The following is a 112,843-nucleotide window of genomic DNA, read 5'->3' as shown; positions in this document are numbered from 1 at the left end:
GGTTCATGAAGTTGCTGATCCCGGCGCTGGGGCTGGCGCTCGCAGCACCCGCCGCCGCCGTCGCGCAGGACAGATATCCGTCGCGCGACATCACGCTCGTGCTGCCCTTCGGCCCCGGCGGCATCGCCGACATCACGGCCCGGCTCGTGGCGGAATCGCTCGGCAGGAAGCTCGGGCGGCAGATCGTCATCATGAACCAGCCGGGCGCGGGCGGCGCCACCGCGGCCCGGGCGGCCCTGAACGCCGAGGCCGACGGCTACACGCTGGCGCTGCTTTCCAACGGGACGGCGATCAGCGTGCCGCTCTTCAAGAACCTGCAGTTCGACCCGGTCAAGGATTTCGTGCCGGTATCGAGCCTCGCCTATTTCGATTTCGTCTTCGTCGCCAAGGGCAACGGCAAGTACAAGACGCTCAAGGACGTGCTGGATGCCGCCCGCGCCAATCCGGGCGCGCTCAATGTCGGGACGATCAACGTCGGCAGCAGCCAGAATCTTGCGGCGGAGCTGTTCAGATCGACCTCCGGGGTGGATTTCACCATCGTGCCCTACAAGGCCACCCCGGATCTCCAGGTCGCTCTCCTCGGCGGCGAGCTCGACGTGGTCATCGACAGCCAGACGGCGCTGAAGGCTGCCCTGCAGCAGAACCAGGCGATCGCCGTCGCATCGTCCGGCCCCGCGCGCTCCAGCCTGCTGCCGAACGTGCCGACGGCCCAGGAAGAGGGTGTGAAGGGTTTCGACGTCACCTCCTGGAACGCGATCTTCGCCCCGGCAGGAACGCCGCCGGAGGTCGTGAAGACGCTCAACGCCGCACTTGTGGACGTCCTGGCCGATGCGACCCTGCAGAAACGGTTCGCCGACCTCGGGGTCGAGGCCCGCTCCAGCACCCCGGAAGAGATCGGCAAGCGGCTGGCAGACGACATCGGCAAATGGTCGGCCGTGATCGAGAAGGCCGGGATTCCGAAGCAATGATCAAATGGCGGAGGGACGGCACCCGTTCCTCCGCTCCGTTTCGTCGGAGGCCGTTGCCGCCCGATGCCCCTCATACGAGCGGCCCCGTGGGAAGACGGCGAGGGCCGACCGGCGGCGGGGTCGCGTCAGTGCCGCGCGCCCTTCTCCACCCCGAGATGCTGGCCGAGGATCGTCTCATCCGCCAGCAGGTCCGTGCTCGTGCCCTGGAAAACGACTGCGCCGCGGTCGAGGATCACCGCATCGTCGGTCAGCGGCAGGATCTTGCGCGCCTTCTGCTCGATGATGATCGCGGACATGCCCTCGCCTTCGACGATCCGGCGGATCGCCGCGAGCAGTTCATCGACGATGATCGGCGCAAGCCCCTCGGTCGGTTCGTCGAGCAGGAGCAGCCTTGGATTGACCATCAGGGCGCGGCCGACAGCCAGCATCTGCTGCTCGCCACCGGAAAGCTGGTTGCCGAGGTTCCTGCGCCGTTCCTTGAGGCGCGGGAACATGCCGTAGACACGCTCGACGTCCCACACGCCCGGCCTTGCGATGGCGGTCAGGTTCTCCTCGACGGTCAGCGACTTGAAGATGTTGCGCTCCTGCGGCACCCAGCCGATACCCGCGGCGGCACGCCGGTCCGCCCTCAGCCTGGTAATGTCGCGGCCGAGCAGCCGGATCGAGCCGGAATGGTAGGTCGTGACGCCTGCGAGCGTATTCACGAAGGTCGTCTTTCCCGTGCCGTTGCGGCCGAGGAGCGCAAGCGTGCGGCCTTCCGGGATCGTCAGGCTGATGCCCGAAAGCACGCTCGCCTCGCCATAACCCGCCACCAGCTTTTCGGTCACCAGAACGGGCGTCATGCGTTTTCTCCGAGATAGACGGCCTTGACGCGCGGGTCGGCGGAGATTTCCGCGACCGTGCCTTCCGTGAACAGCGCGCCGGCAACCAGAACCGATATGCGGTTCGCAAACGAGAAGACCAGATCCATGTCGTGCTCGATCAGAAGCACGGTCACATCCGCCGGAAGGGCGGAGACGATCGACAGAACCTCGTGACGCTCGTCCTCCGGCACCCCGGCTGCCGGCTCGTCGAGCAGCAGCACCCGCGGCCTGGAGGCGAAGGCAAGCGCGATTTCGAGGAGCCGCTGCTTGCCATAGGGCAGGATCACCGTCCGCTCGCCCATGACAGAAGCAAGGCCGAAGCGGGAAAGCAGGTCCGCCGCCTCGTCGACGATCCTGCCGTAACCGGCGACGGATTTCCAGAAATTGTGGCCGACGCCCTCGCGCTCGGCAATCGCCAGCGCCACGGTTTCGAGCGGCGTGAAGTCGTTGAAAAGCTGGTTGATCTGGAAGGTGCGGGTCAGCCCGCGCTTGACCCGGCGGAAGGACGCCATCGAGGTGATGTCCTCCCCTTCCAGGAAAACCTGACCCTCCGAGGGCGGCAGGACACCGGTCAGAAGGTTGATCAGCGTCGTCTTGCCCGCGCCGTTCGGCCCGATCAGAGCATGCCGGGCCCCGCGCTCCACCTTGAGGCTCACGTCATTGGTGGCGAGGAAGGCGCCGAAGCGGCGCTTCAGGTTGCGGGTTTCGAGAACGATGTCGGTCATCGGCCGTCCTCCTTCTTCGAGAAGCGTTCGGGCAGGTATTCGATCCAGCGCGCCAGCCGGTCACGGCCGACCAGGACGAGCACGACGAGGATGAGGCCGATATAGAACATCCAGTATTGCGGCGTGACCACCGAAAGCCAGTCCTTCACCAGCGTGAAGAGCACCGCCCCGAAGATGCCGCCATAAAGATACCCCGTGCCGCCGATGGTCAGCACGAGGAGCACGTCCGCCGAGCGGTGGAAGGCGAGCACGTCCGGCGAGACGAAGCTCGTCGTCTGGGTGAGCAGCGCACCCGCCATGCCGGCGAAGACGGCCGCGATCGTATAGGCCGTGACGACGCGCTTGCGGGCGGGCACGGCGATCATGCCGGCCCGCATCGGATTGCCCTTGATCGCCTTCAGCGACATGCCGAACGGCGAAAAAGCGATGCGGCGCATGATCATCGTGCCGACGAAGAGCACGGCGACGCAGTAGAGATAACCCGTCTTGCCGAAGAGGTCGAACTCGAAAAGCCCGAGGATCGGCCCGAGCGAAAAGCCGCTCAGGCCGTCGGCCCCGCCGGTCAGCCAGGCCATCTGGTTGGCGAGTTCGGCCATCATCAGGCCGATGCCGAGCGTGGTCATCAGGCGGGTCAGGTCCGAGCCGCGCAGGACGAGGAAGCTGGTGAGCAGCCCCAGCACGCCGGTCGCGAGACCGGCCACGACGAGCCCGAGGACCGGTTCGGCGACATAATGCAGCGCCACGAGGCCCGCCACATAGGCGCCGAGGCCGAAAAAGGCGGCATGGCCGAGCGAGACGATGCCCGCGAAACCGAGCACCAGGTCGAGCGAGACCGCAAACAGCGCCAGGATGGCGATCTCGGTGAGGATCAGCATCTTGGACGGCAGCACGAAATAAGCGGCGAGCGCCGCCACCCAGACGACGATCTCGTAAAAGCGCATGCGGCTCCTGCGCTTCATCAGCTTTGCGGCGCGGCTTTCGGCCGCGGAGGTTTCCGCCGTCACGGCGGTTTCCTGCGGAAGAACGCTCATCGGCCACCTCTCGCGAACAGGCCGTTCGGTCGAACGATCAGCATGATGATCATCAGTGCATAGATGACGAAGGGACCGATGGCGGGAACATAATACTTGCCGGCGACATCGGCGATGCCGAGCAGCAGGGCGGCGAGGAACGGGCCGGAGACGGTCGAAGTACCGCCGACCGACACGACGATCAGGAAGTAGATCATGAACTTCAGCGGAAAATTCGGATCAAGCCCGAGGATTTCCGCGCCCATCGCGCCGCCGAGCCCCGCAAGGCCCGATCCGAACGCGAAGGTGAGCGCAAAGACGACGGGCACGTTGATGCCGAGACCCATGGCGACGCGCCGGTCGTCGACCGCCGCGCGCAGCCGGCTGCCGAAACGCGTCTTCGACAGGATAAGCTGCAGCACGACGGCCAGCACGGCGCAGATGACGATGGTGAACAGCCGGTAGCGGCCGATGCCGACGCCGAACACGTCCATCCGGCCGGAAAGTTCCGGCGGCAGATTGATGAGCTGCTGCTGGCCGCCCATGAAATAGTCGGTCGCGGCGATCGCCATGAAGACGATGCCGATCGAGAAGAGGACCTGGTCCAGGTGGTTGGCCTGGTAGAGCCATTGATAAAGCGTGCGCTCCAGGACGAGACCGATGAGCGCGGACACGATGAAGGCGGCCGGCAGGCACCAGTAGAAGGAGATGCCGTAGCGGTTCATCATGATGACGGTTATGTAACCGCCGGCCATGGCGAAGGCGCCATGCGCCAGGTTGATGAAGTTCATGAGGCCAAGCGTCACCGTCAGCCCGCAGGCGAGGATGAACAGCAACATGCCATAAGCTACACCGTCAAACAGAATGGTCAGCATGTGGATCTTCTCTACGCGGCCCTAGCTGAAATCGATGATGTCACCCGACGTTGTTGCCGGGAAAAACGAAAGGGCTCAAGTCCCCCGAAGCTTCCAGCGGGAAGGGCCGATGTCAAATGCACCGATGCCCCCCTCACCCGGCCGCCGCTCCGCCCGGCCACCCTTTCCCCAAGGTGGAGAGGAGGGTCGAATACGTGCGGCACGCTCTTCTTCTCCCCTCGGGAGAAGAAGAGCGGATGAGGGGGAGGCCGCGGAGCCGCCGCTCGCTTCAAGAAGCGGGCGCGCCCTCGCCGCCTCCCGAGCCACCCTTACTTGGCCTCGGCCTTTTCCGGGTCCTTCAGCGCCTCGAACGTCTTGAACTCGACGTTGTGCAACTGGCCGTTCACTTCCTTGACCTCGCGAACGTAGATGTTCTGGATGATGTCGCGGGTTTCGGGATCGATGGAAACCGGGCCGCGCGGGCTCGTCCAGGAAAGGCCCTTGACGGCAGCTATGAAGGCGGGGCCGCTTGCGTCGCCCTTCGTCTTCTCGAGCGCAGCATAGATCAGCGCCATGCCGTCGTAACCGCCGACCGACATGAAGTTCGGCCGCATGCCGTTGTTGGCCTTCTCGAAGCCTTCGACATAGGCCTTGTTTTCCGGGCTGTCATGGGCGGTTGCGTAGAAATGGCCGGTGATGGTGCCGATCGCCGGCCTGCCCATCGAGTTCAGGATATCGTCGTCGGTGACGTCGCCAGTGGCGATCAGCTTGATGCCGGCATCCGCAAGGCCGCGATCCGCGAACTGCTTCATGAACAGCGAGCCGACGCCGGACGGCAGGAAGACGAAGACCGCATCGGGCTTCGCATCGCGCACGCGCTGCAGGAAGGGCGCGAAGTCGGGGTTCTGGAGCGGAACGCGCACGGCCTCGACGATCTCGCCGCCCTTCGCCTTGAACTCCTTGGTGAACCACTTTTCGGCATCGATGCCCGGGCCGTAGTCGGAAACGAGCGTCACGACCTTCTTGATGCCGTTTTCGGCCGCCCAGGTTCCGACTGGAACGGAGTATTGCGGCAGGGTGCCGGAGGTGCGCGTGATGTATTCCGAGGCCTTGGTGATGGAAGCCGTGCCGGCCGCCATGACGATGGTCGGGATCTTCGCCTGGGTCGCGACCGGCGCGACCGACATCGCAAGCGGCGTCAGGCCGAAGCCGGCGAGAACCTTGGCGCCGTCGTTGACCACCAGTTCCTGCGCGATGCGGCGGGTCTGGTCGGCGACGCCGGCGTCGTCGCGGATGATCAGCTCGATCTTCTTGCCGGCCACCGTATCACCCTTGGCGGCGATGAAAGCCTTGGCGCCGGCGGAGACCTGGCGGCCCGTGGATGCAAACGGCCCGGTCATCGGCAGGATGAGGCCGACCTTGACGACCTCCTGGGCGGCAGCCGGAACGGCGGCGAGGCAGCCGAGCGCGATACCGGCGGCGGCCATCAGTGTTCTTCTTTTCAACATTCGTCTCCTCCTCAAGGGTGCGGAATTATGTATCCGGCCTCCTGCCGGCCGATTCTCGATCGAAGCGGCAAATCCTCACTGTCTGCCGCCTATATCGATGAATGTATACATGGCCGTCAACAGGCTATGATAGTTTGACGTCCCACTATTCTCTTTTTTTCGTCGCCTCCGTGATCGCCGCCCTCGCGAAATCGCGTCATGCCTCTCGCGACGATCTCTCTTGTCATCCTATAAACCGGAAGTGCCCCGGCCGTTTATCACTTCGTCTGCCGCGCTCATAAGTTTTGGTTATAGAAGGTGGCGGGAAACCTGTTCCGGCCGGGTCGGCAGGAGATCCAGAAACGCCTGCTGAGCAACGGTCGGCAGCCAGTCTTTCCGCAGCGTCACGCCGATCGGCCTCGATGTGTGGCTGAGATCGAAGGGAAGCGCGCGCATCAGTCCGCGGGCGATTTCCGCCTCCGCCTGAAGCCGCGAAGTGCAACCCAGGTGCTCGCTCGCATCCAGAAGCTCGCGCATCAGGATAAGCGAACCGGTTTCGACGATGCTTCTGGGCGGCCTGCTGCCGGCATCGGTGAAGATGCTGTCGAAATAGCGCCGGATGGGCGTCCCCGCCTGCCCCACCACCCAGGGATAGGCGGCCAGTTCCCCGGCGGTGATGCCCGGCCTGTCGACAAGGGGATGGCTGTTGCCCGCAACCAGAACGACGGTATCGTGGAACAGCACCGTCTGCTCCACGTCGCCGATGGGCGCAGGCACGCGCAGCGCGCCGAGCAGGAAATCGATCTCGCCACGGCGCAGCGCCCCCAGCAGGTCGGGATAGGGACCTTCCTGGATGTGCAGGGGGAGGTTGGGGCGAAACGTGCGGAAGCGGGCGATCGCCCTCGGCAGCACATAGGATTTCGCAAGCGGCGTGGCGCCGATGACGATCCGCCCGATCTCGGCCGCCGTCAGTTCGGCAAGATCGGCATCCGCCTGCTCCAGCTCCAGAAAGGCGAGTTTCGCCGCCTGCGCCAGCGCCTGCGCGGTCCGCGTGGCGACGATACCGTAGGAGGCGCGCTCGAAGAGCGGACGTGCGGCCTCCTCTTCCAGCTGGCTCACCGCCCGATAGACCGCCGGCTGGCTGAGGCCGAGGCGCCGGGCCGCGAGCGTGAAATTCTCGGTTTCCCGAACCGCGATCAAGGCCCGCAGCTGCGCGGTCGTCGCCGTCACCTTCAACCGTGGCGAGAGTTCCGACAGGGTTGGATCGAGATAACCGAAGGCGCGCCTGATCCGTCGCGCCAGGATCTCCCCGGCATTGTTGGCGAAGACCCGCTGGGGCGTGCGGGAAAAGAGCGGCAGGCTCACCGTCTTCTCTATCTTCGACAACGCCTGCGTGACGGCGGGCTGCGACACGAAGCACAGCTCCGCCGCCCTGGTGACGGAGCCGGTGTCGACGACCGCGAGAAACGCCCTCAGATGCCGCAGGCTGTGCTGCAGGATGGTGGATGCGGATGCGGGCGGCGAAGAACTCATGATCGGGTTCTTCTACAGCATCGGCCCGAAAACCGGAATCGATTTTCGGAAAGCGCGATGCATGGATTCAACAGGTTAGAGCACACGGAACAGGAGGCGCGGACGTTTGCGCCCCCGGGAGGCTTCCGGCGCCCGATATGCCGGGAACGGCCGATCCGGAATACGGCCCCGCGCCGGAGGCGGCGGAGCGGTCGCGGTCAACTGCCCGATCCACCCGCGGGCGCCAGGTCCCCGGCAAGCAGGTCGGCCAGGGACGTGGTCGGCCTGCCGAGAAGTTGCGCGAGGGTCGGGTCGACCTTGGCGAATTCGCCGTTGCGGCTGGCCCGGAACATGCCCAGGGTGATTTCCACGACTACGGCGGAAAGCCCGCGGGAAGTAAGCCTCTTCGCCATGTCCTCGTCCGATATGTATTCACGTCGCACCGGATGCCCCACGACGGTCGACGCGATCCTCGCGATGTCTTCCAGATCGAGCGCCTCACCGGCGGTGAGCGGCGGCGTCGGCCCCTCGAACCGGCCCGGCTGCATGAGGATCGCCGCCGCCGCGTCCGCAAGGTCGGCATGGGCGGTCCACGATACCTTGCCGTCTTCGGGAAACATGATCCGCCCGCCCCGGATGCCCTCACGCACCATCGCGACGATGCTGCCGGCATAAAATCCGTCGCGAAGCGCGGTCCATGCCAGCCCGCTCTCCCGCAGCATCAATTCGGTTGCGTGATGCGTGTGCATCGGCGGAAAGGCCGACGCGGCGCTGGCGGCCATGTGGCTGGTATAGACCACCCGGCCGACACCCGCCTCCTTCGCGGCGGCGATCACGTTGCGGTGCTGCACCAGCGGGTCGGCTCCATGTGCGGAAGCGTTCGACGAAACCATCAATATCTGGTCCGCCCCCTGAAATGCATGCCGCAGGCTCTCCGGGTTCTCATAGTCGGCCTGATGGACCTTCATGCCCATCGCCTCCAGCTCCCCCGCCTGCCCCGCATCACGCACGCTCACCGCAAGCGCCCCGGACAAGCCGCGCGAACGCAGGGAATTGACGATGGCCCGGCCAAGTTTTCCGTTTCCACCCGTGACGACGATCATCGAACTATCCTTTCATCCTGGGCATTATCACCGCTATCGGATTTTTGATATCAGTGATTATCATCGTTATCAAGTCTTCGCTGTCATTGGAAACAAATCCGGCCTAGGGTGGCTCCATGACCCCTGATGACACCATGACTTCCGAATCCGCGATGACGCCCGATGTCCGCGCCCGCATCCTGGCCGCGGCGTCCCGATTGATCGCGGAAGGCGGCGGCGAGGCCGCGACGACGCGCGCGGTGGCGGCCGCGGCCGGCGTGCAACCCCCGACCATCTACCGGTTTTTCGGCGACAAGCAGGGTTTGCTGGCGGCCGTCGCCGAGCACGATCTGACGACCTATGTCGCAGGGAAGGAAAAGCACGCCCCGCATCCCGACCCCGTCGAGGACCTCAGGCAGGGCTGGGACATGCATGTCGATTTCTGCCTTTCGAACCCGGGCCTGTTCGCCATCCTCACCGATTATTCGGAGACCCGCGGGACTTCCACGGCGGCGACCTGGGGCAAGCAGGTCCTGGAGCGCAGAATCCGGAGGATTGCGCGGTCCGGCCGTCTGACGACGAGCGAGGAGCAGGCATTGGCGGCGGTCGAGGCTGCCGGATCGGGTACGATCCTCGCCCTGCTCGGGCAGCCGGAAGGGCAGCGGAATACGGGGATCTCGGCCTTCATCCGCGACATGGTCATCGCCGCCATAACCAAGGCGCCCGATGGGCGGCACGACGAGGAAAGACGCCCCCAGGCCGCCGCATCGCAACTGCGCGCATCGCTCGACGACGTCACGGTCCTTACCGCCGGCGAACGCCATCTGCTCGGCGAGCTTCTGGAACGGATCGCGTCATCGGCATCCTAGGGCGATTCCAGCAAAAGCGTGCGGTGGTTCTGCGTCCGGAATCGCGCAAGAACAAAGAGAGCGAGCACCGGCATGCCCCAACGAAAATGGCGGGCCGGAGCCCGCCATCCGTATCTGCGAAGGATGACCGCCGCCTTACTTGACGTTCGGGTCCTTGATCTTCGGGAAGGTCGCGAATTCGACGTTGTAGAGTTCGCCGTTCACCTCCTTGACCTCACGCATGTAGATGTCCTGGACGATGTCGCGCGTCGCGGGATCGATGGTGATCGGTCCGCGCGGGCTCACCCAGGAGGCGCCCTTCATGGCTTCCACGAGCTTGGTGCCGTCGGTATCGCCATTGGTCTTCTTCAGCGCCGCATAGGCGAGCGTCATCGCGTCATAACCGCCGACCGACATGAAGTTCGGCCGCATGTTGTTGCTGGCCTTCCGCACCTGGGCGACGAAGGCCTTGTTTTCCGCGCTGTCGTGCAGGGCGGAATAGAAATGGCCGGTGATGACCCCCTTGGCGGCCGGGCCGATGCCGTTCAGCAGGTCGTCGTCGGTGATGTCGCCGGTGCCGATCAGCTTGATGCCCGCTTCGGCAAGGCCCCGCTCGGTGAACTGCTTCATGAACAGCGAGCCGACGCCGGAGGGGACGAAGACGAAGACCGCATCGGGCTTGGAGTCGCGCACGCGCTGCAGGAAGGGAGCGAAGTCCGGATTCTGGAGCGGAACGCGGACCGCCTCGACGATCGTGCCGCCTTCCTTCTTGAACTGGTTGGTAAAGCCCTGTTCGATATCGATGCCCGGACCGTAGTCGGACACGAGGGTGACGACGCGCTTCAGGTTGTTCTGCACCGCCCAGGTGGCGACCGGAACGGCCGACTGCGGACCTGCCATCGACGTGCGGACGAAATATTGCGATTGCGGCATGATCGCCGAGGTGGTCGCCGAGGTGATGATCGCCGGGACCTTCGCCTGGTTGAGGACCGGGGCGACCGACATCGCGAGCGGCGTCAGGCCGAAGCCCATCAGCAGCTTGGCGCCGTCGTTGACGACGAGTTCCTGGGCGATGCGGCGGGTCTGGTCGGCGACCCCGGCATCGTCGCGCAGCACGATTTCGATCTTCTTGCCGGCGACCGTATCCCCGTTCAGCGCCACATAGGCCTTGACGCCGGCCTCGACCTGCCGGCCGGTGGACGCGAACGGACCGGTCATCGGCAGGATCAGGCCGATCTTGACCGTTTCCTGCGCGGCGGCCGGCAGCGCCGTCAGTCCACCCAGGGCCATGCCGGCCGCGGCCATCAATGTTCTTCGGGTAATCATCTCTTTCCTCCTCTCAAGACGAACCGTTGCAAAACGCGCGCGGCGGGCCGCATCCTCCTTGCTGCCCGAACCGGCCACAGCCTGCGAGGCCTGTCGCAGCCAGCCGCGCCGACACGTCAACCGGGTCAGGCAGGCCCCGGGCCTGCCCTCTCCGGCCTTCCGTCGGCCCATGCCGCCTGCTCGTCGTCTTCCCGGTGATATCGAGGGGTTTCAGGCCCAATTTTCACGAAACCGTGTATACATCCCTGCTTTTCCCTCTCCATTCCCTGAAGAACCGGCTTCAAGATCGCCTGAGCGGATGGAAAGAAGGCAAGCGTGGAAAAGCATACGTGAAAAAAGGAATGGAACTCCTCACCCGGAAAAGACGGCCTGCCTGCTCCTCCTCCACGCCGTTATGTAATCCATAAATCTGTATACATAACCTGTCAATATTGGACTAATTCCAGGAATTAGACGGATCGTCCGGCCCACGTGGTCCGCATCGAAGAGGACCGGCGAGGCCGGAGCATACGCCCTTTTCGAAAGGCGGCATGCCCCGATGCGGTTGGGATCGCCGCACCGGCAGGAGCGGGCGGGCGGTCAGCCCGCGCGTTTCGTCAGGAATTCCCCATAGCGGGCGGCCAGCAGCACCGCCGCCTCGTCGATGAAAGCGGGATCGATATCCGCCGAGAACTCGATCCGCTTGACCTTTCCCTCGCGCCGCACGCGGGCGAACACCTTGCCGTCGCCGTCCGTCAGCTCCTGCGGCTTGATGGGATCGGGCTTCATGCTCGCGTCGAGCCGCGTGAACAGTATCCGGAAACGGGCGTCGCTGTCGGCCGCCCTGAAGCGCGTGCTGTAGATGACATCTGTCCCGATATACTGCTTGGCCTCCCGCGCAAGGATCTCGCCGAGCTTCATCCAGCGCTCGCGCCCCGCTTTCGGAGCCGGCCCGATCGCCCGGATGAACTGCTCGGGCACGCTTTCGACCACCTGCAGCAGGCGCGAAAGCTCGCTCTTCTGCACGGCCAGCGCATCGCCGATCACCTTGCGGTCGAAACCGTGGCTGGCGAGATTCCGCGCGAATATCCCGCGCTCGATGAAGGAAAGGTTGCGGCGTTCGGCATTCTCCTTGCCCTGCGCCAGCACCAGCGCATCGTCGGAAAGCGGCTTGACGATCGCCTTCACCTCGATGCCGAGCCGTTCCGCAGCCTTGATGCGGCGATGTCCGTAGGCGGTCTGGTAGCGGCCGTCCTTCTCCGGATGCGGGCGCACGAGAACCGGCACCTGCTGGCCGTTCTCGCGGATGCTCTCCACCAGCGCCGCGAAATCCTCGTCATCCCTGTCGTCGATCCGCAGCCGGTCCTCGATGAAGGAGGAATCGATCCTGTCCGGCTGGATGGTGACGATCCGCTCGCCATCGCTCAGCGCCTGGCGCAGCGCGCGGGCTTCCTCCGCGTCGCGCGTCATCGCGCCAAGCGAAAGCCCCATGGCCTTGACAGCGCCGGAGGCGCTGCGGGACGGCAGCCCACCTTGCCCGGCCGGCGCCGGTTCCGTCTGTGGCATGGACTTCGTCTCCGGCGCGCGGCCCGGCTCCGATGGCGTCAGCCCCCCTCCGAACAATGCCTTCAGTTCATGTCTGCGGTTTCCGGCCATTCTCAGAACCTTTCTCTGTCATTGCCCTCATCGACCCCAGGCCGCATGGATCAGCGCCTCGATTTCCCCGTTGACGGCGTTCATCGCCTCCGCGGCGCGGTCATAGGTGGAGCGGGTGAAATTCTCGCGGCCGACCTCGTAGAGCGTCTGCTTGGTCAGGCCGGCATCCGATACCGCGGTCGATTTCAGCATGGGCGCGGTCAGCACCCTCTCGCCGAAAAGCGAACGCATGAAGCCGACGATCTGCGCCTGCGGTCCGTCATTGGGCTCGTAGCGGGTGACGAGATAACGCAGGAAATCGAAATTCAGCGTGCCGCCCGCCTCGCGCACCACGGCCAGCAGGTCGGCGGCCATGAACAGGAACTGGTTCATCGACGCGACGTCAAGCATCTGCGGATGCACGGTGACGATGACCGAGGTGGAGGCGCAGAGCGCCGAAAGCGTCAGGTAGCCGAGCTGCGGCGGGCAATCGACCACAACCACGTCGTAATCGTCCTCGATGGTCTTCAGGACCGCCTGGATGCGGGCGAAGAAGAGCGGGCCGGCATCCTCGCCGTTCTGGTGGCGGGCGAGCGCCTGCGGCGTCACATGCTCGAATTCCTGCAGCTCGATATTGCCCGGAACGAGATCCACGCCGGGGAAATAGGTGCCCCTGACGATCTCCGAAAGCGGCCGTTGCTCGTGGTCGTAGCGGATGGCGCCGTAAAGCGTGTCGTTGCCGGCGAGGTCGAGTTCCGGCTGGTAGCCGAAGAGCGCCGAAAGCGAAGCCTGCGGGTCGAGATCGACGGCGAGGACCCGATGCCCGGTCAAGGCCAGATGCTGGGCGAGGTGGACGGCGGATGTCGTCTTGCCCGATCCGCCTTTGAAATTGGTGACCGAGATCACCTGCAGATGCTCCCCGCGCGCCGCGTCGCGATGCGGCAGGTAGGACCGCGCCTTGGCCATGTTGCCCTTGGCAAGCGCCTGTTCCGCGAGATAGGCGCGCAGCGCGTTGATGTCGCGGAGCGAATAGTAGCGCCGGCCGCCGGCGCCGGTCGCGGGCTGCGGCCCCTCCCCCGCAAGCGAAAGCTGGCGCAGATAGCCATCGGAAACGCCGATCAGCTTTGCCGCCTCGCCCGACGAGAAGGCGCGCAGCGATTTCATCGAAGCGGGCGGGAAAAGGCGCTCGCGCATCGCCTTGAGCTGCTCGGAAAGCAGCTGGGCATCCATGGCGATCGCCTCTTCCGCGAGCACGCGCGGCTCGACAGCCTGCTCCGCGCCGGGCGCCTGCGATTTCTCCGCCGATACGGCCATGGGTTCGTTCTCCTTCATGTCCGCCATGCCTTGCTCCCTGGGTGACCGGAGGCACGATAGACCTCCGATATGAAGCCGGCTTGACCGGGCGCCTGATCTCGTCAGTTTTTTACGCCGGGCGGCTGGACCAGCAGCAATTGCCGCCAGTTACGCTGAAACGGAATAGATTCGCTTCTTTCCGTAACCGAAGCTGAACGCCCCGTTGAGTCGCGTCAAGGTTTTTCTGGGTCGTGAACGGTTGCTGCGCACCCTGCATGTCCGCCTCCTGCGATGGATTTCCGTGCAAAGCGTGGGGCAACCGCGAGACACGGGGACAAAAAGCACCGGATTTTTTTCCAACCCGCTGACAGGAAAGCCTTTCCGGGTGCGCGCCTTCCCCGCCCGGCAAAGTTGACAGCTGTCAACCCGACTGCCGGCGGCGGATCAACGCAGCAGGGGCTTCAGTGATTTCGCCACGCTTCGCAACGCGTCCAGATAGCGGTCCGCCATTTCTTCCGCAGGCACGCTTGCCGCCGGGGCACCGATATTGAGCGCAGCGACCACCCGACCGCGGTCGTTTTCGAGCGGCACGGCGATCGAGCAGAGGCCGAGTTCGAGCTCCTGATCGATGACGGCGAAACCCTGCGCACGCACGCGGGCAAGCTCTTCCATCAATTGCGCGGGATCGGTCCGGGTGCGAGGCGTGTAGGCCTTCAGAACCGTCTGCCTGAGAAGCGCGCGCGCATCCTCCTCCGGCAAGGCTGCAAGCAGCACGCGGCCCATCGAGGCGCAATAGGCCGGCAGGCGGCTGCCCGGCACGAGGTTGATCGACATGACCCGCTTCTGCGAGGCGCGGGCGATATAAACGATCTCGGTACCGTCCAGCACGCTTGCGGAAGCGCTCTGGCACACCTCCTCCGACAGCTTGTCGAGGAACGGCTGGACGATATGCGGCAGCGGGGTGGCCGAGAGATAGGCATGGCCGAGCCGGAGTATCCTCGGCGTCAGGGCAAAGAATTTTCCATCATAGTCGGCATATCCGAGCCCGGCGAGCGTCAGCAGGCAGCGCCGCGCCGTCGCCCGGTCGAGGCCCGCCGCCCTCGCGACATCGGCGATGGCGAGTTTCGGCGTCGTTTCGCCAAAGGCCTCGATCACCTTCAGGCCTTTCGCCAACCCGCCGATGAAATCCGTTTCCCGCATACATCCCTCCGGACCGTACTTTTCCGATCGCATCATTACGCCGTTTATGTGCGGTATACGAACAAATGTCAAATATCGCACAAATGGCTTGCCGGTGAAGGACCGTCGTTTTATCTCTTCGTCCCGGGGCATGGCGGACGAGGACAAGGGCCGCGCGCAGCCCAGGAGGCATCGTGCATGGACAAGACAATCGGAAGCCTGGCCGAAGCGGTCTCGGAAATCGGCGACGGCGCTACCGTCATGATCGGCGGCTTCGGCGGCTCCGGCGCGCCGATCGAGCTCATTCACGCCCTGATCGACAAGGGACCGAAGAACCTCACCGTCATCAACAACAACGCGGGTAACGGCCGCATCGGCATCGCGGCGATGATCGACGCGGGCATGGTCGGGAAGATGATCTGCTCGTTTCCCAAATCGTCCGATCCGCGCGCGTTCACGGAAAAGTACCTTGCGGGCGAGATCGAGCTGGAGCTGGTGCCGCAAGGTACGCTCGCCGAACGCATCCGCGCCGGCGGCGCCGGCATCCCTGCCTTCTACACGCCGACCGCCTACGGCACCGAGCTTGCGGAAGGCAAGCCGATCGCCGAATTCGATGGCCGCCATTACGTCCAGGAGCGGTGGCTGAAGGCGGATTTCGCCATCGTCAAGGCGCATACCGGCGATACCTACGGCAACCTGACCTACAACAAGGCTGCCCGCAACTTCAATCCGCTGATGTGCATGGCGGCCGCCAGGACGATCGCGCAGGTCTCGAAGATCGTGCCGGCCGGCGGCATCGATCCCGAACATGTCGTGACGCCGGGCATTTTCGTCGACCGTGTCGTCGAAGTGGCGAATCCGAGCCAGGAAGAAGAACTCATTCGAGCCGGAGTGGTCTACGCCCCAGGAGCCCAAGCATGACCGTCAACACCCGCGAAGACATCAAGCTTTCCAATGCCCAGATCGCCTGGCGCGCGGCGCAGGACATCGCCGACGGCGCCTATGTGAACCTCGGCATCGGTTTTCCGGAAATGGTCGCCCGTTACCAGCCGCCCGGCCGGCAGGCGATCTTCCATACGGAAAACGGCATCCTGAATTTCGGCGAGGCGCCGCCCGCCGGAGAGGAGGACTGGGATCTCATCAACGCCGGCAAGAAGGCGGTGACGCTGAAGCCGGGTGCCGCCTTCTTCCACCATGCCGACAGTTTCGCCATGGTGCGCGGCGGCCATCTCGACGTCGCGATCCTCGGCGCGCTTCAGGTCGCGCAGAACGGCGACCTCGCCAACTGGCGGGTAGGCTCGAAGGGCGTGCCGGCGGTCGGCGGCGCCATGGACCTCGTGCACGGCGCAAAGCAGGTTTCCGTCATCACCGAACACGTCACCAAGAACGGCGAGCCGAAATTAGTTGAAGCTTGTACCTTTCCGCTGACGGGCGTTGCGTGTATCACCCGTGTCTACACCAGTCATGCGGTGGTCGACATCCGCGACCGGCATTTCGTGCTGCGCGAGAAACTGGCCGGCATGACCGTGGAGGAACTGCAGGCCATGACAGGCGCAAAGCTTCATATAGAGAGGCCGGTCGCCGACCTCGTCGTGCCGGCGCTTTGAGGAGAGACCGATGACCGAAGCCTTTATCTGCGACTATATCCGTACCCCGATCGGCCGTTTCGGCGGTTCCCTCTCCTCCGTCCGGGCCGACGACCTCGCCACCGTTCCGCTCAGGAGCCTGATGGAACGCAACGTCTCGGTCGACTGGGAAGCCGTCAACGACGTGATCTACGGCTGCGCCAACCAGGCCGGCGAGGACAACCGCAACGTCGCCCGCATGGCCGTGCTGCTTGCCGGGCTGCCGGTCTCGATCACCGGCACGACCATGAACCGGCTCTGCGGTTCCGGCATGGATGCGGTCATCACCGCCGCCAGGGCCATCAAGGCGGGCGAGGCGGAACTGATGATCGCCGGCGGCGTCGAGAGCATGAGCCGCGCGCCGTTCGTCATGCCGAAGGCCGAGACCGCCTTCTCGCGCAATGCCGAAATCTACGACACGACGATCGGCTGGCGCTTCGTCAACCCGCTGATGAAGAAGCAGTACGGCGTCGATTCCATGCCGGAGACCGGCGACAACGTCGCGATCGACTACAAGGTCTCGCGGGAAGACCAGGACGCCTTCGCCGTCCGCTCGCAGGCGAAGGCCGCCGCCGCGCAGGAGAACGGACGCCTTGCGAAGGAGATCACCCCGGTCAGCGTGCCGCAGCGCAAGGGCGACCCGGTCACAATTTCCAGGGACGAGCATCCGCGCGCGACCTCGACGGAAGCGCTCGCCAAGCTGAGGCCGGTCAACAAGATCGAAGGCGGCACGGTGACGGCCGGCAATGCCTCGGGCGTCAACGACGGGGCGGCGGCCCTCATCATCGCCTCGGAAGCGGCGGCGAGGAAATACGGCCTCACCCCGATCGCCCGCGTCATGGGCGGCGCGACCGCGGGGGTTCCGCCGCGCATCATGGGCATCGGCCCGGCGCCCGCGACGCAGAAGCTTTGTGCCCGTCTCGGCCTCTCGCCGATGGATTTCGACGTGGTCGAACTCAACGAGGCCTTCGCCTCCCAGGGCATCGCCGTCCTGCGCGAGCTCGGCCTTGCCGAAGACGCCGAACACATCAACCCGAACGGCGGCGCGATCGCGCTCGGCCACCCGCTCGGCATGTCGGGCGCCCGCATCTCCGGCACGGCCGCACTGGAACTGTCGCTGCGCAAGGGCAGATACGCGCTCGCCACCATGTGCATCGGCGTCGGCCAGGGGATTTCGGTGGCGCTGGAACGGGTGTGAGCTGAAACCGCAAGGTTCGAAATCGAAGAGACCCGGCATCATTGCCGGGTCTTTTGTGTCCGGCAACGCCCGCCTCCGAGCGGTGCACAGCCGGAAACAATTTCGGGGATCTTTGAAATCCAAACGGTTTCCGACATTCATCCTTTCAAGACGGTGACACCGGCGGCGATGATGCTCACCGCTTGCGTTAGTACCAAAAAATGGTACTATTACCTGCATGAAAAAACGGCATCGCGCCACGCTGGAGCTGATCTATACCCGTCCGGTCAGCGGCTCGGTCCGCTGGACGGACATCGAAGCGCTTTTCGTCGCTCTCGGAGCGGAAATCAGCGGGCGTGAGGGCTCCCGTATTGGCGTGGTGCTGTTCGGCGAAGTCAGAGTGTTCCATCGGCCGCATCCCTCGCCGGATACGGACAAAGGCGCGGTTGCGAGCATTCGAAAATGGCTCGAAAGCCATGGAGTGAAGCCATGAAGAACGTCATTGAAATCGACGGCCATAAGGCGGTTATCTCGCTCGATCCCGATATCGGCATGTTTCGTGGTGAATTCCTCGGGCTGAATGGCGGCGCCGACTTCTATTCCAACAATCTCGACGGCCTCATGACGGAGGGCCGGAAGTCGCTGGAAACCTTTCTCGAAATCTGCCGCGAAAAGGGTATGGAACCGTTTCACTCTTTTTCCGGACGGTTCAATATCCGGCTCGATCCCAAGACACATGAGGCCGCCGTGATCGCCGCCGCCGCCAACGACCAGAGCCTCAACGAATGGCTGGCCGAGACGATAGCCACCGCAGCCCGATCGTGAGCCCCTGATCGTGGAAATAGCGATGCTGGCCGGCTGGAGCCTTCTTTTGGCGCGTCCCGCCCGCCGCCTGACAGATCGTCGCAACCCGGCGGTTCGGTCTTTGGCGTGGCATCCGGGTTGCCTATATAAGACCGACTGCCCATGCGGCGGAGCCGGAGATCGGACATGAACAACGAGTTGCAGGGCCGCGCTGCGCATGCCGCGGCGATCCGCGAGCGGGCGGAAGCCGACATGAAGGCGATCGGTATCGATGAGGCCTTCATTGGCAATCTGGTCGACACGTTCTACGGCCGCGTGCTGGCGCATCCGGAACTCGGGCCCGTGTTCGACGCGCGGCTTTCGGGCCGATGGCCCGAACACATGGAGAAGATGAAGAGCTTCTGGTCGTCGGTTGCCTTCCGCAGCGGCGCCTATGGCGGGAAACCGGTCCAGGCGCATCTCGGCGTCGCCAACATGACGCCGGAGCTTTTCCCGAAATGGCTGGAGCTCTTTGCCGCGACGCTTGACGACATCGCCCCGAACAAGGAGGCGAAGGCCTGGTTCATGGCGACGGCGGAACGCATCGCCCGCAGCCTGACGCTCTCGCTCTTCTACAATCCCGCCCTTGACGACCCGGCGCTCAGGCGCGCCTGACGACTTGCCGGACCGCCGCGGACCGCCGCCGTTGCCGTCAAAGATGCCGGCCGGCTTCCAGCGCTTCCTGGGCCTCGTCCCGCGACATTCCGAAGATCTTTTTGCCGATATCGAAGCTGAAGCCCGCCCTGGCGAAGGCAGAAAGCTCCCTTGCCTTGCTTTTCTCGTCGGGTTCGCCCTTGCGAAACGGCCCGAAGGCGCGCTTGCGGGCAAGCACGAGGGCCGCGTGGAAATCGTCCGCCTCGGCGACGGCGGCTGCGACGATGTCCCGGTCGACGCCTTTCTGCGACAGTTTCTGCGCGATCGCCCGTCTGGACCTGCCGCCGCGCACGCCGGAACGGGTACTGATCTCGGCATAGGCCGCATCGTCCAGCACCTTGAGATCATAGGCGAACTTCACGGCGAATTCGGCAAGCGCCCTTGCCTGCGCCTCGCCGATGCCGTCGAACTTCTGCCGCGCCTTTCGCCATATCGCGTCGTAAAGCTGCTTTTCCGTGTGCATCCGCCGTTCGAGGCGGTAGACCGCCGAATTGCGCGCCCACGAGAACATGCTCGGCGTCGGCGTGTCGGGTTGCGGTGTCTCTTCGTCCAGATCCAGCTTGAGCCTCCAACCCCTTGCCTGCTGCGTCATGCGGTGCGGAGCCGAACCTCCCTGCACCATGCAGCCGGCGGGGCCAAAGCATCCGGCCCGTCGGATGATGCGGTGGTCATGTCACACGGCGGGAGCCGCCCTCAACGCGTCCTGATGCACGACGATGCGGGCGTGATAGGGCACGCGCGCATAGAGATCGATGACGTCCTGGTTGACCAGTCGCACGCAGCCCGACGAGGTCGCCTTGCCGATCGAATCCCATTCCGGCGAGCCATGCAGCCGGTAGAGCGTGTCCTGTCCGTTCTGGAAGATGTAGAGCGCGCGGGCGCCGAGCGGGTTCTTCACGCCCGGGTCCATGCCGCCGTTCTCGACCGAATACCTGGCGAGATGTGGCTGGCGGGCGATCATGTCGGCCGGCGGCTTCCAGCGCGGCCAGGACTGCCGCCAGTGGATGATGCCTTCGCCCTGCCAGGCAAAGCCGTCGCGGCCGATGCCGACGCCGTAGCGTATCGCCGTGCCGCCGGGCTCCACCACATAGAGGAAACGGCCGGGCGTATCGACGACGACCGTGCCCGGTGCTTCGCCGGTGGGATCGACCACCCGCTGGCGGTAATATTTCGGGTCCATCTTCTGGTATGGCACGGCCGGAATCAGGTGCCCGCTATCCTCCACAGCCGCGTAGCGCGCCTGCAGCTCCGCCTCGGAAGCCGGTATGATGGGACGGCTGACCTGCTCGGGAACGGGGACGCGCCGGGGAGAGGTGGCCGTGGTCGCGCAGCCTGCCAGCGTCGCGGTCATCGAGACCGAAGCCAGGACGAAGCTGCGCCGCGACAGGCGATGTTCGCTGTTCATTTGATCGAAGAAACTCTCTGAAAAATCAAGCTATAGAGGCTAGTAACCGGTTTCGAAGCGGGCCAGCAAGCCGGCATCGGATCACATCACTGTCATTTCGCAAAGAGCATCGCGATGGTGTCGAAGGCGCAACACGAGGCCCTCTCGCACCGAAGCATTTCCAGGGTGCCCCGCCTCTACACTACCGGCCGGCCGGCTGAAAGAGCTCGACCAGATTCCCCGACGGGTCGACCAGCAGGACCTGCGATCCTCCCGGCCCCGTCACGATGTCGTTGCGGAACTCCACCCCGTCCGCCCGCAGCCGGGCTACCTCCGCCGGCAGGTCGCCGACGATGAGATGGATGCGGTTCCAGCCGCCCGGCCGGGGAAGCTCGCCGTCGGCCATCGCCCGTCCGGCGGAACTCGACGGGCCACTCAGCAGCAGCCGGAGCGCACCGAGCCTGACATCGGCGAAGGCGGGAGCATGGTTGGAAAGCAGCGTGAAGCCCAGATGCGCGGTATACCACCGGACCGAAGCCTCCACGTCGTCGACGATGTAGCGGACATTCACCGTTGCGTCTGGCATTTCAGCCTCCCTTCGCCCGGATCAGCAGCCCGCCGGGCGCCTCATGCGGGCCGCTCCCTACGACTATACCCAAAGCGCCCGCCGGCCAAGCAAGATGAAACAGGAAGGCTCAATCCGTCGCCTTCGCGTCATAAAACACCTTCACGTCCGCCGCAAAGCTCCTGCGGGAATCCGGGCGGGTATAGAACATGTGCCCGCCGCGATAGGCCTTCAGCTCGGCGCGGCCGGCCGCAAGCCGGGGCGGCAGGTGATCGATCACATAACGGCTCGCGCCATAGGGCGTCAGCGCGTCGCTGTAGCCATGCGCGATCATCAGCCTGAAGGTGGGGATGACCGAGAGCAGGTCGCGGATATCGGTCGAGGCGCTGGCGAGCGCCCGGCTTTCGCCCCCGCGGCCGCCGTTCCATTCCCAGCGGCGGTTCACGTCCTCGTTCAACAGGCTGTAGGTCACCTCGGTCGAAAAGCCGAGCTCGTTGCGCGCGTAAGCCGCGAAGGCGGCGCCATAGGCGCGCGTATAACCTTCGAGGATCGGATCGTCGTTGCGGCTGTAGACGTCCTCGGGATAGGCATCCGGCACCGCATAGGCCGCGTCATAAGGGCTGACGACCCGGCCCGGCCCGGCCATCTCCTTGGCATAGACATCGCCGACGAAGCCGCGCACGCGGGCGACCACGCTCTTCTCGATGCCGGTGAGCTCGGAAACGCGGGCATAAAACGTGTCGGCCGCCTGCCCGGCGAGAGAAGGACCGGCGAGCGCGACGAGATAATCGCCCATGGCGAAACGCTCCGCCTCGGCAAGCCTTTCTTGCGTGAACTGGCCGCGCTGTTCCAGATCCGCCGCCGCGAGCGACGGAAACTGCAGCGCAGCGCTCAGCGGATCGTCGGAATTGGCGAGGAAACGGCCCTCGATCAGGGGCGAAAGCATGATGACGCCGGAGGTCAGGATTCCCTGCGTGTTCTTGAGCGACGTGGCGACCTTGGCGGCCCGGAAGCCGCCATAGCTTTCGCCCAGCAGATATTTCGGCGCGTCGAGCCGGCCGTTCTTCTGCACATAAAGCGCGATCGCCTTGGCGAGGCTTTCGGCGTCCTGGCGGACGCCGTAGAAGCCGCGGGCAACATCGTCGCTGGCCGCCCGGCTCCAGCCGGTGCCGACCGGATCGATCAGCACGACATCGGTGAAGGCAAGCCAGCTCTCCGGATTGTCCTTGAGTTCAGGCGCGGTGCCGTTGTCGCCGCTCTCGCCGAATTCGAGAACCCTCGGGCCGATCAAGCCGAGATGCAGATAGGCCGAGGCCGCGCCCGGCCCGCCGTTGAAGGCGAAGGTGAGCGGCCTGCCCGGCGTGCGGTTCTTCGCCACATAGGCCGTATAGAAAATCCTCGCGGAACGGTTGCCATCCTGCCCGAAGAGATCGAGCGTGCCGGCGGTCGCCGTATAGGGCAGGTCCCCGGACGGCGCCTTGAAGACATGCTCCGTCACCGAATCGGCCGGAATGAGGTTGAATATGCCGGGCGACGCGGCCTGCTCGGTCTGGCGGCCGCGGTCGCGGGGCTCGTCTCCGCCATGCCCCTGTTGCGCCAGAACCGGCGCCGACAGCGCAAGCAGCATGGCAAGGGACGCGATCGTTCGGTGAAACGGCAACTGAAATCCTCCTTGGCCGGGTGATGCCTCCGGCCGATGCTCTCCGTCGATACCTTATGTAGGGCGGCGCGCCGATCCGCAAAACTCAACTCCTATTGATCGTCGGGAGCAGGCAAGGCAGGATACCTCGTCAACCCGGCCGGAAACACCAGAAAACGGTGCACAAACCGCCGCCGGAGTGCGGATTTCCGCGTCCATGGTGGCAAAAGCGCACAGGGTGGCTAAGCTGTTTTCATGATTCCCGACGCCGCATCGTCACGCGCAACCCTTCCACCCACGGCGACACCGCGCTGGGCGGCGCCCTCGACCTTTGCCGACAGCCTGGCGGATGCCGCGTTCATGGCCGGCGGCGCGCTTTATCCGATCGACCAGATCGTCCGGGCGGAGCCGGCATGGGCCGGCGCCTGGCGGCAGCGGCTGGCGCTCAGATGCGCGACCGCCGCCGTGCGGCTTGCGGGCCGCAGGGAAGACGAGGCTGCGTTGCGCGATGCCTGGCTGCTGCGCAAGCCGGGGGACGATCCCGGCCCCTCCGGCCACATCCTTTCCGCCTGGAAACGGCTTGCCACCCGCTCGACCGCGCTCGACGCGGACGTGCTGGAGACGGTCGCCGGCCTGATGAGCATCCGCTGGGACAAAAGCCTGGCCGGCCTGGCAGCCGCATTCGACGAGCTCGATCCCGGCGGGCCTGCTCCTCCTTTCAGCGCCGCCGCGATCATCGCAAAAGCCTGCGAAATCCGCATCGATGCCGAAGCGCTCGGCTGGTGGGCCGCCGACATGCTGCTGGCGCAGAAACTGCGCTGGCGGGTGCCGGTGCCGCTGCTGATGGGCCAGCGCTTTTCGACGGTCTTTCGCGCGGAAAGCGGTCAGGGCCGCATCCGGCCGGGCGAGGCGGGGTTCGAGCGGGCGGTCTGCCTTGCGCTGGTGCATGCCGCCGCCGAGGCGTCCCGGCTGGCTGCCGATCTTGCCCGCCGTGCGGAACGGCTCGCCGCCGTCACGCCGAAACTGCGCTCCAAGGCCGCCGGCGACGTGATCGGCCTTCTGCTGTCCGAGGATGCGGTTTCCGGTTCGCTGCAGACGAAAAGCCTCTCCCGGTTCGCCTCGCGCCGGCTGTTCGAAAGGCTGCAGCAGCTCGAAGCCGTGCGGGAGCTTTCCGGCCGCACCACATTCCGCATCTACGGGCTCTGACCATGGCGAGCAGGACACGGCAAATCCCGATCGACAAGGAGCTTGCGCATCTGGCGCCGGACGAGCGGCGGCGCGAATGGACGGCGCGGGTGGAAGCGGTCATCTTCGCCTGTTCGGAACCGGTCTCCCGCAGAATGCTGGAGCGGGTCGTCGGCGGGGATTGCGATATCGACGCGATCATCGAGGACATCCGCGAGGCGCTCGCCGGCCGGCCCTACGAACTGGTCTCCGTGGCCGGCGGCTGGCAGCATCGCACACGGCCGCAATTTGCCCCCGTGATCCACGCGTCGGGAGCCGCCCCCAATCCGCCCTCCGATCTCACCCATCATCAGGCGCTGGTGCTGATGACCATCGGTTATTTCCAGCCGGTGACGCGCGCCGAACTTTCCAAGATTTTCGGCCGCGAGGTCAGCCGCGACACGATCTCGACATTGCGGCAGCTCGGCTTCGTGGCGTCCGGCCCGCGCAGCCCGCTGCCCGGCGCGCCCTATACCTACATCACCACGCCCGCCTTCCTTTCCGCCTTCGGCTTCGAGACGTTGCAGGACCTGCCGGACACGGAGATGCTGGAAGATGCCGGCCTGCTGAGCCGCGCCCTGCCGCCGGACGATTTCGTCGAGCCGGAACTGGAAGAGGATGACGATTGACTTGAAACGAGCGCATATTGCGCTCATATTAAGCACAGATCGTTCAATACAGGATCAGGATCGGTCCAATGGTTGCACATGCTTTCGAAATGGGCGCCGCATCCTTCGGCGAAGCGCAATCCTCCTTCCTCTCCGCACGGCGGGTCTCGGAACTGCTCGGCGTGACGCAGGCGGAACTGGCCAAGCTGATCGGCGTCGCCCGCAACACGCTGACCGCCAAGAGCGGCGCGCGAAAGGTCGACCTCGCACTGAGCCCGGTCGTGCGCATCCTCGCCATGGCGGGCGAGATGGCGGGCGACGAAAGGCGCGCGGCGATCTGGTTCAAGCACCAGCCGATACCGGGCTGGGCCGGCAAGACGGCCTACGACCTCGTCGGCGAGGGCAAGGCGGACAAGGTGCTCGCCTATCTGGAGGCGGTGCGCTCCGGCGTCTATGCCTGAACCCGGCAGCGGGACGCTGATCCTCTGGCGGGCCTATGTGCCGCGCTGGGCGCATGCGCCGCTTTCGGGCGACGGCGCGGCCCGCTTCGGCGGACGGTGGAATCCGGTCGGCGCCCCCACCATCTATGCCGCCCGCGAACTCTCCACCGCCTGGGCCGAATACAACCAGGGCTTCGTCCAGCATCCGGCCTTGATCGCGCAGCTCCGGCTGGATGAGGCAAGGCTCGCGGACCTGACGGAGCCAGCCACGCTTTCCCGTTTCGGCACGGACGAGGCGATCCATCGCTGCGAATGGCGGGCGGATCTCGATGCCGGACGCGAGCCGGCAACCCATGCCTTCCGCGAAAAGCTGCTGGCGCAGGGTTTCGACGGCGTCGTCTATCCTTCCTTCATGTCGCCGGGCGGCACCTGCGTGGCGCTCTGGCGCTGGAACGGCGAGGGCCAGCCGACGCTGACCGTCACCGATCCGGACGGGCGGCTGCCGAAGAGCCCCGCCTCCTGGCTATAGATGCGCGGCCCCGGCCGGCCGGCGCTCCACAGCCGGAACTATAGAAAAATCCTTCGTTCAACCTTAGCATTTGAAATTTAGTGGACTGTAATGTTTTGCAGGCATGATGCCCGCGAGAGAAAGCGGCGCAACATGCAACACAATATTCGCATCACATCCTACGTCACGCTTATGCTGACGCTGCTGACGGCGGTGGCGGCGCTTCTCATCGCCGGTTTTATGTGGCTCGCCTCCGCAAAAGTGGACGACCTTGCGCTGACGCGACAGAAAGCCTTTGTCGAACATGGCCTCGAAGAGCAGGTCAAGGCCGTGCCGCGCGAGCTGGAAAGCGTCACCAGCTGGGATGACGCGGTCCTGTTCGTGCCCAAGGGTCCTCGCCAGTGGATCGTCTACAATCTCGGCATTTGGATGCACAAATATTTCGGCCATGACCGCATCTATGTGTTCAACCCGCAGGACGGACTGGCCTATGTGGTGCGCGACGGCGAGGACATTCCGGTTCCGACCTTCCTCAACGACGAGGAGCTGGTGACCGCGCAGCGGGAAGCCGTGCGCTCGGCCCTGCGCAACCGGATGACGCAGGGGAATTCCCCCCAGCCGGAACTTTCCGAGATTTCCGCAACGCAGATCGTCAAGATCGACGAACGGCCGGCCGTCGTGAGCGCACGGCCCATCGTGCCGAGCTCGGAAAAGGTCACGCTCGAGCCGGGGCAGGAGTATATCGTCGTCGCGGTGAAGTTTCTGGATACCGGCGTGGTTGGGAAGATTGCCGATTATGCGCAGCTTGACAGGCTGCGCTATATCGCGGGGCTTCCCGGCTCCGCCGCGGCGATACCGGTCGCCACCGGCGAGGGCCAGACGATCGGCTACCTCGAATGGGAGCCGATCCGGCCGGGCCTCATGCTGATCGAACATACGGCTCCGGCGGGCCTTGCCGGCATCGCCGTCGCCATGGGCGTCGTCATCTTTCTCGGCCGCGGCCTGCGGAAGATGTCCATCGACCTCTCCGAAAGCCAGCTCGCGCTGATCCGTCACCGCGACCAGCTCGAGGAGACCGTCCGGCAGAGGACAGGCGAGATCGAACGCCAGCGGGAGGAGCTCGACCGGCTCCTGGCGCAGGAGCGGCATGTCAACGCCCTGCAGCGGCAGTTCGTCACCATGGCCTCGCATGAATTCCGCACGCCGCTCGCCATCATCGATGCCGCCGCACAACGCCTGTCGCGCACGAAGACAAGCCTCAAACCCGAATACGTGGCCGAGAAATCGGCGCAGATCCGTTCCGCCGTGGTGCGCATGGTCGACCTGATGGAGAGCATCCTCTCCGCCGGCCGGCTGGAGACGGGCAAGACGGCGCTGAAACCCGAGCGGCTTTCGCTCCGCGCGCTCATCGAAACCTGCTGCACCCGTCAGGCGGACATCCGCAAATCCCACGTCTTCCACCAGGACCTTTCAGAACTGCCGGAAACGATCCTCGCCGATCGCGCATCGATCGAACAGGTCTTCACCAACCTGCTCTCCAACGCCGTCAAATATGCGCCGCATGCGCCGGACGTCCATATCCGCGCCTGGACGCAGGACGGCATGTCCTTCGTCTCCGTGAAGGACAACGGCATCGGCATGGATGCCGAGGACCTGCCGAAGCTTTTCCAGCCCTATTACCGGGCGCGCAGTGCCAGCGGGATCGCCGGCACGGGAATCGGTCTCAACATCGTCAAGCAGATTCTCGATCTGCATGGCGGCACCATCTCGGTCGAAAGCGCGCTCGGCCGGGGAACGACATTCACGGTGACGCTCCCGAACAAGGGACCGCTCGCCAATCGCATCAAACAGGCAGCTTGAGGGAAACGCCAGGATGATCACGGTATTATGCATCGACGACGAAGCGGACATCCGCCAGTTGATCGTCGAGGAACTGGTGGAAGCCGGATTTACGGCCCTGGAGGCGTCGAACGGTCAGGAAGGGCTCGAAGCCATCCTGTCGCACTGGCCGGACATCGTCATCTGCGACATTTCCATGCCGGTCATGGACGGCCAGCAGCTTCTGGCGGAAATCCAGATGAACCATCCCGAGCTTTCCAACATTCCCTTCATCCTGCTGACGGCACTGACCGACAAGGACAACATGCTGACCGGCCTTCGGGCGGGCGCGGCGGACTATCTCACCAAACCGATCGATTTCGATCTGCTGCTGGCCAAGCTCACCGGCTGCGTCACCCGCATCGAGAATGACAGGGCGGCCGGCCGGGCGCTTTGAGCCCCTCTCCGGCCATGCCGGCCGCATGGCCGGTTTCCGCCGGAAGTCCATCGGCAATGCATCGACCGGGGATGAGCGCCGTTGCGCGCCCTTCGCCGGGACCGGAGCGGCCGCGACACCATTGTCGCCGACGTCAGGGGCCAGGCTCGCGGCCACCCTCGAGCCGCGGCGCGAGCCTCTGACCGCCATCATGGCGGCTGGCTAGGAACCGGCCGGAAGACCCGTCAAATTAACGTTTTGTAAGGTATTGCGCGCTTCCGGTTGAGGTCTCCGCAGGCTCAACCGGCGGCAATGCGCCTCATTCCGCCTTCGACGCTTCCTCGCGCTCGCGAAGGTTACGGGCGACGAGCCGGCAGAGGTCGCGCAGCTGATCGTAGTCCTCCCGCGGGAGGAAGGAGAAGACGTCGCGTTCGACGCCGTCGGCCGCGGCATCGCAGGCCTTGACCATCCGCTTGCCTTCGGACGTCAGGCTCATGCGCAGGATGCGGCGGTTGGCCGGATCTTCCTTGCGATTGATGAGATTGCGGCGCTGCAGGCCGCCGATCAGCTCGTTCATCGTCTGCGGCGTGACGAAGAAACGACGGGAAAGCTCGGCGGAAGACAGGCCGTCGCGAGCGCCGATCACGCTCAATACCGTGTACTGGATGCCGGTCATCTGCATGGGGGCAAGCGCGGCCTCGAGCCGGCTGCGCACCGCATGATTGGCCTGATTCAGGAAATAGATGGTGCGGGGATGCTGCATCACCCATTCGCTGGTGCTTGCGTCTTCGGGCTTCACGTCTTCAGCCATAACGATGCGGCGACCCTCTTAGAATAGTTGTATATAAGCGGGTAAACGAGAAAGCACGACGGCACAAGCGCATGCCACGGGAAACCCTCAACTTACTGATGCGCCAAGACGAAGCGACAGGCTTCTCGTGGCGCGGAGCGCGGTCGTGAGCGGTTCGCCGCCGGGGGCGATGTCGAAATCTCCCTGGCGGCCGAGCACGGTGACGACCGCCTTCAGATAGGCCCGATGGTCGAAGACGGGCACGGCGATCGCGGAGAAGTCCGGAACCGTGGACGGCAGCGTCGTGGCATAACCTCTTTCGCGCACCTCCGCGAGATCGGCGATGAAGCGCGCAATCGACGCTTCGCCCTCGCCGCCCTGCCGCATCGTGTCGCGAAGATGGTGCTCCCATTCGTGCCTCGGCAGGCCGGCCATGAAAACCCGGCCGGTCGCCGTCGGCCAGAGGCGGACGAGCGATCCCACCTTGATCTCGTAGACGCTGTCCGAACGGCCCTCGATCTTGTCGACCACGACCGGCGCATCGCCGTTCCACACGGCAAGCGTCACCGTCTCGCCGAGCCGGGAGGCGAGTTCGGTGATGGTCGCGCGGGCAAGGCTCAGGAAATCCGTGCGCGACAGCGAGGCGAGCCCGAGCTGCAGTGACGCATCGCCGAGGTCGTAAAGGCCGGAAAGCCGGTCCTGCGCCACGAAACCGGTGCGCACCAGGCTGACGAGATAGCCATGCGCCATGCTGGGCGTCATTCCCGCCGCCTCGGCGATGTCGTTCAACCGCATCCCATGGCCCGCATGCCGGATCGTGGTCAGCACCCTCAGCCCCTTTTCGAGCGACTGGATGCCCGCCCCCCTGATTTCCGGGCCTCCGGTGGCCGTTTCCTTTTCTGCCGACGCGTCCATGACCTCTCCGCTTGACGTACTGGGCCAGCTTTATACAATATAGCTGAATGATTTCAATAATATTGAAATCGACGCGAAGGAAGGGAGGAGAGCCTTGGCGGAATATCTGGTCTGTTCGGAGGAGGAGATCGCGGACGGCGGCCGCAAGGTCGTCGCCTGCGGCGACAAGGAAATCGGCATTTTCCGGGTGAAAGGTGCGCTGCACGCCTGGCACAACCTGTGTCCGCACCGGCAGGGGCCGATCTGTCAGGGCCGCATCTACCCGCAGGTCGTCGAGCCCGTCGACGGGAACCGCGAGGTGCGCACGCTTCGGTACAACGAAGAGAACATGCATGTCGCCTGTCCGTGGCACGGCTGGGAGTTCGACATCGAGACGGGCAGGAACGCGATAGGCCGCTATCGCCTGCACCGCGCCGACCTCTCGATCCGGGAAGGACAGGTCTATGTCGTCCTCTGACCCGAGACTGCGCAACGACCCCTGTGGCTGGATCGAGGACGCCACCGTCGAGATCGAGAAGACGGCGGCGGAACTGCTGGAAAACGGCGAGGCCGCGCGCGTCTCCGACGAGGCGGTGGCCCGGATGATGACGGCGGCGATCCGGCTCTATGTCGCGAAAAGCGATGGCGAGGAACGCACCTTCCGGCCGCTGACGGGCGAGCGGGACGAGACGGTGACTGCGACGGAGGCGCTTTCCGCCGTCTCGGAAATCCTGCGGGCGCTGCATCTCGGCCCGATGGAACTGGCGCTGTGGTATCGGCGCCGGCCGGATGAGGATTGATCCTGACTTTCAACCTGTCGCTGGAGGAGAGCGAACATGGATGTCTTGAACAAGGACCGCGCCCGCGAACTGCCGGTGCAGCAGATCGATGTCTTCACCGATACGCGCGACATCCTCGCGCATGCGGAAAAGGCCGCGAGACGGCGCGGCTTCCAGGACTGGCTGATCTGCGACGTCGATGCCCACCACACGGAGACCATCTCCTGGCATGAACTGGTAGAATATATTGAGGACCCGGTCATCCGCCACCAGGCGATGCTGTTCCACGACGAGAAGATGGGCACCGCCTCCTATGGCCTCAACGGCGACATGGGCCTGAAATACCAGGTGTCGGCGGCCGTATCCCGCATCAGGCGGGCATTCGCGAAAAAGTGGACGAGGGCGTGCACCGGGACATAACGCTCACACGCCGGGCGATGAGCGCGCTCGGCGTCGACTACATGGTGCTCTTCCCGACGCCAATGCTCACTCTCGGCCTGCATCCGCAGCCGGAGATGGAGGTCTATCTCGGCCGCGCCTATAACCGCTGGCTGATCGACAAGGTGCTGACCAGGGACGACCGCATCAAGACGCTCGCCTACCTGCCCTTCAACGTGCCGGCCGAAGCCGTCCGCACGATCGAGGAATTCGCCGACCAGCCCGGCGTCATCGGCTTCTGCGTGCCGTCGACGCGCCACAGGCCGATCCACCATAACGACTACATGCGGGTCTATTCGATGCTCGAGGAGCGCGACCTGCCGATCGCCTTCCACGCCGCCTATCACTGGCAGGACCAGTCGCTGTCGACCATCAACCGCTTTCTCGGCATGCATGCGCTGGGCTTCGTCTGGTGCAACATGGTGCATCTGACGAACTGGGTGCTGAACGGCATTCCGGAACGGTTCCCGAAGCTGAAAAGCATCTGGGTGGAAAGCGGGCTTGCCTGGGTGCCCTTCCTGATGCAGCGGCTCGACGACCAGTATCTGATGCGGCCTTCCGAGGCGCCGCAACTCAAGAAGCTGCCGAGCGAATACATGCGCGAGAACTGCTGGTACACGACCCAGCCGATGGAAACGGTGAACATGAAGGCGCTGGAACTGACGCTGGAGATGATCAATGCCGAGACGCAGCTTCTCTTCGCCTCCGACTGGCCGCATTTCGACTTCGACCTGCCGCAGGAGATCTACGACCTGCCCTTCCTTTCCGAACAGGCCAAGCGCAATATCCTCGGGCTGAACGCGGCCAGGCTGTTCAATCTCGACCCGACGCCGCGAAAGAGCCTGTGATTTGAAAATTTGCGCAAGGTAGTCCCCCCTCGCCCGGCCTCCGTTATCCTCGACCCCGGCCGGCGGCCCGAAGGGTCGGATGAGGTGGCCTTGACCAGGTCCGAAAGCCAATGACAGGGAAACATCTCACATGACCATCACCGGAGGCGACGCGATCGCCGCTTCGCTGCGCGCGCACGGCGTGGATACCGTTTTCGGCATTCCGGGAGCCCAGCTCTACGGCCTGTTCGACGCTCTTCAGCGCGACGGCATGCGGGTGATCACCACGCGCCATGAGCAGGCCTGCGCCTACATGGCCTTCGGTTACGCCCGCGCTTCCGGCAGGCCCGGCGTCTACTCCGTCGTGCCGGGGCCGGGCGTGCTGAATGCTGAATACGGGCGCTGCCCTTCTCACCGCCTGGGGCTGCAACGAGCCGGTCCTGTGCCTCACGGGCCAGGTGCCGACCGCTTTTCTCGGCAAGGGCCGCGGCCACCTGCACGAGATGCGCGACCAGCGGGCGGTGCTTGCCGGCATCGCCAAGTCGGCCGAACGCGCCGGCAAGGCTGAAGACGTCTCCGCTACGATCGCCCATGCCTTCCGCGAGATGCGTTCGCTGAAGCCGGGGCCGGCGACCGTCGAAATGCCCTGGGAACAGTTCACCGCCGAAGGCGAATTCCCGATTGCCCGGCCGCTCGAAAACCATCCGGACCCGATCGCCGACCTGGCGATCGGTGAGGCGGCAAGGGCAATAGGGAAAGCCGAACGGCCGATGATCTTCGTCGGGCCGGCCGGTTTCGAGGCCCGTGACGAGGTGCTGCGGCTGGCGGAAACGCTGCATGCGCCGGTGGTCGGCTTCCGTTCCGGACGCGGCGTCGTTTCCAACCGCCACGCGCTTGGCCTCACCATCGCCGAGGCGCGGAGGCTCTGGGATGCCGTCGATTGCGTCATCGGCATCGGCACGCGGCTCGAAGTGCCGGGCTGGCGCTGGAAACCGAGGCCCGACGTCCCGGTCGTGCGGCTGGACATCGACGCGGAGGAGCTCACCCGGACGCCGGATGCGCTCGGCGTGCTCGGCCGGGCGAAGACCTCGCTTGCGGCGCTGCTGGAAGAGATCGGCCCGCGCCGACCGTCCGCTGACTGGCGCGCCGCCATCCACGCCGCCCGCGCCGAAACGGCGGAAGCGATCAGGCAGATCAGCCCGCATCACGGCTATCTGCAGGCGATCCGCTCGGCCCTGCCGGACGACGGCATCCTCGTGGAGGAGGTCTGCCAGGCGGGTTTCGCCTCCTGGTACTGCTATCCGGTCTACGAACCGCGCACCTTCATCTCCACCGGCTTCGAAGGCACGCTCGGTTTCGGCTTCCCGACCGCGCTCGGTGTCAAGGTGGCGCGGCCGGACGTGCCGGTCGTGTCGATCGCCGGCGACGGCGGCTTCATGTTCGCCGCCCAGGAACTCGCCACAGCCGCACAATACGGCATCGGCGTCATCACCGTCGTCTTCAACAATTCCGCCTTCGGCAACGTGAAGCGCGACCAGCAACAGGGATTCGACGGCCGGCTGATCGGCTCGGAACTGAGGAACCCGGATTTCGCAAAACTGGCCGAAGCCTTCCAGGTGGACTTCGCCCGCGTGACCGCGCCGGAAGACCTCCGCCGGGCGATCAAGGCGGCGATTTCCCGCGGCGGCCCGTGGCTGATCGAAGTGCCGCTTTCGATAGAGAACGAGGTAAGCCCCTGGAAATTCATCCATGGGTGATCGGCCGCGGAGAGCATGTCGCTTTCCCGTCATTCAAGGCTGATAGGGATGGCGTGCGGCCGCCGGTGATTGGAATGGAAATCACGGACATCTCTCCGACCGGAAGCGATGCGCTTTGTCTCCGCCGGACATTCGAGATCGCGGTCTTGCCGCGCGCATGGAAACCACCCGTTCGGCGCGCTGCTGTTTGGTCCCTCCGGCGACGTGCTGCTGGAAACGGAAAACACCGTCCTGACGAGCGGCGATATCCCGGCGCATGCCGAGTGTTGCTTCTGGAAGACGAGGCCGCACAGCCCCATGTGGGCTTCTGGTAAAGCCGGGTTCCTCCCGCAATGACGAAAGAAAGCCGGCGTTTCCGCCGGCTTTCTTCTTGGGTTCCGTCCTTTGCCAAAGCTCCGGGCGTCCGTCGTCAAATCGATCGCCGGATCGATGCCTCGGGTTATGCCGCCGCGCCGGCCCCTCGCTTCGAGCTCGGAGCGTTTTGCCGGCCGAAGGCCGTCGTGTCTCACTGCTGCGGGATCTGGGCGATGCGGACGTATTCCTTCCATTCGTCGACGGTCTTGGCCATCAGGGCCTGGGCTTCGGCCGGCGTGGAGATATAGGCGTCGCCGCCCTGGTCGGCGAGGAACTTGACCGTCTCGGGCTGCTGCAGCACGGTGTTGAACCAGCCGTTGATCTTGGTGACGACATCGTCCGGCGTGCCCTTGGCAACCATGGCGCCCCACCAGCCGAGCTGGTCGATGTCATAACCCTGCTCCTTGAGGGTCGGGATTTCGGGAGCGCCCTTCATGCGTTCGGCGGCGCCGACGCCGAGCAGGCGCAGGCGGCCTTCACGCTGCTGGGCGAGCGCGAAAACCGGGTCGTAGGAACCGAAATCCATCGCGCCGCCGGTGATGTCGTTCAGCGAATCCGCGGCGGTCTTGTACTGGACCGAAACCGTATCCAGGCCGGCGACCTGCTTGTAGACCTCGGCCAGAACCTTGCCGGAGGTGGCGTTGACGGCATAGCTGCCGGCATCGCCCTTTTCCTTCATCGCGGCGGTCAGCTCCTTCACGTCCTTGTAAGGCGAGTCCTTGGCAACGGCGATCATGAAGGCCTGCTTGTTGACCGTGGCGATCGTCATGAGGTCGGTCACGACGTTGATCGGCGGCTTCTTCATGATCCACATGTTGCCGGCGATCGAATTGCCGGAATGAACGAAGATCGTGTAGCCGTCCGGCTTGGAGCGGGCCGTGTATTCTGCGGCGATATTGCTGAGGGCGCCCGGTTTGTTCTCGACGATGATCGTCGCGCCGGCGATCCTGGAAACCTTGTCCGCGAAATAGCGGACGAGAACATCCGCGCCGCTGCCGGCCGGGAAGGCGCAGACGAACGTGATCGTCTGCTCCGGATAGGCCGCCCGGGCGGGCGTGACATGAGCAACCTGCGCGACCGCCAGCATCGCCACGGCGGCGGTGGCCTGCGCAATCTTTCTAAGCCATTTCTTCATTCTTTCGTCTCCTATACAGTTAATTAAGGGTCCCTGATAAGAACCGGCCGCACTATGGCCGCGGACCCTTTCCATTCGGTTGATCGGTTTTGTGGAATCTTGGCTGGCCCGGCGCACCGTCTCCAGTCTTCCACGGTCCCCGCAAGCGGCGCCTGACCCGCCCCGGGCCTCAGTTCTGGGGAATTTTCGCAAGCGCCACGTAGCCGCGCCATTCCTCGACGGTCTTTGCCAAAAGCTCGTCCACCTCCCTCGGCGTGCCCGTGTAGACGTCTCCGCCGAACTTGTTCAGGAAGGCCTCCGTTTCGGGCCGGTCGAGCACCTGCCTGAACATCGCGTTCAGCTTCATGACGATGTCGTCCGGGGTCTGGGCCGATACGAAGACGCCCCACCAGCCGAGCTGGTCGACGTCTAGGCCATATTCCTTGAGGGCGGGCAGGTCGGGCGTGGACTTCATGCGTTGCGGCGAACCGACGGCGAGGATGCGGATGCGCCCCTCGCGCTGCTGGCTGAGGGCGAAGACCGGATCGAGCGCTGCGAAGTCGAGCTGGCCGCTGACGATGTCGTTCAGCGATTCCGGGCCGGTCTTGTAGGCGACTTCCGTCGCCTCGACGCCGGCGAGCTGCTTGTAGACCGCGACGAGAACCTTGCCGGATGTCGCCGTCGAGCCGTAAGTGGCCTCGCCGCCCTTCGCCTTCAGGTGCTGGGTAAGCTCGTTGATGTCCTTGATCGGCGAACCGTTCCCGACCACGATCATGAACGGCTGCTTGTTGATGAACTGGACACCCCGCAACACCCTGGTCACGTCGATCGGCGGTTTCTTGAAGAGCGACATGTTGGCCGCGGTCGACGTGCCGGAATGGACGTAGACCGTGTAGCCGTCCGGTCTGGCGCGGGCGGTATATTCGGCGGCGATATTGCCGTTGGCGCCCGGCTTGTTCTCGACGATCACCGTCTGCCTGGCGACGGCCGCCACCTTCTCGGAGAAAAACCGCACCAGGACGTCCGCGCCGCTGCCAGCCGGAAAGGCGCAGACGAAGGTGATCGTGTCGTTCGGATAGGTGTTCGACTGGGCGCGCGCAACGCCCGGCAGGATGGCGGCCATGGTGGCCGCCGCAACGAACTTGCGTCGTGTCGGTTTCAGAAATTCTGCAGTCATTTGGCTCCTCCTCCAAACTGTTGCGAAATTTTCACTCCTCCTGGAAAGCCTCCTCGCGGGTCTTGCGGAATTGCGGAAACACGATCAGCGCGATCATCAGCAGCGTCGCGACGAGAAGCGTCGCGGAGATCGGGCGTTCGAGGAAGATCATCGGATCGCCGCGCGAGATCACCAGCGAGCGCCTGAGGTTCTCCTCCATGAGCGGGCCCAGGATGAAGCCGAGCACCATGGGCGCCGGCTCGCAGCCGAGCTTGTGCAAGACATAGCCGAACACCGTGAAGATGATCATCAGGACCATCATGAACGGCTCGGTGCTCGTGGAATACACGCCGATCGCGCAGAAGAGCAGGATCGCCGGATAGAGCAGCCGGTACGGCACCGAGAGAAGCTTCACCCAGATGCCGATCATCGGCAGGTTGATGATGACGAGCATCAGGTTGCCGATCCACATGGAGGCGACCATGCCCCAGAAGAGATCGGGGCGGGTGGTCATGACCGCAGCGCCCGGCTGGATGCCCTGGATGATCATGGCGCCCATCATGATCGCCATGATCGGGTTGGACGGAATGCCGAGCGTGAGCAGCGGGATGAACGAGGTCTGGGCGGCGGCGTTGTTGGCCGATTCGGGCCCTGCCACGCCTTCCACGGCGCCGCCGCCGAACTTGCGCGGGGTCTTGGAGATCTTCTTTTCCAGCGTATAGCTGGCGAAGGACGCCAGGACCGCCCCGCCGCCCGGCAGGATGCCGAGGATCGAGCCGAGGCCGGTGCCGCGCAGCGCCGCCGGCACCGCCTCCCTGAATTCCTTGCGGGTCGGCCACAGATCGCGCAGCCGCGTGCTGATCGTTTCGCGCGGCGGCGGCGGGTTCTCCAGGTTGCGGATGATTTCCACGATGCCGAAGAGACCGAGGACCAGCGGCAGGAAGTCGATGCCTTCCCACAGGCCCGACAGGCCGAAGGTGTAGCGGGTGAGGCCGGTATTGGTATCCGTGCCGACGAGGCCGAGCAGCAGGCCGATCAGGACCATGGCGACGGCCTTGAGCACCGAACCGTGTGCCAGCACGATCGCCATGACGAGGCCGAGCAGCATCAGCGCGAAATAATCCGGCGAGTTGAACTGCTGGGCGAGCGCCGAAAGCGGCGGGCCGAACGCCGCGATGAAGACCGTTCCGACGCAGCCCGCGAAGAACGACCCGAGCGCCGCGATCGCCAGGGCCGCCCCGGCCCGGCCCTTGCGGGCCATCTGGTGACCCTCGATGCAGGTCACGACCGAAGAGGCCTCGCCCGGCATGTTGACGAGGATCGAGGTGGTCGAGCCACCGTATTGCGCGCCGTAATAGATGCCGGCGAGCATGATCAGCGACGAGAGCGGATCGAGGCCGAAGGTGATCGGCAGCAGGATGGCGAGCGCGGGAATCGGACCGATGCCAGGGAGGACACCGATCAGCGTGCCGAGAATAGTGCCGACCAGACAGAAAAGCAGGTTCTGGAGCGTGCCCGCCGCCAGGAAGCCGGTTGCCAAGTGTTCGAAGACTTCCATCGTTTACCTGCCCCACCATACGGGCATCGGCTGCCCGAGCGCATACACGAAGATGATGACGACGAAGGCGGCCGTGCCGACGGCGAAGACCACCGTCTCGATCAGGTTGACCTGCCGCCGCGCGTAGGCGGCGAAGACGATCAGCAGGATCGACGAGATCACCGCCCCCACCTGCGCGATCAGCAGGCCGAAGGCGGCGATCGCCAGCAGGATGAAGAGGATCGGGCGGATCTGGATGCGCTCGATGCCCGGGCCTTCGAGCGAAAGCGACTTTGCCGTGACGATGAGGCCGATCAACACGATGAGGCCGCAGATGATCACCGGGAAATAGCCCGGCCCCATGTTGCGGGCGGAGCCGAACGTGAGATCCGAACCGATATAAAGGCCGATGGCCCCGAACAGGACGAACAATATGCCCGCGCCGAAATCCTGCGGACTTTTGATTACCATGGTTTCCTCCCTGAAAACCCGACTATGTCAACCGGCCCTGCTCTCGCCTCGCCCCGGAACCTGCTTCGCGACAAGCCCAGTCCCGCACCTCAACCCGCGGGCCTGAATTCGTCAATGAGCAACCAGATTTGACTATATACAAGAGGACCCCTCTTGTCAGTCAATCGAATTCCGCTGCCTCCTGCCGGCGAGATGCTGCACCCGGACCGTGTTTTCGATCTTACGCAAAACATATCAGGAAACCAGATATCTTAAGTGTCATTTCCGGACATCCTTTCGGGTTTTTGAACCGCGAGTTGAAACTCTTCGTTGAACCCCCTCCGTCCCGCGCAGCACCTCCGGCGGACAGGTGCAAGGTATGAAATTGGTTTTTAACAAAGTCAATTATACTTTATCAAAAATGGTTGACAGGCGAACGCGGTGCGAAGAGATTGTCCGCGAGGATTCCAAGGGATGAGAAAATGAAGATTTCGGTCGTGGGAGGAGGAATAGGCGGCCTGACGGCGGCCCTTTCGCTGCTCCGGCAGGGTTTCGACGTCGACGTCTACGAGCAGGCGACGGAACTGAAGGAAGTCGGCGCGGGCATCCAGGTCAGCGCCAACGGCACACGGCTCCTGTTCGCGCTGGGGCTGGAAGCGGACGTCATGTCGGTCGCCGCCCAGGCGGACGGAAAGGAAATCCGCCTCTGGAACACCGGCCAGACGTGGAAACTGTTCGACCTCGGGCCGCTCTCCATAGAGCGCTATGGCTTTCCTTATATCACGATCCACCGCAACGACCTGCATCAGGCCCTGGCCGCGGGCGTGCGGCGCATCAAGCCGGATGCGATCAGGCTGTCGAAGAAATGCATGGGAATCTCCCAGGACGACAAGGGCGTGACGATCGCCTTCGCCGACGGCACGACGGCCCGCTCCGACATCGCGGTCGGCGCCGACGGCGTGCATTCGAAGATCCGCGAGACGCTGTTCGGCCGCGACGACCCCAAGTTCAGCGGCATCGTCGCCTGGCGCGGGGTCATCCCGGTGGAGCGCCTGCCGAAGCGTTTGCTGCGCCCGGTCGCCACCAACTGGATCGGCCCCGGCGGGCACGTCATCCAGTACCTGCTGCGCCGCGGCGAACTGATGAACTACGTCTCGGTCGTCGAGCGTTCCAACTGGCAGGTGGAATCCTGGTCGGTGGCCGGCACGGTGGAGGAATGCCTTGCCGACTACGAGGGCTGGCACGAGGACATCCACACGCTGATCCGGGCGATCGACGTTCCCTACAAATGGGCGCTGATGCTGCGCCCGCCGATGGACAAGTGGTCCCGGGGCCGCATCACGCTGCTCGGCGACGCCTGCCATCCGACGCTGCCCTTCCTGGCCCAGGGGGCGGTGATGGCAATCGAGGACGGCTTCGTCCTCGCCCGCGCGCTTGCGGAAAACGGCGGCAACCATGAGGCGGCCTTCGCGGGTTACGAAGCGGCCCGCGTCGAACGGACGGGCAAGATCGTCCGCGGCGCCGAAGGCAATCTCGGCCGTTTCCACAATCCGGCGCTGAAGGAGCCGAAGCTCGCCGAGGACTACGTCAACGCCGAATGGCAGGAAGACAAGGTCAAGCAGCGCTACGAATGGCTGTTCACCTACGACGCCACGTCGGTGCCGGTCGTGGCCGGACAGAAATCGCCCGAGGCCGTCGCCTGACCGGGCAGCGGACCGACAAGATTGCCCGTTGCCGCCTCGCAGGCGGGACGGGCGAAGCACAACGGATGCGGATTCATGAACAGCAAGGCGGAATGGCAGCGTATCCCGCTGATCGTCTCCTTTCCGGAGACGGCGAAATATACCGAGACCTATGGCTTTGCCGGCAATTCGGGCCGCGTGAACCTCGAAGGCCAGTTGCTGCGGCCGGCCGGCAGCCCGTCGAAGACCGTCTATGTCTTCATGCACCCCACCTCGACGCTGCAGCTCCTGCCGATGCCGACGGCGCTTGCCGATGCCGGCCTGCACGTTCTCTGCGCCGCGAGCCGTTATCCGAAGAACGACACGGCGCTGATCATGGAAAAGGTGGCGATCGATCTCGGCAAATGGCTCGATCACGCCCGCGGCGAACTCGGCTACGAAAAGGTCGTGCTGGTCGGCTGGTCGGGCGGCGGCTCGCTGTCGCTTTTCTACCAGGCGCAGGCGGAAACCCCGACCATCACCCACACGCCGGCCGGCGACGAGGTGAACCTCGTCGAGGCGAGCCTGAAGCCCGCCGACGGCGTCATCTTCATCGCCGCACACCTGTCGCGCGCCGAAACGCTCACCGAATGGCTCGACCCGTCGGTGCTCGACGAGCTGGACCCGGACGTCCGCGACCCGGAATTCGACATCTATTCGCCGGACTGCCCGCACCAGCCACCCTACGGCAGGGATTTCGTCGAGCGCTTCCGCGCCGCCCAGATCGCCCGCAATCGCAGGATCACCCGGTGGGCGCTCGACATGCTGGCCGAACTCAAGCGCCGCGGCGGTCCGGAGCAGGAACGCGCCTTCGTCGTCCACCGCACAATGTGCGACGTGCGCTGGTTCGACGCAACCGTCGACCCGAACGACCGGCCGGTCGGCAGGAGCTATATGGGCGACCCGCGCACCGTGAATGTCGGACCGGTGGGGCTTGCGCGCTTCACGACGTTGCGCTCCTGGCTTTCGCAGTGGAGCTACGATCTCTCGAACGCCAGGGGGCCGATGAACGCGGCGCTGATCAGACGTTCCCCCGTCCTGCAGATCGAGAACAATGCGGACGAGGCGGTTCCTGCCACCCACAATCCGGCGATCCGTGCCGCACTGGCGACGCCGGACAAGGAATACCTGACCATCCCGCACGCGACCCATTATTATCTCGGCCAGCCGGAACTCCTGAAGACCTGCATCGACCGGGTGATGGACTGGAGCAGGCGGCAGGGACTGCTGGCGTAAGAAGACCGACCGGAGCCTGCCGGGAGCGGGCGTCGCACCATCGGGAGGGTTTGACCGTGCGCTTCAGACAAAAGCACCACCGTCCAGACTGGAGCGGTGGTGCGTATGGTTCGTCTCCGATGGAGACGATTGTTTACGGGGATGCGAGACGGGCCTGCATTCTTCCCCTCTCCCCCCTGCAAGGGGAGAGACCCGCAAGCGGCATCGTCTCAGGCAGCCGCCGACTTCGCCGCGATCATCGCGGCCTTCTTCCTCACCCAGCCCGACATGCCGTCATGGGCTTCGGAGGCGGCCTTTTCGAGATAACCCGGCTCCTCGGTACGGGCCGTGATCTCCAGGCGCAGGCCGTTCGGGTCGAAGAAGTAGATCGAGTTGATGAACTCGTGGTCGATGACGTCGGTCGTCTTCACGCCGGCGTCCTGCAGCCGCGTCCTGAATTTCAGCACCTCCTCGACGCTATCGACCTCCATGGCGAAGTGCTGGACCCAATCCGGCGTATTCGGCGAGGGAAGCGGCATGATGTTCTCGCCAAGGTCGAAGAAGGCCATGTAGGAACCGTCGCCGAGCTCGAAGAAGAAGTGGGCGTAGGGTTTTTCCTCGCCGGTGGACGGCACGCGCTCGGAGGTCATGCAGTTGACCAGCGGCAGGCCGAGCAGGTCCTCGTAGAATTTGCGGGTCTCCTCGCCGTCGCGGCAGGGGTAGGAAAAGTGATAGAGCTTGCGAAGCTTCGGTGCGTCAACCATGGCCGTTCCTCCATATCCGGGCTTGTTGCATTGGCCGGAATGGTAGGCCCCCGCCACATCTCCGGTGTCCACCTTGAAAGGGGACACGCGTCATGTCGCCCCCCGAAGACGGCGGGAGGCGCCCATGCCTGACGCGAACGCCGTGGCGGCGATCGCCACCCTGGTGGGCGAGGTCGGCGAGCCGGCCTTTCCCGAGACGTTCCTGGGAACCCTGCGCACGCTCGCCGGCACCGATTTCTGTTCCGCCTTCCAGGCGGAGGAGGACGGCTCGCTCACATATCTGTTCGCCTGCGGTTACCATTCGACGATCCCCGGCTTTGCGGAACGCGCCTCGCTCGACTATGCGCACCGTTACTGGCAGCGCGACCGGGTGACGCGGCAGGTGCTGAATGGCGGTTCCGGCCATCCCAAGGTGCAGGTGGTGCGGCAGGCCTGGAACGGTATCCGCGACCCGGAATACCGCCGCGACTGCTACGAGCGCGCCCATGTGCTCGAACGCCTGACGATCTATCATGCGGACGAGCCGCGGATATTCGCAAGCCTCTACCGGACGCGCGAAAGCGGGCCTTTCCCGCTTGCCGCCGTCGAGCGGATCGAGACCATCGCGCCGCTGCTGATGGCGGTCGTCGTCAAGCATGTACGCCTGCAGGGGCGGCCGCAGACGCAGCCGCTGCATCCGCCGGTCCACGAGATCGCCGGGCGGCTCCTGCAGGCGGGTTATGCGCTGTCCGGCCGCGAGGCCGAGGTTTCCGCAGGCCTGCTGCTCGGCCGCACGCACCGGGAGATTTCCGAAAAGGTCGGGCTCGCGCTGTCGAGCATCGTGACCTATCGCCAGCGTGCCTATCGCAAGCTCGGAGTGAGCGATCGGCGGGGGCTGGAAGCGCTTTACGAGGGCATTTCACGCAACTGAACGGGTTGTTCTTCAAGGGAGGATATTCGGATGATTTCCATCAGGGACCGCATCGCCGTCATCACCGGCGCGAGCTCGGGCATCGGCTGGGGCATCGCCAGGGCGATCGCGGCGGAAGGCGCGATTGCCGTGCTCGCCGCCCGCAGCGCCGACAAGCTGGAAAAACTCGCGGCCGAGATCGAGGCGGATGGCGGCCGTGCATTCGTCGTGCCGACGGATGTCACCGACGAGGCGCAGGTCGAGGAACTCTTCGCCAGGGTGAAGGAAAGATACGGCCGGCTCGACATCCTGGTGAACAATGCCGGCATCGCCGATCACACCGCGACAGAGAAGCTCACCAATGCGCGCTGGCACGAAGTGATCGCCGCGAACCTGCATTCGGTCTTCTATTGCTCCCGCGCCGCCTTCACCGTGATGATCGGGCAAAAACGCGGCCGCATCATCAACATGGGCAGCCTCTCCTCGAAGGTGCCGCGCCCCCATACCGCCGCCTATACGGCAAGCAAGTTCGCGCTCGAAGGCCTCACCCGCTCGCTTGCCGTCGATGGCCGCGAACACGGCATTGCCGTCTCGATGGTGCATCCGGGTTCGACGGTCAGCTCGCTGGTCCCCGGCATTACCGACCAGGTCCGCCCCGCCACGATGATGCCGCTCGACGTGGCGCGGATCGTCGTGCTGATGGCGACCCTGCCGGATGACGTGAACCTTTACGAGAGCATCATCCTGCCGGTGGAAATGCCGTTCCTCGGGCGCGGTTGAGGCGCATGCCACCGGAAAACCGGAGCCGGTTTCGGGATAACGGCGCGTATGAAAAAGCATTTGTCCCGCAACCTGGCAGGGGCTTTCCTGACGCAAAGGCCGAAACAGAAAGCTGCTTGACGCATATTCGGGTCCCTGATATCTATCCGTCAACAGGGAGAAATTGCCATGGAAAATCAGACCGAATCCACCGAACCCCGGAAGTGGGGCGACTATGTCACCGTGGAATTCGACGAGGGGATCGCCTGGGTTACCCTCAACCGCCCGAAGCAGCGCAACGCGATCAACCCCGGCATCGTCTGGGAGATGAACGCGATCATGGACGCGCTGGAAGAGGACGAGCGCTGCAGGGTGATGGTGGTCACGGGGGCAGGCGAATCCTTCTCCGCCGGCATGGACCTCAAGGAATATTTCCGCGCCACCGACAAGGTGCCGCCGATCCAGCGCGAACGGCTCTTCCGGGCGAATGCCGCATGGCAGTGGCGCCGGATGATGTATTACCCCAAGCCGACCATCTCCATGGTCAACGGCTGGTGCTTCGGCGGCGCCTTCCAGTTCCTGGTCGGCTGCGACCTCGCGATTGCATCCGAAGACGCGGTCTTCGGCCTTTCGGAAATCAACTGGGGCATCATCCCGGCCGGCATCGTCACCAAGTCGGTGCTAGAAACGATGAGCTTCCGCGACGCCATGTACTACATCATGACCGGCGAGACGTTTAACGGCAAGCAGGCCGCCGAGATGAAGCTGGTCAACAAGGCGGTCGCGCCGGACGAGCTGAGGGAAGAGACCCGCAAGCTCGCCCGGACGCTGATCGGCAAGAACCCCTTCGTGCTGCGCCAGGCCAAGACCGCCTGCCGCTTCACCCGCGACATGAGCTGGGAACAGGCCGGCGAGTACCTGATGGCGAAGTCCGACCAGACGGAACTGCGCGACCCCGAGAACGGCCGGAATGTCGGCATGAGCCAGTTCCTGGACGAGAAGTCGTTCCGTCCGGGCCTCGGCGCATACCGCCGCGACTAGAAGTGACCCGTCATGGCTGACACGATGACCACCATGTCTTCCGATACCCCCAGGACGTTCGACCTCGACCGCCTGCTGCGCCCCCGATCCATCGCGATCGTGGGCGCATCGCCGGATCGTGCCTCGATCGGCGGCGGCGTGCTGGCGAACCTCGAACTCTTCCAGTATTCCGGCGACCTGCATCTCGTCAGCCGCTCGCGCGACGAGATCAATGGCCGGCCTTGCGTGAAGACGATCGGCGACCTGCCGAAGGGCGTCGACGTGGTGATCCTCATCGTGCCGCAGGCGGCAATCGGGGAATCGGTCACCGCCTGCATCGAGCGCGAAGTAGCGGGCGTTATCGTCTATTCGTCGGGTTTTGCGGAAGCCGGCGAGGAGGGCCGCCAGCAGCAGGACGAGCTTGCCGGGATCTGCCGCAACGCAGGCATCGCCATGCTCGGCCCCAACTGCATGGGCTATACGAACTATGTCGACGGCATTCCGCTCACCTTCGAGCCCGTCGATCTGCGCGGTGTCGGCGAGCGCTCGCGCGTTGCGATCGTCGCCCAGAGCGGCGCCACGGCCGCCAATATCCGCTTCGCCATGCATTCCCGAGAGATCGCGGTCTCCTATGTCATCGCCACCGGCAACGAGGCGGTACTGGCTGCGGAAGACCTGATCGCATGGCTGATCGAGGACAAGCACAACGCGGTCGTCGCCGTCTATGTGGAGCAGGTCAAGAATCCGCAGAAGTTCCTGTCCGTCGCGCGGCGCGCCCGCGAACTCGGCAAGCCGATCGTCATGCTGCATCCGGGTTCCAGCGAGCGCGGCAAAGAGGCGGCCCAGTCCCATACCGGCGCGCTTGCCGGCGACCATGCCACCATGCAGGCCGCTGTCCGCAACGAAGCGGTCGCGCTGGTCGAGACGACCGACGAGCTCTTCGACGTCGCCGCCATCCTCGCCCGTTATCCCCTGCCGCCGCGGGGCGAGGCCGGCATCGTCACCAATTCGGGTGCGATCCGCGGCCTCTGCTTCGATTTCTGCGAACGGGTCGGCCTGCCAATCGCGACGCTTTCGCCGGAAGTGCGCGAAGAGCTGACCTCGCTCGTGCCGCCCTACGTGCATGTCGACAACCCGTTCGACATCGGCACGACCGGTTTTGCCAATCCCGGTATTTTCGGCACGTCCACGGCCGCCATGCTGAAGGACCCGAATGTCGGCATCGTGTTTCTTTCGCATGCCGGCGGCTCGCCGTCGATGCAGATCAAGAAGTCGGATGCGATCATTCCCGTCGCCGCGACGGCCGAAAAACCGGTCATCCTCAACATCATCGGCGACGACTATCCGCTCGATCCGACTTTCATGAAGGCGGTGCGCGACAGCGGCATTCCGTTCTTCCGCTCGCCGGAACGCGCCATGCGCGCCATGGCCGTCGTCATGAATTATGCGGCCGCACTCGCCGCCACCCGCGACCGTGCTGCGGAAGGCGCGCGCCTGAGATATACTCCGGCCGCCGGTCTCGTACCCGAATATGAGGGCAAGCAAATCCTTGCCGATCTCGGCATCCGGATTCCCAAGGGGGCGCTTGCGAGAACCGCCGACGAAGCGGTGAAGATCGCCGCGGAAATCGGCTATCCCGTCGTCATAAAGGCGCAGGCAGCCGAGCTCGCCCACAAGAGCGATGTCGGCGGCGTCATCGTCAACCTCGCGGACGAGACGGCCGTGCGCGCCGCGCATGAAGAGATGTATGCCAATATCGCCACCCACAAGCCGGGTCTCGCGCTCGACGGCTTACTAATCGAAGGCATGGCGCGGCAGGGGCTGGAAATGGTGGTCGGCGCCAAGCGCGACCAGTGGGGTCCGACGGTTCTCGTAGGCTTGGGCGGCGTCTGGATCGAGGCGCTGGCGGACGCCCGCCTGCTGCCGGCCGATATCAGCCGCGAACGGGCAATCGAGGAAATCCGCAAGCTCAAGGCCGCCAAACTGCTCGGTCCCTTCCGCGGCCAGCCGGCCCGCGACGTGGAGGCGATCGCCGACGTGGTGGTGAAGCTCGGCGCGCTGATGCGCTCGACGCCTGAGATTGTCGAAGTCGATATCAACCCGCTGGTTGTCTATGGCGAGGGGGACGGGGTTCTGGCCCTGGACGCGTTATTCGTGGTGCGGTGAGGGCGCAAGCCCTCGTTGAGATTTCGGGGTGCCGCCCCCTCATCCGCCTGCCGGCGCCTTCTCCCCGCCGGGAGAAGGGAAGGGCCGCAACGTTGCTGTTCCCCTCTCCCCTTGGGGAGAGGGTGGCGGAGAGGGTGGCGGAGCGGAGGCCGGGTGAGGGGCAGCATCCGCCGTTCCGTCCAATAGTCCGTCACGAGGGAGGAAGCCGTGATGCAGACCAAATCCTATGGTGAACTGAAGCTCTTCATCGATGGCGAATGGATCGGCCCGGAAGGCCGCGTCACCGAAGACGTCATCAACCCCGCGACCGGAGAGCTGATCGGCGCCTTGCCGCATGCGACGGCGGAGGATCTGGACCGGGCGGTGGCCGCCGCCTCCCGCGCCTTCAGGACCTGGCGCAGCACCACGGCCTATGACCGCGCAAGGATCATCCGCAAGGCGGCCGATATTCTCCGCGAGCGCGCCGCCGACATCGGCCGGCGCATGGTGCTCGACCAGGGCAAGCCCGTCGGCGAGGCCATCCCGGAAGTCCATATCTCGGCCGATATCCTCGACTGGACCGCCGACGAGGGCCGCCGGACCTATGGCCGCGTCATTCCCTCCCGCCTGCCGGGCGCCCGCTGGTTCGTGGCCAAGGAGCCAGTCGGCCCGGTCGCGGGCTTCACGCCCTGGAACTTTCCGGGTGTCATTCCGGCCCGCAAGATTTCCGCGGCGCTCGCGACCGGCTGCACCATGGTCATCAAGCCTTCCGAGGAGACGCCGTCGACGGTGCTGGAAATCGCCCGAGCCCTGCAGGATGCGGGCCTGCCGAACGGCGTGCTGAACGTCGTGCACGGCAGGCCGGCGGAGGTTTCCGAACACCTGATCGCCTCGGAAGGCATCCGCAAGATCACCTTCACCGGCTCGACCAATGTCGGCAGGCAGCTCGCCGTGCTTGCCGCCCAGGCGGGCGTCAAGCGCGCCACGATGGAACTCGGCGGCCATGCGCCGGTGCTGATCTTCGAGGATGCCGATATCGACCATGCCGTTCAGGTGATGGTGCACGCGAAATACCGCAATGCCGGTCAGGTCTGCATCTCGCCGACCCGTTTCTACGTGCATGACAGCGTCCACGACAAGTTCGTCGACGGTTTCGCCAGGGCGGCGGCGGCGCTGAAGGTCGGTGACGGCCTCGACCCGGAGAGCCAGATGGGGCCGCTCGCCAACAGCCGCCGTGTACCCGCCATGGAGCGCATGGTGGCCGACGCCGTGAGCCGCGGCGCGAGGATCGCGGCCGGCGGCGAGCGCGGCGGCAATCGCGGCTACTTCTTCCAGCCGACGGTTCTCGCCGACGTGCCGCAGGACGCGATCATCATGAACGAGGAGCCCTTCGGCCCGGTCGCCGTCACCGCCCGCTTCTCCACCTTCGAGGAGGCGATCGAACAGGCGAACCGCCTCCCCTATGGCCTTGCATCCTACGCCTTCACCCAATCAGCGAAGACCGCGACCATGGTCAGCGACGCGATCGAAGCCGGCATGGTCGGCATCAACAACAATGCGATCTCCATGACCGAAAGCCCCTTCGGCGGTGTCAAGCAGAGCGGTTACGGCTCCGAAGGGGGTTCAGAAGGCATGGAAGCCTATCTCGTCACCAAGTTCACCAGCCAGTTATAAGGCGCGAGCGCCTTTTTAGGAGAGACACGATGGCCATAGAAGCGAGCGATATCGGCGGCGAAAACGTCAAGGTCGAGTTCGAGGACGGCATCGCCTGGGTGAAGCTGAACCGCCCGGACAAGCGCAACGCCATGAGCGTCGGGCTGGCCGAGGACATGATCCGTGTGCTCGACGAACTGGAAGTCGACGACCGCGCCGGCGTCGTCATCCTGACCGGCGAAGGCGAGGCCTTCTCCGCCGGCATGGACCTCAAGGATTTCTTCCGCGCCACCGACGGCGTTTCGGACGTGAAGCGCATGCGCGCCTACCGCTCGACCCGCGCCTGGCAATGGCGTTTGTTGATGCACTACGCCAAGCCGACCATCGCCATGGTCAACGGCTGGTGTTTTGGTGGCGCGTTCACGCCGCTGATCTGCTGCGACCTGGCGATTGCCTCCGAAGACGCGGTCTTCGGCCTGTCGGAAATCAACTGGGGCGTCATCCCCGGCGGTGTCGTTTCCAAGGCGATCTCGACGCTGATGAACGACCGCAAGGCCATGTACTACGTGATGACCGGCGAGAAATTCGGCGGCAGGATGGCCGAGCAACTCGGCCTGGTGAATGAGGCGGTGCCGGCCGACAAGCTTCGCGAACGCACCGTCGAGATCGCCCGCGTGCTCCTCGAAAAGAACCCGACCGTGCTGCGTCAGGCCCGCATGGCCTACAAGTATGTGCGCAAGATGACCTGGGAAGAGTCGGCCGAATACCTCACTGCCAAGGCCGACCAGACGACATTCGTGGACCCGGAAAAGGGCCGCGAGAAAGGACTGTCGCAGTTCCTCGACACGAAGACCTACCGCCCGGGGCATGGGGCCTACAAGCGGGAGGAGTAGGCACCTCCCCTCGTTAAAAGTATGCGCCAAGCGGCCCCTCATCCGCCTGCCGGCACCTTCTCCCCGCTGGGGAGAAGGGGATATGCGGCGACGCTGCTATTCCCTCCTCTCCCCCTGGGGAGAGGGTGGCCGAGCGGAGCGGAGGCCGGGTGAGGGGACGGCACCCGCGACCTCGATATATTTAACCGCGAGACCCGACCATGGACCTCAACTATTCGGACGAGCAACTCCTCTTGAAGGAAAGCGCCGAGCGTTTCCTCAAGGGCCGCTACGACTTCGAGAAGCGGGTGAAGATCCTCGACTCCGGTGACGGCTTCGATGCCGCAATCTGGGCGGAAATGGCCGATCTCGGCTGGCTGGCGCTGCCGTTTGCCGAAGAGAACGGCGGGCTTGGCGGCGGGGCAGTCGAAATCTCGCTGATCATGGAGGCGATCGGCCGGGCGCTGGTGGTCGAGCCCTATCTCGCGTCCGTCATCCTCGCCGGCAGCCTTGTCGAGAAGCTCGGCACCGGGAAACAGAAGGCGGAAATCCTCGGAAACCTGATCGCCGGCACATCACGGCCGGCGCTGGCGCATTCGGAAAGACAGACCGGCTTCGACCTCGGCGACATTTCCGCCACCGCCATGAAGAGCGGCGCGGGCTACAGCCTTTCCGGCCAGAAACCGCTCGTCCTCGGCGGGCCGTTTGCCGATATCTTCCTCGTCTCGGCAAAGCTGGATGACAAAATCCGGCTGTTCGCCGTTCCGGGGGAAACGGCCGGCCTGACCCGGAAAACCGTCAGGCTGGTGGATGGCAGCCGGGCCTGCGACCTCTCTTTATATAATGTATCCGTACCGGCCTCCGCGCTGCTCGATGCCGGCGACACGCTTGCCGAAATCGAGGCGGCCCATGACCGCGCCAATGCGGCGCTCGCCTCAGAAGCGGTCGGCATCATGGATGCGCTGATGGATGCGACGGTCGCCTATACCAAGGAACGCGTGCAGTTCGGCAAGCCGCTCGCCGCCTTCCAGGCGCTGCAGCACCGCATGGCCGAGATGGCGGTGAAATGCCAGGAGGCGCGCGCCTCCGCCCTGCTCGCCACGCTTTCCGTCGATGCCTCCCGGGCGATGCGCATCCGCGGCGTCTCCGGCGCCCGCGCCAAGATCGGCAAGGTTTCGCGTGTCGTTGCGCAGGAGGCGATCCAGTTGCACGGCGCCATGGGATTTTCCGAGGAAATGCCGGTCGGCGCCTGGTTCCGCCGGCTCTACGCGATCGAAAACACCTTCGGCACCACTGCCGACCACCTGAAGCGCTACGGCGAGGTCATCGGCGATCCCGCCGTGCTGTCCGGCAGCCTGCTGCGCGAACCCGTTTAAGGAGAAGGCCATGGATCTGTTGATGACAGAAGACGAGATCCGCTTCCGCGACGAGGTGCGGGCGTTTCTCGAAACCCATCTGGACGACAGCCTGAAGCGCGCCGAACGGCTGAATCCAAGTTTTCTTGCCGATCCGGATATCGGGCTCAAATGGCAGGCCAAGCTCAACGGGAAGGGCTGGGTCGCACCCTCCTGGCCGAGGCAATATGGCGGCACCGGCTGGACGCTCGCCGAGCGCTACATTTTCGACCAGGAGTGCGAAGGGGCCGGCGAGCCGCATTTCCGCGGCGCCTCGATCAAGATGATCGCGCCGGTGCTGATGCGCTACGGCACCGACGAACAGAAGGCTTTCTACCTTCCGCGCATCCTTGATGGCGAAGATGTCTGGGCGCAGGGTTATTCCGAACCCGGCTCCGGCTCCGATCTCGCTTCGCTCAAGACCAAGGCGGTGCTGGAGGGCGACCACTATGTCGTCAACGGCTCGAAGATCTGGTCGACGCTGGCGCATCACGCCACCCGCATGTTCGCGCTGGTGCGCACCGCCGACACGGGCAGGAAGCAGGAAGGCATCACCTTCATCCTGATCGACCTGAAATCGCCCGGCGTCACCATCCGGCCGATCCGCTCGATCTGCGGCACGCATGAATTCAACCAGGTCTTCTTCGACGACGTGAAGGTGCCGGTCTCCGACCGCATCGGCGCGGAAGGCGAAGGCTGGGACATCGCCAAGTACCTGCTCGAATTCGAGCGCGGCGGAGCCTTCGCCGGTGGCGTGCTGCGCGCCATGCTGACCCGCCTCCACCGGCTCGCCTCCGAGCCGTTGCCGGACGGGCGCAAGATGATCGACGATCCGCTGTTTGTGGCCCGCTTCGCCGAGATCGCCACGGATGTCGATGCCAACGACATGCTGGAGCTTGCCGCTATGTCCAAGGTGCAAGCCGGCGGCAATCCGGGCTCGGTGCCTTCCTCCACCATGAAGATCGAGCGGAGCCGCATCCGCCAGTCGATCGCCGAACTCGCCGCCTCGATCCTCGGTCCGGACGCGCTGCGCTGGGAAGAGCACCGGCCGTTGCACGAATTGCCGGAAGAGAGCGAGATCGACGAGGAGCGCAAGGTCGCCTCCGCCGTCTATTTCAATTCCCGCTCCCAGAGCATTTTCGGCGGCAGCAACGAGATCCAGCTGGAGATCATCGCCAGGACGCTGCTTCGGTGAAAAGGCGGCGGGATGGCGCCCTCCCCTCCCTTTCGCTCAGCCGCGCGCTGCCGCCTCCAGGGCGGCGATGTCGAACTTCACCATCCTCAGCATGGCCTCGGTGACACGTTTTGCCTTGGCGCGGTCCGGCTCGTTCATCAGTTCGCCGAGCCGCTTCGGCGTGATCTGCCAGGAGAGGCCCCAGCGGTCCTTGAGCCAGCCGCATTGTTCCGTCGAACCGCCCTCCTTCAGCGCGTCCCACAGGCGGTCGATCTCTTCCTGCGTCTCGCATTCGACGATGATCGAGAAAGCGTGGTTGAACGGGTCGAGCGGCCCCGCCTCGATCGCCATGTAACGCTGGTCGCCGAGAGTGAACCCCGCAAGCTTCACGCTGCCGGCCGGCCCGCTCGGGGTGTCGGCGGGTATGGCCGAAACCCAGCCGACCGACGAACCCGGGATCAGCGACGTATAGAAGCGGATGGCGGATTCCATGTCCTTTTCGAACCAGAGATGCTGCGTCACCTTCATCGTATGTTCCTTTCCTTCGGGATTGCCCCTCCTCTGAATAAGACGGGGCTCTCGATCCAAGGACGAAACGGCCTCGATGTTCCCGACAGGGGAGACGAAAAAATCGCATGGCGATCCCAATGCCGGAGGCGGCGTGCCGCGAATTCCCCTCCCCTGGGAAATCCGGCCCGGATCGCTCCGGGCCTTCCTTCCTCCGTTCAGGAATTCCCGTCCAGGCTCGATTTTCAACATTGACGGATATAATATGTCTATTATGAATTAGCTTGCACTCCGCGTCATAACGGCCCAAAGCCGCAGGCGGAATGCCGTCGGCCGGCATCCGCGGACGGTGCGAAAGGGAGGAACGGCATGATCGGTGAAGACGTCAGGCGCAAGGAAGACCTCCGGTTGATCACCGGCAAGGGTGAATATGCCGACGACCTGAAGTTCGAAAATGCGGCCTATGCCGCTTTCGTCCGCTCGCCGCATGCGCATGCGATCATCCGCAGCATCGATACATCCGCCACCCTCGAAATGCCGGGCGTGCTGGCGGTGCTGACCGGCGAGGACATCGTGGCGGCCGGCATCAGGCCCATCCCGCATGCGATCGGCAGTTCGCAGTCCGGCTCGGATATCCGCATCAGGAACCGCGACGGCACGGAGCGCGCCCGCACCCATCACCGGGCCTTGCCGACCGACAAGGCCCGTTTCGTCGGCGAGGCGGTCGCCATGGTTGTCGCCGAATCCACCAATCTCGCCAAGGACGCGGCAGAAGCGGTGATGGTCGACTGGGAGGAACTGCCCTCCGTGGTGCGCGGCATCGACGCGCTGGAAGAAGGCGCGCCGCAGATATGGGATCACGTCCCCGGCAACAGAGCGCTGGGCGGCGAGGTGGGCGACAGGGACGGCGTGGACGCCGCCTTCGCGGGTGCCGCGCATGTCGTGGAATTCGAAAGCTGGGTGCAGCGCGTGACCGGCGTGCACATGGAACCGCGCTCGTCGTCGGCCGAATACGATCCGGCAACCGGCAGGTTCACGATCCACGCCTCCGGCGGCCATGGCGTGGTGATGATGCGCGAGCAGATCGCCGCGTCGCTCGGCGTCGACATGGCCTTTGTCCGCGTCGTCGCACCGCGCGATGTCGGCGGCAATTTCGGCACGCGCAACGCCACCTATCCGGAATTCGTGCTGCTGCCCCATGCCGCCAGGCTGGTCGGCCGGCCGGTCAAACATCAGGCGGAGCGCATCGAGGCGTTCCTTTCCGATTTCCAGGGCCGCGACCTGCATGTGCGGGCGAAGCTCGCGCTCGACGGGAATGGCAGGTTCCTCGCCTTCCGCTCGATCAATATCAGCAATATCGGCGCCCATACGGTCTCCTACACGCCCCTCAACAAGGGCCTGCAGCTGATGACCAGCCTCTACCGGGTGCCCGTTGCGCATGTGGAATTCCTCGCGGCGATGACCAATACCGTGCCGACCATTCCCTATCGCAGCGCCGGCCGGCCGGAAGCGATGTACATCGTCGAGCGGATGATCGACCTCGCCGCCCGCAGGTTCGGCTTCGACCGGGTGGAACTGCGCCGCATCAACATGATCCCCGAGCAGGAATGTCCCTATACCAATCCGCTCGGCGTCGCCTATGACAACGGCGACTACATCGGCTGCATGGACAAGGTGCTCGACATGGCCGACTGGACCGGTTTCGAGGCCCGCCGCGCCGAGGCCCGCAGCCGCGGCAGATATCGCGGCATCGGCCTCTCCAATTATATCGAGGGCACCAGCGGCGTGCCGCGCGAGCGCGCCGAGATCACCGTCGATCCGGCTTCCGGCACCGTCGACGTCGTCATCGGCACGCAGAACACGGGTCAGGGCCACGAGACGGCCTTCGCCCAGCTCGTCGGCTCCTTCCTTGGCATTCCCCATGAGAACGTGCAGATCCGCGCCAGCGACACGGATTTCGTCTCCGCCGGCGGCGGCTCGCATTCCGGCCGGTCGCTCCGTTTCTCCTCGATCGTCATGCACAAGGCGACCGCGGAGATCATCGAGCGCGGCAGGAAGATCGCCGCCTTCATGCTCGATGGGAAGCCGGAAGAGGTCGACTATGCCGAAGGCCATTTTCGCGCCCGCGGCTCCAATGGTGTCGTGAGCCTGTTCGAGGCGGCGGACGCCGCCGAAAAGGGGATCGGCCTGCCGGACGAGCTGCAGGGCGTGCTGGCGGCGATTGCCGACGAGACGACCCACGGGCTTGCCTATCCCTACGGCGCCGCGGTCTGCGAGATCGAAATCGATCCGGAAACCGGCTCCTGCCATATCCCGCGTTACTCGACGGTGGACGACGTCGGCAAGGCGCTGAACCCGATGATCGTCGACGGCCAGACCCATGGCGGCATCGTGCAGGGCGCCGGCCAGGCGCTGTTCGAGTGGTCGCATTACGACCGCGAGACCGGCCAGAACCTCGCCGCCACCTTCATGGATTACCAGGTGGCGCGCGCCTCGGACTTCCCGAGCTTCGACACCCATATCAGCGAAGTGCCGGCGAAAAGCCATCCGCTCGGGTTTCGCCCGGGCGGGGAAGGCGGCACCACGCCGTCACTCGGCGTGACCGTCAACGCGATCGCCGATGCGCTCGCCGATCTCGGCGTCACCCATATCGAAATGCCGGTCACGCCTTTCCGCATCTGGCAGGCGATCCAGCAGGCGAAATCCGACCGGCAGGGGGAAATCCAATGAGGAGGAAGAGATGTCCGAAGTCCTGATTTCCACGAGGGAGAACGTTCTCGAAATCACCCTCAACCGCCCCGACAAGGGCAATGCATTGACGCCGGATATGGCGCAGGCCATCACCGCCGCGCTGAAATCGATGCCGCCGGAAACCCGCGTCGTGCTGATGAAGGCGAACGGCCCCGACTTCTGCACCGGCCGCGCCGCGGCCATGCCGGCGCCCGGCTCTCGCGCCACGGCGTTCGACCTGAGGAACGCGATCTCCGATCCGGTGCTCGACTTCTATGAGGTCCTGCGCGAAATCCCGGTGCCGTTCATCGCCGCCGTCAGCGGCAAGGCGGCCGGCGTCGGCTGCGCCATCGCGGCGCTCGCCGACGTGGCGGTCGCCACGGAGACGGCCACCTTCCAGGTGCCGGAAATGAACCACGACATCGCCCCGACATTGGTCCTGAACGCGCTCGCCGACCGCATATCGCGCGCCGCACTCGCCCGCATGGTGCTCACCCGCGATGTCGTTCCGGCGGTTGAGGCCAGGATGCTCGGCCTGATCGGCATCACGGTTCCGGCCGATGGGCTCGATGCGGAAATCGCCCGCGTCGTCGGCCAGCTGGAGAAGAATTCGGTTCCGACCCTGCGCGGCATCAAGGCCTTCCTGTCGATGAGCCCGGAAACCTCCTTCGCCTCGCGCAAGGAGCTGGCGGCGCTGATCAACTGCGTCGCGACGGCGGAGAAGTTTCGCTGAGTTTGCCAAGCCGATCTTGCGGGGAGGATCGGCAAGGTGCGCTCTCAAAGTTCCAATCCCTCCGTCACATGTTCCGCCAGAGCCTGCCTTGCGGCCGGCGAAATTTCCACGATCGCCCGGGCATCCAGGTCGAAGACGATGGCGATGGACTGCATCGAACCGAACACACGGCCGGTGACGGGATCGACCATCCAGAAGACCAGCGACATGGTGCGCTTGTCGGTCCTGTGCAACCCGCCCCAGATCTCGAAACAGTCACCGATACGGGGCGTTTCGCCGTAGAGAATACGGAATTCCAGCACCGCGCCGCCGACCCTGCCGGGCGGCGTTTCCGCAAGCTCCCCGACGATTGCCCGAAGCGGCCCGGTCAGTTGCTTCACGCCGCCGCCGACGGCACCGATGAACCTCTGCGGCCCCATGCGGCCGAAAGCATCGCAGGCGTCCTGCTCGATCAGGCTCATCGCCGTGCGCTTCAGGCCGAACGCCATGGCCTGCTCGCGCGAGGCGGTCAGCGTCACCGGCTCGTCGTCGGTCCCGCGCGGCGCAGCCTCCCTGGGGGTCTCGACCAGTGCGTCCGCAACCCTTTCCCGAAAGGCGGCGGCCCACGGCAGCGGCGTCACACCGTCAGAGGCGTGCACATGCGTCAGCCGCACCCGGAAGGTCGCGGCCACCTGCCCGCTCTCGCTGTGGTGAAGGACGAAGATGGCGAAGGCCGTCATTTCGCCGACCTGCAGGAACCCGCCGGTCATGTGCAGCGGCGCACCCGCATGCGCCTCGCGGTGGAAGCGGATATGGTGTTCGTTGAAGGCCACCGTCGTTGCGGATAACGGCGAGAAGAGACCGGGCAGCCCCATGAAGCCGAACAGCATGGCGAGCCCTTCGTTACAGCGCGCGACATAGAACTGCGTGTTCCAGTGGTCCATCTCGTCCACTTCCCACTGGCGCGCGCTGCCGCGCCATACCTCGATCAGGTCGTTGCTCAAGCCGTTTCCTCCTGAAATACGATCCGCCGCTTCCTCCGGACGCATCGGAAATACGTATCAGGTAGCCTGTTATATCGCAATCGGGAAATGGCTATTCCGGCTTTGCCCCGGCATCGATCGCAACTTCCGCTCGATGAGCGTCACCGGCAGCGAAGAGCCCGTTCACCGCCCCGCCGTGCTCTTCGCCCTTGTCGGTTTCGGCGCTGCCGGCGGTGTTTCGCTTTCCTCGCCCTTCTGCCCGCGCCCGGGGGCTCCGAGCCGTTCGGAAAGCCTGTGCGTCGCGGTCATCAGCGCATCGAGCGCGGTTTTCTTCCGCGGGCCGGCAAGCTGCTTGTCCGAGCCGAGTACGGTGATCGTCGCGACGATGCGGCTGCTGTAGTCGAAGACCGGCGCGGCCATGGCGGCGAAGCTGGAATTGATGCTGTTGATCGTCATGGCGTAACCCTGCCTGCGCACGGTCTCGACGATCCTCTCTATGTCCTTCGCCGTCGTGATGCGCGGCGCGAGCGTGGCGGCTTCCTCGGAGGCATCCCGCCTGGCGGCGGCGATCTCGTCCTGCCGCACGCCCGCGGTCTCGCTTTCGTCGAGATAGGAAAGGAAGACTTGGCCCGTCGCCGAGTTGAGAAGCGGCAGGACGTAACCGAGGCGTACCGCAAGCGAGCCCTGCCGCTCGCCATCCACCTTGGAGACGATGCCGGGGCCGCGATCACCCCACAGCGAGAGATATGTGGCGAAGCCGGTCGCCCGTTGCAGCGCCGCCAGTTCCTCCCGCGCGAATTCCACGACGTCGAGCTGGCGGATGGCGGACAGGCCGAGCTGGATCGCAAAACGGCCAAGCCCGTAATGGCCGGTCGCCGGGTCCTGAAACGCCACGCCTTCCTTGACGAAGCTGACGAGGTAGAGATGGGCCTTGCTGGGCGGCATGCCGGCGGCAGCGGCGATATCGCGCAACGGCAGCGGACCGTTGGCGGCCTCCATGGCACGGATGACCTGGAAACCGACCTCGATCGACTGAATGCGGCGCTGGGTCCACTCCTCGGGTGGCTTTCCTTTATCTGATGCCATTCTAAATCCCCTGTGTTCCCAGATGATTATCCTTATATTCGAAAGAGGTCGAGCCTACTTCAGACGTAGTTTTCCACAGCCCGGAAGGCATCGGCGGGATCGGCCCCGACACGGGAAAGCGCCGCCGCATGGCAGCCCTTTCCCCAGGCAGACACAGGGAACCGGAGCGATGGATGTAAAAGGCCCGGTGCCCGGGAAATGCGTGTCATGAACTCCCCCTCCATGCCGATGATAGAACGCCATCCGACATTATCAAAGAAAAGGGCATCCGGCGAAGGCCAAATCGACGAAAGGCCGGCCGCCTCACGTCCGGGTCCGGATTCGACTTGAAGGATGGATGCGGCCGCTTCGAAGGGATGCGGCGGGCGCCGAAAGTCAAGGGAGGTCGGCGAGATAGGTGTTTTCGGCGCGGGACCGGGCATAGGCCGAGGGGTCCACCCCGGCGACGATCAGGGCCTCGCCCTCGACCCCTGCCGCGGCGACGAGCCTGCCATCCGGCGCGGCGATGCGCGACAGGCCCGCATAGGCGAACAGATCGTCGGTGCCGCAGTGGTTGACATAAGCGACGAAGACCTGATTCTCGAAGGCGCGCACCCGGATCATGTGCTCGGCGATGAAATCCCCCGACCAGCCCCTGGGCAGTGCCGTCGGCACCACGACGAGGTCGGCGCCGGCTTTCGCCAGCCGCCGGACATTTTCCGGAAACTCCACGTCGTAGCAGATCAGGAAGCCGATCCGGATGCCGCCGAGATCGGCCAGCACCTCGCGCTTGTCTTCCTGGCGGAACCAATGCCGCTCATAGGGACCGTAGAGATTGCACTTGCGGTAGACGGCCGTCTGTCCCTTGCCATCGGTGAAGAAGGCGCTGTTGAAGATTGCCTCGTGGGTCTGCTCGGCAAAACCGGCGACGATGGCAAGGCCGTGCCTTGCCGCGATCTCCGAGAGCCGATCAGTGACCGGGCCGTGGGCGGGGGTTGCGAGGCCGGGGAACCTGTCGGCGGCGCCATAGCCCGTCAGCGCCAGTTCCGGCGCGATCAGCAGCCCGGCTTCCCGCTCCGCGGCCTTTCCGGCGGCGGCCTCGATCTTCGCGAGGTTCGCCTCGATATCGCCGACGACCGGCTGCATCTGGAAACCGGCGATCTTCATCAGCCGCCCCCTCTTACTTGTCCTCTGCCATTGCGCCCAGCAGCTTCGGAAGGTCGCCGAAGCGCGCCACGAGACCGAAGACCAGAGCTGCGACAAGCAGGAACAGCACCGTCACGGACGCCATGGTCGGCGTGTAACCGTAGCGCAGCGCGTTGAAGATCTTGATCGGCAGGGTTTCCATGGTGAAGCCGACGGTCATGTAGGCGACGATATATTCGTTCAATGACAGGACGAAGGCGAAGGCATAACCCGAGACCAGATAGGGCAGGATGAGCGGCAGTACGACGGTGCGGAACACGGTACGGTCATCGGCGCCCATCGTGGCCGCCACCTCCACCAGCGACCGGTCGATCGCCGAAAAGCCGAGCGACAGCGTCACCAGCGGCAGGGTGACGAAAAAGATGCCATGGCTGATCACCGCCGTCCAGGGCTGGCCGTAAAAGCCGGTCGTGGCCCAGAAGGTGAGAAGCCCCAGAGCGGTGATGACCGGCGGCAGGGTGAAGGGCGCGATCCCGAGAAGCTGGAAGATGTTCGCCCATGGCGCCACGCGCCGCCACAGGAACCAGGCGAGCGGCAGCGCGATCAGAAGCGCCAGCAGGGCGGAAGCGGCCGCCAGCGTCAGCGAGGCGAAAAGCGCGTTGCGCCATTCGGGATTGGTGAAGATCTGTCCGTACCAGGAAAGCGAAAAGCCCTGCGGCGGGAAGGCGAGCGACTGGCGCTGGTTGACGGAAACACCCGCGACGACGATCAGCGGCAGGGCCAGGAACAGGCCGACGGCGAGGAAGAACAGGCGACGCAGGGCGGTCATTTCGCCTCCTTCTGCCGGCCGGCATAGAAGGCGAGCCCCACCAGCGCCAGCGAGACCAGCACGAGGAAAGCGGCCATGGCGGCGGCGAACGGCATGTTCGACTGGTAGACCGCCTGGTCGGTGATCAGCACCGAGAGCGTCCAGTGCTGCGGCCTGCCGAGCAGCTGAGGCAGAAGATAGCAACCGAGCGCGAAGACGAAGACCATGATCAGCGTTGCGACGATCGTGTTGCGAAGCGCCGGCACGACCACGGTGAAGAAAGCCTTCACCGGCGAGGCGCCGAGCGTGCGGGCCGCTTCCGTCAGCGTCGGATCGAGGCGCACGAGCGCCGGATAGAGGACCAGCACCGTATAGGGGAAGGCCTGGTAGGTCATGGCGGTCATGACCGCGCCGAAACTCGGGGTCAGCGCCTGCGCCTGTTCCATCAGCCCCAGCCAGACAAAAAGATTGGTGAGGCCGGCGGTGCGGGAGAAAAGCGTCGACCAGGCGAAGCCGATCATCACCTCCGAGAGCGACAGGATGGACAGGAGCGCCACCAGCCAGACGATCTGGATCTTTCGCGCCGCACGGGAGAGCAGGTAGGTGAAGGGAATGCCGATCACCACGCAGGCCACGGCCACCGCGATCGCCAGGAACAGCGAGAAGCCGAGCACCTTGCCGAAGAACAGGCTGAGGAAGCGCGCATAGTTGTCGAAGACGAAAGCGGCGGTATAGAAGCCGCCCTGCTGCCGCTGGAAGAAGGAAACCACGATCATCGTGGCGAACGGCACCACGAAGAAAACGGTCAGCATGCCCGCCGGGAAGAAAAGCGGCCCGTAGTCGGCAAGGCGCTGCGGCGGTTCGCGTCTCATTTGCCGAGCACCACGCTGGTCTCCGGGTCGAGGCGGATGCCGACGCTCTGGCCGACCGTCACGTCGGGCCGGCTGCGCGGCGAAGAGACCGCAACGACCTGCTGGCCGCCCGCCTCCACGAAGGTCTCGATCGCACCGCCGAGATCGCGGACGAAGGTGACGGTGCCGGAAATGGCGCCATTGCCGGGCGCCGTGAGCTGCACGTCTTCCGGCCGCACCGAGAGCATGCCCTTCGCCACGCCCGGGCCGAGCGTCAGGCCCTCGACCACGGCGCCCAGCACCGTTGCCCGGCCGGCGCCATCGGCCTCGACGGGGATCAGGTTGGTCTGGCCGATGAAATCCGCGACGAAACTGTCGGCCGGGCGCCGGTAGATGTCGACGGGCGGCGCGGCCTGGCGGATCTGGCCGCCGTTCATGACGACGACCGTATCGGCCATGGTCATCGCCTCGCGCTGGTCGTGGGTGACCACGATGGTGGTAATGCCGAGCCGCTGCTGGAGCTGGCGAAGCTCCACCTGCATCGCCTCGCGCAGCTTCGCGTCGAGCGCCGAGAGCGGCTCGTCGAGCAGGAAGAGTTTCGGCGAAATGGCGAGTGCGCGGGCGATCGCCACACGCTGCCGCTGGCCGCCGGAGAGCTTGTTGACGGAACGATCGGCAAAACCCGGCAGATGGATCATCGCCAGCAGTTCCTCGACGCGTTTCTTCTGAACGTCCCCGGCGACGCCGCGGATGCGCAACGAATAGGCGATGTTCTCGCCAACCGTCAGGTGCGGGAAAAGCGCCAGCGACTGGAAGACCATGCCGAGCTCGCGCCTGTGGGTCGGCACCTGCGTGATGTCCGCGCCGCCGAGCTCGATCGTGCCGCCGGTCGGCAGGTCGAGGCCGGCGATCATCCGCATCAATGTGGTCTTGCCGCAACCGGAAGGACCGAGCAGGCAGACGAAAGTGCCGTCCGGCACCGACAGGCTCACATCGTTGACGGCGGTGAAGGTGCCGAACTGCTTCGTCACATGGTTTATGTTCAATCCGGACATTCGGCCTCTCAGGCTCCCCTTCTCCCCCCTTGCGGGGGAGATGTCATCGGAGATGACAGAGGGGGTGGTTCAGCGAACTCTACTAACGAGGAGGATGTTGAGCCACTCCCCTCTGCCTGCCGGCATCTCCCCCGCAAGGGGGAGAAAGGCAAGACGCGCCTACCCCGCGATCATCTCCGTCCACTTCTGGTTCAGGAAGTCGGACTTGGTCTGGTAGAGGTCGTAGCGCGGAATGATCGGCTCGATATCGGAGGAGACGGCTGCGAATTCCTTGTCGGTCAGGTCGAGCAGGTCGCGCCTGACCGTCGGGGCGGTGCCCACCTTGCGCGACAGGATCGCCTGGATCGCCGGCTGGCACATGTAGTTGATGAAGGTGTGGGCTTCCTCCGTCTTTTTCGAGGCGCGCGACAGCGCCCAGCTGCCGGAATCCTGGATGCCGCCTTCCTTCGGGAAGGTGGAGCGGACCGGGTTGCCGTCGGCGGCGGCCAGACCGGTGACGTCGTGATAATACTGGCCCATCGGGATCTCGCCCGATTTCAGCGCCTGCTCGAACTGCGCCTCGTCGCGATACCAGAGGCGGACGTTCGGCTTCAGCTCGGCCAGCTTCTCCAGCGCCTTGACGATGCCCTCGTCCGTGTCGAGCGCCTGGGTGCCGCCCATGAAGGTCTTGGCCGTCACTTCCAGCAGGAAGGAGTTGGAAACAAGCGCCAGGAGGCCGAGCTTGTCCGCCTTGTCCTTGGCCCACATGTCCGCCCAGGAGGCCGGCGCCTCCTTGAAGACGTCGGTGTTGGAAACGAGCGTGATATACCAGGAAACGGCGCCGATGCCGGCAACCCTGCCGTCCGGATATTTGTTGACGAAGCGCTCGATGAGGTTCCTGGAGTTCGGGATCTTGGCAAGATCGAGCGGCGTCCACAGATCGGTCGCCTGCCCCTTCAGGATCGCGACCTGCGACATCATGGAGACGTCGGCGGGCGCGGCTCCCGCCTTGGCGGCCTGTTCCAGCTGCACCAGCCAGGCTTCCCCGGTCGGCTCGGCCACGGATTCCACGGCGATGCCAGTCGCCTTGGTGAAATCGGCGAAGATGTTCTTGTCGAACGAATCCTTGAAGTAGCCGCCGTAGACGCCGACCTTCAGGCTCTTGTCCTGGGCGCGCAGCACGGCCGGCATGGCCAGCATGGAAGCCCCGGCGAGACCGGCGCCGAGCACAGCGCGGCGGCCCAGTTTGGCGTTCAGGATGTCACGCATGATTTTCTCCTTCAATTGCCCGGCCGGTTGACCGCCGGTGAGTTCCCACTCTCGTATTGGCGATTTTATGTCAGGCCCGGCCCTTCACGGAAGGGCTGAAAACCATCAGGCTGAGGATTTCGAACAGCATCTGGGCGCCGGCATGAGCCGTGTTGCTGGTCGCGTCGTATTGCGGCGCCACCTCGACCACGTCGCCGCCGACGATGTCGATGCCCTTGAGGCCGCGGATCAGCTCCAGCGCCTCGCGCGTGGTGAGCCCGCCGATTTCCGGCGTGCCGGTTCCCGGCGCGAAGCTGGGATCGAGGCTGTCGACGTCGAAGGAGAGATAGGTCGGACCGTCACCGACGACCTGTCGCGCCTTCTCGACGATTGCCGGAATGCCGAGGCCCGTCACCTCCTCCGCATGGATGACGGTCATGCCGGACTCGTAGGAGAATTCCCAGAGATATTCGGCGGCGCCGCGGATGCCGATCTGGATCGTGCGGGCCGGATCGAGCACGCCGTCCAGCACTGCGTTGCGGAAGGGACCGCCATGGTGGAACTTCGTCTCGTCGAAAAAGCCGCTCGTATCGCAATGGGCGTCGATATGGATCAGGCCGACCGGAGCCTTCTTTCCGACCGCCTTCAGGATCGGATGGGTGATTGAATGGTCGCCGCCGACCGAAAGCGGCAGCACGCCCGCGCCGACGATCTGGCCGATGCGTTTTTCGATGTCGTCATGGCTCATTTCCAGCCGGTAGCGGCTGCGGAACGGCACATCGCCGATATCGGCCACGCGCAGCTCGTGGGTCGGCGCGCATTCCAGCACATGGTTGTAAGGTCCAACGCGCTCGATGGCGCGCAGGGCCCGCGGCCCGAAACGCGAGCCCGGCCGGTTGGTGACCCCGAGGTCCATCGGCATACCGACCATCGCCACCTGCAGGTCGCCGAAATCCGGGTTCTCCGCATCGACGGGCCTGTAGGGCGCATCGAGCAGTGTCGGAATGCCGGCATAAGGCGCCACGCGCGTGCCCGCCTTGTCGAAGATCTTGTCGCCCACCCGGCGGAACTTCTCGTCGAAGATCTGCCCGCCCCGGCTGTCGGAATATTTCGCCCGCAGCTCGTCGAGCTTCTTTGCGTCGAATGTCATGATCGCCTCGCCTGTCCTGACGGCGCGCTCCAGCGCAGCCTAAATTTTGTTCCCTCAGGGCCGTCGCCCTTGTTTTCATCATTATCGGTCAGGAGAGGATGGAAAAGCAATTGAGATTGTTCTAGCAGTTGACGTGAGAAAAACTCACAAGAAGGATCAAGATGACGAGCCGCCTGCCGCCCTTGAACCCGTTGCGCGCCTTCGAGGCGACGGCCCGCCGGGGCTCGGTTTCCGCCGCGGCCCGGGAACTCAACGTCACCCACGGCGCCGTCAGCCACCAGATCAAGGCGCTAGAGGAGTCGCTGAACGTGACGCTGTTCGAGCGTGGCGCGAAGCGGCTGAAACTGACCTCGGAAGGGGCGCTGCTGCTGCCCGCCGTCACCCAGGCCTTCGGCGAGATCGCCGCCGCGACGGCCCAGATGAAGCGGCCGGCGACGACGGGAGAATTGTCGATCACCTGCGTGCCGGCGCTGCTTTCCTTCTGGATCGTGCCGCGCCTCAACTCCTTCACCGAACAGTTTCCGGGAGTGAGGCTGAAGATCGCCGCCTCCAACGACCCGGCGCACCTTCATTCGTCGGATATCGATGTCTGCATCCTCTATGGCGACGGCAACTGGCCGGATGCCTGGACGCGGCTGTGGAGCAATCTGAAGCTTTTTCCGGTGGCAAGCCCGACGCTTCTGAACAGCCGGCCGTTGCGCTCCATGCGCGATCTCGAGGACCATGTGCTCCTGCACGGCGATGCGGACGGGCGCGAATGGAACATCTGGCTGGCGGCGGCGGACGCGATCGACCTGCCGCGGCGGCAGCAGCATTTCATGGGAGACGCGCGTTTCTCGACGGAGGCCGCGTTGCACGGACAGGGAATAGCGCTCGGCGACACGATCACGGCCAGCAACCTGATCGCCCGCGGCGAACTCGTCGTGCCGTTCGATCTGAGCGTGACGGCGAACGACGCGTTCTACGTCGCCTGCCGGCCGGCGATGCGATCGGCGCCGATCGTGCGCGTGTTCATCGACTGGATGTTCTCCTCGCTGGAAGCCGACCATCTGGCGGAGCCGCACACCTCGGCCCGCACGCTGCTGCGCAACCGGCGGGGATGACGTCCGGCCCGTTCGCCCTAGATCCCTGAATGTCGCGCGCAGACGAAGGAGGTTCCGATGTTTGCAAAGCTCGTGGCCGGCCTTGCGATTTCCATCCTGGGTCAGACGGCTGCCCTGGCGGAGATGCTCGAACTCAAGGTCGCAAAGGCCGAAGTGGCCCGGGACGACGTGCCGCCCGGCGGTGCGGTCGACGTCCTCCTGACGGATGAAAGCGCCGCGGCCGCGGCGGTATTCACGGGAAGCAGGGCGGGCAGGCAGATCCACATCCGCGCCGACGGCACCTTGCTGATGTCTCCCTTCATCCGGGGTCCGATGAACGGTCCGGCCATCAGGCTGAGTGGCGGGATGACGCCGGAAGCGGCGAAAAACCTCGCCTTGCTGCTCAACCATAGCGCCAGGCTGACCATCGACGACGAACCGGTCAAATAGATTGACCATTCATGCTAGCCTCCGGCGACTGATTCCCTCCGGCCGGATCTCATGGAAACCACGCTCTACCAGCCCGTCAAAACCTTTCTCGAAAGCTTCGGCTATCAGGTGAAGGGCGAGGTGGGCGGATGCGATCTCATGGGATTGAGCGAGGCCGATCCGCCCGTCGTGGTGATTTGCGAATTGAAGCTCGCCTTCAATCTCGAACTCATCCTCCAGGCGGTGGACCGCGCCAATGCGTCCGACGAGGTCTGGATCGCGGCGCGGATATCCGCCAGGGGCCGGGGCCGCGAGGCCGACCGCCGGTATCGCGATCTCTGCCGAAGGCTCGGCATCGGCATGCTCGGCGTGTCGGATACGGGCGAGGTCAGCGTCATCGTCAGTTCGGTCTCGCCGATGCCGCGCACCAATCCGAAGCGCCGCACGCGGCTGATCAGGGAACACCGCAAGCGCCGCGGCGACCCGGCCGTCGGCGGCAGCGCCAGAATACCGGTCATGACCGCCTATCGCCAGCAGGCGCTCGCCTGCGCGGCGGCACTGTCGAGTGGACCGCTCCGCCCGCGCGACCTGAAGGCGGCGGCGGCGAATGCCGGTCCGATCCTGCTTGCCAATCATTACGGCTGGTTCGAACGCGTGGAAAAAGGCGTCTATGCGCTGACCGATCTCGGACGCCAGGCGCTGGAGCGCTGGCCCCAGGCGGAGGCTCTCCAGGCAGAACCCGTCGGAACGGTCCCGAACGGACAATAGGAAACCGGCCGCCCCGAAAGGCAGCCGGCTTGGTTTTCTCCGCTCGCCGGCTTACGGCTGCGAGCCGGTGCCGCCTGCGCCGCCGCCTGCCGGTGGAGTCGCCGGTGCAGCGTTGTTCGCCGGCGGAGCGGCCGGCGTGGCAGGTGCCGGTGCGGGCGACTGGCCAGTCGCTGCCGGCGGTGTCGTCGAAGACGTGGTCTGGGTATCGGTGGGCGAACCGCCCATCTGCGACCACACGAAGGCGCCGACAAGGATGACGGCGATCACGGCGACCCAGGCCACCCACGAGGTGCTCCGGCTGGTGACCGGCTCGGGACGGTATTCGGGCTGTCTGTCATTGGGATCAAAAGTCATGATTGCTTCCTCCTTCTGGCAGACAATGTCCGCCGGAAGGATTTGTTCCCGATGCAACCTTCAGAAAATTTCAGCTTGCGCGGGGCGAGATCCAGTTGTGCCACTGTTCCACGCTGCCGTGGAAGACATTGAGGTCGATCTTGCCATCCACGCCATGCGACAGGCCGGAGCCGGAATATTGCCAGAAGAGCCACTTGCGGCCCGGATAGACCTTCGAGGGATGCTGGGCGACGGCACGCAACCAGAACGGGTAGTCGGTGAGCTCGCCGCTCAGGTTGTCCTCGTAGAAATCCGGCGCCGTGTAGATGATCGGGCGCTGGCCGTAATAGCGCTCGATCTTGTCCATGAAGACCTGCATCTTTTCCAATACGCGCTTGCGCGACAGCTTGGCCTTGCAGCTCGACTCGCCGTTCCATTCCACGTCGATGACCGGCGGCAGCGCGTCCGGATCGCGCGGGACGTTGCGGATGAACCAGTCGGCCTGCTCGCCGGCGGTGCGGCACCAGTAGAAGAAGTGGTAGGCGCCGCGCTTCAGGCCGGCCTCGCCCGCCTTGCGCCAGTTCGTCTTGAACATCGGGTCGAGGTGGTCGCCGCCGTCGGTCGCCTTGATATAGGCGAAGTTCGCACCCTGGCTGCGGAGCTTCGCCCAATCGATATCGCCCTGCCAGCGCGACACGTCGACGCCATGAACCGGATAATCGCGCGGCGACACGCGGCCGAAATTGATCGGCTTGGCGTCGCGGAAGCGGCGGCTGTAGATCTGCATGCGCCCGCGGCCCGGCGCCGGCTGGACGTCGGGCCTTTCCGGCATCAGCATGGCGACCGGTCTTTCGGACGGAAGGGGCATGCCGACCGTCCTCTGCTGCGCGAAGGCCTTCGGCTCCGGCATCGCCCCCGCCCATGCGAGCGTTTCCGCCTGAGGCGCGGCGATGCGCGAAGACTTGCCGACGCCGACCGAAGGAACGGGCGCTGCCGGCTGGATGACGGACCCCGTCGTTTCCTTCATGGCGACGCCCGCCACGAGGTTCTCCGGCTCGGAACTGGAGGCACAGCCGCTCAGGGCAAGGCAGGCGAGAAAGAGAGCTGGTACAGCCGATAGACGCATTTGGAACCCGTACGCAAAACAACCAAAGGACGGCAGCCCCCGCTCCGTCGATAACCCGTGACAGGATTTGCTAACGGAAAATTACCAAGAAATGCTGAATCCAATCTTTACGTGCACCAAAAAGAGAATCAGCCGCGCGGCGCGATCGGCCGGGCCGGATTGCCGGCCACCGTGGCGCCGGACGGGACATTCCGCGTGACGACGGCGCCCGCGCCGACAATCGCCCCCTCCCCGACCGTCACGCCGCCGAGGATGATCGCGCCGCCGCCGATCCAGACATCCGCGCCGATCGTGATCGGCCGGGCGATCTCGAGGCCCCGGGCGCGAAGGACCGGATCGCGGTGATGATCGGCGCAATAGAGCTGCACCGAAGGCCCCAGCATGGTTTGCGCGCCGATCCGGACCGGTTCGGTGTCGAGAACCGTGCAGCCGGCATTCAGATAGACGCCTTCGCCGAGGAAGAGGTTGAACCCATAGGCGCAGTGGAACGGCGCTTCGAGAAAGGCGCTGCCGGGCGCGGCCCCGAAAAGCGCGCGCAACGCCGGCGCCATAGCCCCCCGCTCGTCGGGCGGCATCGTGTTGTGGACGTGGCAGGCGATCCGGGCCTTCCGGCGCAGGCCGTCGAGTTCCGGATCGAGGCAGGAATACCAGTCCCCCGCCTCCATCTTCTCGCGCTCGCTCGCCATATCTCTTCCCCTGCCCTCTTCGCCGCTCACCGTTCGGCGCCTGCCGTGGATGCCAGGCCGGCCTTCCGCAATTCAGAATCAGGAAGACGCAACCGGCCCGTTCTGCTTTAACTCGGGTAATGTCGCAATCGACGGGAAGATATCAATGACGGGAGATCGTATCGGTATCGTCGGGCTCGGCCGCATGGGAAGCGCCATGGCGGAGCGTCTGGCGAAACGGGGCTTTCCGGTAACGGGCTGGACCCGCAGCGGCCTTTCGCCGCAAAGAGCGGCAGGCCTCGGGATTGCGGCCGCAGGCGACCTGCCCTCGCTCTCGGCCGCCTCGGATATCGTCATCCTCGCGCTGCTGGACGATGCCGCCGTGCATGCCGTGCTCGACGGCCTCGCCGCAGCCGGCCCTGCCGGAAAACTGATCGTCGATACGAGCACGGTCAGCCCCGAAACGCTGCGCGTCCACGAGAGCGCGATGGCGGAGAAGGGAGCGACCCTCCTCGACGCGCCGGTTTCCGGCGGGCCGGAAATGCTGCTTGCCGGCACGGCAGGTCTTTATATCGGCGGCGCGGAGGAGGATTTCCGGCGTTTCCTGCCGGTGGCCGGGGCCCTTTCCAACCGCATCCATCATGCGGGCCGGCTGGGTAATGGCGCTTCCGCCAAGCTGATGAACAACATGATGCTGATGGGGTTCTGGGAGATCATGAAGGAAGCCGTGCAGCTTGGCGGCAAGGCCGGTCTTTTGCGCGACAAGATGATCGAGATCCTCTCCGGCAGCCCGGCGGCAAGCCCGGCCATGACATCGCGCCTGCCCGTCATCCTCGGCGAGACGGACAGTGTCGGCTTTCCCGTTTCAGGCGTCCTCAAGGATATGGGCGTGGTCTTCGACGTCGCCGCCCGCCTCGGCGTCGCGATACCGGCCATCGAGGCGGCGCATGCGAGCTTCAGGGCGGCAGCCGCGCTCGGCCATGGAGAATCGGACCTCGGAACCGTGGTGCGGCTGGCTCTCGAAGGGAAGGACTGAGCACCTGAGGCCCCGGCCCTTCCGCAGGATCAGAACGTGCGGCCGAGGCGGGCGTCGACCGAATGGCTGTTGCCGCCGCGAAACGCGAAGAACAGGAAGATGGCGGCCCAGAGGATGGATTTCTCGGCGCCCATCAGGCCCTGGTCCTGCACGATGCCGTGGAAATAGACCGTGACGAGCAGCACGATCATCGCGGCGAAGGAGGCCGGCCGGGTGAAGAGACCGATGGCGACGAGGATGCCGCCGAAAAATTCGGTGATCGCCAGGAGCGGTGACCAGAAGACGCCGGGATAGAAGCCGAGGCTCTCGACCATGCCGACCGCGCCGAAAGGATTGGTGATCTTGCCGAAACCGTGCGTGACGAGCAGCACGCCAGCGACGACGCGCAGGATCGTCTCGACGATCTCGTGGGTGGACGTATAGACAGGCGCGAGCGCCGGAATGAAAAGGCGGGAGTGGGAGGTGGACTGGAGAGCCATGGGAGGACCTCTTGGATTGGCTGTTGGGACGGGTTGTTCGTCGCAGTCACAAATTGCCGCTGGAGGCATGCATGTCGAGATGCGCGCATTCAAAAACTTGACTATTACAGGTGACATTATTGTGATGCCGGCTTGAACCGGCGAAAGGAAAGAATCCGATGGAAAAACCGCGCATTGCCATTCTCTACTGCACCCAGTGTAACTGGCTGCTGAGAGCCGGGTGGATGGCCCAGGAACTCCTGCAGACCTTCGGCGACTCCCTTCGCGAGGTGGCGTTGATCCCCGGCACCGGCGGAAATTTCGAGATCCGGGTGAACGATGAAATTATCTGGGAGCGCAAGCGGGACGGCGGTTTCCCGGGACCGAAGGACCTGAAACAGCGGGTGCGCGACATCATCGACCCGGACCGCGACCTCGGCCATGTGGACCGCGCGACGAAGGAAAGCGGCGAAGCGTAAGGCCCGCTTCGGGGTGGCGAACGAAGTTTTTCAACGACTGACATGGAAACTTCAAAAAGCCAGTTGACAGGGAGAGGCCACACCCGTACATGGCTCTCCGTCGCCCAGATGGCGGAATTGGTAGACGCGCAGGTTTCAGGTACCTGTGCCGCGAGGCGTGGAGGTTCGAGTCCTCTTCTGGGCACCATTTCCTATTTTAGAGCATTGATTTTGCTCGCTTTTTTACAATTCTTTGTCGCCTTTTTCTCCCCCACGGGGGAGATAAATCTGGATGCTATTTTGTTCCAGGCTGAATCGACATTCATTGCATCCAGATGATGGCTGCGGCGAGATATTTCGCCGCAGAGGTTTCGCCGTCTTGCTTCAGCTCGGGGACGTCACACTTCCAGCCCACGGAGCAGGCCTTCCAGGTTCCGTTCACCCTCCCTGGTCTGCGCGCCGGCCTTGAGCCCGCCCCGGATGAGCTTTTCGGCAGCGGGACGCGCGAACAGCCCCGACCAGGCGTCGTGCTCACGGCGAAAGCCATCTCGCAGGTCTACGGGAGGCACTGCCTTCTTGGCAGCGGCGATGACGCCTTCGGGCAAGGCGGCGATGTTGCGCGCCAGCCGGTCGACGAAGCCGTCGAGTTCAGAGGCCGGCAGCGCCCGGTTGATCCATCCGTAACGCTCCGCCGTCGACGCATCGACGAGATCGGCTCCGAGGATCACTTCAAGAGCCCGGCCTCGCGTCATCCGGCTGGACAGATATTGCGTGGCTCCGCCTCCGGGCGTGATGCCCATCAGCGCCTCGCATTGGGCAAGCCCCGCCCGCCCTTCGGCGGCGAACGCCATGTCGGCCGCCGCGACGAACTCCGCTCCGCCGCCTCGCGCCAGCCCGGCGAGCCTGACGATCGTCACCTGCGGCTGCTCCCGCAGCAGCTCGCCGAATGCCTGAAACGGGTTGAGACCTTTCGGCGCATCGCGCGCAAGCTCGTCGAAGGCATGCGGTTCATCGATCAACGTCATGTCGACATGGGCAATGAAGAACTCCGGATCGGCGCTCTGGAAAACCAGCACGCGGGTGTCCGGATCATCACGAACGGAAAGAAGAAAGCGGCGTATCTCGCTCATCAAGGGGACATCGAGAACGTTTACCGGCGGATTGTCGATCGTGATCGTCGCGATGCCGTGTGCCCGGAAGATTCGAAGCCGGCCGAAATCTGTGTCTGTCATAATGTAATCTCTGTTCTTCGGGAAACTCTGGCGCTGGTGTTCGCGCATTGACCTCAAAGTATTCATCGAATACCTAGCGTCAATTACGCACCTGAAGCATCCCAGGGATGCCGGAGGATACCGATGGATGAACCGACAAGTGAAAATGACCCTGTTTACCGTGCGGACTGCCCGAGCCGGGTGATCCTCGACCAGATCGCGGACAAATGGTCGATGATGGTGCTGGCGGTGCTTAACGAGCCCCGTCGCTTCAATGCCATCAAGCGCCGCCTCGACGGCGTGACCCAGCGCGTACTGACCCAGACGCTGCGCAAGCTGGAGCGCAACGGCATGGTGACGCGCAGGGTTCTGGACGGGCGCGTGCTCGGCGTCGAATATGCGCTGACGCCGCTCGGGCGATCGCTGCAAGGGCCGTTCTCGATCCTGTTCGACTGGACGGTCGAGAACATCGATGTGATTCAAAACTGCCAGCGCAGCTATGACGCGCGCGAAGATCAGGCCGCGGCGTGAATGGAGGCGTTGAACGGCGGGCCGGGAACGACGATGGAGAACCATAGCAACGCTGTTCCCCTCCATGTGGTCCTCTTGAATAAACGCGCGAGCGCATGTATCCGAACCGGGTGACCCTGCCCGTCGGTTTTTGGGACCTTATGATTGAAGGCGGTGTCAGCCCGGTATACTGCTTGTTCCCAATGCTTCGGCCAGCGCCCTGCGTCCACTGCCCGCGAGCCAGGATCGGAAAGACAGCAATTCCGGGTTGATCTCACGCATGGCGTCGAAATCGACACGTTCTGCAAGCGGGCCACCTTCCAGGCTTTTTGCCATGTGCGCGAGGTCCGCGTTCGCTGCGAGAACGTCATCGGAAAAGCGTTCGTAGGTGATCGGGCGACCGGTCGCTTCGGTAAAGGCAGCCTCAAGGTCATGGCCCGTCACGCGGTCGCTTGCGATCTTCAACGTCACGCCACCGAAGCGGGCCTTGTCGGCCAACACCGCGGCAACAAATTTGCCGATGTCTTCGACGGCAGTAAGCTGAATTGAATGTTCCGGTCTGATCAGAGACACCAGCCGGCCCTCATCCAAACCGAAACCGGGCCGTACGAGCATCTCCATGAAGATCATCGGCCGGATGATGGTCGCGGTGATGGAAAGTTCCCGAACGTGGGCCTCGATGCGAGACTTGGCATCGAAACGCGGGACGCCCGTCGGTTCATCTCCAACGCTGGCGCCCGACGAATAAACAAAATGGTCGACGCCGGCTTCTGTAGCGATATCGGCGATCAAAACTCCGTAACGGACTTCGTCCTCTGCCGCCAAGGTGGCCGGTAGCACGCTGAAAACCCCATGGACGTCCTTCGTAGCCGAGCGTATCACATCCGCGTCTTCGAATGAGCCCTCCACCAACTCGACGCCTGCATTCTGCAATTCCAAAGATGCGTCATCGGCGGAATTCAGAACAATCGCGCGAACAGGCCATCCGTTCCTCAATAAAGCTTTGGCAACAGATCCTCCCTGCCGCCCGGTCGCGCCGAAAACCAGAACAGGACGTTTGCTATTGGTCACTTGAAACCCTCGCGTTAAACAAGGGCTATCCATATATACGAATTCAATGCTGCCGGAAGACGGCACATTTTTCAGCATCAGGCACAAGGATGATACCCTTGGACAAGCAGATCCATGCCGACACGCTGCAAAGATCAGAGAATGATCGGCTGTTCAGGCCTATCCCGTCAAACGGAGTTTGCACGCTCCTGAGCGACAAATGGACTGTTCCAGTCCTCTGGCGCCTTTGGCTGGCGAAGGGGCAGCGACTTCGCTTTTCAGCGCTCAAGAAAGAGGTTGATGATATCACTCAGCGCATGCTGACGCTCACATTGCGCAACCTCGAACGCGACGGGTTCGTCGCGCGCCACTATTATCCCGAGGTGCCACCGCGTGTCGAATATGAGCTGACCGAAATGGGTGGCAGCGTTCTGCGCGCCCTTGAGGGGCTTAATTTTTGGATTCAGGACAATCTGCACTCCGTTAAGGAGTGTCGCCGCGCGTACGACGATGCCAAATCATAAATCCCGACATTGCTGCGGACGACCTGGTCGACGACGTCTGCCGACTCGTCGCGCGTCCCCTGCGGAACGCGGGCGGGGTCGAGCTCGGCGCCTCGCTATGGAGCCGCTATCGAACGCGGGTTCCTGACGGGGGCTTCGCAGCGGCCGCGTCCTAGCCGTCGCGACCCCAAACGTCCGGATTTCGTGCGAAATACTCAGTCAGCATGTCGGTGAGAACCCGGACTTTCCGTGTGGGATGCTGACCCGGCGGGCGGACGACATACGTGGCCCCCGGAGGCACCGGATAGCGTGTCATGATCGGGACCAGCGCGCCGGAGGCCACATATTCATATGTGATGCAATCGGGAAGCCAGGCGATGCCGAGACCTGCCGCCGCCGCGGCGGCAAGCGCCGTGGCGCTGTCGGCCTTGAACCGGCCCTGCGGCTGGACCGTGACGATCTTGCTGCCATCCATGAACTGCCAGGCTTCCGTTCCCTGCATGAGGGCCTGATGGGTGACGAGTTCGTCCGGGGTCTCAGGCGACCCGTGCGCCTTGATGTAATCCGGGCTGGCGACGAGCTTCCCATGGATCGGCCCGACACGCTTCGCGATCAAATTTGAGTCCTGAAGGTATGCGCCCCGGATCGCGCAATCGAAACCTTCTGCGATGAGATCGACGAAGCGATCGCTGTAGGAGGTCTGGATGTGAAGCTGCGGGTGCAGACGCGCCATGTCCGCGAGCACCGGGGCGAAGTGGGTCGGGCCGAAAGTCAGCGGCATCGCAACCCTCAGGCGGCCGCGCAGCTCACCGGTGGGGAGGATCGTTTCCCTGGCGGTATCGATCTCGGCGCTGGCTCTGGCCGCATGATCCCTGAACGTGATTCCCGCTTCCGTGAGCGCCGCGCCGCGGGTCGTCCGTGCAAGAAGCTGGACGCCGAGCTCCGCTTCGACCCGAAAGAGCCGTCGACTGACGATTGACTTGGAGACGCCAAGCCGGCGCGCGGCGGCCGATACGCCCCCGGCGTCGGCCACTGCGACGAATGTCTGTAGATCTTCGATGTCCATTCCGGCGTTCCTCGTTTCGCGACACAGCTTGCCCGACTATGGCACTACCGCATCCCCAAAAGGAACGACAAATTGCGTCCGGCAACGTCGCCTGCTGGCGCATGTCTCCCGTGAACCCATCGCCGTCCATGGCGGCAGAGAAAGGAAGTCCTGATGACCCCTCGTAACGGCCTCGATTCGCTTCTTCGCCCCGAAGATTCGGTCCTCGTTCTGATCGATCACCAGCCCTATCAGCTCGCGAACCTGAACAGCCACGATCCGCAAGCTGTGGTCAACCTCACGACCGCGCTGGCGAAGCTGGCAAAAGCCTTCGATGTTCCGACCATTCTCACCAGCGTGATCGCGGCACGCGGTGGACTTCTCTTCAAGCAGATCACCGACGTATTCCCCGGCCAGGAAGTCATCGATCGCACCTGGGTGAACACCTGGCAGGACGAGAATGTGGTGAACGTCGTCAAGGCGACCGGCCGCAAGCAGCTGATCATCGCCGGCCTGTGGACCGAGGTCTGCGTCGCAATGCCGGTGATCCAGGCCGCCGGCGAAGGCTGGGACGTGACCGTGATCACCGACGCGTCGGGCGGGATTTCGAAGGAGTCTCACGAAGTTGCCATCCAGCGAATGATCGCGGCCGGCGCGAACGTGATGACCGTGATGGCGCTCGCCGGCGAATGGCAACGCGATTGGGCGCGCACCGAGCATGTCGAGGAGCTGACCGAGATTCTCATCCAGCACTTCGGCGGCAGCGGCATCGCCTATCTTTGGGAGCAACAGCTTCTCAACACGCCAGTAGCCGGCTGATCCCGGCCGGGATGGCGAGTATTTCGGTGAGGGTCGGAATCGATCCGTTCGCCGGCCCTCGCCATCCTCTCCTCACAGGGAAGCCTTGTGATGTCAGCGATAAATCCACGTACGCGGATGCTGGCCCTGGCTGACCTGGCAGCGGTGAAGCCTTCCGCCGAAGCGGCTCGATCTGACCCGCCGTAATAGACCCGTTCGTGTGCGGCGACTGCGTGTGATCCCACCGCGCCCCCTTTTGAACAACTCGCGGAGACTCCCCGATGCCTCCCACCTTCACCCTTGGCCTGCCGCTCACCCGCCGCGACGTCCTGATCTCGGCCTCGGCGCTTGCCGCAAGCTTTGCCTTTCCATTCGGTACCGCGCATGCCGCAGGGCCTGCCACCCAAGACACTCTGGAAGGAGAACACACCATGGGCTTCGTCACGACCGACGACGGTGTACAGATTTTCTACAAGGACTGGGGTCCCAAGGACGCCCAGCCGATTGTCTTTCACCATGGCTGGCCGCTCAGCTCCGACGACTGGGACGCGCAGATGCTTTTCTTCCTGTCAAAGGGCTATCGTGTCGTCGCGCATGACCGGCGCGGCCACGGACGCTCGGAGCAGGTCGCCGACGGTCACGACATCGATCACTATGCGGCCGACGCGTTTGCCGTCGCCAGGGCGCTGGACCTGAAGAACGCGGTTCACATCGGCCATTCCACCGGCGGCGGCGAAGTGGCACGGTATGTGGCGCGACATGGCGAACCTGCGGGCCGGGTGGCCAAGGCCGTCCTCGTCGCCGCCATTCCGCCGCTGATGCTGAAGACCGGCGACAACCCGGAGGGCACACCGATGGAGGTCTTCGACGGCTTTCGGATGGCACTGGCCAGCAACCGCGCGCAGTTCTTCCGCGACGTTCCGTCGGGCCCGTTCTACGGCTTCAACCGCGAGGGCGCGACGGTTCATGAAGGCGTGATCCAGAACTGGTGGCGGCAGGGCATGATGGGGAGCGCCAAGGCCCACTACGACGGCATAAAAGCCTTCTCGGAAACCGACCAGACCGATGACCTCAAGGCGATCACCGTGCCGACGCTGGTGCTGCACGGCAAGGACGATCAGGTCGTTCCGATCGCTGCCTCGGCGTTTAAGGCGGTCAAGTTGCTGCCGAACGGCTCGCTGAAGACCTATTCCGGTTTCTCGCACGGGATGCTGACCGTGAACGCGGATGTGCTGAACGCCGACCTTCTGGAATTCATCACGAAATGAAGTGGCAACCGGCGCAGTTCCCGTTGGTGATGCGTTCAACTCTTCTCCCAAGCGAGTGATGGGCAGCGAGAGAACCATGAAAGCAGCCATCTACGATCACCCCGGTCCGCCCGATGTCCTTCGTTACGCGGATGTGCCCGATCCGGTTTGCCCGAGCGATGGCGTCCTGATCCGCATCGAGGCTGCCGCCATCGAGGGCGGCGACCTGATCAATCGCGCGTCCACGCCTCCACCCCATCCAGCCTTTGTCGTCGGCTATGCGGCCGCCGGTGAAATCATCGCGGTCGGAGAGAATGTGAAGAATCGTCATGTCGGCCAGAAGGTGACGAGCTTCGATCTCGCCGGGTCGCATGCGGAGTTGCGTGCTGTCACCGCCAGCCGGACCTGGCCGGTGCCGGAAGGCCTCGACATGCCCGAGGCCGCGGCGCTACCGATCGCGTTCGGAACCGCCCATCACTGCCTTTTCGCAAGGGGTGGCTTGAAGCGTGGCGAAACGGTCCTCATCCAGGCCGGCGCCGGCGGCATCGGGCTCGCCGCCATCCAGCTCGCGCATCTGGCAGGCGCGACGGTGCTTGCAACTGTCTCCGGGATCGAAAGGGCCGAACGCCTTGTCGAACTTGGTCTCGATCATGCGATCGATCATCGCTCGGCCGACGTCGTCGATACGGTCATGCGCCTGACGGAAGGTCGCGGCGTCGATCTGGTCGTGGACCCGGTAGGGGCGACCCTGCAGGATTCCCTGGCGGCGCTCCGCCCCGAGGGGTGTCTGGTGTTCGTCGGCAACGCCGGCGGTTCGCAGCTCAGTATCGATCTGTGGCCGGCGCTGCAGGCGAACCAGTCGCTTTTCGGCGTCTTCATGGGAACACAATTGGAAAAACCGGATGTCTACCTTACGGTTTCCAGGATACTGCAGCTGGCGGCAACTGGTGATCTCAAGGTGATCGTGGACAGGACGTTTCCGCTCGCAACTGCCGCCGAGGCCCACGCCTATGCCGAAAGCAATTCCATCCTCGGGCGCGTCGTCATCGTCCCGGCCGGGCAATGAGCATCGTCGGCCGGATGATCGCACGCGCGTAGCCGGGTGGGCCATCGAACCAGACCAGGAGAGGGAAAATGGATAAGCCCGACTTCAATCGCCTTTGCCGGCGTGACCGGTTTACGCGTTCGCGCCTCCATCCACGGCAACGACCGTGCCGGTCACCATGCTTGCAGCAGGGCTTGCGAGAAATGCGACAACATCAGCGATTTCACGCGGCTGCGCAAAACGCCCGAGCGACGTAAGGCCCCGCTGGAAATCAGCACTTTCACCGTCTGCCGGGTTTGCCTCGGTGTCGGTTGACCCGGGCGACACGAGATTCACGGTGATGCCTCGCGGACCCAGTTCGCGCGACAAGCCGCGCGTGAATGAGAGCAGCGCCGACTTCGACATCGCATAAGCCGTCACGCCCGGAAAGGGGACGCGATCTCCAAGACCCGACCCAATCGAAATGATGCGGCCACCCTCGGGCAGGTGCGGTATTGCGGCCTGTGCAAAGGCGAGCGGCCCGCGCACGTTGACGTCCATCAATTCCTGGAATTTTGCAAGATCGATATCCGCGATTGCGCCGGTCAGTCCGACGGCTGCACTATTGACCAGAATATCGAGGCCACCGAGCGTTTCGACGGTCTGGTTGACGGCCCGCCTGATGGCCTCCGGATCGGCACTGTCGGCCTGGACGGCCAATCCACGGCGGCCCAGCTTCTCGATCGAGGATACGACGCTGTCCGCGCGCTCGACCGAGTTCTGATACGTAATCGCGACGTCCGCCCCGTTTTCGGCCAGCGCCAGCGCGATTGCGGCGCCGATCCCCCTGGACCCTCCGGTTACGAGGGCGCGCTTGCCCTTGAGATCAATCATGTTCATCCTTTCACAGCATGTCTATGGCGGCCCGCATTCAGGCCCGGAAACGTCGTCAGCACGATCTCTTTGTGCCCTGAACATAGGCCGAGACGGGAAGAGCAGCATTCCCGATCGCACCAGAGGCTTGCCTGATCCTGCCAAATGGTTATCCTTCAGGCGATGCCAGACGCCCGGAAGCTCATCAGTCGCCTTTTGGACGACGTTGCCCCCTTCATCGTTCCGCGCCCGCAGGCCATTGGCCTTCCGACGCCTGTTCCACGCTTGACGATATGGACGAGCACCCGCGCCACGCGGCCTACGCCGGCGCTGTTCGAGCCTATGTTTTACGCCGTCGTACGAGGCACCAAGGTTTTGATCATGGGCGCCAATCGCTTCGAACTCCTGGCAGGCGCCTGCGCGGCATCGTCCTTCGGCCTGCCCTATACCCACCAATTGGCCGGTGCGACACCCGACCTGCCTTACATCGGGATAAGCCTTCATCTCGATATCGGCATGCTGACGCGTGTCATGCTCGATATGCCCAGGCGCGATGATCGCTGGACATGCGCGGTGGCAGCAGGCGGTCTGGACGGTTCGGTCGGCGAGGCCTTCGTTCGTCTCGTCGGGCTCCTGCGCCACCCTGACGATATTGGTGTGCTTGCACCGCTCTACGAGGCCGAACTCTACTATCGGCTTTTGCAGAGCCCCATGGGCGATACACTCCGCCAGATCGGCCAGCGAAACGAGCGGTTCCAGCAACTCAAGGGGGCAGCCGACTGGCTCGCGGCCAACCATAGCGAGCCCGTCATTATCCCCGACCTGGCGGCTTCCGCAGGCATGAGCGTCACGTCATTTCACCGGCATTTCAAGGCGGTTACGGGGTACAGCCCGCTTGCCTTCCAACGCCATATGCGCCTTCTGGAAGCCCGAAAGCTTCTGACCGCCGGTAGCGCCAACGTTTCGCGAGTGGCCTATCAGGTAGGTTACCTTAGTCCCTCGCAGTTCAGCCGGGAGTACAAAAGCATGTTTGGCAACTCGCCCGTTGCCGATCTGCACCGCTGAAGCGCGCCTTCCTTCTTCAGGCCACGACGACCGCATCGCTAAAGGATAGTTATTCTCCGCGAGGTCACCGGAAGCGGCGGTGGTCGTCACAACTCTCTCTTTGACGAAGCCGGTTTCCGTTTTTGGTCGCGAGACCTTTACAACCATCCGGTATGTATAATAATTACATCCGATGAACCCCGGAAGCAAGGCACCTCTCCAACGGCCTTGGCCGAATGAGGGTGCAGAGAGAGCGGCTCGATGACAGAGGCTTCGATGGAATTACCACCCGGGGACGGATGCATGACACGCGTTTGCGGATTCCGTCTGCCCGCGCAAGCGACAGCGATGCGTGCCGGTTCATACGCACTTCTTGTCCGCTTCGAGACCTAATTTTTTAATCCTATGGAAAGGCCAGACATGCCCCGAAACACCCCCTCCGGGTTCTTGCGATGCGTCGTACTCGTTGCATCGCTCGCGACCATTCCTGCGACAGTTTATGCCCAGCAACAGCCGGTTCCATCCGTAACCGTGGAATCGGTTATGCTCAAAGATTTTACGCTGAAGGCCCGGTTGCCGGGGCGGATCAAGGCTTCGAATGTCGCGGAGGTGCGTCCGCAGGTATCCGGCATCATCCTGGAGAGACTTTTTGAAGAGGGTGCCCGCGTCAAGGAAGGACAACCGCTCTACAAGATTGACGACAAAACCTATATCGCTGCGGTGGCGTCAGCTCAGGCTTCCGTGGCCCAGGCGCGGGCGGACTATGACCTTGCGGTGATCCAGGCACGCCGGGCCGAAGATCTGTTCACCAAGCAGACCGGTTCGGAGTCCAACCGCGACAACGCGATTGCCACGCGCGACAAAGCAGATGCGACGCTGCAAATGGCCAAAGCGCAACTCACCAGCGCCGAGATAAATCTCGAACGGACGACGATCCGCGCCTCTCTGACGGGGGTTATCGGTCTTTCCCAGACGACAGCCGGCGCCCTGGTCTCAGCCGAGCAGGCGACGGCACTCACGACCATTCGTGCGCTTGATCCGATCTATGTGGACGTCACCCAGTCGGCAACTGATCTGTTGCGGTGGAATGCTTCCGGCGGCGCCGCCGCTTTTGGCGCCGCGGGGACCGCATCGATGATCCTCCCCGATGGCACGACCTATCTGCACAAAGGAGAACTCAAGGCCGCCGAACCGCAAGTGGTGCCCACGACCGGCATGGTGACCCTGCGCATCACGTTCGCCAATCCCGATCATATGCTACTGCCGGGGCTCTATGTCGAAGTGGAGCTGCCGCAAGCCATTGCGAAAAACGCGATCCTCGTGCCGCAAAACGCGGTCATGCGCAATACCAAGGGTGAAGCCTATGCCTGGGTCGTCGAGGATGAAAAAGTTGCTGTACGCCCGCTCACCATCCTCACCAATTCAGGCAATACCTGGGTCACCACCGCCGGACTGAAGGCCGGGGATAAGGTCATCACCTCCGGCTTCCAGAAGATTGCGCCCGGCGCCACGGTGAAAATAGAGCAGGCCCCTGCGAAAGAGCAGGCTGCGGTGAGCGGGAGCAATTGAGCAATGGCACGTTTCTTCATCGATCGCCCTATCTTTGCCTGGGTGATCGCCATCATCATCATGGGCCTTGGGGTGCTCTCCATCCTCCGCCTTCCGATCTCGCAATATCCTTCCATCGCCGGCCCATCCGTCGTTATCGGCGCGACCTATCCAGGAGCCTCGGCCGAGACCGTAGCGGATACAGTCGTCCAGATCATCGAAAAGGAGATGACCGGCCTGGATGGTCTTCGGTACATTGACTCGAGCACGACCTCCACAGGTCGCGCGACAATTACCATAACATTCAATCTGGGCACCGATCCCGACATTGCCCAGGTCCAGGTGCAAAACAAGCTTAGCCAGGCGGAGGCAAGCCTGCCCGCAGAGGTCACGCGTCAAGGCCTCACGGTCGAAAAATCAGCGACCGGCTATCTCATGGTCGTCGCGCTGATCTCGCAAGACGGAGCACGGTCGGCGATCGATCTCTCCGACTACCTGAACTCCTATATGGTCGAACCGGTCTCGCGACTGAAGGGCGTGGGCAAGGTCGAGGTATTCGGGTCGGAATATGCAATGCGGATATGGCTCGACCCGCAGAAGCTCAAGTATTACGACCTGTCTCCAAGTACGGTCGTCTCGGCGATCACCGCGCAGAATGCGCAAATCTCCGCAGGCTCGTTCGGTGCCATGCCCGCCCCCGGGGGGCAGTTGCTAAACGCGACAGTGACAGCGCAATCCCTGTTGAAGACGCCTGGGGATTTCGAGCGGATCGTGTTGCGGGCGGACACCGACGGCGGTTTGGTTTTGTTGCGCGACGTTGCCCGCGCGGAACTAGGCTCGGAGAACTACGAGGTCACGAGCTTCTTTGATGGTCAACCCGCCTCCGGCATGGCAATCCAGCTCGCCTCCGGTGCGAACGCCCTCGAAACGGCCGGACTTGTCAAGGCGAAGATTGCCGAACTGGCGGAATATCTGCCGGCGGGAGTGAGCTATGTCGTGCCCTACGACACGACACCGTTTGTTTCTCTCTCCATTGAGGCGGTTATTCACACGCTTGTGGAAGCCATCGCACTTGTCGTGCTTGTAATGCTGCTTTTCCTGCACAATTTCCGCGCTACGCTCATCCCGACGCTGGCAGTGCCTGTTGTTCTGCTCGGTACGTTCGGCGTGCTGGCGGCTCTCGGCTTCTCCATCAACACCCTCACCATGCTGGCCATGGTGCTTGCCATCGGTTTGCTCGTCGACGACGCCATCGTCGTGGTCGAGAATGTCGAGCGGCTCATGCGGGATGAACATCTCGATCCGGTCGCGGCCACGAAAAAGTCAATGAGCGAGATCCAGGGGGCGCTGGTGGGCATCGCCATGGTCGTTTCCGCCGTCTTCGTGCCGATGGCCTTCTTCGGCGGTTCGACCGGTGAAATGTACAAGCAGTTCTCCGTGACGATCGTCTCGGCGATGGCCCTGTCGGTTCTCGTCGCGCTGATATTCACGCCCGCTCTCTGCGCAACGCTGCTCAAAGCGCATTCCCACGAGCCTAACCGAGGGCTGGCGGGTCGATTCAGCGAATGGTTCGAGAGACGTTTCTCAGGATTGACGAACATTTATGCCGGGATCGTACGCAGTACAACGCGGCGTCCGTTGCGAATGTTTGTCGTTTACCTGCTTCTGGTCGCAGCAATGGTTGTTCTGTATCAACGTACACCGACTTCGTTCCTTCCGGATGAAGACCAGGGAACGCTACTGACCGTCATTCAGACACCCTCTGGAACAACTGCGGAGAATACCGAAAAGGTCCTACGGCAAGTCGAAAATTACTACATGGCTGCCGAGGCGAAGAATGTTGAATCCGTCTTTTCGGTAAGCGGCTTCTCTTTTGCCGGTCAGGGCCAGAATATGGGCATGATGTTCATCAAGCTGAAGGACTGGGAACAGCGGGCCGGCGCCGAAAACTCGGCTCAGGCTATTGCGGGGCGTGCTTTTGGGCCGTTGATGGGCGGCATAAAGGAGGCGATCGTAGTGCCGATCGTCCCTCCTGCCGTCATGGAGCTCGGCACGTCGAATGGCTTTACGGCTTTTCTCCAGGCCCGGTCCGGCCAAAGCCACGAGCAGTTGCTCGAGGCTCGTAACTCTCTGCTCGGCATGGCCTCGCAGAGCAATAAACTCATGGCCGTCCGACCAAATGGGGTGGAAGACGCTTCGCAGTTCCAGCTGAATATCGACTGGGCCAAGGCCGGTGCCGTCAGTGTGACGGCTGCCGATGTGGGCTCGTTCCTGACGACGGTCTGGTCGAGTTCCTATGTCAACGACTTCCTCTACGAGGGCCGGATGAAGCGTGTCTATGTGCAGGGCGAACCCTGGGCAAGAACAGGTCCCGTAGATTTGTCGCTCTGGCGCGTTCCGAACGCCAATGGCGACTTCGTCGATTTTTCGACATTTGCCACGCAAGACTGGGTCTTCGGCCCACAACAAGTCAGCCGCTACGATGCTCTGCCGGCGATGGAAATCGAAGGGTCTGCGGTGCCGGGTTTCTCATCAGGCGAGGCGATTGCCGAAATGGAAAGCCTTGCCGCAAAGCTTCCGCCAGGGTTCAGTCTCCAGTGGACGGGCCTGTCGTTGGAAGAGAAGGAAGCAGGAGCAGGGGCTCTGCCGCTCTATGGCCTCGCGCTCGCGACCATGTTTCTTTGCCTTGCTGCGCTTTATGAAAGTTGGACGATTCCAATCGCCGTGCTTCTTGCCATGCCGGTCGGCATATTGGGCGCGCTTCTGGGCGCCTGGATCGGAGGTCAGTCAAATGGCGTCTACTTCCAGGTCGGCTTGCTCACCGTCGTGGGTTTGACGGGGAAGAACGGCATCATGATCGTCGAATTCGCCCGCGAAAGGATGGCTCAGCTCGGCGAAGATGCATTCGCGGCGGTCTGTGAGGCTGCAAAACTTCGTTTTCGACCGATCTTGATGACATCGCTTGCTTTCGGTCTCGGCGTCGTTCCGCTGGTCATCTCCACAGGGGCCGGAGCGGGCGCGCGTCAGGCGATTGGTTTTGCGACATTCTTCGGAACAGTCACTGGAACCCTGCTTGCAATCGTCTTCGTGCCTGTGTTCTTCGTGTTGGTGAACAAGCTCTTCAGTCACCGTTCAAAGAAAAGTATGGCCGTCGCCTAAGGTGTGTCCTCCTGCATATAGTTCTGTCCGCGCCACGATTTGGTGCAGGCTGCAACGACGCCGAGCCGGGATTACTCGGCTCGGCGTTCATCCTCCGGGATGGCTGTCCCGTATATCAAGGCGGCATTCCCGTCTGTTGCCATCTGGTTTCGAGCAGAGTTTCTCGTCGTGGAACCGGGTGATGAATAACTCGATGTTTCAAATCTTTACCTGCGATCATATCCACAAGAAAAAGCATGGCCTATATACAAACATATCGCATGTTTGATGCCCGAATCGTGATGAGGATGATGTGGTAAGGCGTACGAAGGAACAGGCGGCCGAAACCGGCCGGAACGTATTGCTGGCGGCCGAGCGCCTTTTCCTCGATAAGGGCTATGATAATGTCAGCCTCGAAGAAGTTGCAACACTTGCCGGAGTTACTCGCGGTGCTGTGCACTGGCACTTCAAGAACAAGCAGGGACTGATCCTTGCCCTGCGCGATGAAGGGCAGGAACCTTTTCGAAAGCTCGCTGACGATCTCACTTCGAGCGTCGGGGCTGCTTCGCTTGAAAAACTCGACAAGCTGATATCGGAGATGTTCGCTCGGCTGGAACATGATGCAAGGCAGCGTGGCCTGTTTCGGGTCATGCTGCGTCTTGACATAGCACTTGCCGATCAAAGTCAGGATAGCGGAAGTTCCTTCCACGATGAGATGGCGAATATAATCCTGCGTATCCTGCGGGCGATTGAGCGTGATTCGGGGCTTTCTCCCCCTTGGACTCCTGAGAAGGCGGCATCCATGCTGACCGCAACGATGTTGGGCCTTATCGTGGAATGGTCGCTCGGGCAGCGGAACCATCGTCTCTCCCCAGACAGAGCAAATCTCATAAAAATGATGCTGTCCTCCTGGGAGCGCTGACGAGTATTGGTCGACATCCTGCGCCGCCGCATTTTCCCTCTTCGGACGGACTCCCAAATGCGATCAGGCGGAACGATGCGCGGATGCGGCATTACGTTTGCTTGCGCCCTTACTCCCACACAAATGCACGGACCTGAAACCTGACCAGATGGGTTGGTGCTTCCTCCCTACTGCTCGGACCTGCGACCGTGACTTGGCGACATGGTTGGCGCCAGGCGACCATGAATTGAGCGTGAACGCACCGGATCAATTCGTATCGGCTATTTACAAACATTTGGTTTGTATGTATATATTTCCCCGCAATATGGGGGTGTCTTCATCGTGTTGAGCTCATTGTCCAACGATCCCATCCATCCATCGTGTGACGCAGGACCACGAGGAACCAGGCTGCTGGCCGAGCAAGAAGATATTCCTCATCAGTCTGCCCAGGGTTTGCTTCACGGAAGTCAAACGTTGTTACGGACATTCGCCCGGCACCCCCAGGGCGAGGTCCGGTGATGTCCGGCCACTACCCCTCATCCGGACATCAAGGGGGACGCACACATGCCGCTGCGCGCGTCCCCCTTTCATTGCTTACGCTTAAAAGTGCGATATTGAATCGGCGAAAAGTGACTTCCGAGCGCTTCCATCAACCGTCGGCATGGCTGCGATTGATCGTCCTGGGAGTTCTTCTCGTCGATCTAGCGATATTGACGTTCGCAAATACGCAATTTGGCCGAAACATAAGTGGTTACTGGCCAGGTATGGGTTTCGTGTTTGGTGGGTTGCTGATTGGCATTATCATCATGCGACTGGCTCGACCTCTGCTCTATCTGGACTGGATCGCCGTTGCGGTTTTGAAGATTGTTCTGGGTTTTATGCTCGCGCGCGATCCGTTGCAGACAGCATTACCAGCATTTTTATTGTTCAGTTTCGCCTTTACGATCCTTGGTGTCTTAAAGATATGGATCGGGATCTCCTTCCCGTTCGGCAGGGCGGCGGCGTCACTGACCGCCGGGGGGCTTGTCAGTCTGTTCATCGTCGCAGGTCTTGTTGTCGATCGGGTTGCCGAACTCGGGATAGGTGCTGATACCATTCTCGCCATCGACCTTACGATTGCAGGTCTTTCGATCATCGGCTTCGGACTCGCCTTGCGCCCTCCACCCGGGACGACTTCCTAAAGCATGAGTAAACGCGAAGACCGTTCGCCCAGGGTCGCTCACATGGCTCTACTTTTCGTTATAGCCCGAAAACAGCGGATCATTATTCAGGATGAACCAATTGAAAGATCACAATCTTGTTGTTGTCGGCGGCGGGGTCGCCGGCCTTGAAGTCGCCACGGCATTCGGCCGCCGTTCAAAACGTGGCGCGGGCGCGTCCGTAACGCTGGTGGATCGCGATGCATCCCATATCTGGAAGCCCATGCTGCACAAGATTGCAGCAGGAACGGCAAATACATCACAACAGCAAACCACATTTCTTGCCCAAGCGCGCGCCGCGGGCTTCACGTTTCAGCCGGGTGAATTGAGCGGATTGGATCGAAAGGCGCGTGAGGTTGAAATCGCTCCGATCCATGCACCGGACGGGCGCCTGCTCGTTCCCGCGCGTCGTTTAGCCTACAATAAACTGATCCTGGCAGTTGGCAGTCAGGCCAACGATTTCGGCACGCCCGGCGTTGCTGAGAATTGTTTCATGATTGACTCGCGTCGCCAAGCCGACGCTTTCAACAATGAATTACGCATCCGATTGCTGCAATGCATTGCACAGAAAGACAAGCTCTCTATCGGTATTGTCGGTGGCGGGGCCACCGGCGTGGAGCTCGCCGCTGAGTTGCTGCTTCTTGCCGAGGCCGCGACCGCCTACGGCGCCTATGACTTGCCGTCACTTATCTCAATCACCCTGATCGAGAGCGGGCCGCGCCTGCTGGCAGCCTTCCCGGAGGATATCTCGCAGTTCACACGCGAGAAGCTCGAAACCCTGGGGATTCGGGTCATGACAGGCGTTCCGGTGAACGCCGCCGATCCGGACGGCTTCCAGTTGCAGGATGGGAGCCGTGTCCCCGCCTCGCTCAAGGTGTGGGCGGCGGGCGTCAAGGCACCGGAGATCCTTCAGAACCTCGATGGGCTCGAACTAAGCCGAAGCGGCCAACTCATCGTGAGAGCCTCCCTGCAGACGACCATCGATCCCGATATTTACGCTATAGGCGATTGCGCCAGCCTGACGCTGTCCGATGCCCAACGGCCGCTTCCCCCCACCGCCCAAGTAGCCCATCAGCAGGCTCAACATCTTATTAGACATCTGGACGAGGCAATCGAAATAGGAGCCCAGCTTCCTGATTTCCAATACAAGAACCTCGGATCGATCGTGTCGCTGGGTGAATATGACGCATTTGCATCTCTCGGGCAGTTCGGTTTCTTCAAAGGAATGAGTCTGCGCGGGCGTCTCGCACAGCTCAGTCACATCATGCTTTACCGAAGCCATCAGGCACGCCTTCATGGTTTCTGGAGGGGGAGCCTTCTATGGATCATCGACCGACTTGATGCCGCTTTACGCTCGTCCATTCGATTGGATTGATAATGGGTGGAATTCGTTGACGAAAAGATGAATGAGCGTTTCGGCAGAGGAATGGTGGCTCGCGATGCCCAGTCAACGGGCAAAACTGGGTGATATTATCGCGTGCTTCAGTCCGGAACGGTAGGACCTGGCGACGTGTTGACGCGCCTACGCCGCCAACCGTCTTGCCAGCAACAGGATCGAAGACCGGACAGTATGCCTCGACGGCCGGAAAACAACGTGAAGCCGGATGCGATAAGAATTCGGCCGGCCGCAGGCAGGGACGTGATTGCCATTAGCGAGATGCTGCAGCAGCTGGTTGCCGCCGGCAAGCGCTCGTCTCCGATCGATCCGGACTTCGTGACGAACACCTATATCCACAATCCCAACGGGATCTTGTGTTCACTGGCCAAAGATGATCACAGCAGCCTGCTTGGCTTCAGTCGCTGATCCGGGCGCATGAAGGCAATCGATATGGAACGCCAGTGGGATGAAGTATCACCGGCACCCATGTCTCTCCTCTCGCCGCACGTATTTCTCAAGGAACAAAATTAGAATTTACTCAAAATAAACCATGATGTTCCATTATTGGAACACTAGAAGCAGACGATTTGCATAAGGTCTTTTCGCTTCCCCGAAGAAATCTCCGGTTGAACGTGACCTTCGACGCTCCGGCTTTTCTGCCGAACGTGGGGGCAAGGACATTTGCGGAGACTGCCAACAGGGCGGCTCGCACCGGTCCCCACCTTCCTGTCCGAAACGGAAAAGAGCATCGGGACGCTTTTTTTGTGGAGTTCGCGTCAGCAACACCGTGGAGATCGAGGAGTTCTCCCCGATCGTAAGTGCGATGTCGGCAACACCACCGCGCGGCGCATCGCCAAGCATGATGTTCTCCCTCCCCAACACCATTGGGTAGAATGTTTCCCTCTCTGCGTTCAATTCAGTATTTCTTTTTGAATACAGTTTCGACAGAAATGCTAGATAATCAGCCGTGCTCAGGGCAACAGGTGCGGCACCAGGGGAGTGGACTCAATCAGGCTTGAGAAAGCGATCTGTCCGCAGCCCGAAGCAGCATCCGAAACGAAGTCCGACCAGACGTCAAAGCGAGGTGTCATGCTCACACGATTGCAATTGAACCGACGAACCCTGCTGAAATCCGCGGCGGCGACATCAACGCTGCTGGCTGCCCCGGCAGTGCTCGGTCAGATAAAAGATGTGCTTTATGTCGGCGTCGCCCATCAGGATGCGGCATCCGAAGCCTTCATGAAGCCCTTCACCGCGAAAACGGGAATCGAAGTGCGGACCGCCGCCCCGTCCAAGGAGAACAGCTACACCCGCTTCAAGGTGCAGGTGGAAACCGGCCAGTACGACATCGACGCCGGCATGGGGACGTCCTTCGACACCGCCAACCTCATGCTGCGCGAAGGCTATGTCGAGCCGGATCTGGGCCTGCCCGAAGACCTGACGTCGCATTTTCCGGCGCAGGCGGTCCGCAAGCACTGGCTCGGCTTTATTTTTGTGCCCTTCGTCATGGCATGGAAAACCGGGAAAGCTCCGGACAGGCTCCTCACCTTCGCGGACTTCTTCGATACGAAGACCTATCCGGGCCTGCGCGGGCTGCGCAAGCGCCCGAACGAGAACATCGAACTGGCGCTGCGTGCCGACGGTGTCGCGCCCGCCGACATATACAAGGTGCTTTCGACCGCCGACGGCTGGGACCGCGCCTTTGCGAAACTGGACCAGATCAAATCGAACGTCGACGTCTGGTGGGGCGACGACTCCACCACGCCGCAGCTTTATCTTTCAGGAGAGGTGGAAATCTGCCCGACCTACTGGCACCGCACCTTCCTGATGCGCAAGGAGGGGATCGACATCACTTCGAATTTCGAAGGCGGTTTCTATAACCTGGCGGGCTGGGTCATCCCGAAAGGCAATCCCAAGGCCGACCTGGCGCGCGAGTTCATCCGCTTTTCCATGCAGCCGGAAAACTATGCCGAGTATGTCAAGCGGATGCCGATCGGACCTCTCGATACGCGGGCGCTGGATCAGCTCGATCCGGAATATGCCAAACAGATGCCGACCAATCCGGAATTCTTCAGCAAGCTGGCATTCATGGACGCCGACTTCTGGGCGAAGAACCGCGATGCGGCGGATGAACGTTTCGCGGCCTGGCTTCTGAACTGATGTTGCCGGCGACGAGGCAGGTCGGCCTCGTGCTAGCGCATGCGCTGGATTGAAAGGTTGGGCGGGAACACGATGCAGAGACTCCTGCGATGACTGACAGCCTCGATACCCTGGGAACGCAAAGGCCGGCAATCACCACGAAGCCATGGAAGGAACGGCTTTCAGGCCTCTGGCCGCTTGCCCCCGCCTTGGCTTTCATGCTGGTTTTCTTCCTTTATCCCGTCGCCATGCTGCTCAGCCTTTCGATCAAACATGTCGATGGCGGCGGCTTCACGCTGGATAATTTCCGGAGGATTTTCGACACTCCCGTCTATCTCCGCATCTTCCTCAACACTTTCCAGGTCGCCGCACTCTCGGCCCTGCTCTGCGTGCTTGTCTCCTATCCGGTGGCCTATCTGCTGGCCTCGATCTCCAAGACCTGGCGCGCGCCGTTGCTGCTGCTGGTCATGGTGCCGCTCTGGACCAGCTTTCTGGTGAAAACCATCGCCTGGATTGTGCTGCTCGGCAACAGCGGGATGCTGAACAGCCTTCTGGCCGGCTTGGGCTTTGGCAGGATCAAGATGATCTACAATGCAACCGGGGTTCTGATCTCCACGGTCCATACGCTGGTGCCGATCACCATCCTCATCATGCTCTCGGTGATGCAAAATATAGACCGCAACCTGATGCGCGCCTCGGCAACGCTGGGCGCACGGGGAGCGCATTCCTTCTGGAGGGTCTATTTCCCGTTGTCGATGCCGGGGGTCGTTGCTTCCGCGCTGATCGCCTTCGTCAACGCCATGGGCTTCTTCGTCGCCTCCCAGCTTCTGGGCGGGCCGCGCGATATCATGATCGCGCAGTTCATCGTCCAGCAGATCGATGAAGGGTTCAAGTGGCAGTTCGCCGCCGCCTTGGGTGTGACGCTACTCATCATCACGCTGGTGGTCTTCTACCTGTTCGACAAGGTCCTCGGCTTCGCCTCGCTGGCGGGCGATCCGCAGCGCAAGGCGCAGCATCGCAACTCTGCGCTCCGGCGAACGGGAGCGGCGGTGCTGGCCATCGTGAGCTGGCTCTCCGCCTGGCTCGGAGCAGGCTTTGATTCACTGCGGCGGTTGCTGTGGGGAAAGCGCTTCGGTCGGGTAAACGGACGTCCGCGCGTAGAATTGTGGCTGACAGCCTCGCTGATCCTGTTCTTTATCGCCGCGCCGGCATTGGTGCTCTTTCCGGTCGCCTTCTCGGACTCGGCTTACCTTGCCTGGCCGCCCAAGGGCTTCACGCTCCGTTGGTTCGAGCAGTATTTCACGTCGCCCGAATGGCGCGAAGCCACGGTGCGCTCCATCGTCGTGGGGCTGATCACCGCCACGCTGGCGATGCTGCTGGGCATTCCGGCGGCCTTCATGCTGGCACGGCGCAACGTGCCCGGTAAGCGGGCCATCATCGGGTTCCTGCTGCTGCCGATGGTCGTGCCGACGATCATCGTGGCGGTGGGGCTCTATTACCTGTTCGCTCAGATGCAGATCGCCAAGACCACGTTGGCGGTGGTGCTCGGGCATACGGTTTTTGCAGTGCCTTACGTGGTCATTACCGTCATGACGGTGCTACGCAACTATGACATCCGGCTGGATCAGGCCGCCTGGACTCTGGGCGCAAACAAACTGGCGACCTTCCGTCATGTGTCGTTCCCGATCGTGCGGGTCGGGATGATTTCCGCCTTCCTCTTCGCCTTCCTGCAATCCTTCGACGAACTCACCGTGTCGCTGTTCGTGGCGGATTCGGCCAACACCATGCTGCCTCGTCAGCTTTGGGGAGCGAGCATCTGGAACATCGAGCCGCTTCTGGCTGCAGTGGCGATGATCATGCTGGCGATCGTGCTGATCGTGGTTCTCGGCAGCTACGCGCTTCAGGCGAGCGCACGGCGACGCGATTGAAGGACGGAGATCATGTCGAAACTGCATCTGGGCCTCTTCATCAATCCGACAGGACAGCATATGGCGGGCTGGCGCCATCCCGAAGTGCCCTCGGATTTTCCGGTGAACTTTCAAGCCTATCTCGAAATGGCCCGGCAGGCCGAGGCGGAGAGCTTCGACTTCGTATTCCTTGCTGATGGCGAAGCGGTGAAGGCGGGGCGCTGGACGCCGGAGTCGCTGTCGCGCACTGCCAGCCGTTTCGTGGCGCAGTTCGAGCCCTTCACGCTGCTGTCGGCACTGGCCGTCACGACGCGATCCATCGGCCTCGTTTCCACCGCATCGGCCACGCTTGGAGAGCCTTACCGCATAGCGCGCCAACTCGCATCGCTCGACCTTCTCAGCAAAGGTCGGGCGGGCTGGAACGTGGTCACATCCTATGAGGCCGACGTACGCGCCAATTTCGCGCATCTTCCGCCCATCGACATCGCCGACCGCTATCGCCGCTCCGCCGAAATGGTCGAGGTGGTGAAGGGGCTATGGAACAGCTGGGAGAAGGATGCCTTCATCCGCGACAAGGAAAGCGGCCGCTATTACGATCCGGCCAGGCTGCACGCGCTGAACCACAAGGGGGAATTCTTCGAGGTGCGAGGGCCGCTGAACGTGCCGCCCTCCGAGCAGGGCCGGCCGGGAATTTTTGTCGCCGGCTCCTCGCCGGAAGGACAGGAAATCGCCGCCGCCCATGCCGAGGGCATGTTCACCGCGCTGTCCGACCTGTCCTCCGCCCGGAAATTCTATACCGAGGTGAAGGGTCGGATGGCCGCCCATGGCCGCGCCCCGGACGAACTGCGGATCATGCCCGGCCTCGTCCCATTCGTCGGCGAAACCCGGGCCGAAGCCGAAGCACGGCAGAAACAGCTCGACGAGCTGGTCCATCCGGCCGTGGCCCTGCAGCATTTCTCCTTCGTGCTCGGTGGCGCGGACCTGTCGAAATTCGATCTCGACAAGCCGTTGCCGGCGGATTTCATCGCCGAACAGAGCGAGAAAAGCACCCGCCAGCGGCAGGTGCTCCAGATCGCCCTGCACGCTGGACATACGCTGCGGCAGATGTGCGTGCTCTCCACCCGCGCCAAGGGCCATGTCACGGCGCTCGGCACGGGAGCCGACGTTGCCGATCTGATGCAGGAATGGTTCGAGGCCAAAGGTTGCGACGGCTTTACGCTGATGCCTGCCACCACGCCACCTGCCTTCGACGATTTCGCCCGTTTCGTCATGCCCGAGCTGCGTCGGCGCAAGCTGGTGCCCGAGGCCTACGGCACCAGCCCCACCCTGCGCGGCAACCTTGCCCGTTGAACAACCGGAAAGATATGAAAGCAATGCGCAGCACACCCACACCCCGCATGATGAGCCTCGGGCTCTCAATGCGCGGCACCGGCTACCATTCCGCGGGATGGCGAGATCCCTCCACGCCCGACAATGCCGAACTCGATCCCGGGCATTTCGCCCGTGTCGCTCGAATTGCCGAGGCCGCGAAGTTCGACATGGTATTCCTGGCCGATGCGCTGGGAATGCGCGACCTGGATCTCGACCGGGAGGCCCTGGCCCGGACCGCCCGCGTCTCGCGATTCGAGCCGATCACATTGCTTTCCTATCTGGCGGGGCAGACCTCTCACATCGGTCTCGTCGGCACGGCCTCCACCAGCTACAACGAGCCCTTTCATATCGCGCGGAAATTCGCTTCCCTGGATCACCTTTCGGGTGGGCGGGCCGGCTGGAACGTGGTCACGTCGCTGTCGGACGACGAAGCGCGCAATTTCGGCCGCGAGACCCATTTCAGCTATGCCGATCGCTACGAGCGGGCGCGGGAATTCGTGCATGTGACTTTTGGCCTCTGGCAGGGATGGGAGGAGCACGCCTTCATCCGCGACAAGCAGAGCGGCATCTTCTTCGACCCGGACAAGCTGCATCTCCTGAACCACAAGGGCAAGCATTTCTCCGTGCAGGGGCCTCTGAACATCGACCGGCCCATCCAGGGTTATCCGCTCATCTCGCAGGCCGGCCAGTCGGAGGACGGGCAGGAACTGGCGGCGGAGACGGCCGATATCGTCTTCTCGATCCAGAACTCCATCGAGGGAGCGAAGTCCTATTACGATTCCGTCAAGGGCCGGCTGGCCAAATACGGACGCGAACCGGACGAGCTGAGAGTCCTGCCCGGCCTCCAGCCCATCGTCGGCAGGACGGAAGACGAGGCACGGGCGAAATTCGATGCGCTCCAAGCCCTGGTGGATGAGGGCGTCGGCATGGCGCATCTGACCTCTCTTTTCGGCGACCTTTCCGCCTATCCGATCGACGGGCCGCTGCCGGATATGGAACCGAAGCGCAGCGGCGCGGCCGCGACGGTGATCAGGCTCGCACGCGACATCGCGCGCGGCGGAGACCTGACGATCCGGCAGCTCTATCAGGCGCTTGCGCCGGGACGCGGCCACAAGGTGCTGATCGGCTCGCCCATCCGGATCGCCGACACGATGGAGGAATGGTTCCGCGCGGGCGCGGCGGACGGGTTCAACATCACGCCGGCCACGCTGCCGCGCGGGATCGAGGATTTCGCCGAACTGGTGGTCCCGGAACTGCAGCGGCGCGGGCTGTTCCGCACCGAATACACGGGACGGACCCTGCGGGAGAACATGGGCGTGCGCCGGATCGGCGGTACGCAGCAGGTGACGGCATGAGCCTGCCGCTTCTGGTCAGCGCGGACCGGCTGAAGGCGCGGCTGGATGCAGCCGGCCCGGCCATCGTCGTGCTCGACGGCACCTGGTTCCTGTCTGCGGCAAACCGGGATGCCGAGGCCGAGTTCCTTGCCGGCCACATTCCCGGCGCACAGCGGTTCGACATCGACAAGGTCGCCGACCCGATTGCTCCGCTTGCCCACGCGCTGCCGGACGCAGCGACTTTCGCGGCGGCAGCGAATGGGCTCGGCATAGGGCCGGAGACGCCGGTCGTCGTCTACGATGCGCTCGGCATGTTCTCGGCGGCGCGTGTCTGGTGGATGTTCCGCGCCTTCGGCCATACCTCCGTTTCGCTGCTGGACGGCGGCCTGCCGGCCTGGATCGCGGCAGGCCATCCGCTGGAAACCGGCGATGCCGTCGCGCGCGCTGCCGCCCGCTATCCCGCGCGCGACGTCCGCGGCATCGTGACGAAGGAAGCGATCCTCGCAGACCTTGATTGCGGAGACGCTCCGCTGCTCGTGGACATGCGCGGCACCGTGGCCTTCGCCGGCACGCCGGAGGACCGGTCGGGCCGTGTTCCCGGCAGCACCAACCTGCCCTTTACCGAACTTCTGGACGCGCAATCGCGCTTCCTTCCGCCCCGGACGCTCTCCACGCGTTTCGCAGAGGCGGGCGCGACACTCGATGCGCCGCTGCGATTTTCCTGCGGCTCGGGCGTGACCGCCTGCATCGGCGCTTTCGCCGCCGCGCTCGCCCGCGTGGGCGAGGCCGGAAGTGTCGACGCGCTTCCCTCGGATGCTTTGCCGGAGCTTGTGGACACCATTTACCCCGGCTCCTTCGCCGAATGGGGACGCAATCCCGCGCTTCCGGTCGAGCGCGGTGCCCCTGCCCGGAAGACTGAGGGACTGGCTGCCACGAACAACGGGGAAAGGCGAGGATGATCCGGGAACTTCGCCACTACGTCCGCAACGACGGGCTGGGGGAGCCGCTGCTGGTACGGTTCGGCGACCATGTGCTGCCGATCCTCGCCGATCTGGGCTTCAGGCTGTCCGGCTTATGGACCGCGGCGGACGGTTCCGGAGAGTTGTGGTATGTACTCGATTGGGCTGACGACGTGGAGATGGCCGAGGCCTGGAGACGCTTCGCCGCCGATCTGCGCTGGATTTCAGCCCGGACGCATTCCGAGGCCGATGTCGGAAAACTCACCCGATCCCTTATCTCCCGGCTTGTCACCGTCCCGGATTTCGCACGCTCCACCCTGTAGATTTCGCCTACCGCCAGGTCCACGAGGAACCAGAGAATGGTCAGCAAGCTTTCCTTGCGCAACATCGAAAAACGTTACGGCAATGTCATCGCCCTGCATCCGGTGTCACTGGAGGTCGAAGAGGGCGAGTTCCTGACGCTGCTTGGCCCCTCGGGCTCCGGCAAGACCACGATCCTGCAAATCCTCGCGGGTTTGATCGACGCGGACGGCGGCGAGATGCTGATCGGCGGCAAGCCTGCCCAGCACCTTCCGGCATGGGAACGCGACATTGGGCTGGTGTTCCAGAACTATGCGCTGTTCCCGCACATGACCATCGAGGAGAATCTCGCCTTTCCGCTGAAGATGCGCCGCCGCCCGGCAGCCGAAATCGCCCGGCGCGTGCAGGACGTGCTGGAGGTCGTGCGGCTCCCGGACATTGCATTGCGGTTCCCCTCGGAGCTTTCGGGCGGCCAGCAGCAGCGTATAGCGCTGGCGCGCTGCGCCATCTACAAACCGGCGATCATCCTGATGGACGAGCCGCTCGGCGCCCTCGACAAGCAGCTTCGCGACCACATGCAGATCGAGGTCCGCCGGCTGCACCGGGAACTCGGCGCGACGATCCTCTACGTCACCCACGACCAGGATGAGGCGATGGCGATGTCGGATCGCATCTGCCTGATGAACGGCGGCCGCATCCAGCAGCTCGGTGCCCCGGAGGATATGTATTTCTCGCCGAACTCTCTATTTTCCGCCCAGTTCTTCGGCATTTCCAACGTGCTGCCGGGTACGGTCGCGGCGATCGATGGCGACGCCGCCATCATCGACTGCGGGCAGATCGGACGCTTCCGCACCGATATCCGCAAGGAATTTCCACTGGCGACGGGCAGGACCGTGGACCTCATCGTCCGCCCCGAAAGCGGCCGGCTGTTCATCGAGGCCGAGGTGGCAAAGCAGTCCGCGGAGAATATGATGCAGGTGGAGGTGGAGGAGATCGTGCTGTCGGGCTCGGTACGGCGGCATCATCTGAGGGCGGCAGATGGCAGCGCCTTCGTCACGACGCATCTGACTTCGGGCGACAAAGGTTGGCTAAAACCGGGTGAGCCGGCCTTCGTGGCCTGGGCGGCGCGGCACTGCTTCGCCATTCCACGCTGAACTCGCGCGAGAAGGAGGACAGCATGGCGGATCGCAGGCGGATGTCTCTCGGAGCATCGATCCGGGGGCTCGGCTATCACACATCGGCCTGGCGGCATCCCAACGTTTTGCCGGGGGCTTCGGAATCGTTGTCGCATTTCACCGAGGCCGCCCGCATCGCCGCGGCCGCGAAGTTCGACATGGTGTTCTTCGCGGACGGGCTGGCGGTACGCGGCAACGACAGACCGGCGGGAGCCCTCTCCCATTCGCACGAGAATGTCGAACTGGAGCCGACCACCCTGCTTGCGGCACTGGCAGTGCAGACCCGGCATATCGGCCTCGTGGCCACCGCGTCCACCAGCTACAACGAGCCTTATCACGTTGCCCGGACTTATGCGTCCATCGACCATATCTCCGGCGGCCGCGCGGGCTGGAATGCCGTCACCTCATGGTCCGAGCAGGAGGCGCTGAATTTCAGCCGGGAGGCGCATTACGACCGGGAAACCCGCTACGAGCGTGCGGACGAGTTCATCGAAGTGGTCCGCAAGCTCTGGGCAAGCTGGGAGCCGGATGCCTTCATGCACGACCGGAAGACAGGACGGTTCTACGATCCGGAAAAACTGCATGCCGCGGATCACCGGGGCCACTTCTTCCGCGTGCGGGGACCGCTGACCTCCTCGCACACACCGCAGGGACAGCCGGTGATCTTCCAGGCCGGGGATTCCGAGCGAGGCATCGCCCTCGCCGCCCGTCATGCCGAGGCCGTCTACACGATTCCGCAGACGCTGGAGGATTGCATCCGCCACCGGAAGGCAATGGACACCGCTGCAGCGCGTTTCGGCCGCGCACCGGGATCGGTGAGGATATTGCCGGGCGTGCAGATCGTCACCGGGCGCACCGAGGCCGAGGTGGCCGAAAAGCTGATGCTCTATGACGAGATCGCCGATCCGGTGATCGCGATGGCACGGGCCTGGTCGGAATACGGCGACCTGAGCGGCTACGATCTGGACGCGCCGGTGCCTGCCGATCTGCAGAGCAGCGACCGGGTCAGCGCGATGCGGCATCTCGGCGAACGCGCCAAGGCCGAAGGCTGGCAGTTGCGCCGGCTGCTACGGGAATACGGGGCGGGCAGCCTGCGCGTTCTGGCCGGCACGCCCGACAAGATTGCCGCCGAGATGCAGGAATGGTTCGGGAGCGGCGCTTGCGACGGCTTCAACATCCTGCCGCAACACCTGCCGGGCGGGCTGGCCGATGTTACCGAACTCGTGGTGCCGATCCTGCAGGAACGCGGCCTGTTCCGCCGCGAATATGAGGGCGGGACACTGCGCGAACATCTCGGATTGCCCGCGGCAGCGGCAGTCGGGTGAGGATACCCGAGGCAAGGGCATAGAAGCACGGACAGTTTCAGTCAACGAAACGATGGCCCACCGCCCGAGGCCGAGATTCCTCCTGAACATCCCGCCTTGGCTGCCAGGTTACCATCCGCAAGGCATCAAGAAGGACTGCGAGTATGTCGGCCCACATGGTCGTGTCTCCTTCATGACCAATGAACCCGGCTTGCGCGATCCGTTCAAACGAGCTTATCGTCTCCTTCACATGACTTGAGGTTATCCATGAAGCGTGGACGCTTGCCACTGACGGCGTTGCGGAGTTTTGAGGCGGCCGGTCGCCTGCAGAGCTTTACGCTTGCGGCTGAAGAGCTATTCATTTCACAGGCCGCGATCAGTCGGCAGGTCCGCGAACTGGAAGCCAGATTGGGACTGGCGCTCTTCGAGCGCCGCCATCGCAGTGTCCATCTGACAACCGCCGGCGAAAGCCTTCTTCGTGTCCTCACCCAGGCATTCGATGACGTGGGAGCTTGCCTGGATCAGCTCCAAGCCAGCAAACAACCATCATTTGAGACGGTGATCGTGAGCTCCGAGCCTTCCTTTGCCGCTGGCTGGCTCGCGCAGCGCCTGTCGAATTTTCGACAGGCGCAGCCTCACGTCGATCTCGTCCTGGAGGCCGATTCGCGTCTTGTAGAGTTCCGGGCCGGCAACGCGACTATCGCAATTCGCCACAGCGCCGCCAGCAGTCAGTGGCTCAGAGTGGAGAGCCGGCATTTGGCCGATGTGACAATGGTTGCTGTTGTCGCACCTGCGCTCATTCAACGGGGCACACCATTAAAGACACCATCCGACCTCCTGCGATACCCGCTTCTTCATGAGGAAAACCGCGATCTGTGGCAGCGCTGGTTTGAAGCCGCAGGTGTGGAGGCCGACATACGGCGCGGCACCGTTTATTCGGATGGCGGGTTTGTCCTCCAGGCGGTTCTGCGCGGTGAAGGAGCAGGCCTGATGGATGAAATTTTCATCCGCGACGAACTGAAAACGAGGCGTCTCATCCAACCCTTCGAGACGTTGATCTCTCATGGCGCATATTGGCTCGTCGCCCGGAAATTCGCCGGCCTTTCGGAAGGTGCCGTTTCATTTGCCGATTGGCTGGGAGCCGAGCTTACGGGTGCGGGTTCCTGATCTGCTTGCCCGAATAAAACCGCCTGCGGGCGGATGGAAATTCGTATGGCCTGCTGCTCCAGATAGATCAGCCTCCCACCGCTCTTTGGCTCAGCCGCGGCGATGTGGCTGGCACGCGGCCTGAAGATAGTGCGCAAGACACTGCACTTTTTTCGTACCGATAGAGGCAGATTTCGTTGGGAAACTACCGCTCGGAAAAAATCACCGGCTGCAGGACCTCCAACGTGGCTGAATGTCCGCTGCAGGCGCCGCTCCTTCGGAAAATTATAAATAAAATCATATAGTTATATTAAAAACAGCCAACGCTTGCGCGCGTCGGGCGTGCTTGATGATGATAGAGATTAAATAAGCCGTTTCGAGAGTTCGTATTGACGACGAAATAATTCCATACTATTCCCATAGGAAAAGGAGATAAACATGGTTGAATCAGTAGAAAGCACCCGGCTTAAAGCCGAAGCCGCCGTCGAAGCGATACACGAGGGAGCACTTCTCATTGACGTTCGGTCTGAAGCGGGCCGCAGCCGGGACGGTGAATTGCAGGGTGCCATTGTCATTGCAAAACCCGATGTGCTCCATGTTCTGTCGGAGCGTATCCGCAGGGTGAGCGACGAGCAGAAAATCGTCATCTTCTGCGGTAGCGTGAAAGGATCGGGCCCCGTCGTCGATACACTGACGCAAGCGGGTTTCGTCGGCGTCTATGATGTCGATGGCGGTTTTTCAGCGCTTCGCGATCAAGGTCTGTCCCTGATACCGCGGGCGGCCCCGGCAGCCTGACCTCCTTCATCTTCGACTTTTGACCGGGCGCCTCCGCAAGCGGGCGCGCCATCCCTTGAACGCGTCCACAAGGAAGACCCCATGTCGAGAAACAGGCAGCTGCATATTGCCGCCTTCGTTTGGGCGGGTGCGACATCCCAATCCTGGCGTCACCCGTCTATCCGCTCCGATTGCGGTTTCGATATCGACTATTACATCCGCTACGGTCAGGTCGCCGAGGAAGGGCTGATCGACGCTCTGTTCCTGGCGGACGGCGCCACCTTCCCTGCCGGTCCCGACGAGGTCGTGCAGCGGCTGTCGAGCGTTTCGCTTTTCGAACCTGCGACGCTGATGACGGCGATTGCCGCCCACACCAGCCATGTCGGGCTCATCTATACGGCGAGTTCCAGCGACAACGAACCTTCGGCGCTCGCGCGGCAGGTTGCCTCGCTGGATCACATCAGCAAGGGCCGGGCCGGCTGGAACCTCGTCACGAGTTATGGCCCCGGCTCTCACCATCTCGGCCTGCCGCCCGATGAGCGCGCCACGCGGTACGATCGCGCGGAAGAGTTCTATGAAGTCGTGACAGGCCTTTGGGACAGCTTTGAAGACGATGCCTTCATCTACGACAAGGAGAGAGGCATCTATTTCGATACGAAGAAGCTGCACAGGCTGAACCACTCGGGCAAATATTACACGACGCCCGGCCCGCTGAAGGTCGCCCGCCCGATCCAGGGTTACCCGGTGATCGCGCAGGCCGGCGCTTCGGAGGCAGGGCGTAATCTCGGCGCGCGGACGGCAGACGTAATCTTCTGCAACAATCTTTCGATCGAGGACGCCAAGGCCTTCTACAAGGATATCAAGGCGCGTGCCCGGTCGTTCGGACGCGATCCCGACGACGTCAAGATCCTCACCGGCTGCGGGGTTGTCTGGGGCGAAACCGACGAGATCGCCAATGCGAGGCTGGACGAGATCAGCGCCCTCTTCCCTGTCGAGGTCGCAGTCGCGAACCTGCAACTCGGCCTCGACAAACACGATCCGGACCAGCCGTTTCCGCGCGATCTGCCGCCGGCCGCCTTTTCTCTCGGCCATCAGAACGCCATTACGGCTTTTGCGATCCGCAACAACCTGACGATCCGCCAGACGGCACTGCGCCTCGCTGCCGCCAACAAACACCGCTCGATCGCCGGGACGGCTCGGTCCATCGCCGACAATTTCCAGGAATGGCTCGAAGCGGACGCCTGCGACGGCATCGTATTGATGTCACCGTATCTCATCGAGGGATTAAGCGATTTCGTTCGCCATGTCGTGCCCGAACTGCAGCGCCGCGGCATCTACCGCCAGGCCTATGAGGGTCGCACGCTGCGTGAGAACCTCGGCCTGAAACGGCCCGAAAACCGGCATGTGCACAGGCAGGAGGCCGCCCGATGACAGCAACGGAACGCCGATCGGCGCTCGTCCAAGATGCACGTCGGGCCATCGCGCGCGTATCGCGCCCGCTGGAAAACTGGGTGCCGGAAGGCGGCGCGGATCACGATGTCGTCGTCATAGGTGGCGGGCAGAGCGGGCTTTCCATCGGCTTTGCCCTGAAGCGCGCCGGCATCAACCGCTTCGCCATCTTCGATCAGGCGCCGGAAGGCTGGACCAACTGGAACAGCACGGCGCGGATGAACACGCTGAGGACGCCGAAGACTATCACCGGCCTGGAGCAGGGCATTCCCGAACTGACGTTCGAGGCCTTCTACGACGGTCTTCATGGCGAGGGCAGCTTCGCAAAGCTCGGCAAGATCCCGACCCGCGACTGGTCGACCTATGTCGACTGGTTCCGCGAGGTCGTCGAGGTTCCCGTGACCTGGGCAACGCGCCTTGTCGACGTCGCGTCTTCCGACGGTTTTCTGTCGCTTACTTTTAGCAATGCGCGCAGCACCTTCGGCGTCACCACCCGCAAGCTGGTCCTGGCGACCGGCATGGGCGGGCTCGGCCGCGCCGTCGTGCCGGAAACGATCGCCTCCCTGCCCCGCAGCTTGTGGTCGCACACCCATGACGACATCAATTTCGCCGCACTCGCCGGCAAGCGCATCGGCGTGCTGGGGGCCGCCTCGTCCGCCTTCGACAATGCCGCGACGGCGCTCGAACAGGGTGCGGCAAGTGCCGACCTGTTCTGCCGCCATCCGCAGCTCGCGATACAGCGCGTCGATTCAAAGCTGACGCTGATCACCGAGCTGCACGTCACCCGCCACTTCATCGACCTGCCGGAAGAGCTCCGCTGGCGGCTCATCGCGCGTGGCCGGGTGCGCGGCGTCGTGCCCGAGGAAAGCATAACGCGCGCCGAAGCACAGGCCGGATTCCGCCTGCATCTCGGCCATGGGTGGGATCGGGTCACGACCGACGGCAACGTCGTGCATGTCCAAACCGGCGGCGGGACCTTTACCTTCGACCATCTCATTGCAGCGACCGGCTATGACGTGGATATCCATGCCCGCCCCGAACTTGCACGCCTCGCGCCGCACGCGGCGCTGTGGCGCGACCGCTATGTGCCGCCATCCGGCGAGGAGGATGCCGGCAAGGCCGCCTATCCCTATCTCGGCCCGCATTTCGAATTCCTGGAACGCATTCCCGGCGCGGCACCGTGGCTGGGACAGGTTCATCTCTTCGGCTATGCCGCAATCCTCAACCACGGCTTCCATGTCGGTGATATTTCCAGCATGGGCAGTTGTGTGCCGCGCCTTGTCGACGGCATCGCCCGCGAATTCTTCCTCGCCGATACGGGCCACCATCTTTCCTCCTTCGTGGATCGCCGTGAAACCGTGCCCATCGACCTGCCGACGGACGAACCCTCTTCCGCCACTTCCATCGCCCCAAAAGAGAGACGACACGCATGACCAGATTGTCCCGTCGCGACTTCACCAAGGCCTTCGGGCTGACGATCCTTGCCGGCAGCGTTTTCGATCCGGCCGTGCTGCGTGCCGAAGAGGCGCAGCGCGGCGGCACGCTGCGGATCGCCGTCCAGACCGAACCTGTCAGCCTCACCGACCTGCAGCAGAACAGCGCTACGTCCGGCGTCGGTGCCCGCGTTCATGAAGGCCTGATCCATGTCGACTACGAGCTCAAGCCGTATCCCTATCTCGCGACCGAATGGACGATCAGCGAGGACGGCCTCACCTATGCATTCAAACTGCGGCAGGGCGTGAAATGGCATGACGGCCATCCCTTCACCTCGGCCGACGTCGCCTATTCCATCCGCACGCTGAAAGAAATCCATCCGCGGCGGCGCATCACCTTCGCGAACATCACGGCTATCGAGACACCGGACGACCATACGGTCATCCTGAAACTGTCCCAGCCGGCGCCATACCTCCTCGGCGCGCTGACCTCGCAGGGCACCCCGATCATCGCCAGGCATCTTTATGACGGCACCGATCCGACCACCAATCCGCACAATGTGGCTCCGGTCGGCACCGGCCCTTACATCTTCAAGGAATGGGTGCGCGGCAGCCACTACCTGCTGGAGCGCAATCCGGACTATTGGGATCAACCCAAGCCCTATCTGGACGCGATTGTCGTCCGGTTTATTCCGGACGTTTCCGCCCGTACGGCGGCTCTGGAGTCCGGCGAAGTGGATCTCGGTGGACAGACGCCCATCTCCTTCTTCGACATTCCGCGCTTCAAGAACAATCCGAAATTCAAGATCGATACCCGCGGCGCGGAACTCACCGGCAACCTGAACCAGGTCTTCTTCAATCTGGAAAACCCCTATCTCAAGGATCTGCGCGTCCGCCGGGCCATCGCGCATGCCATCAACCTCGAACAGTATATCGAGGTCGTCTGGCTTGGTTATGCCGCGCCGGCGCCGACGGCCATCGTGCCGGGCATGGTGCATTTCCATGACAGCTCGCTGAAACCTTATGCCTTCGACCCCGCCCGGTCAGAGGCGCTGCTCGACGAAGCCGGCTTCAAGCGGCAGGCCGATGGTACGCGTTTCCGGCTGCGCATCCTGCACAACACCATCAATTCGCGCCTTCTGCCGGCTGCCGAATTCTTCCGCAGTGCGCTTGCCAAGATCGGCATCGCGCTCGACATCAACAGCTCCGACTTCGCGACCTACGTTCAGAGGATCTACAAGGAGCGGGCATTCGACCTCGATGTCCAGACGCTCGTCAACGGCTACGATCCGACCGACGGCATCCAGCGCGCCTACTGGTCGAAGAACATCAAGGAAGGCCTGCCGTGGTCGAACCAGACGCATTACGTCAATGCCGATGTCGACCGCATCTTCGAGACCGCGGCGGTCGAACCCAATCAGGAGAAACGTCGCGCGCTTTATGTCGAGCTGCAACAGATTCTCTATCGCGACCTGCCTGCTTTGAACCTCGCCGAGGTGCAGCAATTGCTGGTCCATGACGCAAAGGTGCAGAACCCGATCAACGACGCCACCGGCAACCTCGGCAACTTCGCCGAGACCTCCATTGGCCGAGTGTGAGCCTCCCAAAGCAGAAGAAATTTCCTGAAATTCAATGATCAACAGAAGAAGCCTCCCTATCAAGTTCCCAATTTCATAGTAAATTGATAGGAATAATATGCTTTTAGGGCGCGATTTTTCCGCCAATCCAGAAGGGTTCTCCGCATGTCCATGTATTCATTCCACCCGCGTAAAAGCGCCGCTCGGGCGATCAGGGTCTCCATCTGCGGCGCCCTGCTCGCCACGACCGCAGCCTTTGCAGCGACGCCCGCCGCCGCGGAACCCCGCCAAGGCGGGACCGTTACGATCGCCGTTCCTTTCTTTCCCGTCTGCCTGGACCCCTCGCTCTCGCAGGGCAGGCAGAGCGTTGCGACCTATCAGATCATCGACACGCTGACCGACCAGGACGAGGCCGGAGAAATCGTTCCCGGCATTGCGGAAAAATGGGACATTGGCGACGGCTATAAGCAGTTCACATTCCACCTGAAGAAGGGTGTGACTTTTTCGGATGGCACGCCGCTCGATGCCGAGGCAGCCGCCCTGACTTTCACCACCCTCAAGGCGATCATCGGGACGGGCCAGGCCGATCCGCTGAGCCAGAACGCTCTCGCTTCCTTTGTCGAGGCGAAGGCCCTTGACGAACATACGCTGCGGCTGACTTTCGCCCATCCAGAACTGGGCTTCCTGCGGAATGCCAGCGATCCCTATCTCGGCCTCTATGCGCGAAGCACGCTGGCCAAAAGCGTCGCCGAACGCTGCGCCGGCAACCTGGTCGGCAGCGGCCCCTTCGTGATCCAGTCGGTCGCGAAGAACCAGGAGATCGTGCTCGCGAACCGGCAGGACTACAACTGGCCGCCGGCTGTCGCGCATCATTCCGGCCGCGCCTATCTGGACAAGGTGATCTTCCGCGTTGTGCCGGAATCCGGCGTGCGCGTCGGCGGCGTCGGCTCCGGCGAGTTCGATCTCGCCGACGAACTCCTGGTGACCGACATCTCGCAAGCCGAAGCGACCGGCGGAAAGATCGTGGTCGGAGTGGTTCCGAACCTCGTTCCCGGCATTTCGCAGAATCCGTTCAGCCCGCTTGGCGGCGATCCCGCAGTGCTGGCCGCACTGCAGAAGGGCGTCGACCGCAAGGAAATCACCGATACGCTCTATGACGGTGTCTATGCCCTGCCGACCAGCATCGTCGCGAGCAACACATCGCTTTGGGTCGATTTGAGCAAGGAACTTGCCTACGATCCGGAAGGCGCCAGGAAGACCCTCGACGACGCTGGCTGGCGACTAGGCACCGATGGTATTCGCGAGAAGGACGGCGTCAAGCTTCAAGGCAAGTTCACCTTCATCGTCGGCAACAGCTTCGGCGCGACGCAGGAGGAACTTGAACTGGTGAAGCAACAGTTGGCGCGCATCGGTTTTGGCGTAACCATCATACCGGTCACCCAGGCCGAGCATGGCGCAAACCTGAAAAACAAGAAGAATGTGCCCGCTCCCTACGATTTCCTGTCGGGTTCGGGCGCGAGCAAGGACATCGACTTCCTGGCCGGGCTTTTCATGAAGAGCAATATCCGACTCGACGGCGCCGACCAGCCCGGGCTCGAGGAGCGCGCTCAGGCGCTGAAAACAGCCAGCACCCCGGAAGCACGGACCGCCGCCGCCGCCGAACTACAGCGGTTCGTGGCGATCGGCGGTTACTGGGTGCCGCTGCGCGAGCAGACCCGCATCGTGGGCGTCAACCCGGTGGTCCAGGACTACAAGCTCGACGGCTATGCCGCGCATGATTTCTACGACGTCTGGCTGTCACGATAAGCCATGGCCCGGTTTCTGATCAGAATCGGTCAGGCGGCCTTCGTGCTCTGGGCCGCCTTCACGCTGAGCTATGCGTTGCTGTTCCTGTTGCCGAGCGATGCGGTGGAGATCATGCTGAACGCCTCCGGCGACCAGCGGCAGCTCAACCCTGCCGTCTATGAAGCACTGCGTACGCAATACGGTCTCGACCTCCCGGTCTGGAAACAATATCTGCACGCTCTCGGGCGCGCACTCCAGGGGGATCTGGGACAATCGATCCCGATGGGGCGCCCCGTCGTCGGATTGATAGCGGAGGCCTTGCCCCACACGCTGCTGGTGGGCGCAGTGGCGTTCGCGATGGCACTCGTGATCGGCTTCACCATCGCCATCGCCGCCGCATTGCTGCCGCCCGGCCTCGGGCGCCGCGGTCTGCTGCTCCTGCCGCCGCTGTTGGTATCGATCCCCACCTTCTGGGGCGGGCTGCTGCTGATCCAGATATTCTCCTTTGGCCTGAGGTGGTTTCCCGCCACCGGCAACCGCGGCTTCGTTTCAGTGGTACTGCCGGCCCTGACGCTTGCGATCCCGGTCGGCGCCACGATCGCGCAGCTCGTCTCCAAGAACGTCCAGCAAGCCTGGCACGATCCTTTCGTGATGACCGTGCGCCTGAAGGGCGCGCGCAGGCCATACATCCTGTTCCGCCATGTGCTGCACTATGCGGCACTGCCGAGCTTCACCCTGCTGGCGCTGACCATCGGCAACCTGCTCGCCGGCGCCATTGTTGTCGAAACCGTCTTTTCGCGGCCGGGCATAGGCCGGCTGGCGGAAGAGGCGGTGCAATCGCAGGACATTCCGATGATCCAGGGCCTCGTCCTGCTTTCGGCAACGGTCTTCGTGACCGTCAATCTGATCGTCGAGCTGATCTATCCCCTGCTCGATCCGCGGCTCGCCCGCGAGAGGACCGGCGCATGAGCCGGATCGAACGATATGAGGCGCCGGACGAAGCGCTCGCCAGCCTGCCGGGCGATCCGGCAGCGCACGAGGAGCCGGCCCTTGCCCGAAAACCGCGTTTCCAGCCCGGATTGCTGACATCGTGGCTGTTCCTGCTGCTGATGGCCGGCTGGGCGCTGGCGCCGGGGCTTTTCGCCTTTCACGATCCGCTGGCCGGCATACCCGCCCAGAAGCTGAGGCCCCCGAGCATCGAGCACCTCTTCGGCACCGACCAGCTCGGTCGAGACCTTTATGCACGCGTCGTACACGGCGCGGCGCTGTCGCTTCAGGCAACCGCGCTCGCGGTGGCGGTGGGCCTCGCCATCGGCAGCGCCATCGGCCTGCTGGCCGGGTTCGTGCGGGGATGGGTGGATGTCCTGACGATGCGAATCCTGGACGCGATGATGGCGGTTCCGGGCCTTCTGACATCGCTCGCGGTGATCGTGGTCCTGGGTTTCGGCACGATTAACGTCGCCATTGCCGTCGGGATCAGCGCCGTCGCCACCTTTGCCCGCATCATGCGCGCCGACGTCCTGCGCGCCACGACCAGCCCGGTGATCGAGGCAGCCGTCATCATGGGCGCGGGCCGCTGGCACATGCTGGCGCGCCACGTCATACCACACTCCCTCGGCTCGGTCGTCGCGCTTGCCGCGCTGGAATTCGCCTCGGCCATCCTGGCGGTTTCCGCGCTGAGCTTTCTCGGTTTCGGCGCCGCGCCGCCGCAGCCTGAATGGGGCTCGCTGATCGCGACGGGGCGCAACTACATGGTCGTCGCGCCCTGGCTCACCGTCGCGCCGGGGCTCGTCATCATGCTCTGCATGCTCTCGGCCAACCGGATCAGCCAATCCATGGATCGGAACCTGTCGTGACCGCTGCAGACGCCTCCCCACTCCTGTCGATCCGCAGCCTGTCGGTCGGTTACCGCGGACGCCGGAACCATGCGGCGGTGATCGGCGCCGATCTCGACATCCGCCCCGGCGAAATCGTCGCTCTTGTCGGAGAATCCGGCTCGGGCAAATCGACCATTGCCCATTCCATCTTGGGTGTCCTTCCGCCCGCGGCCAGGATCACCGGCGGCGAGATCGTCTTCAACGGCCTGCCGCTGCACCGTTTGTCGGAGCACGAGTTCTCCAAGTTGAGAGGCGTGGCGCTTTCACTGGTCCCCCAGGACCCGGCGCGGGCGCTGAACCCGGTGCGGACCATCGGCGCTCAGCTCGCCGAGGCGCTGACACTGCACCGGAAAACCGATCGCGCCCGCCTGCGCGAAGAATGCCTTCGGCTACTTGCCGAAGCCGGCATAAGCGATCCCGAACAGCGGCTCGGACAATACCCGCACGAGCTTTCCGGCGGGCTGCTGCAGCGCGTGCTGATCGCCGTCGCCTTCGCCTGCCGTCCGCGGCTGATCATCGCCGACGAACCGACCAGCGCGCTCGACGTCACCGTGCAGAAGCGCATCCTCGACCATCTCGACCGCCTTGTCGCGCAGCATAACACCGCGCTGCTGCTGATCACGCACGATCTCGCCGTGGCGGGGGACCGCGCCGACCGGATCGCCGTCATGCAATCGGGCCGGATCGTCGAGCAAGGCCCGGCGAAGACCGTGTTGAAGGAACCGCGCCATCCCTATACGCGCCGGCTGCTCGCCGCAGCGCCGACGCTGGTCTCGCCGCGTCTGGTAGCATCCCGCCAGCTGCGTTCGGGACGTGCCGCGCCCCCCGTGCTGGAACTGCGCCAGCTCTCCCGCATCTATTCCTCCAGGCGCGACGGCGGCAAACGGACTGCGGTCGACAAGGTTTCGATCACGGTGCATCGCGGGCACACGGTCAGCCTTGTCGGCGAATCCGGTTCGGGCAAGACGACGACGGCGCGGATGGCGCTGCGCTTGCTGCGGCCCACTTCCGGCAGGATCATCCTCCACGGCGAGGACATCACCGATTGGAGCCAGAAGCGGTTGCGCGAAATCCGGCCTCGCTTCCAGTTCGTACAGCAGAACCCTTCGGCCTCCCTCGATTCAAAGATGAGCGTGCGGCAATTGATCGAGGAGCCGCTGGTCATCCATCGCCGCGGCGACCGCACGTCGCGGCGGGCCGAAGTGGAGCGGCTTCTGGACGATGTCGGCCTGCCGCGGAACCTCAGCGAACGCCGGCCCGCCGAATTGAGTGGCGGCCAGCGCCAACGCGTGGCGATCGCCCGGGCACTGGCGCTCAAACCCGATCTCGTCGTCCTCGACGAGCCGGTGGCATCCCTCGACGTCTCGGTTCAGGAGCAGATCCTGCGGCTTCTGGTCCGGCTCCAGCAGGAATACGACCTCGCCTATCTGTTCATCTCGCACGACCTCGCCGTGGTGCGGCAGATCTCCGACGAGATCGTCGTACTGCACAACGGCTCCGTCGTCGAAAAGGGCGATGTCGAGACGGTCTTCGCCCGTCCCACCCAACCATACACCCTTCAGCTCATAGATTCCGTCCCCGGATCGGGCGGCCGGACATCAAGGCTCATCACATGACTTCATACATCCATCTTCTTAAACGCCTGGAACAGGTTGCCCCGGACATCGCCGCCGACGCAAACGAAGGCGCCGGTCGCCATGAGGGCATCCGGCTGCTGCGCGGCACCGGCGTGCCTTCCGCCCTGATACCGACGGCCTTCGGCGGCGGCGGGCTCAAATTTTCCGAGGCTTCGGCGCTTCTCGAACGGGTTGCGGCAATCGACGGATCGCTGGGCCTGATCCTCGCCATGCATTTCATCCACGGCACGCGCTTCTTCAATCGCGAGAACATGCCAGACCCGATGGCCGCGACCGCCCGCCGGCTCGCCGCTTCGAACGGATTGATCAACTTCGTCAGCAGCGAAGGCCCGAGCGGCGCCCCCAGCCGGGGTGGCCTGCCTGCTTCAGTCGCGCGGCGTCTGGAAGACGGCGGCTGGCGTTTAAGCGGCCGGAAGAGCTACGTCACCGGCAGTTCCTATCTGGAAGCCGCCCTGGTCAGCGCCCGGATCGAGCCTGCCGAACCCGAACAAGGCCCGCGCGTGGGCGTTTTCCTGCTCCCCCTGCCCCATCCGGGCGCTTGGATCGACCAGAACTGGGAAGCTTTCGGCATGAGCGCCTCGGCAAGCCATGATCTCGTGCTGGAGGACGTCGTACTGCCGGCCGATGCTTATCTCGAAACGATCGAGAACGGTGGCCTGGACAAGAACAGTCACCTGTTCGGCATATTGTGGTCGACGATGCTCGCCTCCGTGCATTGCGGGCTTGCGACGGGCGCCCGGGCCCTGGCGCTCGACTATGCCAAGCGGCCACGGCTCGATGGCGGGGAAGGAACCTTTGCCGTGCTGCCGCGGATTCAGGACGCGGCCGCGCGGATGGAACTGGCCCTGCTGACCGCCCGGGCGGCTCTCGACCGGGCGCTGCTGATCAGTGAGGAGCGGGCGGATGCGGAAGCGTCGATGCTCGCCTCGGCAACCCGCGTGATCGTCCATAACGAGGCTTCGCGCGCGGTCGACTATGCCACGCAGATCGTCGGCGGAGCCTCGGTGCGTCTGGAGCATCCGATCCAGCGCCACTACCGCGACCTGCGCGTCGCCTATTTCAACCCGCCCAATCCGGACGTCATCCTGAACGGGCTGGCGCGCAAGATACTGGGGCTAGACAAGGAGGACGGCCGGCCCTGACGCCTGCCGAACAAGAACACGCACATGACAGCACATCCCCGCACGATCCACCTCCTCTACAACCTCAGCGGCGTCGGTCATCATGTCGCCGCATGGCGGCATCCCGACAGCCGGACCGAGCGGGCGCTCGATCTCGATTATTACGTGGAGCTGGCGCGCGAGGCCGAACGAGGCCTGTTCGACGCAGTGTTCATAGCCGACACGCCGGTCTTGCGCGCCGCGCAAGGCGAGCAACTCGCCAATACCCCGTTCGAACCGGTAACGCTGCTCTCGGCGATAGCGGCAAGGACCCGTTCCATCGGGATAATCCCGACGCTTTCCTACAGCTATAGCGAGCCCTATACCGTGGCGAGGCAGATCGCTTCTCTCGACCTTCTGAGCCGGGGCCGGGCAGGCGTCAATCTCGTTACCTCGGCGGGCGACGCCGTGGCGCGCAACTATGGTTTCGCCAGCCAGCCCGCGCATGACGCGCGTTATGCAAGGGCCCGGGAATATGCGAGCGCGCTCCTGCAGCTCTGGCAGAGCTGGGAGCCCGCTGCCGTGGTCTTCGACCGCAGCGGCGGCATACTGGTCGATCCGAAGAAGATCCATCCGGTCAATTTCGCCGGTGAACACATATCGGTTGCAGGTCCGCTGAACGTGCCGCGTTCGCCGCAGTCGCGTCCCGTGCTGCTGCAGGCCGGTGCTTCGGATGACGGAATACAGCAGGCCGGCCAGTTCGCCGACGCCGTCTATCTGCGCTCGGTCTCGCTGGCGGAGACCAGGGAGTTTTATCGGAAGATCAAGGAGGCCGCGGTCGCGGCCGGTCGTGCGCCCGACGATGTCAAGGTGCTGCCCGGTATCGTGCCCTATGTCGGCAGGACCCGCGACGAGGCGATCCGCCTGCACGACGAGATCGAAAGCCTTCACGTACAGAGCCCATACGATCTGGCGAGGCTGGGCGCGATGCTCGGCATCGATCTTTCCGATGCCAAACCGGACGATCCGGTGCCTCTCGATCGTCTTCCCGATCCGTCGAAGTTCAACGGCAGCGTCACCGGCTTCGTGCAGCTTCGCAACTATGCGATCGAGGATAAGCTCACATTGGGGCAACTGGCACATAAGCTCAGGAGCGATGCGCCATTGGGAATGAGCGCGCCGGTGGGCTCCGGAGAGGATCTCGCCGATTTCATCGAGGAATGGGTCGGCGAGGGCGCGGCGGATGGATTTGTCCTGCAGATTCCCATCGCGCCCACCGGACTGACGATGTTCGTGGACGAAGTCGTCCCGGTTCTGCAGAAACGGGGTCTATTCCGGACGGAATATGAGGGAACAACCCTCCAGGACCGGCTGGGTGTACGCTGAAATCATGGAGAAAGGACAAGAGATGTCAGAAAACCACAACCTCACTGCCGAATCTGGCAGGGAAGACCTGCAACTCATCAGCCCGCAGGAAGGCGCGACAAGAGCAGCAAACGGAGCGTTGCTGATCGATGTCCGCCGCCTGGAACGTCGTGTCGAAAATGGCGTGATCGCTGAAGCGGTGGTTGTCGACCGAACGGCGGTGCGAGAGGTGTTTGGCCCAGATTCCACACAGAGCCTTACGGGACCCCAAGGGCACGAGAAAGAGATCATCGTCTTCTGCTCGAGCGAGAATGGGTCGCGCCCTGTCGTGGAGAAACTGTCCGAATTTGGATATCGTAACGTGTTTCATATTGCAGGGGGCTTTACCGCGTGGAAAGCTGCGGGCCTGCCCGTGGAGGATTTCCCGGCTCGATGAGGTTTCCCGGCCGGTAAGAACTATAAATCTTGGCGAAGTGAAGCGCCGACCTACGAGTGCGGCGACCAGAAAGGTGCATGTGCGAATTACAGCGAAAACCGACTATGCGCTACGCGCTTTGATCGAACTGTCCAAGAGCTGGCCGGACCCTCTCGGTTCGGAAGAAATTGCCGCTGCCCAGCAGATCCCTCACAAATATCTTGAGGCTATTCTCGCGGAGTTGCGCAGAACCGGATTCGTGATCTCCCAAAGGGGGCCGGGAGGCGGCCACTCCCTGCGCGGAAGTCCCAGCGAGATTTCCATCGCGGACGTCATCCGGGCTGTAAACGGGCC

107 protein-coding genes, 1 tRNA gene and 1 pseudogene (2 of these 109 cut by a window edge) are annotated in these 112,843 nt (G+C 63.6%); 70 read left to right on the top strand and 39 right to left on the bottom strand.

From position 1 onward, the window contains the following. Positions 1–968, top strand: partial view of a tripartite tricarboxylate transporter substrate-binding protein gene (locus ACFFP0_RS08025; protein ID WP_377258629.1) — the 3' portion only. 52 nt of this gene lie to the left of the window's left edge; only the last 968 of its 1,020 coding nucleotides appear in the window; its start codon lies off the left edge, out of view; it ends in the stop codon at positions 966–968. A gap of 125 nt (positions 969–1,093) precedes the next feature. On the opposite strand, the gene ACFFP0_RS08020 is transcribed toward ACFFP0_RS08025, so the two are convergent. From ACFFP0_RS08020 to ACFFP0_RS07990, 7 genes are all read right to left on the bottom strand, one after another. Further along, on the bottom strand, positions 1,094–1,810 hold the full coding sequence (locus tag ACFFP0_RS08020) for an ABC transporter ATP-binding protein (RefSeq protein WP_377258626.1): 717 nt from the start codon (positions 1,808–1,810) through the stop codon (positions 1,094–1,096). Beyond that, positions 1,807–2,556, bottom strand: coding sequence for an ABC transporter ATP-binding protein (locus ACFFP0_RS08015; RefSeq protein WP_377258623.1), 750 nt, complete (start codon positions 2,554–2,556; stop codon positions 1,807–1,809). The genes ACFFP0_RS08020 and ACFFP0_RS08015 overlap by 4 nt, the downstream gene beginning before the upstream one ends. Next, positions 2,553–3,515: a branched-chain amino acid ABC transporter permease gene (locus tag ACFFP0_RS08010; RefSeq protein ID WP_377258791.1), complete on the bottom strand. Its 963-nt coding sequence runs from the start codon at positions 3,513–3,515 to the stop codon at positions 2,553–2,555. The genes ACFFP0_RS08015 and ACFFP0_RS08010 overlap by 4 nt, the downstream gene beginning before the upstream one ends. A 68-nt stretch (positions 3,516–3,583) precedes the next feature. Continuing rightward, on the bottom strand, positions 3,584–4,441 hold the full coding sequence (locus ACFFP0_RS08005; protein ID WP_377258620.1) for a branched-chain amino acid ABC transporter permease: 858 nt from the start codon (positions 4,439–4,441) through the stop codon (positions 3,584–3,586). A 308-nt stretch (positions 4,442–4,749) separates the two neighbouring features. Beyond that, entirely contained in the window at positions 4,750–5,928 is a 1,179-nt protein-coding gene (locus tag ACFFP0_RS08000) for an ABC transporter substrate-binding protein (protein WP_377258617.1), read from the bottom strand. A 288-nt stretch (positions 5,929–6,216) separates the two neighbouring features. Next, a complete protein-coding gene (locus tag ACFFP0_RS07995) occupies positions 6,217–7,440 on the bottom strand; it encodes a LysR family transcriptional regulator (protein WP_377258614.1) in 1,224 nt (407 codons plus the stop codon). Between the two features lie 197 nt (positions 7,441–7,637). Beyond that, positions 7,638–8,522: an NAD(P)H-binding protein gene (locus ACFFP0_RS07990; protein WP_377258611.1), complete on the bottom strand. Its 885-nt coding sequence runs from the start codon at positions 8,520–8,522 to the stop codon at positions 7,638–7,640. 116 nt (positions 8,523–8,638) lie between these two features. On the opposite strand from ACFFP0_RS07990, the gene ACFFP0_RS07985 reads away from it, so the two are divergent. Beyond that, a complete protein-coding gene (locus ACFFP0_RS07985) occupies positions 8,639–9,370 on the top strand; it encodes a TetR/AcrR family transcriptional regulator (protein WP_377258608.1) in 732 nt (243 codons plus the stop codon). Positions 9,371–9,505: 135 nt separating this feature from the next. Here the strand turns inward: ACFFP0_RS07985 and ACFFP0_RS07980 are convergent, their stop codons facing one another. The 4 genes from ACFFP0_RS07980 to ACFFP0_RS07965 all read right to left on the bottom strand — a co-directional run bounded on the left by ACFFP0_RS07980 (position 9,506) and on the right by ACFFP0_RS07965 (position 14,782). Beyond that, positions 9,506–10,675 (bottom strand): ABC transporter substrate-binding protein, encoded by a 1,170-nt coding sequence (locus ACFFP0_RS07980; RefSeq protein WP_377258605.1) that lies wholly within the window; start codon positions 10,673–10,675, stop codon positions 9,506–9,508. Positions 10,676–11,254: 579 nt separating this feature from the next. Then, the gene (gene repB / locus ACFFP0_RS07975) at positions 11,255–12,310 is read right to left on the bottom strand and encodes a plasmid partitioning protein RepB (RefSeq protein WP_377258602.1); all 1,056 of its coding nucleotides are present in this window, start codon (positions 12,308–12,310) and stop codon (positions 11,255–11,257) included. Positions 12,311–12,337: 27 nt separating this feature from the next. After that, the gene (repA, locus tag ACFFP0_RS07970) at positions 12,338–13,630 is read right to left on the bottom strand and encodes a plasmid partitioning protein RepA (protein WP_377258599.1); all 1,293 of its coding nucleotides are present in this window, start codon (positions 13,628–13,630) and stop codon (positions 12,338–12,340) included. 396 nt (positions 13,631–14,026) lie between these two features. Beyond that, on the bottom strand, positions 14,027–14,782 hold the full coding sequence (locus ACFFP0_RS07965) for an IclR family transcriptional regulator (RefSeq protein WP_377258596.1): 756 nt from the start codon (positions 14,780–14,782) through the stop codon (positions 14,027–14,029). A 177-nt stretch (positions 14,783–14,959) separates the two neighbouring features. Between ACFFP0_RS07965 and ACFFP0_RS07960 the strand changes: the two genes are divergently transcribed. The 6 genes from ACFFP0_RS07960 (at position 14,960) to ACFFP0_RS07935 (ending at position 19,021) form a co-directional block, all read left to right on the top strand. Beyond that, positions 14,960–15,682, top strand: coding sequence for a 3-oxoacid CoA-transferase subunit A (locus ACFFP0_RS07960; protein ID WP_377258593.1), 723 nt, complete (start codon positions 14,960–14,962; stop codon positions 15,680–15,682). Continuing rightward, the gene (locus tag ACFFP0_RS07955) at positions 15,679–16,368 is read left to right on the top strand and encodes a CoA transferase subunit B (RefSeq protein WP_377258590.1); all 690 of its coding nucleotides are present in this window, start codon (positions 15,679–15,681) and stop codon (positions 16,366–16,368) included. Before ACFFP0_RS07960 ends, ACFFP0_RS07955 begins: the two co-directional genes overlap by 4 nt. A gap of 10 nt (positions 16,369–16,378) precedes the next feature. Beyond that, on the top strand, positions 16,379–17,584 hold the full coding sequence (gene pcaF / locus ACFFP0_RS07950) for a 3-oxoadipyl-CoA thiolase (RefSeq protein WP_377258587.1): 1,206 nt from the start codon (positions 16,379–16,381) through the stop codon (positions 17,582–17,584). Between the two features lie 217 nt (positions 17,585–17,801). Then, the gene (locus tag ACFFP0_RS07945; protein WP_377258584.1) at positions 17,802–18,056 is read left to right on the top strand and encodes a type II toxin-antitoxin system HicA family toxin; all 255 of its coding nucleotides are present in this window, start codon (positions 17,802–17,804) and stop codon (positions 18,054–18,056) included. After that, entirely contained in the window at positions 18,053–18,388 is a 336-nt protein-coding gene (locus ACFFP0_RS07940; RefSeq protein ID WP_377258581.1) for a type II toxin-antitoxin system HicB family antitoxin, read from the top strand. The genes ACFFP0_RS07945 and ACFFP0_RS07940 overlap by 4 nt, the downstream gene beginning before the upstream one ends. 165 nt (positions 18,389–18,553) lie before the next feature. Then, a complete protein-coding gene (locus tag ACFFP0_RS07935; protein ID WP_377258578.1) occupies positions 18,554–19,021 on the top strand; it encodes a group III truncated hemoglobin in 468 nt (155 codons plus the stop codon). A gap of 37 nt (positions 19,022–19,058) precedes the next feature. Here the strand turns inward: ACFFP0_RS07935 and recX are convergent, their stop codons facing one another. The 4 genes from recX to ACFFP0_RS07915 form a co-directional block, all read right to left on the bottom strand. Continuing rightward, positions 19,059–19,613 (bottom strand): recombination regulator RecX, encoded by a 555-nt coding sequence (gene recX, locus ACFFP0_RS07930; protein ID WP_377258788.1) that lies wholly within the window; start codon positions 19,611–19,613, stop codon positions 19,059–19,061. A gap of 120 nt (positions 19,614–19,733) precedes the next feature. Further along, on the bottom strand, positions 19,734–20,465 hold the full coding sequence (locus ACFFP0_RS07925) for a L,D-transpeptidase (protein ID WP_377258575.1): 732 nt from the start codon (positions 20,463–20,465) through the stop codon (positions 19,734–19,736). Positions 20,466–20,646: 181 nt separating this feature from the next. Further along, the gene (locus ACFFP0_RS07920) at positions 20,647–21,030 is read right to left on the bottom strand and encodes a VOC family protein (RefSeq protein ID WP_377258572.1); all 384 of its coding nucleotides are present in this window, start codon (positions 21,028–21,030) and stop codon (positions 20,647–20,649) included. 109 nt (positions 21,031–21,139) lie between these two features. Next, complete coding sequence (locus ACFFP0_RS07915) at positions 21,140–22,636, bottom strand: S10 family peptidase (RefSeq protein ID WP_377258784.1); 1,497 nt, start codon at positions 22,634–22,636, stop codon at positions 21,140–21,142. Between the two features lie 267 nt (positions 22,637–22,903). On the opposite strand from ACFFP0_RS07915, the gene ACFFP0_RS07910 reads away from it, so the two are divergent. From ACFFP0_RS07910 to ACFFP0_RS07885, 6 genes are all read left to right on the top strand, one after another. Beyond that, positions 22,904–23,854, top strand: coding sequence for a DUF1403 family protein (locus ACFFP0_RS07910; RefSeq protein WP_377258569.1), 951 nt, complete (start codon positions 22,904–22,906; stop codon positions 23,852–23,854). Between the two features lie 2 nt (positions 23,855–23,856). After that, positions 23,857–24,501, top strand: a complete 645-nt coding sequence (gene scpB, locus ACFFP0_RS07905; RefSeq protein WP_377258566.1) for an SMC-Scp complex subunit ScpB — start codon at positions 23,857–23,859, stop codon at positions 24,499–24,501. Positions 24,502–24,569: 68 nt separating this feature from the next. Beyond that, positions 24,570–24,941, top strand: a complete 372-nt coding sequence (locus ACFFP0_RS07900; RefSeq protein ID WP_377258563.1) for an antitoxin Xre/MbcA/ParS toxin-binding domain-containing protein — start codon at positions 24,570–24,572, stop codon at positions 24,939–24,941. Next, positions 24,907–25,449, top strand: a complete 543-nt coding sequence (locus tag ACFFP0_RS07895; protein ID WP_377258781.1) for an RES family NAD+ phosphorylase — start codon at positions 24,907–24,909, stop codon at positions 25,447–25,449. Before ACFFP0_RS07900 ends, ACFFP0_RS07895 begins: the two co-directional genes overlap by 35 nt. Positions 25,450–25,581: 132 nt before the next feature. Next, positions 25,582–27,288 (top strand): sensor histidine kinase, encoded by a 1,707-nt coding sequence (locus ACFFP0_RS07890; RefSeq protein WP_377258560.1) that lies wholly within the window; start codon positions 25,582–25,584, stop codon positions 27,286–27,288. Positions 27,289–27,301: 13 nt separating this feature from the next. Next, a complete protein-coding gene (locus ACFFP0_RS07885) occupies positions 27,302–27,703 on the top strand; it encodes a response regulator (protein ID WP_377258557.1) in 402 nt (133 codons plus the stop codon). A 298-nt stretch (positions 27,704–28,001) separates the two neighbouring features. Here the strand turns inward: ACFFP0_RS07885 and ACFFP0_RS07880 are convergent, their stop codons facing one another. Together ACFFP0_RS07880 and ACFFP0_RS07875 are read right to left on the bottom strand one after the other, a co-directional pair. Next, a complete protein-coding gene (locus tag ACFFP0_RS07880) occupies positions 28,002–28,493 on the bottom strand; it encodes a MarR family winged helix-turn-helix transcriptional regulator (RefSeq protein ID WP_377258554.1) in 492 nt (163 codons plus the stop codon). Positions 28,494–28,580: 87 nt separating this feature from the next. Further along, positions 28,581–29,387, bottom strand: a complete 807-nt coding sequence (locus ACFFP0_RS07875; RefSeq protein WP_377258551.1) for an IclR family transcriptional regulator — start codon at positions 29,385–29,387, stop codon at positions 28,581–28,583. A gap of 94 nt (positions 29,388–29,481) precedes the next feature. Here ACFFP0_RS07875 and ACFFP0_RS07870 point away from each other — a divergent pair, with 94 nt between their 5' ends. From ACFFP0_RS07870 to ACFFP0_RS07850, 5 genes and pseudogenes are all read left to right on the top strand, one after another. Then, positions 29,482–29,844 (top strand): Rieske (2Fe-2S) protein, encoded by a 363-nt coding sequence (locus tag ACFFP0_RS07870; protein ID WP_377258549.1) that lies wholly within the window; start codon positions 29,482–29,484, stop codon positions 29,842–29,844. Beyond that, on the top strand, positions 29,831–30,166 hold the full coding sequence (locus tag ACFFP0_RS07865; RefSeq protein WP_377258547.1) for a hypothetical protein: 336 nt from the start codon (positions 29,831–29,833) through the stop codon (positions 30,164–30,166). The genes ACFFP0_RS07870 and ACFFP0_RS07865 overlap by 14 nt, the downstream gene beginning before the upstream one ends. A 36-nt stretch (positions 30,167–30,202) precedes the next feature. Beyond that, a complete protein-coding gene (locus tag ACFFP0_RS07860; protein WP_377258544.1) occupies positions 30,203–30,565 on the top strand; it encodes a hypothetical protein in 363 nt (120 codons plus the stop codon). Then, a complete protein-coding gene (locus ACFFP0_RS07855; RefSeq protein WP_377258541.1) occupies positions 30,550–31,431 on the top strand; it encodes an amidohydrolase family protein in 882 nt (293 codons plus the stop codon). Before ACFFP0_RS07860 ends, ACFFP0_RS07855 begins: the two co-directional genes overlap by 16 nt. Before the next feature lie 130 nt (positions 31,432–31,561). Then, positions 31,562–33,167 (top strand): annotated as a pseudogene (locus ACFFP0_RS07850) (thiamine pyrophosphate-dependent enzyme). A gap of 505 nt (positions 33,168–33,672) precedes the next feature. On the opposite strand, the gene ACFFP0_RS07845 reads toward ACFFP0_RS07850, so the two are convergent. The 4 genes from ACFFP0_RS07845 to ACFFP0_RS07830 form a co-directional block, all read right to left on the bottom strand. After that, the gene (locus tag ACFFP0_RS07845) at positions 33,673–34,656 is read right to left on the bottom strand and encodes a Bug family tripartite tricarboxylate transporter substrate binding protein (RefSeq protein ID WP_377258538.1); all 984 of its coding nucleotides are present in this window, start codon (positions 34,654–34,656) and stop codon (positions 33,673–33,675) included. A gap of 169 nt (positions 34,657–34,825) precedes the next feature. Beyond that, a complete protein-coding gene (locus tag ACFFP0_RS07840; RefSeq protein WP_377258535.1) occupies positions 34,826–35,812 on the bottom strand; it encodes a Bug family tripartite tricarboxylate transporter substrate binding protein in 987 nt (328 codons plus the stop codon). Between the two features lie 31 nt (positions 35,813–35,843). Beyond that, on the bottom strand, positions 35,844–37,349 hold the full coding sequence (locus ACFFP0_RS07835) for a tripartite tricarboxylate transporter permease (RefSeq protein ID WP_377258532.1): 1,506 nt from the start codon (positions 37,347–37,349) through the stop codon (positions 35,844–35,846). Positions 37,350–37,352: 3 nt separating this feature from the next. After that, the gene (locus ACFFP0_RS07830; RefSeq protein ID WP_377258529.1) at positions 37,353–37,799 is read right to left on the bottom strand and encodes a tripartite tricarboxylate transporter TctB family protein; all 447 of its coding nucleotides are present in this window, start codon (positions 37,797–37,799) and stop codon (positions 37,353–37,355) included. 461 nt (positions 37,800–38,260) lie between these two features. Between ACFFP0_RS07830 and ACFFP0_RS07825 the strand changes: the two genes are divergently transcribed. After that, on the top strand, positions 38,261–39,481 hold the full coding sequence (locus ACFFP0_RS07825) for an FAD-dependent monooxygenase (RefSeq protein WP_377258526.1): 1,221 nt from the start codon (positions 38,261–38,263) through the stop codon (positions 39,479–39,481). 75 nt (positions 39,482–39,556) lie between these two features. Then, complete coding sequence (locus tag ACFFP0_RS07820; RefSeq protein WP_377258523.1) at positions 39,557–40,735, top strand: alpha/beta hydrolase family protein; 1,179 nt, start codon at positions 39,557–39,559, stop codon at positions 40,733–40,735. 209 nt (positions 40,736–40,944) lie between these two features. Here the strand turns inward: ACFFP0_RS07820 and ACFFP0_RS07815 are convergent, their stop codons facing one another. Continuing rightward, positions 40,945–41,478, bottom strand: a complete 534-nt coding sequence (locus tag ACFFP0_RS07815; RefSeq protein WP_377258520.1) for a VOC family protein — start codon at positions 41,476–41,478, stop codon at positions 40,945–40,947. 124 nt (positions 41,479–41,602) lie between these two features. Between ACFFP0_RS07815 and ACFFP0_RS07810 the strand changes: the two genes are divergently transcribed. The 8 genes from ACFFP0_RS07810 to ACFFP0_RS07775 all read left to right on the top strand — a co-directional run bounded on the left by ACFFP0_RS07810 (position 41,603) and on the right by ACFFP0_RS07775 (position 51,405). After that, complete coding sequence (locus tag ACFFP0_RS07810; RefSeq protein WP_377258517.1) at positions 41,603–42,388, top strand: helix-turn-helix transcriptional regulator; 786 nt, start codon at positions 41,603–41,605, stop codon at positions 42,386–42,388. Between the two features lie 30 nt (positions 42,389–42,418). Further along, positions 42,419–43,147, top strand: a complete 729-nt coding sequence (locus tag ACFFP0_RS07805; RefSeq protein ID WP_377258513.1) for an SDR family oxidoreductase — start codon at positions 42,419–42,421, stop codon at positions 43,145–43,147. Positions 43,148–43,315: 168 nt separating this feature from the next. Then, a complete protein-coding gene (locus ACFFP0_RS07800) occupies positions 43,316–44,167 on the top strand; it encodes a p-hydroxycinnamoyl CoA hydratase/lyase (RefSeq protein ID WP_377258510.1) in 852 nt (283 codons plus the stop codon). A gap of 12 nt (positions 44,168–44,179) precedes the next feature. After that, the gene (locus tag ACFFP0_RS07795; protein ID WP_377258507.1) at positions 44,180–46,312 is read left to right on the top strand and encodes an acetate--CoA ligase family protein; all 2,133 of its coding nucleotides are present in this window, start codon (positions 44,180–44,182) and stop codon (positions 46,310–46,312) included. Positions 46,313–46,522: 210 nt separating this feature from the next. Then, the gene (locus ACFFP0_RS07790; protein ID WP_377258504.1) at positions 46,523–47,965 is read left to right on the top strand and encodes an NAD-dependent succinate-semialdehyde dehydrogenase; all 1,443 of its coding nucleotides are present in this window, start codon (positions 46,523–46,525) and stop codon (positions 47,963–47,965) included. Positions 47,966–47,994: 29 nt separating this feature from the next. After that, entirely contained in the window at positions 47,995–48,837 is an 843-nt protein-coding gene (locus tag ACFFP0_RS07785) for a p-hydroxycinnamoyl CoA hydratase/lyase (protein WP_377258501.1), read from the top strand. A gap of 200 nt (positions 48,838–49,037) precedes the next feature. Continuing rightward, entirely contained in the window at positions 49,038–50,192 is a 1,155-nt protein-coding gene (locus ACFFP0_RS07780; protein ID WP_377258498.1) for an acyl-CoA dehydrogenase family protein, read from the top strand. A gap of 10 nt (positions 50,193–50,202) precedes the next feature. Further along, entirely contained in the window at positions 50,203–51,405 is a 1,203-nt protein-coding gene (locus ACFFP0_RS07775) for an acyl-CoA dehydrogenase family protein (RefSeq protein ID WP_377258495.1), read from the top strand. A gap of 36 nt (positions 51,406–51,441) precedes the next feature. Here the strand turns inward: ACFFP0_RS07775 and ACFFP0_RS07770 are convergent, their stop codons facing one another. Beyond that, positions 51,442–51,912 carry a VOC family protein gene (locus tag ACFFP0_RS07770; protein ID WP_377258492.1) on the bottom strand — a complete coding sequence of 157 codons (471 nt, stop codon included), beginning with the start codon at positions 51,910–51,912 and terminating at the stop codon, positions 51,442–51,444. 348 nt (positions 51,913–52,260) lie between these two features. Between ACFFP0_RS07770 and ACFFP0_RS07765 the strand changes: the two genes are divergently transcribed. Further along, positions 52,261–54,621, top strand: a complete 2,361-nt coding sequence (locus tag ACFFP0_RS07765; RefSeq protein WP_377258489.1) for a xanthine dehydrogenase family protein molybdopterin-binding subunit — start codon at positions 52,261–52,263, stop codon at positions 54,619–54,621. A 10-nt stretch (positions 54,622–54,631) separates the two neighbouring features. Continuing rightward, positions 54,632–55,354 (top strand): enoyl-CoA hydratase/isomerase family protein, encoded by a 723-nt coding sequence (locus ACFFP0_RS07760; protein ID WP_377258486.1) that lies wholly within the window; start codon positions 54,632–54,634, stop codon positions 55,352–55,354. A 44-nt stretch (positions 55,355–55,398) separates the two neighbouring features. On the opposite strand, the gene ACFFP0_RS07755 is transcribed toward ACFFP0_RS07760, so the two are convergent. From ACFFP0_RS07755 to speB, 8 genes are all read right to left on the bottom strand, one after another. Continuing rightward, on the bottom strand, positions 55,399–56,337 hold the full coding sequence (locus ACFFP0_RS07755) for a thioesterase family protein (protein ID WP_377258483.1): 939 nt from the start codon (positions 56,335–56,337) through the stop codon (positions 55,399–55,401). A gap of 162 nt (positions 56,338–56,499) precedes the next feature. Continuing rightward, entirely contained in the window at positions 56,500–57,402 is a 903-nt protein-coding gene (locus ACFFP0_RS07750) for an IclR family transcriptional regulator (protein ID WP_377258480.1), read from the bottom strand. A 375-nt stretch (positions 57,403–57,777) separates the two neighbouring features. Next, positions 57,778–58,548: a carbon-nitrogen hydrolase family protein gene (locus ACFFP0_RS07745; RefSeq protein ID WP_377258477.1), complete on the bottom strand. Its 771-nt coding sequence runs from the start codon at positions 58,546–58,548 to the stop codon at positions 57,778–57,780. Positions 58,549–58,561: 13 nt separating this feature from the next. Then, on the bottom strand, positions 58,562–59,356 hold the full coding sequence (locus tag ACFFP0_RS07740; RefSeq protein ID WP_377258474.1) for an ABC transporter permease: 795 nt from the start codon (positions 59,354–59,356) through the stop codon (positions 58,562–58,564). Then, the gene (locus ACFFP0_RS07735) at positions 59,353–60,207 is read right to left on the bottom strand and encodes an ABC transporter permease (RefSeq protein WP_377258471.1); all 855 of its coding nucleotides are present in this window, start codon (positions 60,205–60,207) and stop codon (positions 59,353–59,355) included. The genes ACFFP0_RS07740 and ACFFP0_RS07735 overlap by 4 nt, the downstream gene beginning before the upstream one ends. Continuing rightward, entirely contained in the window at positions 60,204–61,241 is a 1,038-nt protein-coding gene (locus tag ACFFP0_RS07730) for an ABC transporter ATP-binding protein (RefSeq protein ID WP_377258468.1), read from the bottom strand. Before ACFFP0_RS07730 ends, ACFFP0_RS07735 begins: the two co-directional genes overlap by 4 nt. 159 nt (positions 61,242–61,400) lie before the next feature. Beyond that, positions 61,401–62,489 carry an ABC transporter substrate-binding protein gene (locus tag ACFFP0_RS07725; RefSeq protein WP_377258465.1) on the bottom strand — a complete coding sequence of 363 codons (1,089 nt, stop codon included), beginning with the start codon at positions 62,487–62,489 and terminating at the stop codon, positions 61,401–61,403. A 70-nt stretch (positions 62,490–62,559) separates the two neighbouring features. Further along, positions 62,560–63,618: an agmatinase gene (gene speB, locus ACFFP0_RS07720; RefSeq protein ID WP_377258462.1), complete on the bottom strand. Its 1,059-nt coding sequence runs from the start codon at positions 63,616–63,618 to the stop codon at positions 62,560–62,562. A 161-nt stretch (positions 63,619–63,779) separates the two neighbouring features. Between speB and ACFFP0_RS07715 the strand changes: the two genes are divergently transcribed. From ACFFP0_RS07715 to ACFFP0_RS07705, 3 genes are read left to right on the top strand one after another with little or no spacing between them, the layout of a single operon-like run. Further along, complete coding sequence (locus ACFFP0_RS07715) at positions 63,780–64,721, top strand: LysR substrate-binding domain-containing protein (protein ID WP_377258459.1); 942 nt, start codon at positions 63,780–63,782, stop codon at positions 64,719–64,721. A 57-nt stretch (positions 64,722–64,778) separates the two neighbouring features. Beyond that, on the top strand, positions 64,779–65,150 hold the full coding sequence (locus tag ACFFP0_RS07710; RefSeq protein WP_377258456.1) for a SecDF P1 head subdomain-containing protein: 372 nt from the start codon (positions 64,779–64,781) through the stop codon (positions 65,148–65,150). 51 nt (positions 65,151–65,201) lie between these two features. Further along, a complete protein-coding gene (locus ACFFP0_RS07705; protein ID WP_377258453.1) occupies positions 65,202–65,897 on the top strand; it encodes a DUF2161 domain-containing phosphodiesterase in 696 nt (231 codons plus the stop codon). 51 nt (positions 65,898–65,948) lie between these two features. Here ACFFP0_RS07705 and ACFFP0_RS07700 read toward each other — a convergent pair whose 3' ends face one another. The 3 genes from ACFFP0_RS07700 to ACFFP0_RS07690 form a co-directional block, all read right to left on the bottom strand. After that, on the bottom strand, positions 65,949–66,251 hold the full coding sequence (locus tag ACFFP0_RS07700; RefSeq protein ID WP_377258451.1) for a hypothetical protein: 303 nt from the start codon (positions 66,249–66,251) through the stop codon (positions 65,949–65,951). Positions 66,252–66,321: 70 nt separating this feature from the next. Further along, positions 66,322–67,356, bottom strand: a complete 1,035-nt coding sequence (locus ACFFP0_RS07695; protein WP_377258448.1) for a glycoside hydrolase family 25 protein — start codon at positions 67,354–67,356, stop codon at positions 66,322–66,324. A 128-nt stretch (positions 67,357–67,484) separates the two neighbouring features. Continuing rightward, complete coding sequence (locus tag ACFFP0_RS07690) at positions 67,485–68,042, bottom strand: sugar O-acetyltransferase (protein ID WP_377258444.1); 558 nt, start codon at positions 68,040–68,042, stop codon at positions 67,485–67,487. 145 nt (positions 68,043–68,187) lie between these two features. On the opposite strand from ACFFP0_RS07690, the gene ACFFP0_RS07685 reads away from it, so the two are divergent. Next, positions 68,188–69,057 (top strand): NAD(P)-dependent oxidoreductase, encoded by an 870-nt coding sequence (locus ACFFP0_RS07685; protein WP_377258441.1) that lies wholly within the window; start codon positions 68,188–68,190, stop codon positions 69,055–69,057. Between the two features lie 29 nt (positions 69,058–69,086). Here the strand turns inward: ACFFP0_RS07685 and ACFFP0_RS07680 are convergent, their stop codons facing one another. Further along, positions 69,087–69,536: a DoxX family protein gene (locus ACFFP0_RS07680; protein WP_377258438.1), complete on the bottom strand. Its 450-nt coding sequence runs from the start codon at positions 69,534–69,536 to the stop codon at positions 69,087–69,089. Positions 69,537–69,694: 158 nt separating this feature from the next. Here ACFFP0_RS07680 and ACFFP0_RS07675 point away from each other — a divergent pair, with 158 nt between their 5' ends. Together ACFFP0_RS07675 and ACFFP0_RS07670 are read left to right on the top strand one after the other, a co-directional pair. Further along, complete coding sequence (locus tag ACFFP0_RS07675; RefSeq protein WP_377258436.1) at positions 69,695–69,994, top strand: Rdx family protein; 300 nt, start codon at positions 69,695–69,697, stop codon at positions 69,992–69,994. A 102-nt stretch (positions 69,995–70,096) separates the two neighbouring features. Further along, positions 70,097–70,181 (top strand) — tRNA-Leu (locus ACFFP0_RS07670). Between the two features lie 190 nt (positions 70,182–70,371). On the opposite strand, the gene ACFFP0_RS07665 is transcribed toward ACFFP0_RS07670, so the two are convergent. Next, positions 70,372–71,205 carry an enoyl-CoA hydratase/isomerase family protein gene (locus tag ACFFP0_RS07665; protein ID WP_377258434.1) on the bottom strand — a complete coding sequence of 278 codons (834 nt, stop codon included), beginning with the start codon at positions 71,203–71,205 and terminating at the stop codon, positions 70,372–70,374. A 123-nt stretch (positions 71,206–71,328) separates the two neighbouring features. On the opposite strand from ACFFP0_RS07665, the gene ACFFP0_RS07660 reads away from it, so the two are divergent. Next, positions 71,329–71,715, top strand: a complete 387-nt coding sequence (locus ACFFP0_RS07660; RefSeq protein ID WP_377258431.1) for a winged helix-turn-helix transcriptional regulator — start codon at positions 71,329–71,331, stop codon at positions 71,713–71,715. Positions 71,716–71,871: 156 nt separating this feature from the next. Here the strand turns inward: ACFFP0_RS07660 and ACFFP0_RS07655 are convergent, their stop codons facing one another. Then, positions 71,872–72,765, bottom strand: coding sequence for an NmrA/HSCARG family protein (locus ACFFP0_RS07655; protein WP_377258428.1), 894 nt, complete (start codon positions 72,763–72,765; stop codon positions 71,872–71,874). An 89-nt stretch (positions 72,766–72,854) separates the two neighbouring features. On the opposite strand from ACFFP0_RS07655, the gene ACFFP0_RS07650 reads away from it, so the two are divergent. Beyond that, positions 72,855–73,268 carry a winged helix-turn-helix transcriptional regulator gene (locus ACFFP0_RS07650; protein WP_377258425.1) on the top strand — a complete coding sequence of 138 codons (414 nt, stop codon included), beginning with the start codon at positions 72,855–72,857 and terminating at the stop codon, positions 73,266–73,268. A 151-nt stretch (positions 73,269–73,419) separates the two neighbouring features. Here the strand turns inward: ACFFP0_RS07650 and ACFFP0_RS07645 are convergent, their stop codons facing one another. Then, the gene (locus ACFFP0_RS07645; RefSeq protein ID WP_377258422.1) at positions 73,420–74,313 is read right to left on the bottom strand and encodes a LysR family transcriptional regulator; all 894 of its coding nucleotides are present in this window, start codon (positions 74,311–74,313) and stop codon (positions 73,420–73,422) included. 153 nt (positions 74,314–74,466) lie between these two features. Here ACFFP0_RS07645 and ACFFP0_RS07640 point away from each other — a divergent pair, with 153 nt between their 5' ends. The 3 genes from ACFFP0_RS07640 (at position 74,467) to ACFFP0_RS07630 (ending at position 77,403) form a co-directional block, all read left to right on the top strand. Beyond that, the gene (locus ACFFP0_RS07640) at positions 74,467–75,111 is read left to right on the top strand and encodes a hydrolase (RefSeq protein ID WP_377258419.1); all 645 of its coding nucleotides are present in this window, start codon (positions 74,467–74,469) and stop codon (positions 75,109–75,111) included. Positions 75,112–75,521: 410 nt separating this feature from the next. Then, entirely contained in the window at positions 75,522–76,358 is an 837-nt protein-coding gene (locus ACFFP0_RS07635) for an alpha/beta fold hydrolase (RefSeq protein ID WP_377258778.1), read from the top strand. A 76-nt stretch (positions 76,359–76,434) separates the two neighbouring features. After that, positions 76,435–77,403: a quinone oxidoreductase family protein gene (locus tag ACFFP0_RS07630; protein ID WP_377258417.1), complete on the top strand. Its 969-nt coding sequence runs from the start codon at positions 76,435–76,437 to the stop codon at positions 77,401–77,403. A 111-nt stretch (positions 77,404–77,514) separates the two neighbouring features. Here ACFFP0_RS07630 and ACFFP0_RS07625 read toward each other — a convergent pair whose 3' ends face one another. Beyond that, positions 77,515–78,255 (bottom strand): SDR family NAD(P)-dependent oxidoreductase, encoded by a 741-nt coding sequence (locus tag ACFFP0_RS07625; RefSeq protein ID WP_377258414.1) that lies wholly within the window; start codon positions 78,253–78,255, stop codon positions 77,515–77,517. Between the two features lie 144 nt (positions 78,256–78,399). Here ACFFP0_RS07625 and ACFFP0_RS07620 point away from each other — a divergent pair, with 144 nt between their 5' ends. The 28 genes from ACFFP0_RS07620 to ACFFP0_RS07485 all read left to right on the top strand — a co-directional run. Continuing rightward, the gene (locus ACFFP0_RS07620) at positions 78,400–79,299 is read left to right on the top strand and encodes an AraC family transcriptional regulator (RefSeq protein WP_377258411.1); all 900 of its coding nucleotides are present in this window, start codon (positions 78,400–78,402) and stop codon (positions 79,297–79,299) included. 384 nt (positions 79,300–79,683) lie between these two features. After that, positions 79,684–80,847, top strand: a complete 1,164-nt coding sequence (locus tag ACFFP0_RS07615) for an efflux RND transporter periplasmic adaptor subunit (protein ID WP_377258408.1) — start codon at positions 79,684–79,686, stop codon at positions 80,845–80,847. A 3-nt stretch (positions 80,848–80,850) separates the two neighbouring features. Beyond that, a complete protein-coding gene (locus tag ACFFP0_RS07610) occupies positions 80,851–83,985 on the top strand; it encodes an efflux RND transporter permease subunit (RefSeq protein WP_377258406.1) in 3,135 nt (1,044 codons plus the stop codon). 292 nt (positions 83,986–84,277) lie between these two features. Continuing rightward, positions 84,278–84,886 carry a TetR/AcrR family transcriptional regulator gene (locus ACFFP0_RS07605; RefSeq protein WP_377258403.1) on the top strand — a complete coding sequence of 203 codons (609 nt, stop codon included), beginning with the start codon at positions 84,278–84,280 and terminating at the stop codon, positions 84,884–84,886. A 497-nt stretch (positions 84,887–85,383) separates the two neighbouring features. Continuing rightward, positions 85,384–86,046 (top strand): hypothetical protein, encoded by a 663-nt coding sequence (locus ACFFP0_RS07600; RefSeq protein ID WP_377258400.1) that lies wholly within the window; start codon positions 85,384–85,386, stop codon positions 86,044–86,046. 91 nt (positions 86,047–86,137) lie between these two features. Next, the gene (locus ACFFP0_RS07595) at positions 86,138–87,439 is read left to right on the top strand and encodes an NAD(P)/FAD-dependent oxidoreductase (protein ID WP_377258397.1); all 1,302 of its coding nucleotides are present in this window, start codon (positions 86,138–86,140) and stop codon (positions 87,437–87,439) included. Between the two features lie 219 nt (positions 87,440–87,658). Next, positions 87,659–87,868: a hypothetical protein gene (locus ACFFP0_RS07590; RefSeq protein ID WP_377258395.1), complete on the top strand. Its 210-nt coding sequence runs from the start codon at positions 87,659–87,661 to the stop codon at positions 87,866–87,868. 681 nt (positions 87,869–88,549) lie between these two features. Continuing rightward, on the top strand, positions 88,550–89,602 hold the full coding sequence (locus ACFFP0_RS07585; protein WP_377258392.1) for an extracellular solute-binding protein: 1,053 nt from the start codon (positions 88,550–88,552) through the stop codon (positions 89,600–89,602). An 89-nt stretch (positions 89,603–89,691) separates the two neighbouring features. Next, complete coding sequence (locus ACFFP0_RS07580; protein WP_377258389.1) at positions 89,692–91,509, top strand: ABC transporter permease subunit; 1,818 nt, start codon at positions 89,692–89,694, stop codon at positions 91,507–91,509. A gap of 12 nt (positions 91,510–91,521) precedes the next feature. Next, positions 91,522–92,838 (top strand): LLM class flavin-dependent oxidoreductase, encoded by a 1,317-nt coding sequence (locus tag ACFFP0_RS07575; protein WP_377258386.1) that lies wholly within the window; start codon positions 91,522–91,524, stop codon positions 92,836–92,838. A 23-nt stretch (positions 92,839–92,861) separates the two neighbouring features. Continuing rightward, positions 92,862–94,214 carry an LLM class flavin-dependent oxidoreductase gene (locus ACFFP0_RS07570; protein WP_377258384.1) on the top strand — a complete coding sequence of 451 codons (1,353 nt, stop codon included), beginning with the start codon at positions 92,862–92,864 and terminating at the stop codon, positions 94,212–94,214. Beyond that, complete coding sequence (locus tag ACFFP0_RS07565; protein ID WP_377258382.1) at positions 94,211–95,152, top strand: sulfurtransferase; 942 nt, start codon at positions 94,211–94,213, stop codon at positions 95,150–95,152. Before ACFFP0_RS07570 ends, ACFFP0_RS07565 begins: the two co-directional genes overlap by 4 nt. Continuing rightward, positions 95,149–95,475 (top strand): NIPSNAP family protein, encoded by a 327-nt coding sequence (locus ACFFP0_RS07560; protein WP_377258379.1) that lies wholly within the window; start codon positions 95,149–95,151, stop codon positions 95,473–95,475. Before ACFFP0_RS07565 ends, ACFFP0_RS07560 begins: the two co-directional genes overlap by 4 nt. Positions 95,476–95,511: 36 nt before the next feature. Beyond that, positions 95,512–96,606, top strand: coding sequence for an ABC transporter ATP-binding protein (locus tag ACFFP0_RS07555; RefSeq protein ID WP_377258376.1), 1,095 nt, complete (start codon positions 95,512–95,514; stop codon positions 96,604–96,606). A gap of 23 nt (positions 96,607–96,629) precedes the next feature. Further along, positions 96,630–97,952, top strand: coding sequence for an LLM class flavin-dependent oxidoreductase (locus ACFFP0_RS07550; RefSeq protein WP_377258373.1), 1,323 nt, complete (start codon positions 96,630–96,632; stop codon positions 97,950–97,952). A 246-nt stretch (positions 97,953–98,198) separates the two neighbouring features. After that, positions 98,199–99,098 (top strand): LysR substrate-binding domain-containing protein, encoded by a 900-nt coding sequence (locus ACFFP0_RS07545; RefSeq protein ID WP_377258370.1) that lies wholly within the window; start codon positions 98,199–98,201, stop codon positions 99,096–99,098. Positions 99,099–99,515: 417 nt separating this feature from the next. Next, positions 99,516–99,872: a rhodanese-like domain-containing protein gene (locus ACFFP0_RS07540; RefSeq protein WP_377258367.1), complete on the top strand. Its 357-nt coding sequence runs from the start codon at positions 99,516–99,518 to the stop codon at positions 99,870–99,872. 81 nt (positions 99,873–99,953) lie between these two features. Next, positions 99,954–101,282, top strand: a complete 1,329-nt coding sequence (locus ACFFP0_RS07535; protein WP_377258363.1) for an LLM class flavin-dependent oxidoreductase — start codon at positions 99,954–99,956, stop codon at positions 101,280–101,282. Next, positions 101,279–102,733, top strand: a complete 1,455-nt coding sequence (locus ACFFP0_RS07530; protein WP_377258360.1) for an NAD(P)-binding domain-containing protein — start codon at positions 101,279–101,281, stop codon at positions 102,731–102,733. The genes ACFFP0_RS07535 and ACFFP0_RS07530 overlap by 4 nt, the downstream gene beginning before the upstream one ends. Beyond that, positions 102,730–104,331 (top strand): ABC transporter substrate-binding protein, encoded by a 1,602-nt coding sequence (locus ACFFP0_RS07525; protein ID WP_377258357.1) that lies wholly within the window; start codon positions 102,730–102,732, stop codon positions 104,329–104,331. The genes ACFFP0_RS07530 and ACFFP0_RS07525 overlap by 4 nt, the downstream gene beginning before the upstream one ends. 144 nt (positions 104,332–104,475) lie before the next feature. Then, the gene (locus ACFFP0_RS07520; RefSeq protein ID WP_377258355.1) at positions 104,476–106,116 is read left to right on the top strand and encodes an ABC transporter substrate-binding protein; all 1,641 of its coding nucleotides are present in this window, start codon (positions 104,476–104,478) and stop codon (positions 106,114–106,116) included. Positions 106,117–106,119: 3 nt separating this feature from the next. Continuing rightward, a complete protein-coding gene (locus ACFFP0_RS07515; protein WP_377258352.1) occupies positions 106,120–107,064 on the top strand; it encodes an ABC transporter permease in 945 nt (314 codons plus the stop codon). Next, complete coding sequence (locus ACFFP0_RS07510; protein WP_377258349.1) at positions 107,061–107,951, top strand: ABC transporter permease; 891 nt, start codon at positions 107,061–107,063, stop codon at positions 107,949–107,951. The genes ACFFP0_RS07515 and ACFFP0_RS07510 overlap by 4 nt, the downstream gene beginning before the upstream one ends. Continuing rightward, entirely contained in the window at positions 107,948–109,588 is a 1,641-nt protein-coding gene (locus tag ACFFP0_RS07505) for a dipeptide ABC transporter ATP-binding protein (RefSeq protein WP_377258346.1), read from the top strand. The genes ACFFP0_RS07510 and ACFFP0_RS07505 overlap by 4 nt, the downstream gene beginning before the upstream one ends. After that, complete coding sequence (locus tag ACFFP0_RS07500; protein WP_377258343.1) at positions 109,585–110,751, top strand: acyl-CoA dehydrogenase family protein; 1,167 nt, start codon at positions 109,585–109,587, stop codon at positions 110,749–110,751. The genes ACFFP0_RS07505 and ACFFP0_RS07500 overlap by 4 nt, the downstream gene beginning before the upstream one ends. Positions 110,752–110,775: 24 nt before the next feature. Further along, positions 110,776–112,095 carry an NtaA/DmoA family FMN-dependent monooxygenase gene (locus ACFFP0_RS07495; protein WP_377258340.1) on the top strand — a complete coding sequence of 440 codons (1,320 nt, stop codon included), beginning with the start codon at positions 110,776–110,778 and terminating at the stop codon, positions 112,093–112,095. Beyond that, positions 112,085–112,510 carry a rhodanese-like domain-containing protein gene (locus ACFFP0_RS07490; protein WP_377258337.1) on the top strand — a complete coding sequence of 142 codons (426 nt, stop codon included), beginning with the start codon at positions 112,085–112,087 and terminating at the stop codon, positions 112,508–112,510. Before ACFFP0_RS07495 ends, ACFFP0_RS07490 begins: the two co-directional genes overlap by 11 nt. A gap of 79 nt (positions 112,511–112,589) precedes the next feature. Continuing rightward, positions 112,590–112,843, top strand: partial view of an RrF2 family transcriptional regulator gene (locus ACFFP0_RS07485; RefSeq protein WP_377258334.1) — the 5' portion only. Its footprint extends 247 nt past the window's final position; 254 of the gene's 501 nt are visible here — the first part of the coding sequence; the start codon lies at positions 112,590–112,592; its stop codon lies beyond the right edge, outside the window.

The organism is Neorhizobium puerariae (genome assembly GCF_042429745.1).
GTDB lineage: Bacteria > Pseudomonadota > Alphaproteobacteria > Rhizobiales > Rhizobiaceae > Neorhizobium > Neorhizobium puerariae.
Note: the sequence above shows the minus strand (reverse complement) of the source record. Positions and strands in the feature narration are given on the sequence as shown.

Excerpts from the sequence above, each read along its gene's own strand:
- ACFFP0_RS07545 (WP_377258370.1), top strand. The coding sequence starts at position 98,199 with ATGAAGCGTGGACGCTTGCCACTGACGGCGTTGCGGAGTTTTGAGGCG.
- ACFFP0_RS07780 (WP_377258498.1), top strand. The coding sequence starts at position 49,038 with ATGGACCTCAACTATTCGGACGAGCAACTCCTCTTGAAGGAAAGCGCC.
- ACFFP0_RS07830 (WP_377258529.1), bottom strand. The coding sequence starts at position 37,799 with ATGGTAATCAAAAGTCCGCAGGATTTCGGCGCGGGCATATTGTTCGTC.
- ACFFP0_RS07555 (WP_377258376.1), top strand. The coding sequence starts at position 95,512 with ATGGTCAGCAAGCTTTCCTTGCGCAACATCGAAAAACGTTACGGCAAT.
- ACFFP0_RS07885 (WP_377258557.1), top strand. The coding sequence starts at position 27,302 with ATGATCACGGTATTATGCATCGACGACGAAGCGGACATCCGCCAGTTG.
- ACFFP0_RS07630 (WP_377258417.1), top strand. The coding sequence starts at position 76,435 with ATGAAAGCAGCCATCTACGATCACCCCGGTCCGCCCGATGTCCTTCGT.
- ACFFP0_RS07715 (WP_377258459.1), top strand. The coding sequence starts at position 63,780 with ATGACGAGCCGCCTGCCGCCCTTGAACCCGTTGCGCGCCTTCGAGGCG.
- ACFFP0_RS07745 (WP_377258477.1), bottom strand. The coding sequence starts at position 58,548 with ATGAAGATCGCCGGTTTCCAGATGCAGCCGGTCGTCGGCGATATCGAG.
- ACFFP0_RS07785 (WP_377258501.1), top strand. The coding sequence starts at position 47,995 with ATGGCCATAGAAGCGAGCGATATCGGCGGCGAAAACGTCAAGGTCGAG.
- ACFFP0_RS07835 (WP_377258532.1), bottom strand. The coding sequence starts at position 37,349 with ATGGAAGTCTTCGAACACTTGGCAACCGGCTTCCTGGCGGCGGGCACG.
- ACFFP0_RS07935 (WP_377258578.1), top strand. The coding sequence starts at position 18,554 with ATGAACAACGAGTTGCAGGGCCGCGCTGCGCATGCCGCGGCGATCCGC.
- ACFFP0_RS07890 (WP_377258560.1), top strand. The coding sequence starts at position 25,582 with ATGCAACACAATATTCGCATCACATCCTACGTCACGCTTATGCTGACG.
- ACFFP0_RS07710 (WP_377258456.1), top strand. The coding sequence starts at position 64,779 with ATGTTTGCAAAGCTCGTGGCCGGCCTTGCGATTTCCATCCTGGGTCAG.
- ACFFP0_RS07985 (WP_377258608.1), top strand. The coding sequence starts at position 8,639 with ATGACCCCTGATGACACCATGACTTCCGAATCCGCGATGACGCCCGAT.
- ACFFP0_RS07560 (WP_377258379.1), top strand. The coding sequence starts at position 95,149 with ATGATCCGGGAACTTCGCCACTACGTCCGCAACGACGGGCTGGGGGAG.
- ACFFP0_RS07600 (WP_377258400.1), top strand. The coding sequence starts at position 85,384 with ATGTCCGGCCACTACCCCTCATCCGGACATCAAGGGGGACGCACACAT.
- ACFFP0_RS07650 (WP_377258425.1), top strand. The coding sequence starts at position 72,855 with ATGATACCCTTGGACAAGCAGATCCATGCCGACACGCTGCAAAGATCA.
- ACFFP0_RS08005 (WP_377258620.1), bottom strand. The coding sequence starts at position 4,441 with ATGCTGACCATTCTGTTTGACGGTGTAGCTTATGGCATGTTGCTGTTC.
- ACFFP0_RS07860 (WP_377258544.1), top strand. The coding sequence starts at position 30,203 with ATGGATGTCTTGAACAAGGACCGCGCCCGCGAACTGCCGGTGCAGCAG.
- ACFFP0_RS07515 (WP_377258352.1), top strand. The coding sequence starts at position 106,120 with ATGGCCCGGTTTCTGATCAGAATCGGTCAGGCGGCCTTCGTGCTCTGG.
- ACFFP0_RS07565 (WP_377258382.1), top strand. The coding sequence starts at position 94,211 with ATGAGCCTGCCGCTTCTGGTCAGCGCGGACCGGCTGAAGGCGCGGCTG.
- ACFFP0_RS07660 (WP_377258431.1), top strand. The coding sequence starts at position 71,329 with ATGGATGAACCGACAAGTGAAAATGACCCTGTTTACCGTGCGGACTGC.
- ACFFP0_RS07760 (WP_377258486.1), top strand. The coding sequence starts at position 54,632 with ATGTCCGAAGTCCTGATTTCCACGAGGGAGAACGTTCTCGAAATCACC.
- ACFFP0_RS07955 (WP_377258590.1), top strand. The coding sequence starts at position 15,679 with ATGACCGTCAACACCCGCGAAGACATCAAGCTTTCCAATGCCCAGATC.
- ACFFP0_RS07645 (WP_377258422.1), bottom strand. The coding sequence starts at position 74,313 with ATGGACATCGAAGATCTACAGACATTCGTCGCAGTGGCCGACGCCGGG.
- speB (WP_377258462.1), bottom strand. The coding sequence starts at position 63,618 with ATGACATTCGACGCAAAGAAGCTCGACGAGCTGCGGGCGAAATATTCC.
- ACFFP0_RS07730 (WP_377258468.1), bottom strand. The coding sequence starts at position 61,241 with ATGTCCGGATTGAACATAAACCATGTGACGAAGCAGTTCGGCACCTTC.
- ACFFP0_RS08020 (WP_377258626.1), bottom strand. The coding sequence starts at position 1,810 with ATGACGCCCGTTCTGGTGACCGAAAAGCTGGTGGCGGGTTATGGCGAG.
- scpB (WP_377258566.1), top strand. The coding sequence starts at position 23,857 with ATGGCGAGCAGGACACGGCAAATCCCGATCGACAAGGAGCTTGCGCAT.
- ACFFP0_RS07635 (WP_377258778.1), top strand. The coding sequence starts at position 75,522 with ATGGGCTTCGTCACGACCGACGACGGTGTACAGATTTTCTACAAGGAC.
- ACFFP0_RS07540 (WP_377258367.1), top strand. The coding sequence starts at position 99,516 with ATGGTTGAATCAGTAGAAAGCACCCGGCTTAAAGCCGAAGCCGCCGTC.
- ACFFP0_RS07960 (WP_377258593.1), top strand. The coding sequence starts at position 14,960 with ATGGACAAGACAATCGGAAGCCTGGCCGAAGCGGTCTCGGAAATCGGC.
- ACFFP0_RS07610 (WP_377258406.1), top strand. The coding sequence starts at position 80,851 with ATGGCACGTTTCTTCATCGATCGCCCTATCTTTGCCTGGGTGATCGCC.
- ACFFP0_RS07550 (WP_377258373.1), top strand. The coding sequence starts at position 96,630 with ATGGCGGATCGCAGGCGGATGTCTCTCGGAGCATCGATCCGGGGGCTC.
- ACFFP0_RS07680 (WP_377258438.1), bottom strand. The coding sequence starts at position 69,536 with ATGGCTCTCCAGTCCACCTCCCACTCCCGCCTTTTCATTCCGGCGCTC.
- ACFFP0_RS07725 (WP_377258465.1), bottom strand. The coding sequence starts at position 62,489 with ATGCGTGACATCCTGAACGCCAAACTGGGCCGCCGCGCTGTGCTCGGC.
- ACFFP0_RS07865 (WP_377258547.1), top strand. The coding sequence starts at position 29,831 with ATGTCGTCCTCTGACCCGAGACTGCGCAACGACCCCTGTGGCTGGATC.
- repB (WP_377258602.1), bottom strand. The coding sequence starts at position 12,310 with ATGGCCGGAAACCGCAGACATGAACTGAAGGCATTGTTCGGAGGGGGG.
- ACFFP0_RS07790 (WP_377258504.1), top strand. The coding sequence starts at position 46,523 with ATGCAGACCAAATCCTATGGTGAACTGAAGCTCTTCATCGATGGCGAA.
- ACFFP0_RS07925 (WP_377258575.1), bottom strand. The coding sequence starts at position 20,465 with ATGAACAGCGAACATCGCCTGTCGCGGCGCAGCTTCGTCCTGGCTTCG.
- ACFFP0_RS07980 (WP_377258605.1), bottom strand. The coding sequence starts at position 10,675 with ATGATTACCCGAAGAACATTGATGGCCGCGGCCGGCATGGCCCTGGGT.
- ACFFP0_RS07765 (WP_377258489.1), top strand. The coding sequence starts at position 52,261 with ATGATCGGTGAAGACGTCAGGCGCAAGGAAGACCTCCGGTTGATCACC.
- ACFFP0_RS07995 (WP_377258614.1), bottom strand. The coding sequence starts at position 7,440 with ATGAGTTCTTCGCCGCCCGCATCCGCATCCACCATCCTGCAGCACAGC.
- ACFFP0_RS08010 (WP_377258791.1), bottom strand. The coding sequence starts at position 3,515 with ATGAAGCGCAGGAGCCGCATGCGCTTTTACGAGATCGTCGTCTGGGTG.
- repA (WP_377258599.1), bottom strand. The coding sequence starts at position 13,630 with ATGGCGGACATGAAGGAGAACGAACCCATGGCCGTATCGGCGGAGAAA.
- ACFFP0_RS07805 (WP_377258513.1), top strand. The coding sequence starts at position 42,419 with ATGATTTCCATCAGGGACCGCATCGCCGTCATCACCGGCGCGAGCTCG.
- ACFFP0_RS07920 (WP_377258572.1), bottom strand. The coding sequence starts at position 21,030 with ATGCCAGACGCAACGGTGAATGTCCGCTACATCGTCGACGACGTGGAG.
- ACFFP0_RS07915 (WP_377258784.1), bottom strand. The coding sequence starts at position 22,636 with ATGCTGCTTGCGCTGTCGGCGCCGGTTCTGGCGCAACAGGGGCATGGC.
- ACFFP0_RS07965 (WP_377258596.1), bottom strand. The coding sequence starts at position 14,782 with ATGCGGGAAACGGATTTCATCGGCGGGTTGGCGAAAGGCCTGAAGGTG.
- ACFFP0_RS07640 (WP_377258419.1), top strand. The coding sequence starts at position 74,467 with ATGACCCCTCGTAACGGCCTCGATTCGCTTCTTCGCCCCGAAGATTCG.
- ACFFP0_RS07685 (WP_377258441.1), top strand. The coding sequence starts at position 68,188 with ATGACGGGAGATCGTATCGGTATCGTCGGGCTCGGCCGCATGGGAAGC.
- ACFFP0_RS07575 (WP_377258386.1), top strand. The coding sequence starts at position 91,522 with ATGTCGAAACTGCATCTGGGCCTCTTCATCAATCCGACAGGACAGCAT.
- ACFFP0_RS08015 (WP_377258623.1), bottom strand. The coding sequence starts at position 2,556 with ATGACCGACATCGTTCTCGAAACCCGCAACCTGAAGCGCCGCTTCGGC.
- ACFFP0_RS07775 (WP_377258495.1), top strand. The coding sequence starts at position 50,203 with ATGGATCTGTTGATGACAGAAGACGAGATCCGCTTCCGCGACGAGGTG.
- ACFFP0_RS07690 (WP_377258444.1), bottom strand. The coding sequence starts at position 68,042 with ATGGCGAGCGAGCGCGAGAAGATGGAGGCGGGGGACTGGTATTCCTGC.
- ACFFP0_RS07625 (WP_377258414.1), bottom strand. The coding sequence starts at position 78,255 with ATGATTGATCTCAAGGGCAAGCGCGCCCTCGTAACCGGAGGGTCCAGG.
- ACFFP0_RS07795 (WP_377258507.1), top strand. The coding sequence starts at position 44,180 with ATGGCTGACACGATGACCACCATGTCTTCCGATACCCCCAGGACGTTC.
- ACFFP0_RS07595 (WP_377258397.1), top strand. The coding sequence starts at position 86,138 with ATGAACCAATTGAAAGATCACAATCTTGTTGTTGTCGGCGGCGGGGTC.
- ACFFP0_RS07845 (WP_377258538.1), bottom strand. The coding sequence starts at position 34,656 with ATGAAGAAATGGCTTAGAAAGATTGCGCAGGCCACCGCCGCCGTGGCG.
- ACFFP0_RS07750 (WP_377258480.1), bottom strand. The coding sequence starts at position 57,402 with ATGGCATCAGATAAAGGAAAGCCACCCGAGGAGTGGACCCAGCGCCGC.
- ACFFP0_RS07665 (WP_377258434.1), bottom strand. The coding sequence starts at position 71,205 with ATGACAGACACAGATTTCGGCCGGCTTCGAATCTTCCGGGCACACGGC.
- ACFFP0_RS07825 (WP_377258526.1), top strand. The coding sequence starts at position 38,261 with ATGAAGATTTCGGTCGTGGGAGGAGGAATAGGCGGCCTGACGGCGGCC.
- ACFFP0_RS07880 (WP_377258554.1), bottom strand. The coding sequence starts at position 28,493 with ATGGCTGAAGACGTGAAGCCCGAAGACGCAAGCACCAGCGAATGGGTG.
- ACFFP0_RS07510 (WP_377258349.1), top strand. The coding sequence starts at position 107,061 with ATGAGCCGGATCGAACGATATGAGGCGCCGGACGAAGCGCTCGCCAGC.
- ACFFP0_RS07705 (WP_377258453.1), top strand. The coding sequence starts at position 65,202 with ATGGAAACCACGCTCTACCAGCCCGTCAAAACCTTTCTCGAAAGCTTC.
- ACFFP0_RS07700 (WP_377258451.1), bottom strand. The coding sequence starts at position 66,251 with ATGACTTTTGATCCCAATGACAGACAGCCCGAATACCGTCCCGAGCCG.
- ACFFP0_RS07615 (WP_377258408.1), top strand. The coding sequence starts at position 79,684 with ATGGAAAGGCCAGACATGCCCCGAAACACCCCCTCCGGGTTCTTGCGA.
- ACFFP0_RS07740 (WP_377258474.1), bottom strand. The coding sequence starts at position 59,356 with ATGACCGCCCTGCGTCGCCTGTTCTTCCTCGCCGTCGGCCTGTTCCTG.
- ACFFP0_RS07535 (WP_377258363.1), top strand. The coding sequence starts at position 99,954 with ATGTCGAGAAACAGGCAGCTGCATATTGCCGCCTTCGTTTGGGCGGGT.
- pcaF (WP_377258587.1), top strand. The coding sequence starts at position 16,379 with ATGACCGAAGCCTTTATCTGCGACTATATCCGTACCCCGATCGGCCGT.
- ACFFP0_RS08000 (WP_377258617.1), bottom strand. The coding sequence starts at position 5,928 with ATGTTGAAAAGAAGAACACTGATGGCCGCCGCCGGTATCGCGCTCGGC.
- ACFFP0_RS07945 (WP_377258584.1), top strand. The coding sequence starts at position 17,802 with ATGAAAAAACGGCATCGCGCCACGCTGGAGCTGATCTATACCCGTCCG.
- ACFFP0_RS07820 (WP_377258523.1), top strand. The coding sequence starts at position 39,557 with ATGAACAGCAAGGCGGAATGGCAGCGTATCCCGCTGATCGTCTCCTTT.
- ACFFP0_RS07580 (WP_377258389.1), top strand. The coding sequence starts at position 89,692 with ATGACTGACAGCCTCGATACCCTGGGAACGCAAAGGCCGGCAATCACC.
- ACFFP0_RS07940 (WP_377258581.1), top strand. The coding sequence starts at position 18,053 with ATGAAGAACGTCATTGAAATCGACGGCCATAAGGCGGTTATCTCGCTC.
- ACFFP0_RS07495 (WP_377258340.1), top strand. The coding sequence starts at position 110,776 with ATGACAGCACATCCCCGCACGATCCACCTCCTCTACAACCTCAGCGGC.
- ACFFP0_RS07620 (WP_377258411.1), top strand. The coding sequence starts at position 78,400 with ATGGTTATCCTTCAGGCGATGCCAGACGCCCGGAAGCTCATCAGTCGC.
- ACFFP0_RS07675 (WP_377258436.1), top strand. The coding sequence starts at position 69,695 with ATGGAAAAACCGCGCATTGCCATTCTCTACTGCACCCAGTGTAACTGG.
- ACFFP0_RS07800 (WP_377258510.1), top strand. The coding sequence starts at position 43,316 with ATGGAAAATCAGACCGAATCCACCGAACCCCGGAAGTGGGGCGACTAT.
- ACFFP0_RS07900 (WP_377258563.1), top strand. The coding sequence starts at position 24,570 with ATGGTTGCACATGCTTTCGAAATGGGCGCCGCATCCTTCGGCGAAGCG.
- ACFFP0_RS07500 (WP_377258343.1), top strand. The coding sequence starts at position 109,585 with ATGACTTCATACATCCATCTTCTTAAACGCCTGGAACAGGTTGCCCCG.
- ACFFP0_RS07910 (WP_377258569.1), top strand. The coding sequence starts at position 22,904 with ATGATTCCCGACGCCGCATCGTCACGCGCAACCCTTCCACCCACGGCG.
- ACFFP0_RS07815 (WP_377258520.1), bottom strand. The coding sequence starts at position 41,478 with ATGGTTGACGCACCGAAGCTTCGCAAGCTCTATCACTTTTCCTACCCC.
- ACFFP0_RS07530 (WP_377258360.1), top strand. The coding sequence starts at position 101,279 with ATGACAGCAACGGAACGCCGATCGGCGCTCGTCCAAGATGCACGTCGG.
- ACFFP0_RS07770 (WP_377258492.1), bottom strand. The coding sequence starts at position 51,912 with ATGAAGGTGACGCAGCATCTCTGGTTCGAAAAGGACATGGAATCCGCC.
- ACFFP0_RS07570 (WP_377258384.1), top strand. The coding sequence starts at position 92,862 with ATGCGCAGCACACCCACACCCCGCATGATGAGCCTCGGGCTCTCAATG.
- ACFFP0_RS07695 (WP_377258448.1), bottom strand. The coding sequence starts at position 67,356 with ATGCGTCTATCGGCTGTACCAGCTCTCTTTCTCGCCTGCCTTGCCCTG.
- ACFFP0_RS07840 (WP_377258535.1), bottom strand. The coding sequence starts at position 35,812 with ATGACTGCAGAATTTCTGAAACCGACACGACGCAAGTTCGTTGCGGCG.
- ACFFP0_RS07735 (WP_377258471.1), bottom strand. The coding sequence starts at position 60,207 with ATGAGACGCGAACCGCCGCAGCGCCTTGCCGACTACGGGCCGCTTTTC.
- ACFFP0_RS07810 (WP_377258517.1), top strand. The coding sequence starts at position 41,603 with ATGCCTGACGCGAACGCCGTGGCGGCGATCGCCACCCTGGTGGGCGAG.
- ACFFP0_RS07875 (WP_377258551.1), bottom strand. The coding sequence starts at position 29,387 with ATGGACGCGTCGGCAGAAAAGGAAACGGCCACCGGAGGCCCGGAAATC.
- ACFFP0_RS07520 (WP_377258355.1), top strand. The coding sequence starts at position 104,476 with ATGTCCATGTATTCATTCCACCCGCGTAAAAGCGCCGCTCGGGCGATC.
- ACFFP0_RS07990 (WP_377258611.1), bottom strand. The coding sequence starts at position 8,522 with ATGATCGTCGTCACGGGTGGAAACGGAAAACTTGGCCGGGCCATCGTC.
- ACFFP0_RS07525 (WP_377258357.1), top strand. The coding sequence starts at position 102,730 with ATGACCAGATTGTCCCGTCGCGACTTCACCAAGGCCTTCGGGCTGACG.